The organism is Limnohabitans sp. Rim8, from assembly GCF_943326455.1.
Classification (GTDB): domain Bacteria; phylum Pseudomonadota; class Gammaproteobacteria; order Burkholderiales; family Burkholderiaceae_C; genus Limnohabitans_A.
Genome location: NZ_CALPTI020000009.1, coordinates 1 through 105,305, shown reverse-complemented (window position 1 = coordinate 105,305; position 105,305 = coordinate 1). Strand labels below are relative to the sequence as shown.

General features: G+C 59.5%; 107 protein-coding genes and 1 pseudogene. 56 read left to right on the top strand and 52 right to left on the bottom strand.

Annotation, left to right across the window (positions count from 1 at the left end; genetic code table 11):
• From Q1M54_RS08590 to Q1M54_RS08575, 4 genes are all read right to left on the bottom strand, one after another.
• On the bottom strand, nucleotides 1-1,039 hold a 1,039-nt coding region (locus tag Q1M54_RS08590; RefSeq protein ID WP_300556250.1), incomplete at its 3' end, for an urease subunit alpha.
• A 1-nt stretch (nucleotide 1,040) separates the two neighbouring features.
• Entirely contained in the window at nucleotides 1,041-1,370 is a 330-nt protein-coding gene (locus Q1M54_RS08585) for an urease subunit beta (protein ID WP_300556247.1), read from the bottom strand.
• A gap of 9 nt (nucleotides 1,371-1,379) precedes the next feature.
• Nucleotides 1,380-1,559, bottom strand: coding sequence for a hypothetical protein (locus tag Q1M54_RS08580; protein ID WP_300556245.1), 180 nt, complete (start codon nucleotides 1,557-1,559; stop codon nucleotides 1,380-1,382).
• A gap of 17 nt (nucleotides 1,560-1,576) precedes the next feature.
• On the bottom strand, nucleotides 1,577-1,879 hold the full coding sequence (locus Q1M54_RS08575; protein WP_019425908.1) for an urease subunit gamma: 303 nt from the start codon (nucleotides 1,877-1,879) through the stop codon (nucleotides 1,577-1,579).
• 207 nt (nucleotides 1,880-2,086) lie between these two features.
• On the opposite strand from Q1M54_RS08575, the gene urtA reads away from it, so the two are divergent.
• The 5 genes from urtA to urtE all read left to right on the top strand — a co-directional run bounded on the left by urtA (nucleotide 2,087) and on the right by urtE (nucleotide 7,847).
• Nucleotides 2,087-3,364, top strand: a complete 1,278-nt coding sequence (urtA, locus tag Q1M54_RS08570) for an urea ABC transporter substrate-binding protein (RefSeq protein ID WP_026039341.1) — start codon at nucleotides 2,087-2,089, stop codon at nucleotides 3,362-3,364.
• Between the two features lie 142 nt (nucleotides 3,365-3,506).
• Entirely contained in the window at nucleotides 3,507-5,090 is a 1,584-nt protein-coding gene (urtB, locus tag Q1M54_RS08565) for an urea ABC transporter permease subunit UrtB (RefSeq protein ID WP_300556243.1), read from the top strand.
• 14 nt (nucleotides 5,091-5,104) lie between these two features.
• Nucleotides 5,105-6,268 carry an urea ABC transporter permease subunit UrtC gene (gene urtC / locus Q1M54_RS08560; RefSeq protein ID WP_300556254.1) on the top strand — a complete coding sequence of 388 codons (1,164 nt, stop codon included), beginning with the start codon at nucleotides 5,105-5,107 and terminating at the stop codon, nucleotides 6,266-6,268.
• A complete protein-coding gene (gene urtD / locus Q1M54_RS08555) occupies nucleotides 6,265-7,140 on the top strand; it encodes an urea ABC transporter ATP-binding protein UrtD (protein ID WP_300556241.1) in 876 nt (291 codons plus the stop codon). The genes urtC and urtD overlap by 4 nt, the downstream gene beginning before the upstream one ends.
• Nucleotides 7,141-7,142: 2 nt before the next feature.
• Entirely contained in the window at nucleotides 7,143-7,847 is a 705-nt protein-coding gene (urtE, locus tag Q1M54_RS08550) for an urea ABC transporter ATP-binding subunit UrtE (RefSeq protein ID WP_300556239.1), read from the top strand.
• 162 nt (nucleotides 7,848-8,009) lie between these two features.
• Here urtE and Q1M54_RS08545 read toward each other — a convergent pair.
• The 11 genes and pseudogenes from Q1M54_RS08545 to Q1M54_RS08495 form a co-directional block, all read right to left on the bottom strand.
• Nucleotides 8,010-8,210: pseudogene (locus Q1M54_RS08545) on the bottom strand (FGGY family carbohydrate kinase); the annotation flags it as partial.
• Between the two features lie 10 nt (nucleotides 8,211-8,220).
• Nucleotides 8,221-8,754, bottom strand: coding sequence for a TetR/AcrR family transcriptional regulator (locus tag Q1M54_RS08540; protein ID WP_300556237.1), 534 nt, complete (start codon nucleotides 8,752-8,754; stop codon nucleotides 8,221-8,223).
• A 151-nt stretch (nucleotides 8,755-8,905) separates the two neighbouring features.
• Nucleotides 8,906-10,438 (bottom strand): AMP-binding protein, encoded by a 1,533-nt coding sequence (locus Q1M54_RS08535; RefSeq protein WP_300556235.1) that lies wholly within the window; start codon nucleotides 10,436-10,438, stop codon nucleotides 8,906-8,908.
• A 14-nt stretch (nucleotides 10,439-10,452) separates the two neighbouring features.
• The gene (locus tag Q1M54_RS08530) at nucleotides 10,453-11,466 is read right to left on the bottom strand and encodes an NAD(P)-dependent alcohol dehydrogenase (protein ID WP_300556233.1); all 1,014 of its coding nucleotides are present in this window, start codon (nucleotides 11,464-11,466) and stop codon (nucleotides 10,453-10,455) included.
• Nucleotides 11,467-12,627 (bottom strand): acyl-CoA dehydrogenase family protein, encoded by a 1,161-nt coding sequence (locus Q1M54_RS08525; RefSeq protein WP_300556231.1) that lies wholly within the window; start codon nucleotides 12,625-12,627, stop codon nucleotides 11,467-11,469.
• A 4-nt stretch (nucleotides 12,628-12,631) separates the two neighbouring features.
• Nucleotides 12,632-13,642, bottom strand: a complete 1,011-nt coding sequence (locus Q1M54_RS08520; protein WP_300556229.1) for a branched-chain amino acid ABC transporter permease — start codon at nucleotides 13,640-13,642, stop codon at nucleotides 12,632-12,634.
• The gene (locus Q1M54_RS08515) at nucleotides 13,639-14,496 is read right to left on the bottom strand and encodes a branched-chain amino acid ABC transporter permease (protein ID WP_300556227.1); all 858 of its coding nucleotides are present in this window, start codon (nucleotides 14,494-14,496) and stop codon (nucleotides 13,639-13,641) included. Before Q1M54_RS08515 ends, Q1M54_RS08520 begins: the two co-directional genes overlap by 4 nt.
• A 99-nt stretch (nucleotides 14,497-14,595) precedes the next feature.
• Nucleotides 14,596-15,816: an ABC transporter substrate-binding protein gene (locus Q1M54_RS08510; RefSeq protein ID WP_300556225.1), complete on the bottom strand. Its 1,221-nt coding sequence runs from the start codon at nucleotides 15,814-15,816 to the stop codon at nucleotides 14,596-14,598.
• A gap of 58 nt (nucleotides 15,817-15,874) precedes the next feature.
• Nucleotides 15,875-16,576, bottom strand: coding sequence for an ABC transporter ATP-binding protein (locus tag Q1M54_RS08505; protein WP_300556223.1), 702 nt, complete (start codon nucleotides 16,574-16,576; stop codon nucleotides 15,875-15,877).
• Nucleotides 16,576-17,349, bottom strand: a complete 774-nt coding sequence (locus tag Q1M54_RS08500; RefSeq protein WP_300556222.1) for an ABC transporter ATP-binding protein — start codon at nucleotides 17,347-17,349, stop codon at nucleotides 16,576-16,578. The genes Q1M54_RS08505 and Q1M54_RS08500 overlap by 1 nt, the downstream gene beginning before the upstream one ends.
• Nucleotides 17,350-17,624: 275 nt before the next feature.
• Nucleotides 17,625-18,851 (bottom strand): MgtC/SapB family protein, encoded by a 1,227-nt coding sequence (locus Q1M54_RS08495; RefSeq protein WP_300556220.1) that lies wholly within the window; start codon nucleotides 18,849-18,851, stop codon nucleotides 17,625-17,627.
• Nucleotides 18,852-19,058: 207 nt separating this feature from the next.
• Here Q1M54_RS08495 and Q1M54_RS08490 point away from each other — a divergent pair, with 207 nt between their 5' ends.
• Genes Q1M54_RS08490 through Q1M54_RS08475 form a run of 4 tightly spaced genes read left to right on the top strand, consistent with a single transcriptional unit; the run spans nucleotide 19,059 to nucleotide 23,160 of the window.
• Nucleotides 19,059-19,376 (top strand): PepSY domain-containing protein, encoded by a 318-nt coding sequence (locus Q1M54_RS08490; RefSeq protein ID WP_300556218.1) that lies wholly within the window; start codon nucleotides 19,059-19,061, stop codon nucleotides 19,374-19,376.
• Between the two features lie 35 nt (nucleotides 19,377-19,411).
• Nucleotides 19,412-19,888 carry a DUF2271 domain-containing protein gene (locus tag Q1M54_RS08485; RefSeq protein WP_300556216.1) on the top strand — a complete coding sequence of 159 codons (477 nt, stop codon included), beginning with the start codon at nucleotides 19,412-19,414 and terminating at the stop codon, nucleotides 19,886-19,888.
• A gap of 10 nt (nucleotides 19,889-19,898) precedes the next feature.
• Nucleotides 19,899-22,118 (top strand): PepSY domain-containing protein, encoded by a 2,220-nt coding sequence (locus tag Q1M54_RS08480; protein WP_300556214.1) that lies wholly within the window; start codon nucleotides 19,899-19,901, stop codon nucleotides 22,116-22,118.
• Nucleotides 22,099-23,160: an FAD:protein FMN transferase gene (locus Q1M54_RS08475; protein ID WP_300556212.1), complete on the top strand. Its 1,062-nt coding sequence runs from the start codon at nucleotides 22,099-22,101 to the stop codon at nucleotides 23,158-23,160. Before Q1M54_RS08480 ends, Q1M54_RS08475 begins: the two co-directional genes overlap by 20 nt.
• On the opposite strand, the gene Q1M54_RS08470 is transcribed toward Q1M54_RS08475, so the two are convergent.
• The 8 genes from Q1M54_RS08470 to Q1M54_RS08435 form a co-directional block, all read right to left on the bottom strand.
• Nucleotides 23,157-24,041, bottom strand: coding sequence for an urease accessory protein UreD (locus tag Q1M54_RS08470; protein WP_300556210.1), 885 nt, complete (start codon nucleotides 24,039-24,041; stop codon nucleotides 23,157-23,159). The genes Q1M54_RS08475 and Q1M54_RS08470 overlap by 4 nt on opposite strands.
• A gap of 1 nt (nucleotide 24,042) precedes the next feature.
• Entirely contained in the window at nucleotides 24,043-24,810 is a 768-nt protein-coding gene (locus Q1M54_RS08465; protein ID WP_300556208.1) for an ABC transporter permease, read from the bottom strand.
• Nucleotides 24,811-24,823: 13 nt separating this feature from the next.
• Entirely contained in the window at nucleotides 24,824-25,642 is an 819-nt protein-coding gene (locus Q1M54_RS08460) for an ABC transporter ATP-binding protein (protein WP_300556206.1), read from the bottom strand.
• A gap of 159 nt (nucleotides 25,643-25,801) precedes the next feature.
• Nucleotides 25,802-26,836, bottom strand: a complete 1,035-nt coding sequence (locus tag Q1M54_RS08455; RefSeq protein ID WP_300556204.1) for an ABC transporter substrate-binding protein — start codon at nucleotides 26,834-26,836, stop codon at nucleotides 25,802-25,804.
• A gap of 232 nt (nucleotides 26,837-27,068) precedes the next feature.
• A complete protein-coding gene (locus Q1M54_RS08450; protein ID WP_300556202.1) occupies nucleotides 27,069-28,022 on the bottom strand; it encodes a DMT family transporter in 954 nt (317 codons plus the stop codon).
• A 98-nt stretch (nucleotides 28,023-28,120) separates the two neighbouring features.
• Nucleotides 28,121-29,452 (bottom strand): DASH family cryptochrome, encoded by a 1,332-nt coding sequence (locus tag Q1M54_RS08445; RefSeq protein ID WP_300556200.1) that lies wholly within the window; start codon nucleotides 29,450-29,452, stop codon nucleotides 28,121-28,123.
• Nucleotides 29,453-29,455: 3 nt separating this feature from the next.
• A complete protein-coding gene (locus Q1M54_RS08440) occupies nucleotides 29,456-31,054 on the bottom strand; it encodes an FAD-binding domain-containing protein (RefSeq protein ID WP_300556198.1) in 1,599 nt (532 codons plus the stop codon).
• Nucleotides 31,051-31,617, bottom strand: a complete 567-nt coding sequence (locus tag Q1M54_RS08435) for a hypothetical protein (RefSeq protein WP_300556196.1) — start codon at nucleotides 31,615-31,617, stop codon at nucleotides 31,051-31,053. Before Q1M54_RS08435 ends, Q1M54_RS08440 begins: the two co-directional genes overlap by 4 nt.
• A 158-nt stretch (nucleotides 31,618-31,775) precedes the next feature.
• Here Q1M54_RS08435 and Q1M54_RS08430 point away from each other — a divergent pair, with 158 nt between their 5' ends.
• Nucleotides 31,776-32,270, top strand: a complete 495-nt coding sequence (locus Q1M54_RS08430) for an Rrf2 family transcriptional regulator (protein WP_300556194.1) — start codon at nucleotides 31,776-31,778, stop codon at nucleotides 32,268-32,270.
• A 12-nt stretch (nucleotides 32,271-32,282) separates the two neighbouring features.
• On the opposite strand, the gene Q1M54_RS08425 is transcribed toward Q1M54_RS08430, so the two are convergent.
• Nucleotides 32,283-32,657, bottom strand: coding sequence for a DUF2237 domain-containing protein (locus Q1M54_RS08425; RefSeq protein WP_300556192.1), 375 nt, complete (start codon nucleotides 32,655-32,657; stop codon nucleotides 32,283-32,285).
• 181 nt (nucleotides 32,658-32,838) lie between these two features.
• Between Q1M54_RS08425 and Q1M54_RS08420 the strand changes: the two genes are divergently transcribed.
• Both Q1M54_RS08420 and Q1M54_RS08415 read left to right on the top strand, forming a co-directional pair.
• Nucleotides 32,839-33,825 (top strand): NADPH:quinone reductase, encoded by a 987-nt coding sequence (locus Q1M54_RS08420; RefSeq protein WP_300556190.1) that lies wholly within the window; start codon nucleotides 32,839-32,841, stop codon nucleotides 33,823-33,825.
• Between the two features lie 111 nt (nucleotides 33,826-33,936).
• A complete protein-coding gene (locus Q1M54_RS08415) occupies nucleotides 33,937-35,688 on the top strand; it encodes an ABC transporter transmembrane domain-containing protein (protein WP_300556188.1) in 1,752 nt (583 codons plus the stop codon).
• Between the two features lie 64 nt (nucleotides 35,689-35,752).
• Here Q1M54_RS08415 and Q1M54_RS08410 read toward each other — a convergent pair whose 3' ends face one another.
• Nucleotides 35,753-35,950: a hypothetical protein gene (locus Q1M54_RS08410; RefSeq protein ID WP_300556186.1), complete on the bottom strand. Its 198-nt coding sequence runs from the start codon at nucleotides 35,948-35,950 to the stop codon at nucleotides 35,753-35,755.
• 114 nt (nucleotides 35,951-36,064) lie between these two features.
• Here Q1M54_RS08410 and Q1M54_RS08405 point away from each other — a divergent pair, with 114 nt between their 5' ends.
• The 18 genes from Q1M54_RS08405 (at nucleotide 36,065) to Q1M54_RS08320 (ending at nucleotide 52,242) form a co-directional block, all read left to right on the top strand.
• Nucleotides 36,065-36,979, top strand: coding sequence for a polyprenyl synthetase family protein (locus Q1M54_RS08405; RefSeq protein ID WP_300556184.1), 915 nt, complete (start codon nucleotides 36,065-36,067; stop codon nucleotides 36,977-36,979).
• Between the two features lie 32 nt (nucleotides 36,980-37,011).
• Nucleotides 37,012-38,226, top strand: coding sequence for a methyltransferase (locus tag Q1M54_RS08400; protein ID WP_300556182.1), 1,215 nt, complete (start codon nucleotides 37,012-37,014; stop codon nucleotides 38,224-38,226).
• 37 nt (nucleotides 38,227-38,263) lie between these two features.
• Nucleotides 38,264-39,217 (top strand): chlorophyll synthesis pathway protein BchC, encoded by a 954-nt coding sequence (gene bchC / locus Q1M54_RS08395; protein WP_300556180.1) that lies wholly within the window; start codon nucleotides 38,264-38,266, stop codon nucleotides 39,215-39,217.
• A complete protein-coding gene (locus tag Q1M54_RS08390; protein ID WP_300556178.1) occupies nucleotides 39,214-40,218 on the top strand; it encodes a chlorophyllide a reductase iron protein subunit X in 1,005 nt (334 codons plus the stop codon). The genes bchC and Q1M54_RS08390 overlap by 4 nt, the downstream gene beginning before the upstream one ends.
• Before the next feature lie 17 nt (nucleotides 40,219-40,235).
• On the top strand, nucleotides 40,236-41,816 hold the full coding sequence (gene bchY, locus Q1M54_RS08385; protein ID WP_300556176.1) for a chlorophyllide a reductase subunit Y: 1,581 nt from the start codon (nucleotides 40,236-40,238) through the stop codon (nucleotides 41,814-41,816).
• Nucleotides 41,813-43,339 (top strand): chlorophyllide a reductase subunit Z, encoded by a 1,527-nt coding sequence (bchZ, locus tag Q1M54_RS08380; RefSeq protein ID WP_300556174.1) that lies wholly within the window; start codon nucleotides 41,813-41,815, stop codon nucleotides 43,337-43,339. Before bchY ends, bchZ begins: the two co-directional genes overlap by 4 nt.
• A gap of 140 nt (nucleotides 43,340-43,479) precedes the next feature.
• Complete coding sequence (gene pufB / locus Q1M54_RS08375; protein ID WP_019425952.1) at nucleotides 43,480-43,623, top strand: light-harvesting antenna LH1, beta subunit; 144 nt, start codon at nucleotides 43,480-43,482, stop codon at nucleotides 43,621-43,623.
• 44 nt (nucleotides 43,624-43,667) lie between these two features.
• A complete protein-coding gene (locus tag Q1M54_RS08370) occupies nucleotides 43,668-43,892 on the top strand; it encodes a hypothetical protein (protein WP_300556171.1) in 225 nt (74 codons plus the stop codon).
• 10 nt (nucleotides 43,893-43,902) lie between these two features.
• Entirely contained in the window at nucleotides 43,903-44,112 is a 210-nt protein-coding gene (pufA, locus tag Q1M54_RS08365) for a light-harvesting antenna LH1, alpha subunit (protein ID WP_019425954.1), read from the top strand.
• Nucleotides 44,113-44,196: 84 nt separating this feature from the next.
• On the top strand, nucleotides 44,197-45,033 hold the full coding sequence (gene pufL, locus Q1M54_RS08360) for a photosynthetic reaction center subunit L (protein ID WP_019425955.1): 837 nt from the start codon (nucleotides 44,197-44,199) through the stop codon (nucleotides 45,031-45,033).
• 51 nt (nucleotides 45,034-45,084) lie between these two features.
• The gene (pufM, locus tag Q1M54_RS08355; protein ID WP_300556166.1) at nucleotides 45,085-46,062 is read left to right on the top strand and encodes a photosynthetic reaction center subunit M; all 978 of its coding nucleotides are present in this window, start codon (nucleotides 45,085-45,087) and stop codon (nucleotides 46,060-46,062) included.
• The gene (gene pufC, locus Q1M54_RS08350) at nucleotides 46,059-47,120 is read left to right on the top strand and encodes a photosynthetic reaction center cytochrome PufC (protein WP_300556164.1); all 1,062 of its coding nucleotides are present in this window, start codon (nucleotides 46,059-46,061) and stop codon (nucleotides 47,118-47,120) included. The genes pufM and pufC overlap by 4 nt, the downstream gene beginning before the upstream one ends.
• Before the next feature lie 29 nt (nucleotides 47,121-47,149).
• Nucleotides 47,150-47,962 (top strand): hypothetical protein, encoded by an 813-nt coding sequence (locus Q1M54_RS08345; protein ID WP_300556162.1) that lies wholly within the window; start codon nucleotides 47,150-47,152, stop codon nucleotides 47,960-47,962.
• Complete coding sequence (gene crtD / locus Q1M54_RS08340; protein WP_300556160.1) at nucleotides 47,955-49,487, top strand: 1-hydroxycarotenoid 3,4-desaturase CrtD; 1,533 nt, start codon at nucleotides 47,955-47,957, stop codon at nucleotides 49,485-49,487. The genes Q1M54_RS08345 and crtD overlap by 8 nt, the downstream gene beginning before the upstream one ends.
• Nucleotides 49,484-50,347 carry a carotenoid 1,2-hydratase gene (locus tag Q1M54_RS08335; RefSeq protein ID WP_300556158.1) on the top strand — a complete coding sequence of 288 codons (864 nt, stop codon included), beginning with the start codon at nucleotides 49,484-49,486 and terminating at the stop codon, nucleotides 50,345-50,347. The genes crtD and Q1M54_RS08335 overlap by 4 nt, the downstream gene beginning before the upstream one ends.
• A gap of 104 nt (nucleotides 50,348-50,451) precedes the next feature.
• Nucleotides 50,452-50,604 (top strand): light-harvesting antenna LH1, beta subunit, encoded by a 153-nt coding sequence (gene pufB, locus Q1M54_RS08330; RefSeq protein ID WP_026039355.1) that lies wholly within the window; start codon nucleotides 50,452-50,454, stop codon nucleotides 50,602-50,604.
• Nucleotides 50,605-50,616: 12 nt separating this feature from the next.
• The gene (locus tag Q1M54_RS08325) at nucleotides 50,617-50,808 is read left to right on the top strand and encodes a light-harvesting protein (RefSeq protein ID WP_300556156.1); all 192 of its coding nucleotides are present in this window, start codon (nucleotides 50,617-50,619) and stop codon (nucleotides 50,806-50,808) included.
• Nucleotides 50,809-50,859: 51 nt separating this feature from the next.
• Nucleotides 50,860-52,242, top strand: coding sequence for a PucC family protein (locus Q1M54_RS08320; RefSeq protein ID WP_300556154.1), 1,383 nt, complete (start codon nucleotides 50,860-50,862; stop codon nucleotides 52,240-52,242).
• Nucleotides 52,243-52,451: 209 nt separating this feature from the next.
• Here Q1M54_RS08320 and Q1M54_RS08315 read toward each other — a convergent pair whose 3' ends face one another.
• The 3 genes from Q1M54_RS08315 to Q1M54_RS08305 all read right to left on the bottom strand — a co-directional run bounded on the left by Q1M54_RS08315 (nucleotide 52,452) and on the right by Q1M54_RS08305 (nucleotide 53,986).
• Complete coding sequence (locus tag Q1M54_RS08315) at nucleotides 52,452-52,745, bottom strand: RNA-binding protein (protein WP_300556152.1); 294 nt, start codon at nucleotides 52,743-52,745, stop codon at nucleotides 52,452-52,454.
• A gap of 118 nt (nucleotides 52,746-52,863) precedes the next feature.
• Nucleotides 52,864-53,121, bottom strand: a complete 258-nt coding sequence (locus Q1M54_RS08310; protein ID WP_300556150.1) for a hypothetical protein — start codon at nucleotides 53,119-53,121, stop codon at nucleotides 52,864-52,866.
• Between the two features lie 217 nt (nucleotides 53,122-53,338).
• Nucleotides 53,339-53,986: a LysE/ArgO family amino acid transporter gene (locus tag Q1M54_RS08305; protein ID WP_300556148.1), complete on the bottom strand. Its 648-nt coding sequence runs from the start codon at nucleotides 53,984-53,986 to the stop codon at nucleotides 53,339-53,341.
• Between the two features lie 75 nt (nucleotides 53,987-54,061).
• Here Q1M54_RS08305 and Q1M54_RS08300 point away from each other — a divergent pair, with 75 nt between their 5' ends.
• Nucleotides 54,062-54,952, top strand: coding sequence for a LysR family transcriptional regulator ArgP (locus tag Q1M54_RS08300; RefSeq protein WP_300556146.1), 891 nt, complete (start codon nucleotides 54,062-54,064; stop codon nucleotides 54,950-54,952).
• 96 nt (nucleotides 54,953-55,048) lie between these two features.
• Here Q1M54_RS08300 and Q1M54_RS08295 read toward each other — a convergent pair whose 3' ends face one another.
• Entirely contained in the window at nucleotides 55,049-55,807 is a 759-nt protein-coding gene (locus tag Q1M54_RS08295) for an aspartate/glutamate racemase family protein (RefSeq protein ID WP_300556144.1), read from the bottom strand.
• 15 nt (nucleotides 55,808-55,822) lie between these two features.
• A complete protein-coding gene (locus Q1M54_RS08290) occupies nucleotides 55,823-55,945 on the bottom strand; it encodes a hypothetical protein (protein WP_300556142.1) in 123 nt (40 codons plus the stop codon).
• Nucleotides 55,946-56,349: 404 nt separating this feature from the next.
• On the opposite strand from Q1M54_RS08290, the gene Q1M54_RS08285 reads away from it, so the two are divergent.
• The 6 genes from Q1M54_RS08285 to Q1M54_RS08260 all read left to right on the top strand — a co-directional run bounded on the left by Q1M54_RS08285 (nucleotide 56,350) and on the right by Q1M54_RS08260 (nucleotide 63,203).
• Nucleotides 56,350-57,933, top strand: a complete 1,584-nt coding sequence (locus Q1M54_RS08285) for an ABC transporter substrate-binding protein (protein WP_300556252.1) — start codon at nucleotides 56,350-56,352, stop codon at nucleotides 57,931-57,933.
• 96 nt (nucleotides 57,934-58,029) lie between these two features.
• Complete coding sequence (locus tag Q1M54_RS08280; protein WP_019425970.1) at nucleotides 58,030-58,983, top strand: ABC transporter permease; 954 nt, start codon at nucleotides 58,030-58,032, stop codon at nucleotides 58,981-58,983.
• Nucleotides 58,984-59,004: 21 nt separating this feature from the next.
• Nucleotides 59,005-59,898 carry an ABC transporter permease gene (locus tag Q1M54_RS08275; RefSeq protein WP_300556139.1) on the top strand — a complete coding sequence of 298 codons (894 nt, stop codon included), beginning with the start codon at nucleotides 59,005-59,007 and terminating at the stop codon, nucleotides 59,896-59,898.
• 7 nt (nucleotides 59,899-59,905) lie between these two features.
• Nucleotides 59,906-60,967 carry an ABC transporter ATP-binding protein gene (locus Q1M54_RS08270; RefSeq protein WP_300556136.1) on the top strand — a complete coding sequence of 354 codons (1,062 nt, stop codon included), beginning with the start codon at nucleotides 59,906-59,908 and terminating at the stop codon, nucleotides 60,965-60,967.
• Entirely contained in the window at nucleotides 60,964-61,962 is a 999-nt protein-coding gene (locus Q1M54_RS08265; RefSeq protein ID WP_300556134.1) for an ABC transporter ATP-binding protein, read from the top strand. Before Q1M54_RS08270 ends, Q1M54_RS08265 begins: the two co-directional genes overlap by 4 nt.
• A gap of 38 nt (nucleotides 61,963-62,000) precedes the next feature.
• Complete coding sequence (locus Q1M54_RS08260; RefSeq protein ID WP_300556132.1) at nucleotides 62,001-63,203, top strand: amidase; 1,203 nt, start codon at nucleotides 62,001-62,003, stop codon at nucleotides 63,201-63,203.
• A 30-nt stretch (nucleotides 63,204-63,233) separates the two neighbouring features.
• Here Q1M54_RS08260 and Q1M54_RS08255 read toward each other — a convergent pair whose 3' ends face one another.
• Complete coding sequence (locus Q1M54_RS08255; protein ID WP_300556130.1) at nucleotides 63,234-63,743, bottom strand: ureidoglycolate lyase; 510 nt, start codon at nucleotides 63,741-63,743, stop codon at nucleotides 63,234-63,236.
• A 28-nt stretch (nucleotides 63,744-63,771) separates the two neighbouring features.
• Between Q1M54_RS08255 and Q1M54_RS08250 the strand changes: the two genes are divergently transcribed.
• Nucleotides 63,772-64,578: a GntR family transcriptional regulator gene (locus tag Q1M54_RS08250; RefSeq protein WP_300556128.1), complete on the top strand. Its 807-nt coding sequence runs from the start codon at nucleotides 63,772-63,774 to the stop codon at nucleotides 64,576-64,578.
• A 20-nt stretch (nucleotides 64,579-64,598) separates the two neighbouring features.
• On the top strand, nucleotides 64,599-65,864 hold the full coding sequence (locus tag Q1M54_RS08245) for a Zn-dependent hydrolase (RefSeq protein WP_300556126.1): 1,266 nt from the start codon (nucleotides 64,599-64,601) through the stop codon (nucleotides 65,862-65,864).
• Nucleotides 65,865-65,866: 2 nt separating this feature from the next.
• Here the strand turns inward: Q1M54_RS08245 and Q1M54_RS08240 are convergent, their stop codons facing one another.
• From Q1M54_RS08240 to bchF, 15 genes are read right to left on the bottom strand one after another with little or no spacing between them, the layout of a single operon-like run.
• Nucleotides 65,867-66,310, bottom strand: coding sequence for a BLUF domain-containing protein (locus tag Q1M54_RS08240; RefSeq protein ID WP_300556124.1), 444 nt, complete (start codon nucleotides 66,308-66,310; stop codon nucleotides 65,867-65,869).
• Nucleotides 66,311-66,350: 40 nt separating this feature from the next.
• A complete protein-coding gene (locus tag Q1M54_RS08235) occupies nucleotides 66,351-67,484 on the bottom strand; it encodes a phytoene/squalene synthase family protein (protein ID WP_300556122.1) in 1,134 nt (377 codons plus the stop codon).
• Complete coding sequence (locus Q1M54_RS08230) at nucleotides 67,471-69,054, bottom strand: phytoene desaturase (RefSeq protein ID WP_300556120.1); 1,584 nt, start codon at nucleotides 69,052-69,054, stop codon at nucleotides 67,471-67,473. The genes Q1M54_RS08235 and Q1M54_RS08230 overlap by 14 nt, the downstream gene beginning before the upstream one ends.
• Before the next feature lie 8 nt (nucleotides 69,055-69,062).
• Entirely contained in the window at nucleotides 69,063-69,848 is a 786-nt protein-coding gene (gene puhE / locus Q1M54_RS08225) for a putative photosynthetic complex assembly protein PuhE (protein WP_300556118.1), read from the bottom strand.
• Nucleotides 69,842-70,924 (bottom strand): magnesium-protoporphyrin IX monomethyl ester (oxidative) cyclase, encoded by a 1,083-nt coding sequence (gene acsF / locus Q1M54_RS08220; protein ID WP_300556116.1) that lies wholly within the window; start codon nucleotides 70,922-70,924, stop codon nucleotides 69,842-69,844. The genes puhE and acsF overlap by 7 nt, the downstream gene beginning before the upstream one ends.
• 29 nt (nucleotides 70,925-70,953) lie before the next feature.
• The gene (gene puhC / locus Q1M54_RS08215; protein ID WP_300556114.1) at nucleotides 70,954-71,415 is read right to left on the bottom strand and encodes a photosynthetic complex assembly protein PuhC; all 462 of its coding nucleotides are present in this window, start codon (nucleotides 71,413-71,415) and stop codon (nucleotides 70,954-70,956) included.
• Nucleotides 71,412-72,068 carry a photosynthetic complex putative assembly protein PuhB gene (puhB, locus tag Q1M54_RS08210; protein ID WP_300556112.1) on the bottom strand — a complete coding sequence of 219 codons (657 nt, stop codon included), beginning with the start codon at nucleotides 72,066-72,068 and terminating at the stop codon, nucleotides 71,412-71,414. The genes puhC and puhB overlap by 4 nt, the downstream gene beginning before the upstream one ends.
• Entirely contained in the window at nucleotides 72,065-72,826 is a 762-nt protein-coding gene (gene puhA / locus Q1M54_RS08205) for a photosynthetic reaction center subunit H (RefSeq protein WP_300556110.1), read from the bottom strand. Before puhA ends, puhB begins: the two co-directional genes overlap by 4 nt.
• Nucleotides 72,827-72,854: 28 nt before the next feature.
• Nucleotides 72,855-74,312, bottom strand: a complete 1,458-nt coding sequence (locus Q1M54_RS08200; RefSeq protein WP_300556108.1) for a BCD family MFS transporter — start codon at nucleotides 74,310-74,312, stop codon at nucleotides 72,855-72,857.
• On the bottom strand, nucleotides 74,309-75,016 hold the full coding sequence (gene bchM / locus Q1M54_RS08195) for a magnesium protoporphyrin IX methyltransferase (RefSeq protein ID WP_300556106.1): 708 nt from the start codon (nucleotides 75,014-75,016) through the stop codon (nucleotides 74,309-74,311). Before bchM ends, Q1M54_RS08200 begins: the two co-directional genes overlap by 4 nt.
• A gap of 21 nt (nucleotides 75,017-75,037) precedes the next feature.
• Nucleotides 75,038-75,949 (bottom strand): ferredoxin:protochlorophyllide reductase (ATP-dependent) iron-sulfur ATP-binding protein, encoded by a 912-nt coding sequence (gene bchL / locus Q1M54_RS08190; protein ID WP_019425988.1) that lies wholly within the window; start codon nucleotides 75,947-75,949, stop codon nucleotides 75,038-75,040.
• Nucleotides 75,946-79,788 (bottom strand): magnesium chelatase subunit H, encoded by a 3,843-nt coding sequence (locus tag Q1M54_RS08185; RefSeq protein WP_300556104.1) that lies wholly within the window; start codon nucleotides 79,786-79,788, stop codon nucleotides 75,946-75,948. Before Q1M54_RS08185 ends, bchL begins: the two co-directional genes overlap by 4 nt.
• Complete coding sequence (bchB, locus tag Q1M54_RS08180) at nucleotides 79,763-81,412, bottom strand: ferredoxin:protochlorophyllide reductase (ATP-dependent) subunit B (RefSeq protein WP_300556102.1); 1,650 nt, start codon at nucleotides 81,410-81,412, stop codon at nucleotides 79,763-79,765. Before bchB ends, Q1M54_RS08185 begins: the two co-directional genes overlap by 26 nt.
• Nucleotides 81,413-81,428: 16 nt before the next feature.
• On the bottom strand, nucleotides 81,429-82,724 hold the full coding sequence (locus Q1M54_RS08175; RefSeq protein ID WP_300556100.1) for a ferredoxin:protochlorophyllide reductase (ATP-dependent) subunit N: 1,296 nt from the start codon (nucleotides 82,722-82,724) through the stop codon (nucleotides 81,429-81,431).
• Complete coding sequence (bchF, locus tag Q1M54_RS08170; RefSeq protein WP_300556098.1) at nucleotides 82,721-83,230, bottom strand: 2-vinyl bacteriochlorophyllide hydratase; 510 nt, start codon at nucleotides 83,228-83,230, stop codon at nucleotides 82,721-82,723. The genes Q1M54_RS08175 and bchF overlap by 4 nt, the downstream gene beginning before the upstream one ends.
• A 244-nt stretch (nucleotides 83,231-83,474) precedes the next feature.
• Between bchF and Q1M54_RS08165 the strand changes: the two genes are divergently transcribed.
• The 7 genes from Q1M54_RS08165 to Q1M54_RS08135 all read left to right on the top strand — a co-directional run bounded on the left by Q1M54_RS08165 (nucleotide 83,475) and on the right by Q1M54_RS08135 (nucleotide 90,925).
• Nucleotides 83,475-84,278 carry a B12-binding domain-containing protein gene (locus tag Q1M54_RS08165; RefSeq protein WP_300556096.1) on the top strand — a complete coding sequence of 268 codons (804 nt, stop codon included), beginning with the start codon at nucleotides 83,475-83,477 and terminating at the stop codon, nucleotides 84,276-84,278.
• 131 nt (nucleotides 84,279-84,409) lie between these two features.
• A complete protein-coding gene (ppsR, locus tag Q1M54_RS08160; RefSeq protein WP_300556094.1) occupies nucleotides 84,410-85,798 on the top strand; it encodes a transcriptional regulator PpsR in 1,389 nt (462 codons plus the stop codon).
• A 73-nt stretch (nucleotides 85,799-85,871) separates the two neighbouring features.
• Entirely contained in the window at nucleotides 85,872-86,855 is a 984-nt protein-coding gene (chlG, locus tag Q1M54_RS08155; RefSeq protein WP_300556092.1) for a chlorophyll synthase ChlG, read from the top strand.
• 8 nt (nucleotides 86,856-86,863) lie between these two features.
• On the top strand, nucleotides 86,864-88,225 hold the full coding sequence (locus tag Q1M54_RS08150; RefSeq protein WP_300556090.1) for a BCD family MFS transporter: 1,362 nt from the start codon (nucleotides 86,864-86,866) through the stop codon (nucleotides 88,223-88,225).
• Nucleotides 88,222-89,430: a geranylgeranyl diphosphate reductase gene (locus tag Q1M54_RS08145; RefSeq protein ID WP_300556088.1), complete on the top strand. Its 1,209-nt coding sequence runs from the start codon at nucleotides 88,222-88,224 to the stop codon at nucleotides 89,428-89,430. The genes Q1M54_RS08150 and Q1M54_RS08145 overlap by 4 nt, the downstream gene beginning before the upstream one ends.
• Before the next feature lie 7 nt (nucleotides 89,431-89,437).
• Nucleotides 89,438-89,977, top strand: a complete 540-nt coding sequence (locus tag Q1M54_RS08140; protein ID WP_300556086.1) for a TspO/MBR family protein — start codon at nucleotides 89,438-89,440, stop codon at nucleotides 89,975-89,977.
• A gap of 33 nt (nucleotides 89,978-90,010) precedes the next feature.
• A complete protein-coding gene (locus Q1M54_RS08135; protein WP_300556084.1) occupies nucleotides 90,011-90,925 on the top strand; it encodes an alpha/beta fold hydrolase in 915 nt (304 codons plus the stop codon).
• A 6-nt stretch (nucleotides 90,926-90,931) separates the two neighbouring features.
• On the opposite strand, the gene Q1M54_RS08130 is transcribed toward Q1M54_RS08135, so the two are convergent.
• The 5 genes from Q1M54_RS08130 to Q1M54_RS08110 form a co-directional block, all read right to left on the bottom strand.
• Nucleotides 90,932-92,410, bottom strand: coding sequence for a potassium/proton antiporter (locus tag Q1M54_RS08130; RefSeq protein WP_300556082.1), 1,479 nt, complete (start codon nucleotides 92,408-92,410; stop codon nucleotides 90,932-90,934).
• A gap of 45 nt (nucleotides 92,411-92,455) precedes the next feature.
• Nucleotides 92,456-93,352: an alpha/beta fold hydrolase BchO gene (gene bchO, locus Q1M54_RS08125; protein ID WP_300556080.1), complete on the bottom strand. Its 897-nt coding sequence runs from the start codon at nucleotides 93,350-93,352 to the stop codon at nucleotides 92,456-92,458.
• A 6-nt stretch (nucleotides 93,353-93,358) separates the two neighbouring features.
• The gene (locus tag Q1M54_RS08120) at nucleotides 93,359-95,242 is read right to left on the bottom strand and encodes a magnesium chelatase subunit D (protein ID WP_300556078.1); all 1,884 of its coding nucleotides are present in this window, start codon (nucleotides 95,240-95,242) and stop codon (nucleotides 93,359-93,361) included.
• Between the two features lie 13 nt (nucleotides 95,243-95,255).
• Entirely contained in the window at nucleotides 95,256-96,281 is a 1,026-nt protein-coding gene (gene bchI, locus Q1M54_RS08115; protein ID WP_300556076.1) for a magnesium chelatase ATPase subunit I, read from the bottom strand.
• Nucleotides 96,282-96,408: 127 nt separating this feature from the next.
• Nucleotides 96,409-97,002, bottom strand: coding sequence for an NnrU family protein (locus Q1M54_RS08110; RefSeq protein ID WP_300556074.1), 594 nt, complete (start codon nucleotides 97,000-97,002; stop codon nucleotides 96,409-96,411).
• A 194-nt stretch (nucleotides 97,003-97,196) separates the two neighbouring features.
• On the opposite strand from Q1M54_RS08110, the gene Q1M54_RS08105 reads away from it, so the two are divergent.
• The 10 genes from Q1M54_RS08105 to ccmI all read left to right on the top strand — a co-directional run bounded on the left by Q1M54_RS08105 (nucleotide 97,197) and on the right by ccmI (nucleotide 104,999).
• Entirely contained in the window at nucleotides 97,197-97,523 is a 327-nt protein-coding gene (locus Q1M54_RS08105; protein WP_300556072.1) for a high-potential iron-sulfur protein, read from the top strand.
• Between the two features lie 194 nt (nucleotides 97,524-97,717).
• Complete coding sequence (ccmA, locus tag Q1M54_RS08100; protein WP_300556070.1) at nucleotides 97,718-98,383, top strand: cytochrome c biogenesis heme-transporting ATPase CcmA; 666 nt, start codon at nucleotides 97,718-97,720, stop codon at nucleotides 98,381-98,383.
• The gene (ccmB, locus tag Q1M54_RS08095) at nucleotides 98,380-99,072 is read left to right on the top strand and encodes a heme exporter protein CcmB (protein WP_300556068.1); all 693 of its coding nucleotides are present in this window, start codon (nucleotides 98,380-98,382) and stop codon (nucleotides 99,070-99,072) included. Before ccmA ends, ccmB begins: the two co-directional genes overlap by 4 nt.
• Nucleotides 99,041-99,844: a heme ABC transporter permease CcmC gene (ccmC, locus tag Q1M54_RS08090; RefSeq protein ID WP_300556066.1), complete on the top strand. Its 804-nt coding sequence runs from the start codon at nucleotides 99,041-99,043 to the stop codon at nucleotides 99,842-99,844. The genes ccmB and ccmC overlap by 32 nt, the downstream gene beginning before the upstream one ends.
• Nucleotides 99,841-100,086, top strand: a complete 246-nt coding sequence (gene ccmD / locus Q1M54_RS08085; RefSeq protein ID WP_300556064.1) for a heme exporter protein CcmD — start codon at nucleotides 99,841-99,843, stop codon at nucleotides 100,084-100,086. The genes ccmC and ccmD overlap by 4 nt, the downstream gene beginning before the upstream one ends.
• A complete protein-coding gene (gene ccmE / locus Q1M54_RS08080) occupies nucleotides 100,083-100,529 on the top strand; it encodes a cytochrome c maturation protein CcmE (protein ID WP_300556062.1) in 447 nt (148 codons plus the stop codon). Before ccmD ends, ccmE begins: the two co-directional genes overlap by 4 nt.
• A 27-nt stretch (nucleotides 100,530-100,556) precedes the next feature.
• Nucleotides 100,557-102,569 (top strand): heme lyase CcmF/NrfE family subunit, encoded by a 2,013-nt coding sequence (locus Q1M54_RS08075; RefSeq protein ID WP_300556060.1) that lies wholly within the window; start codon nucleotides 100,557-100,559, stop codon nucleotides 102,567-102,569.
• On the top strand, nucleotides 102,566-103,180 hold the full coding sequence (locus tag Q1M54_RS08070) for a redoxin family protein (RefSeq protein WP_300556058.1): 615 nt from the start codon (nucleotides 102,566-102,568) through the stop codon (nucleotides 103,178-103,180). The genes Q1M54_RS08075 and Q1M54_RS08070 overlap by 4 nt, the downstream gene beginning before the upstream one ends.
• Nucleotides 103,181-103,185: 5 nt before the next feature.
• The gene (locus Q1M54_RS08065; RefSeq protein WP_300556056.1) at nucleotides 103,186-103,764 is read left to right on the top strand and encodes a cytochrome c-type biogenesis protein; all 579 of its coding nucleotides are present in this window, start codon (nucleotides 103,186-103,188) and stop codon (nucleotides 103,762-103,764) included.
• Complete coding sequence (gene ccmI / locus Q1M54_RS08060) at nucleotides 103,764-104,999, top strand: c-type cytochrome biogenesis protein CcmI (protein ID WP_300556054.1); 1,236 nt, start codon at nucleotides 103,764-103,766, stop codon at nucleotides 104,997-104,999. The genes Q1M54_RS08065 and ccmI overlap by 1 nt, the downstream gene beginning before the upstream one ends.
• Before the next feature lie 45 nt (nucleotides 105,000-105,044).
• Here ccmI and Q1M54_RS08055 read toward each other — a convergent pair.
• Nucleotides 105,045-105,305, bottom strand: a 261-nt coding sequence (locus Q1M54_RS08055; RefSeq protein WP_300556052.1) for a uroporphyrinogen decarboxylase family protein, incomplete at its 5' end; no start/stop codon positions are given.

The following is a 105,305-nucleotide window of genomic DNA, read 5'->3' as shown; positions in this document are numbered from 1 at the left end:
TGGTTTCTTTGCGGATGCGGCTTTCGGCAAAGGCCAGGTCTTCGGCGATGCTGGCATCCAGGTGGTGGCAGACCATCAGCATGTCCACAGGCTCATCCAGCGGGGTGTGGGTGAAGGGCATGGTCGGGTTGGTCGAGCTGGGCAAAAAGTTCGCCTGGCCCACCACCTTCAAGATGTCGGGTGCGTGACCGCCGCCTGCGCCCTCGGTGTGAAAGGCGCACAGGCCCCGGCCACGGGCCGCTTCGATGGTGTTTTCGACATAACCCGATTCATTGAGCGTGTCCGAATGCAGGGCCACCTGAATGTCCGTCTCGTCGGCCACGTCCAGGCAATTGCTGATGGCCGATGGGGTGCTGCCCCAGTCTTCGTGCAGCTTCATGCCAATCACACCTGCGTTGATTTGCTCGTGCAAGGCGGCAGGCAGACTGGCGTTTCCTTTGCCAAAGAAACCCAGGTTCATTGGAAAGGCGTCGGCCGCTTGCAGCATGCGCTCGATGTTGAAGGGGCCAGGTGTGCAGGTGGTCGCAAAGGTGCCGGTGGCCGGGCCCGTGCCGCCGCCCATCATGGTGGTCACGCCGCTGGTCAAGGCCTCGTGGATTTGCTGGGGGCAGATGAAGTGGATGTGGCAGTCGATGCCGCCTGCGGTGACGATCAGGCCTTCGCAGCTGATGATCTCGGTGCCGGGGCCAATGATGATGTCCACGCCCGGTTGTGTGTCGGGGTTGCCTGCTTTGCCGATGGCCGCGATGCGGTTGCCTTTGAGGCCAATGTCGGCTTTGACGATACCCCAATGCTCAATGATGAGGGCGTTGGTGAGCACGCAGTCCATGGCGCCTTCAGCGTTGGTGCGCTGTGACTGCGCCATGCCATCGCGGATGGTTTTGCCGCCACCGAACTTGACCTCTTCACCGTAGCCACCGGCTTGCAAGGTGAAGTCTTTCTCCACTTCAATCACCAGAGCCGTGTCGGCCAGGCGCACGCGATCGCCCACAGTAGGACCAAAGGTTTCGGCATAAGCGCGTTTGTCAATGTGGGCCATGTCAGTTGCCTTGTGTTTTGTGCGCGTCGAGTGCGCCTTGGGTCAGACCCCGAAAGCCGAACACCTTGCGATCGCCCGCATAGTCCACCAGCTCCACCGTGCGTTGCTGGCCCGGCTCAAAGCGCACGGCCATGCCCGATGCGATGTTCAGGCGCATGCCTTGTGCGGCGCTGCGGTCAAAGCGCAAGCCCGCATTGGTCTCGGCAAAGTGGTAATGCGAGCCCACCTGAATCGGACGGTCGCTTGCGTTTTGCACCACCAGGGTGCAGGTGCGGCGGCCCACATTCAGGGCGTGTTGGCCGGGGTCAATCAGAAATTCACCAGGGATCATGGGGCGACCTCACTTGCGGCGGCCGATGACCCAGGCGCCCAATGCCAAGGCAATGACGACCGCAAACCCCAGGACGTCGGTGGCGTGCCAATGGCTGCCCCACAGGCCATGCCCTTCGTGTGCCCAGACGGGGGCATGCAGGCCGGCGAGCGCCAAGGCGGTAGTGACAGAGGATGCAAAGGTTTTCATGTTCGGGCTCTCTCGTTTCAAACAATGGGTTGGTGCACGGTGACCAATTTGGTGCCATCGGGAAAGGTGGCTTCGATCTGGATGTCGGGAATCATCTCGGCGATGCCGTCCATCACATCGGCACGGGTCAACACCGTGCGGCCCTCGCTCATCAGCTGGGCCACGGTTTTGCCATCGCGTGCGCCTTCCATGACGGCAGCGCTGATCAGGGCGATGGCTTCGGGGTAGTTCAGCTTCAGTCCTCTTGCCTTGCGCCGCTCGGCCAGGAGGGCGGCAGTGAAGATCAACAGCTTGTCTTTTTCGCGAGGAGTCAGTTCCATATTGGTGCGTGGTGAGCGTCTTGGTGCATTGAATGACTTGAATCAAGCAAATTACGTGCCCTTTATAGGGGCTTTGAAAAATCCCCTTAGAAACATGCGGTTTTCAGGGTTCTCCCTAGGGTTGGCACGGTGATTGCAATTGAAGGTGAGCGCTGTTTTTCGGTGCGTGTTTGAACAACCTTCTTTCCTGATTGGAGTGATCTCATGATGAATCGACGTGGCAACCTCAAAGCCCTTGCAACTGCCGCCGCCATCGCAGCGGGCAGCTTGACCTTTGCACAACATGTCCAGGCCCAAGCCGGCAACACCATCAAAGTCGGCGTGCTGCACAGCTTGTCGGGCACCATGGCGATTTCCGAGACCGTGCTCAAAGACACCGTGCTCATGGCCATCGACGAGATCAACGCCAAGGGCGGCGTGCTGGGCAAAAAACTCGAGCCCGTGATCGTGGACCCCGCTTCCAACTGGCCTTTGTTCGCCGAGAAAACCAAGCAACTGCTCGGTCAAGACAAGGTCTCGGTCATCTTCGGTTGCTGGACTTCGGTGTCGCGCAAATCGGTGTTGCCGGTGGTCGAAGAAATGAACGGCTTGCTGTTCTATCCCGTGCAATACGAAGGTGAAGAGCTGTCCAAAAACGTGTTCTACACCGGCGCTGCGCCCAACCAGCAGGCGATTCCTGCGGTGGACTATTTGATGAGCAAAGACGGCGGCGGCGCCAAGCGCTGGGTCTTGCTGGGCACCGACTATGTGTACCCCCGCACCACCAACAAAATTTTGCGCGCCTACCTCAAAAGCAAGGGCGTCAAAGACAGCGACATCGACGAGAAATACACCCCGTTTGGCCACAGCGATTACCAAACCATCGTGGCCGACATCAAAAAGTTTTCAGCCGGTGGCAAGACCGCAGTGGTGTCCACCATCAATGGCGACTCCAACGTCCCTTTCTACAAAGAACTGGGCAACGCGGGCCTGAAGGCCAAAGACGTGCCTGTGGTCGCTTTCTCGGTGGGTGAGGAAGAGCTGCGCGGCGTGGACACCAAGCCTTTGGTGGGTCACCTGGCCGCTTGGAACTACTTCATGAGCATCAAGAACCCGGCCAACGACGAGTTCACCAAGAAGTGGGCGGCTTATGCCAAGGCCAAAAACATCGCTGGTCACAAAGACAAGCCGCTCACCAACGACCCGATGGAAGCCACTTACATCGGCATCAACATGTGGAAGCAAGCGGTTGAAAAAGCCAAGTCGACCGACACCGACAAAGTGATTGCGGCCATGGCCGGTCAAACCTTCAAAGCGCCCAGCGGCATCGTGAGCAAGATGGACGAGAAAAACCACCACCTGCACAAGTCGGTGTTCATCGGCGAGATCAAAGCCGACGGCCAGTTCAATGTGGTCTGGAAGACACCCGGCCCCGTCAAAGCCAAGCCATGGAGCCCTTACATCCCGGGCAACGACAAGAAGCCCGACGAGCCTGCCAAGAAGTGATGGCTTGAAAGCGTGAATGTTTGTCGGAGCTCAAGCTCCGACAAACATGATTTTCAAGGAGGTCGGTGGCTTTTCTCCGACTGACGCGTTTGTGGGCGTTGAATCTGTGAGCCAAGCTGGGTCAGACTCAGAGAAGAGCAAGATGAAAAGATGGATGTTGAAAGCGGCGTGGATCGCCAGCGCCTTGTGGGGTCTGACGGCCGCACAAGCCCTGACGATGGACGAAGCCAAACGTATGGCCGTGGGCGACAGCGATGCCCGTGTGGAGGCCATCTCTCAAGCGGTGGCCCAAGGCAGCGACAAAACCGCCGCCTATTTGCAAGCGCTGGCCGATGACGTGGTCAAGATGGCGGGCGATCAAGTGATCGTGGTGCGCGACGGGCAAGGCCTGGACCCCGTCACCGGGCAAGCGGTTGCTGTGCCCCCCGATGCCGAAGATGTGATGCTGAACAACCGCCTGCGTGGTGAGATCGACACGGCCCTGGCGGCCCTGAAGTTGTTCAGCCCCGATGTGAAGCTGCGCAGGCAAGCGGCCTTGGCCCTGCTCAAAGAACCCGATGCCAGCCGCGCCGCACTGCTCGACAAAGCTTTGAAGGCTGAAAAAGACCTCACGGTGCAAAGCCTGGTGCGCCAAGCCCGCGCAGCGGCCCTGTTGAACAGCGAGGTTGCGAATGACCGATTGGGGGCAGCCCGCGAGTTGGCGGGCAGCAAACAACCCGAGACCCTGCTGCTGCTGAACCAGCAACTGACCCAAGAGCAAGACCCTGCGGTCAAAAAACAAATTCAGTCGGCTTTGACCCAAGTGCAAGACAGCCTGCGCTGGGGCGAGCGCTTGGGGGCCATGTTCACCGGGCTCAGCTTGGGCTCGATCTTGTTGTTGGTGGCGCTGGGCCTGGCCATCACCTATGGCCTGATGGGCGTCATCAACATGGCGCATGGCGAGTTGATGATGATCGGCGCCTATGCCACCTATGTGGTGCAGGCGCTGTTTCGCGAGCATTGGCCGGACGTGTTTGACGCCTACCTGTTTGTGGCGATGCCGGTGGCCTTCCTCTCAGCCGCCTTGGTGGGCGCGGTGATGGAGCGCACGGTGCTGCGGCATTTGTATGGTCGCCCGCTAGAGACCTTGCTGGCCACTTGGGGCATCAGCCTGGTGCTGATGCAAGGCGTGCGCAGCCTGTTTGGCGCGCAAAACGTGGGCGTTGAAAACCCCTCGTGGATGAGCGGCTCGCTGCAGCTGCTGCCCAATTTGCAGCTGCCCTGGAACCGGGTGCTGATCATCGTGTTTGCGCTGGCGGTGTTGGTCGGGGTGGCGCTTTTGATCGGCAAAACCCGGCTGGGCTTGTTTGTGCGCGGCGTCACGCAAAACCGGCCCATGGCCTCGTGCATGGGCGTGAACACAGCGCGCATCGACACCTATGCCTTTGCATTGGGTTCGGGCATTGCGGGCCTGGCGGGTTGTGCGCTCAGTCAGGTGGGCAATGTGGGGCCCGATCTGGGCCAAAGCTACATCGTGGACGCGTTCATGGTGGTGGTGCTCGGCGGTGTGGGTCAGCTGGCAGGCACGGTGTATGCAGCGCTGGGCCTGGGCCTGGTCAACAAGTTGCTGGAAGGCTGGACGGGCGCGGTGCTCGCCAAGATTGCCGTGCTGGTGTTCATCATCATCTTCATCCAGAAGCGGCCGCAGGGCATCTTCGCGATGAAGGGTCGTAGCGCTGAAGCGTGAAGAGGACCATGAACATGAAAAAATTTGAACTCCCCATCCCCGCGCCTTTGATGGGGCGCCAAGCCTGGTCGGCGTTTTTATTGGCGCTGATTGTGGTCGGCGTGCTGGCCCCGGTCTTCAACTTGTGGGTGCCCGAGAGCAGCGCCTTTCATTTGAGCGACTACGCCATCGCCTTGATCGGCAAGATCATGTGCTACGCCATCTGCGCGCTGGCCATGGACTTGATCTGGGGCTACACCGGCATCCTGTCCTTGGGCCATGGTTTGTTCTTCGCCTTGGGAGGCTACGTCATGGGCATGTACCTCATGCGCCAGATCGGCCAAGACGGCAATTACAAAAGCGATTTGCCCGACTTCATGGTGTTTCTCGATTGGAAAGAACTGCCTTGGCACTGGATGCTGTCGGACAGCTTTGTGGCCACGCTGGCGCTGGTGGTGTTGGTGCCGGGTGTGATCGCTTTTGTGTTTGGCTACTTTGCCTTTCGCTCGCGCATCAAGGGCGTGTATTTTTCCATCATCACCCAGGCCCTGACCTATGCGGCCATGCTCTTGTTTTTCCGCAACGAAACCGGGCTGGGCGGCAACAACGGCTTTACCGACTTCAAACGCATTCTCGATTTGCCCATTGCCACACCCGGCACGCGCATGACGCTGTTTGTCATCACTGGCCTGACCTTATTGGGTTTTTATCTGTTCTCACGCTGGCTGGTGGGCAGCAAGTACGGACGCGTGTTGATGGCGATTCGTGATGCCGAAACCCGGGTCATGTTCTCAGGCTATTCGCCGCTGCCCTACAAGCTCAGCATCTGGGTCATCTCGGCCGTCATGTGCGGCATTGCCGGGGCTTTGTACGTACCGCAAGTGGGCATCATCAACCCCGGCGAGATGAGCGCGGCCAACTCGATCGAGATCGCGGTGTGGGCGGCGGTGGGCGGGCGCGGCACTTTGATCGGCCCCATCGTCGGGGCGTTTTTGGTCAATGGGGCCAAGAGCTGGCTCACGGTGAGTGCGCCTGAGTTTTGGCTGTACTTTTTGGGTGCGCTGTTCATTGGCGTGACCTTGTACATGCCCCAAGGCGTGGTGGGCCTGGTGCGTAAAGTTTGGCGCAAACGCGAGACCGCGCAAATGCCCACAGAACCCGTGTCGGACGCCCAGGGTCATAAAGGCGGTGCCGCATGACGCCCGATCTGCTGCAAAAAGGCGCTGAGCGCTTGGCCCGCGTGGCCCAACAACGCGTTGAAGCCACTGAGTCTGGCGGCCGCAGCGCTGGCTATGGCCGCGTGGTGCACGACGCCAATCAAGTCGATGTGACCCATGGCCGCATCTTGTATCTGGAAGACGTGAGCGTGAGCTTTGACGGCTTCAAGGCCATCAACAAGCTGTCGTTGGACATCGCGCCCGGCGAACTGCGTTGCATCATCGGCCCCAATGGCGCAGGCAAGACCACGATGATGGACATCATCACTGGCAAAACCCGCCCGGACGAAGGCCGGGTTTTCTTTGGCAGCACCATCGACTTGCTGCGCCACAACGAACCCGTCATCGCGCAGCTGGGCATCGGCCGCAAGTTCCAAAAGCCCACGGTGTTCGAGCATCTGAGCGTGTTTGAAAACCTGGAACTCGCGCTGAAAACCCCCAAGGGCGTGAAAGCTTCGATGTTCTTCAAGCTCGATTCGCGCCAAAGCGACCGCCTGGCCGAAGTGCTGCACACCATCCACTTGGCGGACAGCGTGCGGGTGCAGGCGGGCACGCTCAGCCACGGTCAAAAGCAGTGGCTGGAGATCGGCATGTTGCTCATGCAAGACCCCAAGTTGTTGCTGCTGGACGAGCCCGTGGCTGGCATGACCGATCACGAGACCGAGCGCACCGCCGAGCTGTTCCTTTCGCTCAAAGGCAAGCACTCGCTCATGGTGGTGGAGCACGACATGGGCTTCATCCGCACTATCTCGGACATCGTCACCGTGCTGTGTGACGGCGCGGTGCTGGCCCAAGGCACGCTCGACCAGGTGCAGGCCGACGAGCGGGTGATCGAAGTTTATTTGGGACGCTGAACATGCTGGAAGTTAAGAACATTCATCAGTACTACGGCGGCTCCCACATCCTGCGCGATGTGAGCTTGACAGCCGAACAGGGCCAAGTCACGGTGCTGCTGGGACGTAACGGCGTGGGCAAAACCACGCTGCTCAAATCGCTCATGGGCTTGGTGGCGATCAAGAGCGGCAGCGTGGTGCTGGACGGCAAAGACCTGAGCAATGCCCAACCTTATGAACGCGCCGCAGCGGGTGTGGGCTATGTGCCCCAAGGCCGTGAAATCTTTGCGCGCCTGACGGTCGAAGACAACCTGCGCATGGGCTTGGCCACCCAGCCTGGCAGCACACCCATCTCGCCTGAGTTGTTTGAATTGTTCCCGGTGCTCAAGCAAATGCTGCACCGCCGAGGTGGCGACTTATCGGGCGGCCAGCAACAACAACTGGCCATTGCCCGCGCCTTGGCCGCCAAACCGCGTTTATTGATCCTGGACGAGCCCACCGAAGGCATCCAGCCCAGCATCATCAAAGACATCGGCCGCGTGATCCGCCAGCTGGCCGACGTGGGCCTGCAAGGCCAGCGCATGGCGGTGCTGTTGTGTGAGCAGTACTACGACTTTGCCGAAGAACTGGCCGATCAGTACTTAGTGATGGAGCGTGGCGAAGTCATCGCGCACGGGCCCGGCAGCGAGATGAAGGAGAAGAATATTCAGCAGCTGGTGGCGATTTGAGGAGCCGGATGTTGTAGCGCTGATGGTGTACGTCGGCTAAGCAGGGCGGATTCAACCGGTTGATGCAACGCATTCGCTGAACATCTCAGCGGGCGTATGGAAGCCGAGCGTTTTGCGCGGCCTCTCATTTGATCGTCTTCAAATTGATTTGAAAAACTGATGTGCCACACTCAGTTGACTCTGCCAAATTTCCAGAGCGTCGTGTTCTACCCACCCAGGTTGAGGGTCATGTTGAGTCAATGGCTTCTGTGCCTGAGCCATCACCTCGCCGCCAGGGTTAAAGACCAGCGCCCTGCTGGAACCAGTACCTTGATCGAGCGCAAGAATGAATTGATCAGAGTTGGCCTTGCGGTCTGAGGACATATGCTAGGAATCACCTAATCAACACAGATCTAAAGAAGATGGATGTGAATTGGTCTATTGGCTCCAAACTGCGCATAAGTTTTGACCTCAAGATCGCCCCTTCCCAACCGACCCAGAAAAAACGCGAAAGTGCTTGAGGATCTTGCCCAGGCGCCAGTTCTCCGATATCGATGGCCTCACTCAAGCAGTCTGAAACACGTTTCTCCCAAGACACCAAAACCCCCTCCAGCCGTTCACGAAACTGGGCATCTAGTGCAGCGAGTTCTTGACCAAGATTGCCGATAAGGCAGCCCCTCTTGAAGTCGAACTTCACCATGCCATTTTTTGCATTCACGGTGAAGTTCACTAACCTCTGCAACGGAGGTTGCGAAGTGTCGTCAAAAATCCGATCCATTTTTTTTGCGTAATAAGCTTCGTAGTTATCAATGACTGCGTGTCCAAAATGATCTTTACTTTTAAAGTAATGGTAGAAAGAGCCCTTGGGTACGCCAACGCGCTTGAGCACTTCATCAATACCCGTTATTTGGAACCCGCGTTCGGTCAAGAGTTCAGTTCCGCACCAAACCAAAGCGTTGCGAGTATCTGTGCGTGTGACGGCACGACTGCCGCTTCTGCTCGTGCTCGACGTAACATGACTGGTTTGGTTTTCTGACACGTAGGATTCTCCGGTTGGCATTTGATTTTTTCACAAAGGCTTATTGAGGCCAGTAGCGTTTTTTAACCAATTTTTTATAAAGCTTACCTGTAGGCAAACGAGGTAGCTCCAAGTCGAAATCTATGGATCTCGGACATTTAAAGTCTGCTAATTTTTCGCGACAGAATGCCTGTAGCTCATCTGCTAGAGCGGGGCCAATATCGGATGCGTCAACGGGTTGTATAACAGCTTTAACTTCCTCGCCCCAATCACTATTTGGGACGCCAACAACAGCTGCGTCCATCACTTTAGGGTGTTGCAGCAACACATTTTCAATTTCTTGAGGATAAATATTGACTCCTCCACTGATGATCATGAAGGCTTTTCGGTCTACCAAATAAAGGTAACCCTGATCATCCAAATAGCCAATGTCACCGAGAGTAGTCCAGCCCAAGGCATTGCGTGTTTGTGCGGTGCCAATTAGATCGTTGTGATAAAGAAATTGGGGGCCATCTGAAAAATAAACAGCGCCTGTCTGTCCTACTTCTAAAGGTAGTCCCTCTTCATCACAGATATGCAGCTTACCTTGTGAGGCACGACCCACCGAGCCTTTGTGCTCCAACCACTCAGCAGGTGTGATACTACAAAAACCATTGTTTTCAGTGCCCGCATAATACTCGTGCACGATTGGCCCCCACCATTCAATCATCTTTTCTTTCACATCAACGGGGCAGGGCGCGGCAGCATGAACAGCCATTTTCATGGATGAAAGATCGAATTTTTCGCGGGTCTTTCGATCAAGCTTGAGCAATCGCACAAACATGGTGGGTACCCATTGACTGTGGGTGATGCGGCACCGCTCGATGGTCTGCAAAGCCAGTAGAGCATCAAAGCGCTCCATAACCGTTACGGTTCCACCCATTTTTATCACCGTCATGCTGTGACGCAGTGGCGCTGCATGGTACAAAGGTGCGGTAGAAAGATAATGGCTGTTGACGTCATATCCAAACAATGGCGATAACAACTTTACCAACATAGTGGCTTGCCCCGCATCGGTTTTGGACAATGGCCACAGCACACCTTTGGGGCGCCCCGTCGTCCCCGACGAGTAAAGCATGTCACTGCCTTGCAAAGGTTGCGCAGTGGCAGAGGTGGGTTTTTTCGCGCATTGAGCAATCCAATCCCCGTGCCCACTTTGTGCACCCCTTGCACCCACGCTCATGCACTGCAGCGCCTTAGGTAGCTTGGTGAACAAGTCTGGCTCAATATTCTCCAACGCGGATGAATAAACAAATAAACGTGCACCACAGTCCCGAACGATGTAATCAATTTCGTCCATCGTCAGGCGCGTACTGATGAGCGTGTAATAAACACCACTTCGATCGAAGCCAAAGCAAAGCTCCAGCAATTCACGGCAGTTATTCATCAGCACGGCCACATGGTCACCAGGAAGGAGGCCTAAATCTGAAACCAGGTGGGCAACCTGGTTGGCACGGTCTTCAAGTTGTGCGTAAGTGACTTGCTCACCGCTTTCGCACATCTGAAATGCGACTTTTCCAGAATCAACGCTGACTGGCAGGATAGGAATTAGCATCAGACCCCCATTTTTTAATGGGCAATACAGACTTTGCCGAACTGAGCCCCACTCTTCAAATACGCCATGGCTTCTTTGAGCTCCTCGAATGCAAATACCTTATCGGTGACAGGCTGGATCTGGTGCTGAGCCATAGCGCGTAACATAGCCTCCATTCCATCCCGGTGTCCCACGGTCACGCCTTGAAGCCGCACTTGCCGCGTGATGATGTGGCCCAACGAAGTGTTGACACTGCTTCCCGACAAGATACCAATCATGGCCAAAGTACCACCTGGGCGAATGCAGCGCAGAGATTGAGGGAGTGTTTTTTCACCCCCTAATTCCAGGATCAAATCGTATCCACGCCCCTGTGTGATCTCTCTTGTGGCTTTGGCCCATTCGGGCTGTTCCCGGTAATTGATCACTGCATCTGCTCCCAAGGAAATGGCTCGATTCATTCGCTCTTCGCTCGAGCTGATCACGGTGACATGGGCGCCTAAAATTTTCGCGAACTGCAATGCAAACAAAGCCACACCACCACAACCTTGCACCAAAACCCGATCACCTGCCTTGACATGACCGTAGGTCACCACAGCACTCCAAGCCGTCAATGCGGCGCATGGAAGGCTTGCTGCCTGAATGTCGCTCAGGTAGTCAGGGACCACCACCACGCCATGTTCAGACAGACACATCATCTCAGTCATGGTTCCATCAATTGGCCCGCCAAGAGATTGTGTGAGTCTCTGCAAATCTGGCTCTCCCCCAATCCAGCCCTGAAAGTAAGTCGGACACACGCGATCACCGAGACGAACTCGCGTCACACCTGCACCAACAGCAACGACTTCTCCAACCCCATCAGAGATGGGAATCAAGGGCAATTGCCCGGTATAACTTCCGTAACCACGTTCAGGCACAACAAGGTCGCGGTAGTTGAGTGAAGAGGCTCGCATCCGCACCAACACCTGACCTGCGCTTGCTATCGGCTCCGGACGCTGGGAAAGTTTCAAGTGTTCAATGCCCCACTCCCCTTCAATTTGAAAGACGCGCATTCAGCTTGCTCCTGGTTTGAAACGAAAGTCCTGTGCGACACGTTCAAGCAGCATCGCTGTTGAACCGTCGGCCAAAGAAGCAGCGTGAGCTGCCGTGAGGTGCCTTAGAAAAGCATACTGGTCCAAAAATCCTTCTGCACCCATCGCATGAAGCAGCGAACCCAATTGTGTTTGAGCCATGCTGGTTGAATAAAGTTTGGCCTGCGCCGCAGCGGTTTGGGCTTCGCTGCCCTGATCAATCAGATCGCAGGCCGCGCTCACCAGCAACTCACCAGCTTGTAATGCGGTGGCTGCTTGGGCCACTTGCCATCGCCAACCTTGAAATTGATCCAAAGACTGGCCAAAAGCGGTACGTTTCTGACCATAAACGCGCACATCTGTCAAAGCTTGAGACACCATCGCACAACACATGGCGGCCACATAAGTGCGCGCTCGATTGATCGCACCCATGATGTCGACAAATGCTTTGCCGGGCTCATACAACAGGTGCGAAGCGTCGCAATAGACATTCGTCAGGCGTATTCCACCGATGCCCATACTGGTCAGAGCACTGTTGGTCGACACAGCAACACGCTCGAAGCCGAGGGATTCGGCACGGACAAAAAATGCCGCAATGCCTTTGACACCCGCACCTGCTTGGGTTTGGGCGTAAACCACAACACCGTCAGCGTGCGCGGCGTTGATGATCCAAGTTTTTGAGCCGTTAAGAATCCAGCCATCGCCATGTCGAATGGCCGTGGTTTGAATTTGGCCCAAATCCGATCCAGCATTGGGCTCGGTCAGTGCCGTGCAGGCTACGATGCGCCCACGCATCAAATCACCTGCATAAAGAGGCGACAACACATAGGGTGAAGACTTCACCAACTGCACCGCCACGTTGTGTGAATTCACCAATGCCATGGCCGCACTGAAATCAATTCGCGCCAGCTTTTGCAGCACCTTGACCTTGTCACCAAAAGACAAATCTGATCCACCAAACGCACGAGGAACTTGGAGACTCAACAAGCCAGCGTCTCCAGCGGGCTCAAATAAAGCCTGTCGCTCGAAAAGACCGCGACCCCATTGTGCTGCTTTCAGAACTAGATGGCGCTGTACAAAATGATCTGTTTCTTTGAATACCCTGTCCACAGGTATGGGCCGTCCCTCAGCGTCTGAGATCATTTTTTCATGCCTTGCTTGCTGCCTTGTTATCTTCTGCGACTGTTTTGCGCGTTCGCAAGCGCTGCCAAATGGTGACAACCAATGGCACAAGTCCTTTAGGCAAGAAGATAGTCGCTATGACCAATATCGATCCGTAAATGATGAGCCGAAAACTATCAGCGAAACGGAGCAGCTCAGGTAAAAATACGACTGATACTGCGCCAACAATGGGGCCTGTAAGCGTACCGCTACCACCTAAAATCACTGCCAAAATGATGTTCAATGATTGATCGACGCCAAATGGTTCAGGATTTAAAAAACCTATGTAATGCGCATAAAGAGTTCCAGCCAAGCCTGCAAAAATTGAACTCATAACAAAAGCAAATAGTTTGTACCGTGAAGTAACCACCCCCATAGCTTCTGCAAGATCTTCGTTTTGACGTATGGCCAACATCACCCGCCCAGCACGGGAGTGCAACACCAGGGCACAACAAGCGGTCGCCAAAATCGCTGCTGACAAGGCCAAAGCATAGTAGTTGAGATTACTGCGCCCTTCAAAACTGAAAACATATCCAAAAAGAGTCAATTCGCTGGGGCGTGGCACATCAGGTATGCCTGCCTCACCACCAGTGAGCGCCTTAAATGTCATCAACACAATAAAGATGACCATGTTGTACGCTAACGTGACAATTGAAAAGTAATGGCCTTTTACACGTAGGCTTGGATATCCAGCAATGATTGCCATAGCACCAGTCAGCAAAGGCGCAATCACTAGTGTTGCCCAAACCGAAACGCCAAAGTTCATTGTCAAAAGAGTAGATATGTAGGCACCAATGCCCATAAATCCTGCTTGTGCGATCGATACATAACCAACAAATCCTTGCGTTAAATTTTGGCCTTGTGCAAGCACAATCCAAATCAATGCCAAGGTCATCAAATGAATGTAATAGGGTGTTTTGAAGGCATGAGGCAACGCCAACGCGACTGCTACAGCCGCAAGGCTGAACATCAAGGGTTTAGTAAAAAAACGTCTCATTTTTTCCCCATCAAGCCTTGCGGCATGACCAACAAGACCAAGATCATGATTAAGAAGGAGATCACGTCTTTGTAAGCTGACGATATGAAGCCCGCTGCCAAAGACTCGCTGACACCCAGAACCAAGCCGCCCAAAATGGCGCCTGGCAATGATCCAAGACCACCCAATATCAACACGGCAAAACCCTTGACAGCAAAACTTTCACCTACGCCTGGTGCCAGCGCTAACAAAGCCCCAATTAAGGCACCAGCAGCGACCCCTAGAGCGGAAGAAATACCAAACACAACCGATGAGACAAAGTTAACATTTACGCCCATCAGAACAGCCGCATGACGGTTTTGAGCCACAGCGCGAACAGACTTTCCAGTTTTCGTTTTTAAAAGAAGTAAGGTCACCACTGCGACCAATGTGACAGCTGTCACCATCACCACCATTCGCAACTGCGCGACGAAGATCCCTCCAAAATCAAACACCTGCTGATATGGGGTTTGAATGATGACTTGATCGGCTCCAAAAATGAGCAAGTTGCCGCCTTCCAACATCATTGTTAGGCCCAAAGCAATGATGAAGGCATTGATGTGAGGTGCATCACGAACAGGTCGATATCCGAATCGCTCTATCAACATGCCCATGACCGCTCCAACTGGCATGGCCAATGCCATGCTGGCAAAGAAGGACAGCCCCATGGTTGTCGAGAATACAAAAGTTAAGTATCCCCCAAACATAGCTAATGAGCCATGCGCAAAATGCGCTATGCCTAAAATCCCAAATACCACGGTCAGTCCAAGAGCTACCAATGTGTAGACGGAACCAATGGCGAGTCCATTGAGAATTTGTTGCAGTAATTCGATCATCGCATTTCACCGTTCGGATATGCCATCTGTGTTTGACAGAGAACCACGCGACTCAAAGTGAGATTGAGTCGCGTGCTGTTAGCCAATTGAGCTCAGGACTTATTTGCGAATACTGCGCAAAAATTGTGAATAAGCTTTGTTATCAGATGGCAATTCGGACACGAAAACCCACTTGCCCTTTTGCCACTGAAAAGCGCCGTTGGTTGTGTATGCCTGACCGTTCTGGTCAAACATGGCATTTCCATCGTTGGCTATGTACTTCATCACGGCTTCCTTTGGAATTGGCAAGGTGCGAACTGCATCTGCGACTTTCTTGGCGTCCTTTGACCCACCAGCGCGCTCGATTGCATTTTTCAGTACGTAAACCTGGTCGTAGGCGTAGGGCGAACTAGGCGTGGGTGATTGGCCGAATTTTTTTCTGTAATTTGCATCGTATGCCTTAGCTTGTGGTCCCAATGCTTCAATGGTCAGCTCTGTTGGGCGAAGATCCCAAACGCCTTCCATTTGCGCACTTGTAACTACACGCAGAAACTGTTCTTCGCTGCCGCTGGTAAAACCATATCGCGGCACATTGAGGCCCAACTCAACTGCTTGACGATATACAAATGCAGCGGGTTCAACGTAACCTACGACCAAGATTGCATCGGGTTTAAGGCCGCGGATTTTTGTTAATTGCGGCGTCATATCACGGTCGCGAAGCCCGAATGCTTCTCTTGCAATGATCTTGCCCCCAACTTTATTCAACTCTTTTTCAAAGGCATCCACGTATTGGGTATAGAAACCAACTTCCAAAGCACCGATGACAGCGACGTTTCGAGCACCCCTTTGTGCCACGAATGTACCTGCTGCAGCGCCAGTAAAGTCTGCAGGTGGACGTGTGCGAAATACGTTAGGAATACCTTGCGCAGTGATAGTGCGTTCCGCAGCATTTCCGACCAACATGACGGCGTCTTCTTTTGCAATAAAGGAGGCAACCGCGCTTGTCGATCCTGAGCAACAAAAACCTAGCAAGTACTTAACCTTGTCACGGTCGATCAGCTTCCTCACACTATTGGTGGCCTCTGTTGGGTTGGCTTTATCATCCGATGTGATAACTCTAAGTGTGTAGGTGGTTCCACCGGCCTTGATACCGCCTGCAGCATTGATCTCATCGGCAGCCATTTGAACTGCATTGGCTTGGGGCAAGCCGTAAACGGCGCCACCACCGGTTAATGCATCGTTAACGCCAAGTACCAAAACTTCGTTTGATGCATGGACTGCAGGAGTCAATGCAGCACTGATGACCAGTGCAGCCAGAGTCATAGATTTTTTCAGTTTCATTTCTTGTCTCCAGTTAAAAGATTTTTGCGAACCCCACGATTGGGATACCGCCTCTGCTTCAATAGCCCAAATAGGCTTTACTCACTTGCGGGTCATTTTTTAATTCTTGCCCTGTCCCATGAAGCACCACTTCGCCCGCTTCCAAAACATACGCACGATCAGCCAAGCGCAATGCCATGGCTGCATTTTGTTCAACAAGTACGATGGTTGTTCCCATGGCCTTGATGCGCACCAAAATCTGCTCAACTTCTTCAACAATTTTTGGTGCCAAACCTAAGGAAGGTTCATCAAAAAGACAAAGTTTGGGTCTCGCCATCAGCGCCCGAGCTATGGCAAGCATCTCTTGTTCACCACCTGAAAGTGTGCCGGCCCTCTGCTTGGCGCGCTGACGCAATACGGGGAAGAGATCCAGCATTTTTTCGATATCACTTTTCTGTTCGTTGTCTTTGCGCGTGTGTGCACCCATTTCCAAATTTTCGACAACCGACATTTCTGCAAATACTTGTCTGCCTTCTGGGCACATGGTGATTCCCTTGCGGACAATGGCATGCCCACTCAAACCATCCAATCGTTCACCAATAAATTCAATGCTGCCAGAGCGCACTTCGTTAAGCCCACAGATGCAGCGCAAGGTGGTGCTCTTACCCGCTCCATTTGCTCCAATAAGGGCTACACATTCACGCTCATAAACATCAAGACTGATCCCATGCAAAACATTTACTTTTCCATAACCTGCTGTTAGGTTCTTAATATGTAGCATCAATGCACCCCGCCAAGATACGCTTCAATGACCGCTGAGTCGCGCTGGATTTCCTCAGGCCTACCTTCAGCGATCTTTTCACCAAAATTCAGAACCACAATGCGATCGCACACTTCCATGATCAGACCCATGTGATGCTCGATAACCAATACAGCCAATCCCCTTTTTCGAATCCGCAATATGACTTCGGCCAATTCTTTCCGCTCCTGTGCAACCATTCCAGCCGCCGGTTCATCGAGCAAGATCAATTTTGGATCTGCAGCCATCGCTGTAGCGATCATGAGAAGTCTCTGATGCGCCGACGAGATGGTCGAAGTTGGATGGCCCATTACTTCGCCCAGTCCAACAAATTCAACCAACTCTTGAGCTTTGGAGCGTTGTTCAACGTCTTGAACTCTGGCGTTTTTCGTTCGGAGCACTGATCGCCACGGCGATACGCTATAGCTGGTGTGACATGCCGTCAAAACTTGGTCGAGCACACTGACCTCTGCAAGCAAACTCGTGGTTTGAAATGTTCGCGCCAGACCCAAGGGTACTCGTCGACTAATTGGAAGTTTGTTAACAGTTTGTCCACGCCACACAATGTCGCCAGAGCTGGGTGGTACTGAACCAGATATCAAATTCACCGTCGTTGATTTACCGGACCCATTCGGGCCAATCAAACCTACGATCTCGTCCGATTTCACATCAAAGCTCAAATTCTTAACGGCTTGTACGCCGCCAAAATTTTTACAGACTTGATTCAAAGTTAGCAGTCGCTCTTGCTCAGGCATTTGAACGGTGTCTTTCCTGGTTGCAGTTGAGGTGTCTCTGTGATTTTTTTGTGCAAATGGGCTAAGCCTCATTTCACACTCGTGAAAGTCAGTTTATTATTAGACCGGTCGTCTACAATTGGGGTATTCCCTGTCAGTCCTACAACTGCCAAAAGTTGGGCTTGATCATGCCGGTCGACCGCTATGGGTCGGCTGCTGCCGATCAATGAACCAATACGGTAGTCCGCTCCCAGCCTTTCGCAGACACTCATCCCTCACAAACCTGCTGCATCAACTCAGGTAAACCACATCACGCCCACCGCGCCACCCGCCACCATGGCCACCAATCCCAGTCCGACTGCCAGACCATAGCGAATCCCGCCGCTGGCTATCGCCAAGGCGGTTTTTGCCACAGCGCTGGAGGCCAGCACGGCCACCAGTGACCATTGCGCAAACTTAGGCGTCATGCCGCCTGTCTGTATCAGTTGCGCAATGCTGGCTGCGGCGGCATGCACTTCCACCCAGGCCACACACAGCGCAGCCACCAGCACACCCACATCGCCAAAAACGTTTTGCAGCCAGGCGGCGAGCAAGGACATCAAGGCAATGATGCTGGCCATGCCCAAGGCATGGGTCAGTTTGAAAGCGTGTCCTGTTGGGGTCTCGGCACCATCGCCTTCGATGCGACGCAATGCGAGCAACGCCACCAGCATCAAGCCCAGGCCCGCCAAGACCAGTGGCCAGCGCATGGCCACCAGCAGGGGCGGTGAGGCAGCCCCCAGCACTCCGGCAAACAGCGTCAACGACGCCAGATTGGCCAGCAGGGCACAAGCCGCTGCGGGCAGTGCATCACTGTGTCCTGCCCGCACGCGCTGACCCGTGCTGACGACCACAGCAGTGGAAGACACAAAACCCGAAAAGAAGGCCGCCAGTGGCATGCCCCAACGACCCCCCAGCGCCCGCTGCGCGACATGGCCCAGCATGCCGACCGCCATGACCAACACCACGATGCGCCACAGCGTGGTGGCTTGCAACACGCCCCAAGGGTCCATTGCTTGGTCTGACAGCAGCGGCATCACCACCAGTGCTGCGGCAGCCAAGATCAGGGCGTCCTGCAATTCTTGATCGGTGATCAGAACACGGCTGATGCGCTGCGAAGCTTGCTTGGCATGCAGCAGCGCCGCAGCCAGAACGCCCAGAGCGGCAGACAAGCCCGGGTTTTGTTGCGCCAGCGCCGACAGCATCAGGGTCACCAGCAATGCCACCTCACCCGTCTGGCCAGGATCGCTTCGGGCGGTGGCCTGATAACCCCCGATCACCAGTGCACCGATCACCAAGACCGTGGCCACAAATGGCCCAGTGCCCAAACTCCAACTCACATAGCCGAGCATCGCCACCAGCGCGTGCGTCCGCGTGCCCGCCTTGGTCCTGGTGGGCTCGTGCCGGCGCTCACGCACCACACCGATCAGCAAGCCTACCCCCAAGGCGGTGAGCAAACCGATCCAATGCGCAGAGGTGTTCATGACAAAACAAACATCATCCGCATCTGAGCATGAGGGGTGGCGACAAGCATTGACTTTGATCAACTTGGATTCGAACAAGAACCTTGATGATTGAGTTTTTGCGGCGCCTCGACTGTGAGCGCGCCAACAGGGCTGAATACATATGGCTTTTTCGCCATGCCCTCCATCCAAAGCCTGATGCTCAAACTGGCTTGACAGGAGCCCTTCATGAAATGCAATCACGCTTGGAGCCAGGGGCTGCTGGTGTTGTCGCTCGGCCTTGCAGCCTTGCCCGCCTTGGCCGAGGACGATTGCAATGCCCCCCTCAACCGCTGGCAATCGCGCGATGCCGTGCGGCAGATGGCCGCAGCCCAGGGCTGGCAGATCGAGCGGCTGAAGATCGACGACGGCTGTTATGAAATTCGGTTCACCGATGCCCAGGGCCGCAGATTCAAAGCCAAGATCGACCCAGAAACGCTCAAGGTCTTGAAGCTCAAGCAGGACGAGCACCATCGCGAGCGAAAAAGCGAACGCGAAGCGTCATGAGTTTTTCATTCAACAGGCTTCACGGAAATACCACCATGTCCAAACCTCTTTTATCCCTTGTGGCCACGGCCTGCGCGCTGACCTTTCCCGCCTTGGCACACAGCCGCCCCGTGACGCTGACCGCGCAGCTCAAAAATTACGGCGGTGACGGTGCCTACTTGGCGGCCTACCTCACCGATGCCAAGGGTGCCTATGTGCGCACCCTCTGGGTGGCCGGTGGCAAGGCCAAGTACCACAAGCATTTGTCGGATTGGTACCGACTTTCGGCCGGTGATGCTCAGCGTTTGAATGGCGTCACCGGTGCCAGCGTCGGCGCAGGCCGCACCCTCAAGGTCACGGCCGATCTGGCGGATGCATTGATCGACGCAGGCTATGAAATCCGCATCGATGCCGCCGCCGAAGACATGCGCGACAGCCCGTCAGAGGTCCGCATACCGCTGACCCAAGCGAATGCGGGCAAGCCGCAGACCGGCAAGCCCTACATCCAGTCGGCGAGCTTCCAACTTCAATGAAGCGCCGCGCATGAGCTGGAAAGCGATTCATCGCTGGCTGGGCTTGACCGTGGGCACGCTGGCTGTGGTGCTGGGCATCAGCGGTGCCATTTTGGCGATCGACCCGGTGCAGCAGGCTTGGCAGGCCCGCGCAGCGCCTGGCGACTTGACTGTGGCCACCTTGGTCGAGCGCGTGACACGCACGGTGCCGGACGCCGAAGAAATCCGGCATCTGCCTTCGGGTGCCATCGTGGTGTTCAGCTTTGCTGGCGAGCAGCCGCAGGCGTCTTATATCGACCCAACCGATGGCCGGGTGCTGGGCCCTTGGCAAGCCTCGGTGCTGCCGCGCTGGGTGAAGAACCTGCACCGCTCTTGGCTGCTGGGTGATGCCGGGCGCTGGCTGGCAGCGGGCGTTGCGCTGGCCATGACGGTGCTGTGTGCATCGGCGCTGGTGCTGTTGCTGCGGCGCATGGGCGGCTGGCAGCGACTGACCAAGAAAGTGCGCGGCACGCTGGCGCAACGCACCCATGTGGTCACGGGTCGAGTGGTGCTGCTGGTCCTGTTGCTCACTTCGGTCACCTCGCTGACCATGAGCGCATCGACCTTGGGGCTGGTGGTGCTGGATGTGGGGACTGAGCCGGAGGTCCTCTCGGTGGTGTCCGGCCAGCCTGCCTTGCCCGGTGCGCAGTTGGCCCCGCTGCAAAGCCTGCTGGTCAAAGATTTGCGCAAGTTGAATGTGCCGGGTGCCACCGACCCCGAAGACACCTGGAAGCTCACCACCGCCCAGGGGCAAGGCTGGATTGACCGCTACTCGGGCCAGATGCTGGCTTGGCAGGACGCCAGCTTGGCGCAGCGCGTGGTCGACCTGGCCGTGGTGCTGCACACGGGTGAATCGGCTTGGCTGTGGGCTGTGGTGCTCGGTCTTGTTGGTGCCAGCGTGCTGTTGTTTTGGTTGTCGGGTTTTTTCATTTGGAGGCAAGCGCGCAACCAGACCCCCAAGATCACCGGCAACGTCCCCATGGCGCAGGCCGATGTGCTCATCTTCGTGGCCAGCGAGGGGGGTAGCACCTGGGGTTTTGCCCAAACACTGCAAGACGCACTGAGCCTGTGCGGCCACCGCGTGCACACCAGCGCTTTGGAAAATTTTCAAACCACCGCCGCCACAGGGCAGGTGTTGGTGCTGGCGGCCACCTATGGTGAAGGCCAGGCCCCGGCCCATGCCAGTGGTGCGCTTGCGCTGATTTCCAAACTCAAGGCCACCAATGTCCCGGTGTCGGTTCCGATCACGGTGTTGGGCTTTGGCGATCGGCAGTATCCGGCGTTTTGCGCCTTTTCCGAGGCTCTGGAGCGGCAGCTGCGTTCGCAAGGCTGGCCCGCGCTGCTGCCGCTCGAGTGCATCCACCAACAATCTGCGCAGCAGTTCGCACGCTGGGGCATCGCCTTGGCGCAGGCGCTGAACGAACCGCTGGTGTTGGCGCATGTGCCGCGAGTGCCACCGACCACGGTGCTGACCTTGATCGGGCGTCAAAACTTTGCCGTAGCAGGCGGTCAGCCGACTGCGATCTTGCGATTTGCATGGCCTGCTCGGGGTTTGCGCACTTGTCTGGGCACGCATGGTTTGGTGCGGTTTTCGGCGGGTGATCTGGTGGGCATCGTGCCACCCGGCTCCAGCGTGCCGCGTTTTTACTCGCTGGCTTCGGGCTGGCAGGACGGCTTTCTGGAAATTTGTGTGCGCCAGATGCCGGGTGGCCAGTGTTCCAAGCACCTGCTGGCCCTGAAGGCAGGGGACAACATCCACGCCTTCATCCGTCTCAACCCGGGGTTTGCGCTGCCCCAGACGCGCAAGCCGGTGTTGCTGATCGGCGCGGGCACAGGGGTGGCACCGCTGGCGGGCTTTATCCGCCGAAATGACCGCATGCGGCCCATGCACCTGTACTTTGGTGGGCGCGATCCGGCACAAGATTTTTACTTCGGCCCCGAGATCGAGCGCTGGTTGGGTGAAGGCCGCTTGACCAGCTTGCAGACAGTGTTCTCGCGCGTGCCCCAAGGGGGCGGATACGTGCAAGACGCCCTGCGCCGCGATGCCGAGCGCGTGCGCCACTGGGTCAGCCAAGGCGCCATCGTGCGGGTCTGCGGCAGCCGCGCCATGGCGCAGGGCGTGGCCGATGCGCTCGACACGGTGTTGGCACCCTTGCAGCTGAGCGTCGCCAAGTTGAAGTCCAAAGAACGTTATGCCGAAGATGTTTTCTGAATCTGCTGCCAAGTGCCAACGCATCACCTTGCATGGTCCGACCATGGGCACGCGCTGGTCGGCCACCTTGGATGCCGACGACAGTCTCGACATGAATGCCTTGCAGCAAGACCTGGCCACTGCGGTCGATCAGGTGGACCAGCAGATGTCGCCCTGGAAACCGGACAGTGAGCTCATGCGTGTGAACCGTGCGCCGGTGGACATTTGGGTGGCGTTGCCCGCAGAGATGCTGGAGGTCTTGGGCTGTGCCTTGGATGTGCAGCGGCTGAGCACAGGGGCCTTTGACCCCTGCGTAGGTGGGCTGGTCAATGCCTGGGGTTTTGGTGCGGTGTGCGATGCGCCCGACGCACACGCCATTCGCATGGCTCGCCAATCCCAACCGCTTGCTGCGCACGCTTGTTTGGAGCTGGACAAAGTAGAAGGCCAAGTTCGAAAACGTGTGCCCTTGCAACTCGACCTGTGTGGCATTGCCAAGGGCTACGCGGTGGACCGCATGGCCCAAGTGTTGCAAAAACATGGCGTTCGGCATGCACTGGCAGCGCTGGATGGCGAGTTGCGAGCCGTGGGGGGGCAGTCCGGCGGTCTGCCTTGGTCCGTGGCCCTTGAAAGCCCCGAGTTTGAACGCCGAGCAGTGCGCGGCGTGATCGAACTGGAGGATCTGGCGGTGGCCACGTCTGGCGACTACCGACGCTGTCTGGAAGTTGGCGGCGCGCGCCTTGCGCACACCATGGACCCGCGTCGCTGGGCGCCGGTGAACAACGGTGTGGCATCGGTCACTGTGCTGGCTTCAAGCTGCATGCAAGCAGATGCTTGGGCCACGGCCTTGTTGGTGGCAGGCCCCGATGAAGGCTTGGCTATGGCACAGCGCATGGGCATGGGCATGGGCATGGGCATGGGCATGGGCATGGGCATGGGCATGGGCATGGGCATGGGCATGGGCATGGGCATGGGCATGGATGTGTTGTTCTTGTTGCGCCGTGGTGAACGCCTGATCGAGCTGGGCTTAGGACGGTTTGGCCGAGCCGCAGATCTCAGGACTTAGACATGCCAAAGTCGAGGGTATGTGCCCTGCATTGCCCACATCTCTTGCCGCCAAGCCGCCCACACCTGCCGCAGCAGCAGCATCGCAGGCTCGGTCACCGGTGCCAGCACCCGCAGCACGATGACTTGTTTGTGCGGTGAGGTGGCCCCGGCTGTCAGGCGCAGTTCAGAAGCTTCCATCAAATCACGGGCGCAGGCCAAAGCCCTTTCGATGCGCTCATCGGCCATGGCGCAGCCCGATGCGAACACCAACGTGGCCATGCAGCGCTGGCCTGCCAGTCCCAGCGGGCTGTCCATCAGGCGGGTGTCCTCAGCGTTCAGGGTGCCGCGTTCCAGCCACACGCCAGGGATTTCCAAGTGTTGGCGAAATGTGCCTTGCACATAGGGCATGTCGGCCGCAGGCAGCCCGAACGCAGTGAGGTCCCAGGCCATCATTTCTGCGCCGGGGGCCAGGTCAAACACGGCGCGGTTCAGGCCATCACAGCCGTTGTAGGCTATGGCTTCCAAAGGCAGCCATTCCAGGCGGGCACCAGATTCAACCCGCGCGTGCACCTGTTGTGTGGCGAGGCCTGCTTCAGACCGGTAAAAGCGCGTGGCCCCGGGCGTGGTCACCAAGCCATGCGCCCCTGATGCGACTGTGACTTGCATGTCGAGGGTGTCGCCACCCACCAAGCCGCTGGGCGGGTGCACCAGCACGTTGTGGCAGACCGCATCGCCTTCGGGGTAGAGGCTTTGCAAAATGCGCAGCGGTCCTTGGTGCAGGTAGCGGGCGACGCTGCGCTCGGACTCCAGCGTGTAGTCGAGCTGCAGGCTGGCGTGCCAAGTCGAGTGTCCGGACACGTCTGCTGCACGCACCGCACTGACCTGGCTCACCTCATGCACCTCACTCGCCTTGCGAGCCGCGGTGTGCCCAGCCGGTGGTGCGCTTTTCGATGGCGCTGAACAGTTCGTACATGGCCATGGCCATGGCACCCACGACCACCAAGCCAGAAAACGCCAAGCCCATTTGCATGGCCGAGCCGGCGGAGATCAGCAGGTAGCCAATGCCTTCGTTCGACGCCGTCATCTCGGACACCGTGGTGCCTACAAAGGCCAAGGTGATGGCGACTTTGAGCGAGCCATAAAAGTAAGGCATGGAGCGGGGCAGGCCGACTTTGACCAGCACGTCCCAGCGCTTGGCGCCCAGCACCCGCAGCACGTCTTCCAGCTCAGGTTCCAACGTGGCCAAGCCGGTGGCGATGTTCACCATGATGGGGAAGAAACTGATGAGGAAAGCTGTGAGGATGGCGGGGCCGATGCCGATGCCAAACCAGACCACCAAGATGGGCACAAAGGCCGCTTTGGGCAGCGCGTTGAAGGCCGTCATGAGCGGGTACACGGCGGCATAGGCCAGGCGTGAGCTGCCGATGATGAAGCCCAGCAACACACCCACCACGATGGCGATGCCAAAGCCGACCATGGTCACCCAAAAGGTGCGCCAAGCGTGGCCCGCGATCACGTCGCGGTATTCGATGGTTTGCTGTGCGATGCGCGAGGGGCTGGGGAACACGAATTCCGACACGTTGAAGGCGCGGCACAGGCCTTCCCAAATCAGGATGCTCAGCACCAGCAAGATCCAGGGTGACCAGCTTTCGAGGGATTTTTTATTCATGAGGGACTCCCGATCATTGGTTGATGGCTGCACCGGTCTTGCGCATGGCACCGATGTGGCCGCGCAGCTCGTGCACGATGTTGGTGAATTCTGGGGTGTAGGTGATCTCGAGGTCGCGCGGGCGCGGCAAGTCGATTTCTTTTTTCACCACAAAGCGGCCGGGGCTCTTGCTCATCACGTACACCGTGTCGGCCAAAAACACCGATTCGCGCAAGTCGTGCGTGACCAGAATGACGTTGAACTTTTGCTCGGTCCACAGGTCGCGCAAGATGCACCAAAGCTCTTCACGGGTGAAGGCATCGAGCGCGCCGAAGGGCTCGTCGAGCAGTAGCATTTTGGGTTCATGAATCAAGGCGCGGCAGATGCTGGCGCGTTGCTGCATACCGCCGGACAGTTGCCACGGAAACTTGTCTTCGTAGCCACCCAAGCCCACGGTGTTCAGCAGTTTGCGGGCGCGTTCTGCGTACTCGGCTTTCTTTTCCTTGAAATTGGAGCGGTAGGGCTCCACGATTTCGAGGGGCAGCAACACGTTGTCGAGCGTGGTGCGCCAAGGCAAAAGTGAGGAGGCCTGAAACGCCATGCCGCTGATCTTGAGCGGACCGGTCACAGGCTGGCCATCGACCAGGATGCGGCCTTTGCTGGGCATCTTCAGACCCGTGGTCAGCTTCATGAAGGTGGACTTGCCGCAACCAGAGGGCCCGACGATGGCGATGAACTCGCCTTGCTTGACCTGCAGATTGATGTCTTCGACAGCGAAATGGTTTTGTGCCAGCAACTCGTCGTTGTAGGCCAGCCAGACATTCTGGAAATCAACGAATGATTCTTGGGTCATGGTGTGGGCTCTGAAATGGTGTTCGAAAGTGTATACAAAACATCCCCTTGAAAAGCCCACTGACTCGGGTGAGTTGGAGTGGGCTCAAGCCAGGGTGTGTGCACACCCAGAGATGACCAAAGTTTCGGCAGGCCATGGGCTTGCCGAAACGATGGGGGCTTATTTTTTGGCTTTGGGCAAGATGTCCAGTTCTTTGGCGGTGGGCAAGAACGAACCGTTCCAGATGTCTTCTGACTTGACGCGGGTCTTGGTGTTGAAGGCGTCAGACACTTGCGAGGCCATCAAGGACAAGCGAGGGCCATTGACTTGGCCAAAGCCCTCAGCGCGGGCCGATGGGCTGTTGATCACAGTGTCGATGGCCAATTGCAAACGGCGTGTCTCGAGTGCGGTATTGATGATGCCGTCGCGGGCCTTGACGGTTTCAATGGCTGCGGCTGGGTTGTCCATGACTTCCTTGGCGCCTTTGGTGAACGCGGTCAAGAAGGCTTTCACAGCGGCTGGGTTTTCTTTCAGGATCTTGGGTGAGGCGATGATGGCGTTGCCATACAGCTTGACGCCAAAGTCAGGGTACTGCATGACGACCACGTCTTCGGCTTTCACGCCACGCGCTTCGATGTTGAGCAGCGATGTGAAAGTGAAGCCAGTGATGGCGTCCACGTCACCGCGAACCAACATGGTTTCGCGCAGAGGTGGGTCCATGGCGGTCCAAGTCACGTTGCCGATGTTGTTGGATTTTTGGAAGATAGGGAATGCGCGGCGACCGGCGTCAAACACAGGCGCGCCCAGCTTCTTGCCAGCCAGGTCAGCCGGGGTTTTGATGCCGGACTTCTTCAATGCCATGACCGAAGCGGGTGTGTTGTTGTAGACCATCATGATGGCCACAGGCTTGCTGGGCGCATCGGGGTTGTTGGCGTGAAATTCCATCAAAGCGGCCAGGTCAGCGAAGCCCAGGTCATAAGTGCCCGAGGCCACGCGGGTGACAGCACCGCCGGAGCCGTTACCGGAGTCCACCGTCACGTCCAACTTGGCATCCTTGAAATGGCCCTTGGCTGCAGGCAGCAAGAAGAAAGCCGAAGGGCCTTCAAAACGCCAATCCAGTTGGAATTTGATGGGGGTGGTTTGCGCGTGCGCAGTACCAAAGGCGGCGACTGCTGCCAAAGCGGCCGTGGCCTTGATGAGGAAACGCTTGTTCATGGGGGACTCCAAGTTCAAATAAACGGTGATTTGTAATTAGCAATATCGGTGCCATTATCAAGCACTCTCCTGACAAGGATTGTCAGGTTGATCCCCTAGAAATGCCCGTTTGTGGTGCCGCTCATCCGGTCCTGCCGCACCAAAAAGGTTCTCCAGAGAGTGCGCTCCTTTTTTGTGTTCTCAACTGTATACACATTGAATCTGGGTGGGATCGGTGAAAACCCTGAAGCTTTCAGCGCTGGGCCTCCACCGCTTTGACCCGGACGCCGCCGATGACGCCAAGAACCAAGAAGGCAATGCCTGCCAAGGTCAGCGGCTCGGGCCATTGGCCGCGCAGCCAAAAGGCATAGGCCAGCGCGGCCAGGGTTTCAAAGACGATCAACTGGCCTGCCAGGGCGGTGGGCAACCGCTGGCTGGCGGCATTCCAGCACAGGGTGCCGAGCCAAGAGGCCAACAATGCAATGGTCATCATGAGGACCAAGAATTCGAGTGGGCGAGGCCCCAAGGGCATGGACATCGGGTTCTGAGTAGCGCTGGCCCAAAGCCAGAACCCGGCATAGCCCAGCAAGGCCAGGGGCAGTGTGGCGATGCCTTGCGCCGTGGCCCACACACGCGGGTTGCGGTCGGGGTGGCCGCGCAGCCAGTCGGCGTTTTTGAGGGGGTACCAAGTCCAGCAAACCATCGCGCCCACGGCCAACGCGGCTCCCGTGATGTAGCGGCTGGTGTCGGCTTGCGGGTTTTGCAGCAGGCCGGTCCATTCCACGTGGTTGACGCAGGCGATGCCGAGCAAAATCAGTACCAGAGGTGGGGCCAGTTTGAGCCACGGAAAACGCCCGTCGCGTTGGTGGTTGAGCACATTCGCCGCCACCGCAATGACCACCGGTAGCGTGCCGATGACCATGGTGGGCAGCGCACCGCCTGCACGCTGGATGGCGCTCGAGAGGAACAGGTAATAGAGCAAATTGCCGATGGCGGCGAGTTTCAGCGCCACCAGCCAGTCGGCGCGGGTCAGACGCCGGATTTCGGCGCGGTCCACAAAGGCCAAGGGCAGGGCGATCAGCCCGAAGGCCAGATAGCGGCCAAAGGTGTGCAGTGCGGCGGGGTAGTCGGGTAGCAGCAGTGGCCCTACAAATACCAGACCCCACATCAGGCCTGCGGCCAGAGCGAACAACACACCGATCAGCATGCTACGGCGCTGAGCGTGTGGTCGATAAAGGTTCGGGGGAGCATGAAAAACAACATGGTGCGCATTATCCTTGCACCTCCGACAGATACTGGCCAGTGTCAGGGCGAAAGCCAGGCCTTTTGAAACCGAGCTTGTGGGTCGTGGTCTTGCGCTTGCTTGACGGGGTTGAAGCGCCGGCCCACACGTGGGTCGGTGCCGCGCCCGCTCACATACAGCCAGTTGCCCTGGTTGCTGCAGACATCGAAGTCCACCAGCTGTGATTCGAACCAGGCCGCGCCTGCACGCCAGTCGCAAGACAGGTCATGCACCAGGAAGCTCGCCACGATCTGGCGCATGCGGTTGGAGGTAAAGCCCGTGGCCGCCAGCTCGCGCATGCCGGCGTCGACGATGGGCTCACCGGTTTGACCATCGCACCAGTGCTGAAAGTCTTTTGGAAAGTGTTTGGGTTTGGGCAAGTTGGACAAGCCCCTTGCCACATACAGTTGGCGGCCGTGCTGCAGGTGCAGCATGCGAAAGTTGTCGCGCCACAGCAGCTCAAACCAGAGCCAGTAGGTGCCGTCGTTGCTGCCGTGCTGTTGTTCATAGGCATGAAGGTCTGCCCAAATGCGACGGGCCGACACTGCCCCCGTGGCCAGCCAGGGCGACCAGTGGCTGCTGGTGTGCTGGCCTTGCAGGGCGTTGCGGGTTTGTTTGTAGCGGTCGGGCCAAGGGGGCGTGAGGTAGTTTTGCAGGTGGGCCAAAGCGCTGTTCTCGCCGCCCCGGCAATGCGCTTGGACATAAGGAAAATTCGAGCGTGGGTGTGTATCGCCTTCGGTGTGGGCTTGCAGCAGTGTGAAAGCGTTGTCTGTCCAGCCGGGCAAGCTGGTCCAAGTGATGGCGGGCTCATTCGGAGGCGCAGGCAACTGGGTGGGCGCGGGCAGCGGTGCCAAAGGTTGAAGCCGCGCCGATTCGATGCGCTGGCGAAACTCGGTGAAGACTTGCGGCATGTTTTCGGCCGCAAAGGGCAGGGCGTCGGGTTCGATCAGACTGGACTGCCACAAGGTCTTGACGTTGAGTCCAGCATGGATCAGCGCTTGCAGCTGCGCTTCTTCTTCGGGCGCAGCGATGTCTTCGCAAAACACGGTGTCGGCTTGCACCAGACGTGCACAGGCGGGCAACACCTCGGCCACGGGGCCGTGCAGCAACACCAGGCGCTGGCCCAGTGCCTGCAACGTGACTTGCAGCTCTTGCAGCGTGTCGGCCATAAAACGCCTGCGGTGCGCGCCCATGCGGCGAAAGCCCCAGGCGGTGGGCTCGTCGTGCACGGGTTCGTGCACATAGACCAGCAGCAGGGGTTGTTGATGCGACTGGGCATGCTCAATCGCTTGTTTCAAGGCGCGTTGGTCGTGCAGGCGCAAGTCGTTTCGAAACCAGAAAAGGGTGGTGCGCATGGATTAAAAGTCAAAGCCCAGCTGGTTGCTGGGTGGTGTATCGGCTGAAGTCGTCTTTGCCGCTTTTCGGCGGGAGGTTTTGGGGGTGTCGCTGTCGCGTGTGAACACGTCGCGTTGGTGGCCAGTGCCATGTTTGCGCGAAGCGTGTTTTTCGACGATGGCTTTTTTGCCTGCCTTCACACCGGGTTCGGCCCGGCGCGCATGCAGCGCGGCTTTGGACTGGCGCGTGGCTTCGGCCAAATCCACCACGGGCATTGGAATGTCGGCATCCGGCCCGCTGCCCACTGTCAGGCCGCAGTGGCGCTGCACCTCGGGCGGCATGAGCCAAGGCTCGAACAACCAGGTGTCGGGCACACGGCGCATGTGGGGCAACCAGCGGCGCACAAAAATGCCTTTGGGGTCGTGGTCTTGCGCTTGTTTGATGGGGTTGTACACCCGCGTGGTGTTGATGCCGGTGGTGCCCGACTGCATTTGCAACTGGCTCCAGTGGATGCCGGGTTCGTAATCTAAAAATTGCGTGGCCAGCCAATGGCCCACCGGCCGCCAGTCGAGCCACAGCGGGTAGGCCGCCACCGACACCAGCATGGCCCGCATGCGGAAGTTCAGCCAGCCGGTTTGGTAGAGCATGACCACGCAAGCGTCCACCATGGGCCAACCGGTGCGGGCCGAGGTCAGGGCGGCAAAGTGGGCGTCGTTCCAGCCGTCTTCACGCAGGCCGTCGTAACCCCGGTGCATGTTGCGCCATTCAATCTCGGGCTCACTTTCGAGTTTTTGAATGAAGTGGCAATGCCAGTACAAGCGGCTGATGAAACCGATCAGGCCGGCCCGGTGTCTGCCCGCTTGTGGGGGCAGAGTCTCAAGTGTGGCGCGGGTGCTTTGCACCACCTCGCGCAGGCTGATGCAGCCATAGGCCAGGTAGGCTGACAAGCGCGAACAAGCCGTCGGCGAAGACAAGGGGGATGAGATGCCGCCGCGGTAGCTCAGCGCACGAACGTCCAAAAAACTCTGCAAGGTCTCTAGGCCCCATCTGCGGCCACCGCGCTGGCGATCTGGCGGGTTGTGCTGCAAGCCGGGCGGCGGTGTCATGGCTTCGATGCCGTGAGTGGTGGTGGGATGAAAAAAGTGCAGGTCGTGCAGCACGGCTTGCGGAGCGGCCATGTGCGTTTCCCAGCGGGCTTGCCAGCTGTTGCGACTTTTCAGACGCCGCACCACGCCAAACTGCGCAAACTCCCTCCAGCCCACCCCCTCGCTGCGGCACCACGCGGCCACTTGCAGGTCGCGCTCGTAGGTGAACGCATTGCCGGTTTCTTCGTGCGCCACCAGTTCAACAAACGGCGCTTGTGCGTGCAGCGTGGCCAGCACCTGCACCGCCGGTCCCACGCGCACCTGCAAGCTGCCGCCCAGTGCTTGCAAGTCGTGGTGCAGTTCGGTCAATGACTCGCGCACAAATTCAAAGTGCTGCAAAGCCGCATCGGGCTGGGCCCACAGATCTGGCTCGGCGATGTAAAGGCACAGCACCGGCCCTTGGCTTGCAGCGTGCACCAGTGGCGCATGGTCTTGCAGGCGCAGGTCGCGTTTGAACCAAACAACGCGGTAGCTCATGGCTGGCTTTTGCCTTTGGGTGGCACGGGCCCAAGCCCGCCGGGCCCCGGACCGTACCGCTGAGGGTCAATGTCGATGCACTGCAGCAAGGCCTGCGGTAAATCGGGCGCTTGCTGGCGCAGGTAGCGGCGCACAAATTGGGCGCTGTTCCAGGGCGCTGTCGATCCGCTCCACACGGCTTGGTCCTGCACGCGCCATTGGCCATTGTTCAGCTGCAAAACCACCAACGCGGGCTTGAGGGTTTCAAAAGTCACCTCGGCCACGCTCCAGTTGCCCTGTAGGCGCATTTGCAAACCCCTTGCGCTTTGCGAGTCGGGCAGGCTGTGCTGCTGAATGACGGTCAATACGGCTTGGGCGGTGGGGCTGTCCAGTGGCAGCGGGGCAAAGGCGCGGCAATCGCGGCGCCATAAGAGTGCTTGTTCGGCTGCCCATCCCTGCACATCAAAGCGCTGTCCGCTGAGGTTTAACAAGCGGCGACCGTCTAGGTGTTCCCAGTCCACATGGCTGTCGATCACCACCGCAGTGGTGAGAAAAACCAAAACGGCGGCCACATGGCGTTTCATGTCGGCAAGCCTTTGCCAAAGGGTGTGAGCCTTCCAATTGGCTTGAATTTATGTAGTAATAAATGCAACATTTTCCGTAAATGAAAAGTTATTTGGAAATTATTAGTTGTTTTGTGACTGTATGGTCATAGAATATCTCATCGTTAACGGAGAAGACCATGATCCAGAAGAAAACCGTCAAAGCCCTTGACATCGCTGTGTTCATCACGTCCCGTTCAGTGGTCAAGCCCGTGACCACGGAGGAGATCGCCAATGGGTTGTCTTTGTCTTCTTCTTACACCGAATCTATCCTCAAAGAGCTGCGCGAAGCCGGCCTGATCCGCGCTCACCGTGGTCCGGGCGGTGGCTACCAAATTCGTGGCAACCCTGAAGACATCAGCCTGTGGGATGTGGTGAAGCACTTTGAAGAGGTGCACAGTTTTGAAAAACTGTACCCAGATGCCAACCACCCCATGAAAGCGCTCGAGACAGGCATCCAGGACAACATGCAGGCCTTACTGCAGGCACAAACATTGTCCGATGTGGCGGTTCCGTTCATGCCCCGTGATGCGCGTGTGACTTCCATGATGGGCCAGTTCCGTTTGAAGCCGCTGCCGCCACCGGTCATGCCCCGAGCACCGAACTCCGTATTTCAGCTCAGCATGATGATGTGAGCCAAGCCGATTTCAGTTCGGTACCCAAGCAAACTCGCGCAGTTGCTCCAAGGTCACATATTCAAGCGCTTTGTGGTGCGTGCTTTCTAAAATCACGTGGGGTGCAACGCCCGCTTGAAAAGCTTCAAGCCAGCGCATAGCGCACAGACACCACCTGTCTCCAGCCTTCAAGCCAGCAAAGCGGTGTTCAGGTCGAGGCGTCATCAAATCATTGCCGCGCGAGCGCGAGTAATTTAAAAAATCTTGGGTCACTTTGGCGCAGACCACGTGCGTACCCACATCTTCATCGCTGGTGTTGCAGCAACCGTCCCTGTAATACCCCGTGAGTGGGTCATAAGAGCAGGGGATCAATTCGCCACCGAGAACGTTCAAGCCGGAGCGAGTCATGTGAATCCAAGACAAGTGGTTAAAGGGATGGGTATTGTGTGATCCTTCGCAGGGGCTGTCTTCTATGCGCCAAATACGACTTCTGTGCCAAGGGTTTCTGGCATCATGATTGACGATTTGGATCGGCAGTGCACGGCGTGTGCACCTCCGAATGGCTCTATTTTTCAAAAGAAAGTGCCGCATGAAAGCAGCTTGGTACAGCGCCAACGGTGAAGCGCAAAACGTGATGCAGGTGGGCGAGTTGCCCACGCCCAGCCCGCAAGCCGGAGAGGTTTTGGTGCGTTTGGCCACTTCGGGTGTGAACCCCTCGGACGTCAAGTCACGCCGAGCCCGGCCCTTGTCAGACCCCTTGATCGTGCCGCACAGCGACGGCGCGGGTGTGATTGAAGCTGTGGGTTCAGGTGTACCGACTGCCCGCGTGGGTGAGCGGGTCTGGGTGTGGAACGGCCAGTGGCAACGTCCCTTGGGAACTTGCGCTCAATACATGGCTTTGCCTTCTGAGCAAGCGGTGCTCTTGCCCGAGGGCACAGACTTTGCGGCCGGAGCCTGCATGGGCATTCCAGGCTTGACGGCGGTGCAGTCAGTGATCTTGGCCGAGCGCATGGCGGGCGATTTGCAGGGGCAAACCGTCTTGGTCACCGGGGCGTCATCGGCGGTGGGCCACTACATCACGCAAATGGTGACCCTGGCCGGTGGGCGCGTGATTGGCACTGTGGGGTCTGAAGCCAAGGCCGCACATGCCTACGCTGCTGGCATGAAAGAAGCTATTTTTTACAAGACCGAATCGGTGCCCGAGCGAGTCAAGGCCCTCACACAAGGGCGTGGTGCCGATGTGATCATCGACATGGATTTTTCGACCACTGCACGCTGGGCTGCTGACGGCGCTTTGACGGCGCACGGCCAGGTGATTGGCTATGGCTCCAATGCTTTAGAAGTGCTGTTGCCTTTTCGCCCATGGCTGTTCCAGTCCATGGGGGTCAAGTTTTTCTTGGTGTACGACTTGACCCCAGCCGATCGCCTAGGGGCTCTGGCGCGTTTGTCTCAGATGTTGGTCAAGGATCAACTGCGGCACAGCATCGGCCAACGCTTTACGATGGACCAAGTGGCCGAGGCGCACCGCACGGTCGAGGCAGGGCAGGTGGTGGGCAACGTGGTGATCGATGTGTGAGCCGGGCCACTGGCCACACCTGCGTGTGCTGGCCAGAGGCGTTGAGGTTTGCCGTTATGCTTGAAGGGCTTTAAAGGCACCTTGTTGTTGCGTTGGTTTTTTTGATCGTTCATGGCTACTTCTCCCAAATCGCTTTCGGGCCTGTTCCCTTTTCTCAAGCCTTACCGCGTGGCCTTGGGCGTGGCAGCCTTGTTTCTCTTGTTGGCTGCAGGCACCACGCTGGCCTTCCCCTGGGTCTTGCGCCAGTTGATTGACCAAGGCTTGGCCAGTGGCGCACCGGCCGAACAGCTGTCGGGCAATTTTTTACAGTTGTTTGGCGTGGCAGCGGCTTTGGCTGTGTTTTCCGCGGGGCGTTATTACACCGTGAGCTGGCTGGGTGAGCGCATCACCGCTGATCTACGTAACGCGGTGTATGGCCATGTCCTGAAACAAAGCCCCGCTTTCTTTGAAACCACACAATCTGGTGAGGTGCTTTCGCGCCTCACCAACGACACCACCTTGGTGCAAACCGTGGTGGGCTCTTCGTTCTCGATGGGCCTTCGCAACTTGGTCATGGGTGCTGGTGCGCTGATCATGCTGGTGTGGACCAACCCGTTGCTGATGCTGCAGGTGGTGGCTGTGCTGGTGGCGGTGATTTTTCCCAGCGTTTATTTGGGCCGGCGCGTGCGGCGCCTGTCGCGCACCAACCAAGACCGGGTGGCCGATTCGAGTGCCATCGCGTCCGAAGTGCTCAACGCCATCAGCGTGGTGCAAAGCTACACCGCCGAAGGCCGCGAAACCCGCCGTTTCATTGACTCTACTTTGCGCGCTCTGAGCTCCGCTTTGGGCCGCATCCGCGCACGCGCGGTGCTGGTGGGTTTCATCATCATGGCCTCCAGTGCCGTGTTGCTTTGGGGCTTGTACATGGGCACACTGGCCGTGCGCGCGGGCACCAGTACCGCTGGCCAGCTGGGAGAGACGGTGTTTTATGTCATCTTGTTGGCCAGTGCCTTTGCGGTTTTGGGCGAGGTGTACGGGGACATGCTGCGTGCAGCCGGTGCCACTGAGCGCCTGATGGAGTTGCTGCACACCGAGTCGAATCTGAAAATCGCGGCCCAGCCGCAACAAGCGCCCTGGCCGCAAGGCGGCTCTGCCTTGCAGCTGGAGTCGGTCCGCTTTCATTACCCCTCGCGGCCCGACACTTGGGCGCTGGACCAGTTGACCGGCCAAATCCACCCTGGACAGACCGTGGCCGTGGTGGGCCCAAGCGGCGCGGGCAAAACCACTTTGTTCGATTTGCTGATGCGCTTTCATGATCCGCAATCGGGCCTCATCGTGCTCGATGATGTGCCAATCGATCAAATGGATTTGCATGCGCTGCGCGAGCGCATGGCCATCGTGCCGCAGGAACCCGTGATCTTTTCGGGCACCGTGATCGAGAACATCCGCTACGGCAGACCCGACGCCAGTCTCGAAGACGTCCACGCTGCCGCCGAAGCCGCTTATGCGCAAGAGTTCATCCGCGAGCTGCCCGAGGGCTTTGACACCTATCTGGGTGACCGGGGTGTGCGCCTGTCGGGCGGTCAGCGCCAGCGCATCGCGATTGCGCGGGCGATCCTGAAAAATCCACCGCTTTTGTTGCTGGACGAAGCCACCAGCGCTTTGGATGCGCAAAGCGAAAAAATGGTGCAAGCCGCCCTCGACAAAGCCATGGTGGGCCGCACCACCTTGGTCATTGCCCACCGCCTGGCCACGGTGCAACGTGCTGATGTGATCTGGGTGCTGGAGCGCGGCCGCTTGATGGAGCAGGGCACACACGCCCAGCTGCAAGCCAAAGGCGGCCTCTACGCCAGCCTGGCAGCCCTGCAGTTCAGCCCTTTGTAAGCGCCCATCTCGCGGGCGATGGGCGTGGCACACGCCCCGAAATCTTCAGGTACTTGCGCTTGACTCACGACTTTTTGTCTGTGGGGTCGGTTGCTTGCTGGACAGCCGCTTCCTGATCCAGTGCATCACGCCCTTCTTGGGCCGCTTTTTCCCGCGCCCGTTGTTGACGTGTTTGTTCTTGCGCCTTGCGAACATCGTGCATTTGCCAAAAAGCGAACACGAACACCAAGCCAAAAATCCCCAATTCCAACCAGATTCCCATGGCGTTGCCTCCAATTGTGGGTGTGTCAATAAAGGTTGACAGCTTCAATTATCAGGTTATATTGACACTCATGCCCGTCAGGTTAAGTTGACAGGGTTTTCTGTCGGAGGTCCCATGAGTCTGTTGACACGCGCTGAACAAGCCCTGAACACGCATTTTGAGCTGGCCGCCGGTGTGGGCGCTCCGCCTCGGCTGGTGGCGGCCATGCGGCATGCGGTCTTTTCGGGTGGGGCCCGCATCCGCCCGCAGCTGTGCATGGCTGTGGCCACCGCTTGCGGCGACAACGCGCCCCAACTCACCAATGCCGCCGCGGTGGCCTTGGAGTTGATGCACTGCGCTTCTTTGGTGCACGACGACATGCCGGCTTTCGACAACGCCGACACGCGCCGCGGCCGCCCCACGGTGCACAAGGCCTTCAGCGAGCCGCTGGCCTTGTTGGCTGGTGATGGCCTGATCGTCATGGCCTACCGTGTTTTGTTGCAAGCCGGTGTACCCCACTCTGATCGATTGATTCGATTGATGGACAACATGACCACCGGTGTGGGTTTGCCGCACGGTATCGTCGCCGGGCAAGCTTGGGAGTGTGAAACCAGCGCCGATCTGGGCCAATACCAACGCGCCAAGACGGGGGCTTTGTTTGTGTCGGCCACCTGTGCAGGGGCCCTGAGTTGCGGTGCAGAGCCCGAGCCATGGGCGCATTTGGGCAATTACTTGGGTGAGGCCTACCAAGTGGCCGATGACATCCGTGATGTGATCGCCGATGCCGCGACCTTGGGCAAGCCTTCAGGCCAAGATGCGCTGCATGCCCGCCCCAGTTCAGCGCAGGCGCTGGGGTTGGAAGGGGCCATTGCCCACTTTGACCTCCTGATTGACCAAGCCGCTTCTTCGATTCCACCTTGCTCATGCCGTGACATGTTGCGCCAGTTGGTGCAGGTCGAAGCCGAGCGTTTGGTGCCCAAAGCCCTGTGCGACGGTTATTTCAAGTCCCATCCTGAGGTGGCCACGCGCCGCGACAGTGCCCCGCATTGAGCGCTCAGACCGAAAAAAGCCAAGGAACCCCCATGTCCCAACCGCTGGATCTGGCCGCCCTGCAGGCCCCTTCTTCTGCCACCTCTTTCAAAGATGCGTGGCAAGCTCGTTTGGAGCGCTGGTATGCGCACCCCGGTTTGTACCGCTGGTCGCTGGGCAACCCCTTCACGCGTTGGTTGACGCAACGGCGCACCCGCAAGTTGTTCGATTTGATGGCGGGCTTTGTGCATAGCCAAGTGTTGCTCGGTTGTGTGCGCTTGGACCTGTTTCGCACTTTGCACCAAGCCCCGGCCCAATTGACCGATTTGGCGCAGCGCACGGGCTTGGCGCCAGCGGTGTTGCAGCGACTGTTGCTGTCGGCCGTGGCACTGGGTTTGTTGGAGCACCGCAGCCAAGGTCGTTTTGGGTTGGGGCCGCTGGGCGTGCCTTTGGCGCAGCACGACGGCATTGCCCAAATGATCGAGCACAACCATTTGCTCTACCAAGACATGCAAGACCCTTTGCAGTTTTTGAGCAACGCCTGGAGCGGTGGCATGGCCGAGTACTGGCCTTACGCCCACGAAAAACCTGCTGTCGCCATGCCTGCGTCGGAAGTGGACAAGTTCACCCGCTACTCGCATCTCATGGCTGCTTCGCAAGGCTTTGTGGTGCAAGAGATCTTGTCGTCGTACTTCTTTGACGAGCACCGCTGCGTCCTCGATGTGGGGGCGGGCAAGGGTCGCTTTGTCAGCGAGTTGGCGGCCCACGCACCTCACCTGACTTTCAAGATGTTTGACTTGCCCCCTGTGTTGGCTCTGGCACGTGAAGGCCTGCAAGCCAAAGGTCTGAGCGAGCGCGTGGTCTTGCACCCCGGCAGTTTTCTGGACGACCCCTTGCCCGAAGGGGCCGATCTGATCACTCTGGTGCGTGTGGCGCACGACCATCCCGATGCAGTGGTCAAGCAAATTTTGCAAAAAGCCTTTGCGGCTTTGCCTTTGGGTGGGGTCTTGCTGTTGGCCGAACCCATGGCGCAGCCCGAAGAAGAAGCCGGGCAGCCCGAGGCATCGGTCGATGCCTATTTCCACTTTTACCTGTTGGCCATGGGGGCAGGGCGCCTGCGCACCCCCCAGGAGCTGCAAGCCATGATGGAAGAGGCTGGTTTCACCCATGTTGAGCAGGTGCCCAACGCCATGCCCATCCATGCGCGCATCCTTGTGGGGCGTAAATCTCAGTGTTTACCCTTAATTCATCAAAATAGTGTCAGTTAACATTGACATGTGTTGATGTAAAGCAAAAAATACAACCATGAAATCCCAAGCCGTCGTTTTCAACAGCCCAAGGCATTTGTCTCTGCAAGCGCTCGAATTGCCCGAATTACAAACTGGCCAGCTCGAAGTGGCGGTTGAGTTCAGCGGCATCAGCACCGGCACCGAGCGCATGCTCTGGGACGGCAGCATGCCTCCCTTTCCGGGCATGGGTTACCCCTTGGTGCCCGGCTACGAGACCGTGGGTCGGGTGGTGCGCAGCGCCAGTGACACGGGCATCCAAGCGGGTCAGCGCGTGTTTGTGCCAGGCGCCAATTGCTTCTCTGGGGTCAAGAGCCTGTTCGGTGGTGCCGCTTCGCATTTGATGGTCACCGAGCAAAAAGTAGTGCCGGTGGCAGAGCATCTGGGTGCCCAAGCCGTGCTGCTGGCCTTGGCAGCCACTGCTTACCATGCGGTCTCAGGTGGCGGCAAGCAAGAGCCTTTTGCCGCCCCTGAACTGATCATTGGCCACGGTGTCATGGGCCGTTTGTTAGCGCGCCTCACGGTGGCGGCTGGTTTGCCGGCCCCCACGGTGTGGGAAACCCAGACCGACCGATTTACCGGAGCCGAGGGTTACACCGTCATGCAGCCGCAAGACGACCCACGCCGTGACTACAACACCATTTATGACGTGAGCGGCGACGGTAGCCTGCTCGACAGCCTGATCCAGCGTCTGCGCCCCGGTGGCGAGTTGGTGTTGGCAGGTTTTTACAAACAAGATTTGAAATTTGCTTACGCCCCGGCCTTCATGCGCGAAGCGCGCATGCGCATCGCCGCCGAGTGGAAGCGCCCCGACCTGTTGGCCGTCAACGAACTGGTGCACACCGGTCGTTTGTCGCTCGACGGTTTGATCACCCACACCCAGCCATCGACACAAGCTGGTTCCGCCTACGAGACCGCCTTCGGAGATGCGAGCTGTCTCAAGATGATCCTTGATTGGAGTGCCACAGCATGACTACCGACACCACTGTTCAGCCCATTAAATTTGTTGAAGTGTTGCGCCGCGAGGCCGACGTCGAACCCGACGCCGTCAGCACTTCCGAAGTGACCAAAGAAACCCAAATCATTGCCATTTATGGCAAAGGCGGCATTGGCAAAAGCTTCACGCTGGCCAACCTGTCGTACATGATGGCCCAGCAAGGTAAAAAAGTGCTGCTGATCGGTTGTGACCCCAAGAGCGACACCACCAGCTTGCTGTTTGGTGGCAAGGCTTGCCCCACCATCATCGAGACCTCCTCGCGTCTCAAGCTCTCTGGACAGGCTGTGAGCATTGGCGACGTCTGCTTCAAGCGCGATGGCGTGTTTGCCATGGAACTCGGTGGTCCGGAAGTTGGCCGCGGATGCGGCGGACGCGGCATCATCCACGGCTTCGAAACGCTCGAAAAACTCGGTTTCCACGACTGGGGTTTTGACTACGTGTTGCTCGATTTTCTGGGCGATGTGGTCTGCGGCGGCTTTGGCCTGCCCATTGCCCGCGACATGTGCCAAAAGGTCATCGTGGTGGCCAGCAACGACTTGCAGTCGCTGTATGTGGCCAACAACGTGTGCTCGGCGGTGGAATATTTCCGCAAGTTGGGCGGCAACGTGGGCGTGGCCGGCATGGTCATCAACAAAGACGATGGCACCGGCGAAGCCCAGGCCTTTGCCAACCATGCCGGTATCCCTGTGCTGGCGGCCATTCCGGCCAACGAAGACATCCGCCGCAAGAGCGCCAGCTACGAAATCATCGGCCGCCCGGATGGCGAATGGGGTCCGCTGTTTGCCGAGTTGGCCAAGAACGTGGCCGAAGCCCCGCCCATGCGTCCAAAACCTCAAACACAAGACCAGTTGCTGGGTCTGTTCAGTGCCGATGTGGTGGGCCGCAATGTGGTGCTCGAGCCTGCCACCGTGTTCGACATGGTGGGCAAGCACGAAGACATCAAGCCTTCGCTCGAAGTCGTCTATGACGCGGCTTGAGACTTGATGCACCCCACATGCTGAAAACCCAGGACACGGCCATGACACGCACCATCCCGATTCACCCCAGCCCATCAGCGGCTGTGAACCCTGCGAGCCTGCAAGGTGATGGCATGGGTTGCCACGCCGGGACCGATGCCATGGTGGCTGCGGCCAAAGAGGCGGGCAAGTCAGAGGTGCTGGACCAATATGCCCGCGATTACCCGCGTCAGCCCGATGCCGGTCCGCACGACCAGCCGCAAAGCATGTGCCCGGCTTTTGGTTCGCTGCGTGTCGGTTTGCGCATGAAGCGCACCGCCACGATTCTTTCGGGTTCAGCCTGCTGCGTGTACGGACTCACGTTCACATCGCATTTTTACGGTGCGCGCCGCAGCGTCGGGTATGTGCCCTTCAACTCCGAATCGCTGGTCACAGGCAAGCTGTTTGAAGACATCCGCGAAGCGGTGCACGCCGAGGCCGATCCGAAGCAGGTCGACACGGTCATCATCATCAACCTCTGTGTGCCCACGGCCAGTGGCGTGCCGTTGCAGTTGTTGCCCAAAGAGATCAATGGTGTGCGCATCATCGGCATTGACGTGCCTGGTTTTGGTGTGCCCACCCATGCCGAAGCCAAAGATGTCTTGGCAGGTGCGATGTTGAAATACGCCCGTGAGGAAATCATGAGCGGCCCAGTGGCCGCGCCGCGTGCTGGGCGTGGTGACTTGCCCACGGTGGCCTTGCTGGGCGAGATGTTTCCGGCCGATCCGGTCATCATCGGCCAGATGTTGGCCCCCATGGGTTTGGCCGCGGGTCCGGTGGTGCCCACCCGCGAGTGGCGCGAGCTGTACGCCGCACTCGACTGCTCGGTGGCCGCTGCCATCCACCCTTTTTACACCGCCAGCGTGCGCGAATTCAAAGCCGCAGGTCGCCCTGTGGTGGGTTCGGCCCCAGTGGGCTTGGAGGGTACGCAAGAATGGTTGCAAAACATCGGGAGAGCCGCTGGCATCGCGCAGTCGCAGATCGATGTGGCCCGCAACCAAGTGCTGACACAAATGCGCGGCCTCTTGATGCAAAAACCGATCAATGGCCGCATCACCCTGAGCGGCTATGAAGGCTCAGAGTTGTTGGTCGGCCGTTTGCTCATCGAATGCGGCGCTGACCTCAGATACGTGGGCTCGGCTTGCCCTGCTACCGAGTGGAATGCGCAAGACATCGCCTGGCTGCAAGCCAAAGGTGTGCAGGTGCAAATGCGCGCCTCGCTGGAGCAAGACCTGAACGCCATGTACGAATACCGGCCGGATCTGGCCATTGGCACCACCCCGGTGGTGCAGATCGCCAAGCAAAACAGTGTGCCTTCGCTGTACTTCACCAACTTGATCTCTGCGCGTCCATTGATGGGTGTCGCCGGTGCTGGTTCGCTGGTTCAAGTGGTGCAGGCGGCCATGGGCAACCAAGCCCGCTTTGACGCCATGAAGGATTTCTTTGGCGATGTGGGCGCAGGACATGCTGCAGGCGTGTGGGAGTCGGTGCCCAAAGACCGTCCTGAGTTCAAGGCCGAGACCCGTCGCCAAATAGAAAAGCTCTTGAAAAAGCGCAAAGCCGAGGAGATGGGCTCATGAACCAAGTGTCTCCACCGCCCAGCACTGTGGCCAAGCCCAAGTCGCCACTCATCCTTGACCACGACCGCGCAGGCGGTTACTGGGGTGCGGTGTATGTCTTCACCGCCATCAAGGGTTTGCAAGTGGTGATTGACGGCCCGGTAGGTTGCGAAAACTTGCCTGTGACTTCGGTGCTGCATTACACCGATGCCTTGCCCCCGCATGAATTGCCGATTGTGGTGACCGGCCTGGCCGAAGAGCAACTCGGTCGTGAAGGCACCGAAGGCGCCATGAAGCGCGCCCACGCCACCCTTGATCCCGAACTGCCCGCTGTGGTGGTGACCGGTTCGATCGCCGAGATGATCGGTGGCGGCGTGACGCCCGAAGGCACCAACATCGCACGCTTTTTGCCGCGCACCATCGACGAAGACCAGTGGCAATGCGCTAATCGCGCCATGTACTGGCTGTGGAGCGAGTACGGCCTGCGCAAAGTGCCGGCTCGCAAGCCCTTTGAAGAACGCCCTGAAGGCGAAAAGCCCAGAGTCAACATCATTGGCCCTTGCTACGGCACTTTCAACAGTGCCAGTGACTTGGCTGAAATCCGCCGCTTGGTGCAAGGCATCGGCGCTGAGGTCAACATGGTCTTCCCGCTGGGCAGCCACCTGGCCGATGTATCGCGCTTGGTCGAGGCTGACGTGAACATTTGCATGTACCGCGAATTCGGCCGCATGCTCTGCGAGGCGCTGGAGCGACCCTATTTGCAAGCACCCATCGGTTTGCACAGCACCACGCATTTTTTGCGCAAGCTGGGCGAGTTGCTGCACCTGGACCCCGAGCCCTTCATTGAGCGCGAAAAGCACACCACCTTGAAGCCCATGTGGGACCTGTGGCGCTCTGTCACGCAAGACTTCTTTGCCACCGCCAGCTTCGCTGTGGTGGCGGGCGAGACCTATTCGCGAGGCCTGAAAAACTTCCTCGAAACCGAAATGGGCTTGCCCTGCCGCTTCAGTATTTCTCGCACCGCTGGTAACAAAACCGACAACGCTGCTGTGCGCGAACTGGTCAAAACCCAAACGCCCTTGATCATGTTTGGCAGCTACAACGAACGCATGTACTTGAGTGAAATCTCGGGCGGCAGTCCGATGCGAGCTGCTTTCATTCCCGCATCGTTTCCCGGCGCCATCATCCGCCGCCACACCGGCACGCCCTTCATGGGTTACAGCGGTGCGAGCTACCTGATCCAAGAGGTGTGCAACGCCTTGTTCGATGCCTTGTTCCACATCCTGCCTTTGGGCACCGACATGGACAAAGTCGAGGCGACGCAAGCGCGAGGCGTGGTGGCCCCCAACGCCAGTTGGCAAGACCAGGCCCAGCAGCGTTTGCGTGATGTGGTGCAAAGCCAGCCGGTGCTGGTGCAGATTTCTGCGGCCAAGCGTTTGCGCGATCAAGCCGAGCAACTCTCGCAGGCACAAGGCCAAAACGAGGTGACCGAAGCCCATGTGAACGCGGCCAGCCGCGAGCTGGGTTTGGGGGTGGCGGCATGAGCTACACCCGGAACAACACAACAGCAGGGGCCGACATGTTCGGTGCCTTGACCAGGATGTCGTGGCCTTTGGCTGCGGATGCCCATCTGCGCGGGCTGTGCGCACCCCGGGTCGCAAGGCCTTGTTAACAGGAGCAAAAAATGTCAACAAAGACATCTATATCCGGACTGACCGATGAGGAAGCCCAGGAGTTCCACCACTACTGGATGCAGGGCACAGTGGGCTTTACAGCAGTTGCTGTGCTGGCACACATCCTGGTCTGGGCGTGGCGTCCCTGGTTCTGATTCAGAGCCTGATTTTTCAACCATAGATTGACGGAGTCACTGTCATGCAAAACACGAGCCACCTCAATGAGACCCATTCGCGTGCGGATGAGTCTCCTGCGTACTGGTCCATTTTCCTCATCGGATTCGGATGTCTGTTCGTGGTCGTCGTACTGGCCAAACTGGTCGGCGTTCACTGGCGAGATCTGTTGCCTGGTGCAGAAGATGCCAAGAGCATGAGTCAAGGCGTGCGAGCTGCTGTGTACACCTTCATGTCCCACATCATTTAGGAGATTCACCATGTGGAGAATTTGGCGACTTTACGACCCTTTGCGTGCCATGGTGCTGCAGGGTATTTTCTTGTTTGGCCTGGCCGCGATGATTCACCTCATCTTGCTCAGTACCAACAAATTCAACTGGCTCGACGGCGCGAAAAAACCCGTAGCAGCATCGGCGCAAAACTCGCCGCTGCCCGCTGCTGTGGCTTCGCTCCCAGCGCCCAAGTCCTGATCCAGGACTTGCCGTCCAGGTGCTGTCATTGAACTCCGCTCAATGCAGCACCTGTTCATCCACTGAAGGCAGGAGGACCCAACCATGGCCATGCTGAATTTTGAGAAAAAGTACCGTGTTCGCGGTGGTACCCTGCTGGGTGGTGATTTGTTCGACTTTTGGGTCGGCCCGTTTTACGTCGGTTTTTTCGGCGTCACAACCTTGTTCTTTTCGTTCCTGGGCACGGCGCTCATTTTGTGGGGAGCCTCACAAGGCCCGACCTGGAACCTTTGGCAAATCAGCATCGCACCGCCTGATTTGTCGTATGGCCTGCGCTTTGCACCCCTGATGGAAGGCGGCCTGTGGCAGCTCATCACGGTCTGTGCACTGGGCGCTTTTGGCTCTTGGATGATGCGAGAGGTCGAAATCTGCCGCAAGCTGGGCATGGGCTTTCATGTGCCTGTGGCTTTTGGTGTGGCGATCTCCGCGTATTTCACCTTGGTGGTGATTCGTCCCGTGCTGATGGGTGCGTGGGGCCACGGTTTTCCATATGGCATTTACAGCCACCTCGACTGGGTCTCCAACGTGGGCTACCAGTACCTGCACTTTCATTACAACCCAGCGCACATGATTGCGGTGAGTTTCTTCTTTGCCAGCGTGTTTGCTTTGTCCTTGCACGGCGGTCTGATCCTGTCATCCACCAACCCGGCGCCGGGCACCGTGGTCAAAACACCTGAGCACGAGGACACGTTCTTCCGCGACATCATCGGCTACTCGATTGGCACCTTGGGCATCCACCGTTTGGGTTTGTTCTTGGCCTTGGCTGCCGTGCTGTTCAGCGCCCTTTGCATCGTGCTCAGTGGTCCGTTCTGGAGCCGTGGTTGGCCCGAGTGGTGGAGCTGGTGGCTGAACATGCCGATCTGGTCCCAGTGGCCCGTCTGAGACGGTCTGAACGCACACAGCCCGAATCCAAAGAATTGAGGAGTTAAGCAAATGGCCGACTATCAAAACCTGTTCACCACGGTACAAGCCGTGGGTCCGGTGCACCAAGGGGTGCCACTCGGACACGGCAACAGCCCACGGACGGGGCAACCCCTGATCAACTACTGGGTGGGCAAGCTGGGCAATGCGCAGCTGGGTCCTATTTATCTGGGTGGTTTGGGTTTGATCTCGCTGATCTTGGGGTTGATCGCCTTTACCCTGATTGGCATGAACATGCTGGCTTCGGTCAACTACGATCCGATCCAGTTTGTGCGTCAGCTGTTCTGGTTGTCACTCGAGCCGCCTGCTCCCAGTTACGGCTTGAGCATGCCGCCCCTTAACCAAGGTGGCTGGTTCCTGATAGTGGGCCTGTTTCTCACAGCATCGGTGTTGTTCTGGTGGGCCCGCACTTACCGCCGTGCGGTGGAGTTGGGCATGGGCACGCACATCGCTTGGGCCTTCGCTGCAGCCATTTGGTTGTTCCTGGTGCTGGGCCTGTTCCGCCCCATCTTGATGGGTTCATGGGGCGAGGCTGTGCCCTACGGTATCTTCTCCCACCTCGATTGGACAGCGGCTTTCTCACTGCGCTACGGCAACTTGTTCTACAACCCGTTCCATGCCTTGTCCATCGTGTTCTTGTATGGCTCGGCCCTGTTGTTCGCCATGCACGGTGCCACCATTTTGGCGGTGACCCGCTTTGGCGGCGAGCGCGAAATCGAGCAGATCACCGACCGCGGCACGGCTTCTGAGCGCGCCGCTCTGTTCTGGCGCTGGACCATGGGCTTCAACGCCACGATGGAATCGATCCACCGTTGGGCTTGGTGGTTTGCAGTCCTGTGTCCCATCACAGGCGGTATCGGCATCTTGCTGACCGGCACGGTGGTGGACAACTGGTACCTGTGGGCCATCAAGCACGGTGTGGCACCACCTTACCCCGAAATTTTCCCAGGGATGGTTGACCCTGCGCTGAGCACTGGAGCCAAGCCATGAACATGACTATTTCCTTCTCTTCTGGCTGGACCGGCCGCATGGTCAAAGCTTTGGGACTGACACTGGCGGGTTTGGTGCTGGCCGGCTGTGAGCGCCCGATTCCCGAAAGCGTACAAAGCGGCTACCGGGGCACCGGTATGGCGCAGGTCTACAACCCTCGCCTGCTCGAAGTCAAAACCGAGCTCAACCAACCGCCAGCGGTCATCCCGTCACCTGGATCCGAAGGCCCCAAGGCTTCGCAGGCTTACAAAAACGTCAAGGTGCTGGGCAACTTGAGCGTGGGCGAGTTCAACCGGCTGATGGTCTCGATGACCAACTGGGTGGCTCCTAAAGAGGGTTGTGCCTATTGCCACGCCTTGCCTAACTTTGAAGATGACAGCAAGTACACCAAGGTGGTGGCACGTCGGATGGTCGAGATGACGCAACACATCAACTCGGATTGGCAGCCGCACGTTGCACAAACAGGGGTGACTTGCTACACCTGCCACCGCGGCGAGCCGGTCCCAAGTGCCATCTGGTTCAAAGCCAACCACCAGCCTTACGGATCCAACTTCATGGGTGACAAGGCGGGCCAAAACGAGCCCTCTCCGGTGGTCAATTTGTCCTCTTTGCCCAACGACCCGTTCACACCATTTTTGCTGGGCAATGAAAACATCCGCCTCAATGGTCCCACTGCGCTGCCATCGGGCAACCGCCAGTCGATCAAGCAGGGCGAGTGGACCTATGGCTTGATGACCCACATGTCGACCGCCTTGGGTGTCAATTGCACGTATTGCCACAACACGCAATCGTTCCAAAACTGGGAAATCAGCCCCCCACAAAGGACGACGGCTTGGCATGGGATCCGCATGGCGCGCGATTTGAACCTGACTTACATGGAGCCTTTGACCGAGGTGTTCCCGGCGCACCGAAAGGGACCGTTGGGTGATGTGGCCAAGCTCAACTGCGCCACTTGCCACCAAGGCGCTTACAAACCGCTCAATGGTGCACCCATGGCCAAAGACTTCCCTGAGCTACTCAAGCCCGCTTTGGCCGCTGCCAAAGTGGCGGCCAAGTAGTCTCACCAGCGCCAAACCGGACACTTGTCATGGAAGCCAGCCCTACACTTCATGACCCGCTGTCCGGCGTGGTGGTGGTGCTGCTGGCCGACTTTTTGCGACAACACCAAGGTTGGGGTTGGTTGCGCCTGGTGGCTGGAGCGACGCCTTATAAAGATGTACCCGGCTTGACCATGGTCAAGGTCATGGGCAGCGGGCATGGCGGGGGCTTTAGCCTCAGGCCCAGCGCCACGCACCAAGGTCTGATCTGCAATTTCAGCCATCTCGATTTGGCGCTTCAATTTTTGGACAGTCCGGCCGTGCAGGCCTACCGCAGCCGCGCCCGCGAGTGTTGGACGGGCGTACTGTCGGTGCAGTCGGCCAGAGGCCATTGGGACAAGCAAGCCTGGCAAACCAGCAGCCCAGAATCTTTGGGCCAACATGCCGACAGACAAGAGGATGGGCGTGCACCTTTGGCGGTGCTGACACGGGCCAGCATTGTGCCCACCAAGGCCATGGCCTTTTGGCGTTATGCACCTGCGGCACAGGCCGATCTGTCAAAAGCCCCTGGCTGTCTTTTGGCCATGGGATTGGGCGAAGCGCCCTTGGTGCGTCAATGCACCTTCAGTTTGTGGCAAGACACCGCCAGCATGCTTCAGTACGCCCGGCAAGGTGCGCACCAAGTGGCCAGTGCCGCTGCTTACAAACACCAGTTTTTCTCGGAATCGCTTTTTGTTCGCATGCAGGTTTTGCAAATGGCCGGCGTTTGGTTGGGCCGCAGTTATGAACCTCAGGTGATCAAAGTACCTTTCGACGCACCATCTGCTGCGCTGGTGCCTGAGCTGGAGCCCAGCCATGTCTGAGCACCGTGTGGTCATCGTCGGTGCCGGAATGGGCGGTTTGTGCAGTGCCATTTCGTTGGCGTATCAAGGTTTGCATGTGACCGTGGTTGAAGCTTCTGATGCCCCCGGTGGCAAAGTGCACAGCCGGGAGGTCAATGGCGCACACATCGACAGCGGCCCCACAGTGTTCACCATGCGCTGGGTCTTGGATGACTTGTTGCGCAGCGTAGGCACCAGTGTCGAGTCTGAAATGCGCATTGCGCCTTTGAAGGTCTTGGCACGGCATTTTTGGCCCGATGGCAGCCAGCTCGATTTGTCGGCCAACGCTCACGAAAGCGAAGCGGCCATTGCCGCTTGGTCCAGTGGCGATGAAGCCCGCCGTTTTCGTGAATTTTGCAAAACCACGCGCCAGCTTTACGCCACACTGGAAGGCCCCATGATCCGCGCCCAGCGCCCCAGCATGGGCGGCTTCATGGGCGACTTGGGCTTGCGTGGTTTGGGTGTTCTGGCCCAACTCGGTCCCATGCGCAGCCTATGGCAGCAGTTGGGTCAACAATTTTCAGATCCGCGTTTGCGTCAATTGTTCGCCCGGTATGCCACCTACTGCGGCTCATCACCATGGCAGTCTCCCGCCACTTTGATGTTGATCGCGCAAGTTGAGATGGACGGGGTTTGGTCGGTGGATGGGGGAATGGTCGGTATGGCCCAAGCGCTGGCCCGTGTAGCCAAACGCCATGGTGCGATGTTCCGTTACCAAAGCACTTGCCAGCGCATCGAGCAGCGCCAAGGCAAGGTGAGTGGTGTGCACTTGCAATCGGGTGAATTTTTACCTGCAGACCGAGTGATTTTCAATGGCGATGCAGGCGCTTTGCGCCAAGGTTTATTGGGCGATGGTGTGCGCCGTGCAGTGCCCTCTGAAGCCCCGCCGCGCTCTTTGTCGGCGGTGACTTGGTCCATGCACACCCCCACCGAGGGCGTCACCCTTGACCGTCACAACGTCTTTTTTCAGAGCACTTACGCCAGCGAGTTTGAAGACATCTTTGAGCGCCAGCTTTTGCCGCAAAGCCCCACGGTGTATGTGTGCGCTCAAGACCGACCCGCTCAGTTGGCGCCCGGCTTGGCCGAGCGTATTTTTTGTTTGGTCAACGCCCCCGCCTGTGGTGATGGCAACGGCATCACTGAGGAGGCTATAGAGCAATGCCAAACCCACACTTTTCAGCATCTTCAGAAGCTGGGTCTGTCACTGCAGCCCACGCCGGCCAACAGCATCCGCACGACACCGCAAGATTTTCATCAGCGCTTTCCGGCGAGCGGGGGGGCGCTGTACGGGCAGGCGACGCACGGCTGGACCAGTATCTTCAGCAGACCTGGCTCCACCACGCCCCTACAGGGCCTGTATTTAGCGGGGGGCAGCGTGCATCCGGGGCCGGGCGTGCCGATGGCAGCCTTGTCCGGGCAACGGGCGGCCGAGGCCGTGATGGCGAGCCTCGTTTCGACCAGAACGTTCCAGACGGGGGCTACCTTTGGTGGTATGTCGACGCCATGAGTGACGACGGCCAACACGGCATCACCCTCATTGCTTTTGTGGGCAGTGTTTTCTCGCCTTACTACGCTTGGTCGCGTGGCCGAGGCCAAGCCAATCCAGACAACCATTGCGCGCTGAATGTGGCCATCTACAGCAAAGGTCAAGGCCGCTGGGCCATGACCGAGCGCGGTCAGCGCCACTGTTCGCGCACTGAGCGCCAGTTCAAGATTGGACCTAGCCAAATGAGCTGGGATGGCGATTGCTTGAACATTGACATCGACGAAGTGTGTGTGCCTATTCCGCGCCGCATTCGGGGCCGCATCAAGCTCTGGCCACAGCAGTTGTTTGGATATTCCACACCGCTTGATGTGAATGGTCGTCACCGTTGGGGTCCACTTGCGCCATCTTCGCGCATCGAGGTCAACCTCAATGCCCCTGACTTGAAGTGGCAAGGTCACGCTTACCTGGATTCCAACGAGGGCGATGAGCCTGTGGACCAAGGTTTTCATACCTGGGACTGGTCAAGGGCCCGCTCGCGCGACGGCAGCACGGTGGTGTTTTATGACATGCAAGCGCCAGACACCGAAGACCGCGTGTTGTCGCTGCGCTTCAGCCCCAAAGGCCAGGTGGAGCCGATGACCACGCCTGCGGTGCAGCGCTTGCCCAAAACCGGTTGGCGCATTGACCGTCGCATGCGCAGTTCGAAGCCTGTGCAGGTGCAAGAACAACTTGAAGACACGCCTTTTTATCAGCGTGCTTTGCTGCAATTTGATTACGCCGGTGAGCCTTTGCTCGCCTTTCACGAAACCCTGTCGGTGCCACGTTTGGTGTCACCGGTGGTTCAAGCCATGCTGCCCTTTCGCATGCCAAGGCGGGCTTGAGATGAACAACCTTGAACCTGATTTCAAGGCAACCCCATTCCTGGCCGTGGTGGCCAAGAATAGCCCTCGTGCGGGCCGTGCACGTCTTCTGCAAGGAGAAAACTATGTCTAATTCAGACAAAGTCTGGCCAACGGGACTGACCCAGGCCGAATCGGAAGAGATTCACCGCAATCTCATCCAGGGTACGCAGATTTTCGGCATGATTGCCGCATTTGCTCACCTGTTGGCCTATATTTATTCACCCTGGCTCAAGTAAAGGGGACACCTCATGATCTATTCGAAAATGTGGTTGGTGGTGAAACCTTCGGTTGGTATTCCAGTGTTCATTGCTGCGGTGGCGATTGCTTCCTTCAGCGTGCACTTGGCACTGACCTTGAACACCACCTGGGTGAAGGGCTTCCTCAATGGTGGCGCCAAAGTCGTTGCAACCGCTCCGGCGGATGCGGCGGTCAAGAAGTAACGGGCTTGTCCCGCCGAAAGGCCAGGCGCGCAAGCGCCTGGTCCTTCCTCTATGAACAAAACAAACACATCGTGGACGCAATCGCTGGCCAATTTGGGGCCACGTTTTTTGCCTTTTGCCGACGCTGCAAGTGAAGATTTGCCACTGTCGCGTTTGCTGCGTCTGTCTTTGTTTCAAATTTCTGTGGGCATGGCGATGGTCATGCTCGTGGGCACCCTCAATCGCGTGATGATTGTGGAACTCAAAGTCTCCGCCACGCTGGTGTCTTTCATGGTGGCGCTGCCCCTGCTCATTGCGCCGCTGCGCGCACTGATTGGTTTTCGCTCTGACAACCACCGCTCGCAGCTGGGTTGGCGTCGGGTGCCCTACATCTGGATGGGCAGCTTGCTGCAGTTTGGTGGGTTTTCTATCATGCCTTTTGCGTTGCTGGTCTTGGCCGGTGCTGGACAGTCCAGTCAGGCCCCGGCCTGGGTGGGGCAAGTGGGGGCTGCAGGCGCCTTCCTGTTGGTGGGCTTGGGCATGCACACTGTACAAACCGCAGGCCTGGCTTTGGCCACCGACTTGGCCCCCCCAGAGCGTCAACCCCAAGTGGTGGGCCTGATGTATGTGATGCAGTTGGTCGGTATGATCGGCAGCGCTTTGGCCTTGGGCTATTTGCTGCACGACTACAGCCCCGGCCAACTCATTCGGGTGGTGCAAGCCGTGGCAGTGACCACACTGGTTCTGAATGTGATCGCGCTTTGGAAGCAAGAACCGCGCAGCCGATTGCGCAAACCCGGAACACCCATCGAACACAGCTTTGCGCAAGCCTGGCAACTGTTTTGCCAAGGCCCCGACACCGTTCGGCGCTTGCTGGCGGTGGGCCTGGGCACCATGGCCTTCACCATGGAGGACGTGCTTCTTGAACCCTATGGTGGCGAGATTTTGCACATGAGCGTGTCCAGCACCACTTTGCTCTCGGCCACACTGGCCTTGGGGGGCTTGCTTGGTTTTGCTTGGGCCTCTCGGGTGCTGGGGCGGGGGGCTGACGCGTACCAAATGTCCGGATGGGGCGCCTGGATCGGCTTGCCGGCCTTTGCGGCGGTGATTGCTTCGGCGCCACTGGCTTCGCCAACGGTGTTTGTGTTGGGCATCTTTTTGATTGGCCTGGGCGGCGGTTTGTTTGCCCACGGCACCTTGACGGCCAGCATGCAGTTGGCCCCACCCAGTCAGGTCGGCTTGGCCATGGGCGCTTGGGGTGCGGTGCAAGGCACCGCAGCGGGTCTGGGCATGGCCTTGGGTGGAATTTTGCGGGACTCCGTCGCCCTGGTCAGCAGCCCGGTCATGGGTTACTCGGCGGTTTACCTGATCGAAATCTTGTTGCTTGCGCTGACCTTGTGGGCCATGGGACCTTTGATGCGCGCTGCGGTGCGGCCCAATGCCAACTCTGCATAATCACCAACTTCACAACCCCTCACCTCGACCCACAACCCTAGGACTTACCATGGAAATCAAACACATTCTCATCATCATGTTCGCGGTTTTCTGCCTGTTCATGCTGGCCAACTGGTTCAACCGCCCACGCAAGTGAACCTCTGGCAGCACGGTTTGCGCCCATGAAAAAAGCCACCGCGAGGTGGCTTTTTTGTCCGCAACTGATTTGATCAGTTGCGAGTGTCGCGGTAACCGCTGCCGTAACCTGTGGTGGGTTCTTTGGGCTTGGAGATGTTCACCACGATGGAGCGACCGCTGACCGACATGCCATTCAGGCCAGTGATGGCGGCTTGGGCTTCTTCGGCGCTGGACATTTCCACAAAGGCAAAACCTTTGGAGCGGCCGGTGTCGCGGTCCATCATGACTTTGGCCGACAGAACGCCGCCAAATTCAGAAAAGTTTTGACGCAAGCTGGCGTCGTCGATGGTATAGGGCAAGTTGCCCACGTAAATTTTGCTGCTCATGGTTGAGCCTTTCAGAGAGGTGGCGTGGCAGCTTCATAACGAAGCCGACATGCAGGAAAAAGCGGTTTCTTGGCGATGCCGAGATGCCGCAGGGAAAAGCGCCAGGGGCCTTGAGGCCTCAGCGCATTTGTTCCGGGTTGGGGCTGTTTTGCAGCCAGTCGCGCGTGGTGTCTAGGACGCCGCGCGCAGCATGTTGGGTGAAAGCACAAGCCGAGCGGTGCAGGGCTGGCGTCAGGTCCAGGCCTTGCAGAGCAGGACGGGCTTGGCGCAAAGCTGTGGCAGCTGTTGTTCGGCCAAGGCCGGTGCAAAAAGGGTGTGTCGAGGGCGAAGCGACTGGGGAGCCCGTGCGGGTGTTTATCGGAGAGATCAAAATCAATCGGGTCGCCAACCATCCAGGGGTTTGCGCAGAGCTGTGTGAAAAATGCCGAGGCCTGCAGCTCAACAGGAGACGGTGTTCGAAGTCAATCGATGCCAATGCAAACGCCTTGTGAGCCTTCTGCGTGTTGTTCATACGGGTGGTGCAGAACAATTTGTGATTATATTCTCAATAGAAATAAAAGTCAAATTTTTTATTTCAATCAGTTTTAAAGACATCAGAGCCCATTCACAACGTGGCGCACCAACAGAAGCGACAGGACCCACATGGTCAGGCCGATCAGCGCGTCCAGCACCTGCCAGGCGCGGGGGCGGGCAAACCAGGGGGCCAGCCAATGGGCCCCAAAGCCCAAGGCGCTGAACCACAACAGACTGGCCACACTGGCCCCGGCCGCAAACCATCCTTGCAAAGGTGCAGGCTGCTGCGCGCCGATGCTGCCCACCAGCAGTACCGTGTCCAAATACACATGCGGGTTGAGCAAGGTGAAAGCTGCCGCTTGTGCCATCGCTGCTATTGGGCCCAGGCTTTGGCCTGACTCCGTCACATCCAGCGTGCTGGCCTGGCGCGCCCGATGCAGCGCTCGCCAACCATACACGGCCAAAAACGCCGCCCCGCCCAAAGCCAGCGCTTTGGCCAGCGCAGGCCGCTCACCCACGACTTGCGCCATGCCCAGCACGCCCGCCGTGATCAGCAGCGCATCGGCCAACGCGCAAAAAGCCACCACGCTGGCCACATGCTCGCGGCGCAGACCTTGGCGCAACACAAAAGCGTTTTGCGCCCCAATGGCTACGATCAGGCCCAAGCTCAAAAACAGGCCTTGGACAAAGACAGTACCCACGCCGGAAATGGTGTCGTTCAAGCTCATGGAGCGCGAGCTTGTCAGCCTTTGTGGATTAAGACAAACTGTCTTTCATTAATCAACTTTAGAAAAACTAATTTCATGCTCGACTATTTCTCATTGGCCGCACTGGCCGCTGTGGTTCGTGAGGGCAGCTTTGAACGTGCTGCACGCGCGCTGCATGTGACGCCCTCTGCCGTGTCTCAACGCATTCGGCTGCTCGAAGAGCGCGTGGGCTGCGTCTTGGTGGTACGGGGCCAGCCCTGCCAGCCCACCGACACCGGGCGTCGCCTGTGCCAGCACATGGACCGGGTGCGCTTGCTGGAACAGGAGCTACAAGGCAGCTTGCCCGCCTTGGCTCCGGAGGGGGTGACGCGCGTGGCGCTGCCCATTGCGGTCAATGCCGACAGCCTGGCCACTTGGCTGGCGCCGGCTTTGTCGGCATTTGCCGCCGAAGCCCCGGTGCTGATGAATGTGGCGGTGGACAACGAAGACAACACCACGGGTTGGCTGCGCAGCGGGGCCGTGCTGGCGGCTGTGACCGCCACGGCCAGGCCCGCCACCGGTTGCAACAGTCGCTCACTGGGCGCCATGCGCTACCTGGCTGCGGCCAGCCCGGCTTATGTGGCGCGTTATTTTCCCGAAGGTGTGACGGCCGGACGTTTGTCAGTGGCACCCAGCTTGGTGTTCAACCCGCAAGACGATCTGCAAGCGCGTTGGGTTAGGCGCTTGTGCCACCGGCATGTGGAGCTGCCCCGGCACAGCTTGCCCTCCACGCAAGCCTTCATCACTGCAGGTCTGGCCGGCATGGGCTGGGGCCTGCACCCCGAAACCTTGATCGCGCCGCACCTGAAGCACGGCACTTTGGTTGAGCTGGTGCCAGAAACTCCGCTGGATGTGCCACTGTATTGGCAAGAAACCCGCGCTGCCTCTGCCCTGCTGGATGGCCTGAGTCGTGCGGTGGTGCAGGCGGCGCGGGGGAGTTTGATTTAACGCTGCGAGCGTGAAGCGAATCGACAGATGCGCACGATATCGTCCATGTCAATGTCGCGGGGCCGGTTCATCGGATGACAGCGCCTGTGCTGTTGTTCATCCAGTATCTCTTGTAGGAATGGCTTTGAAGGCTTCGGGCATGCCCTGCCATTGCGCAAAAAATCCGTCTTGGGTGTGGGGCGCTGGCGGTGAGGCTTGTTTGAGCATGATTTCCAAGCCCGCCAGGGCACTGTCAATCAAGGGCAGTGGGACGTGCGGCTGCAAAAGTCGGGCGTATCCTGCCAAGCCTGCGCCGCCCAGGATGATGGCGGCCACACCTGACTGCGCTGCTTGCTGGCAAGCCTGAGTCAAACAGCGAATCGCCATGTCAGGATCTGCCTGGAGTGCCGCCCCGTTGGGCGCTACGGTCTCGATGTGCCGCAGTTGTGCCCCATAGCCTAGGCTACCCGCCAAACGGTGCAGCATGGGTTTCCAGCGCTCTCCGCCGGTCACGATGGCAAACGGACCGTACGATGCGGCCTGAATGAAGGAGGCCTCGGCCAGGCCAGTCACCGGGCAGCCACTGACTTCGCGCAGCGCGAACAAACCCGGGTCGCCAAAGCAGCCAATCAGCACGCCATTGAGCGAACCGGAGACGGCGCTTTGCTGGCTTACCCAAGCATCCAGGCAAGCATGTGCAGCCACTGCATGGCTGGCCTCGCAGGCGATGTACTTCGCACCAAAGCGGGCGGTTCGCACATCCAATTGAACGCCTTGCGGCAATAAGGGGAGCAAAACATCTTGCAGGCGCTGAGTGGTCAAGGCATTGGTGTTGGGGTTGATCAGCAAATAGCGGCGTTGTGCGGTGATGTCCATGATGCATATTCCTTTTCAGTGCCCGTGCGCAGGGTTGGCGGCCTTTTGGAGTGGCGTCAGCAAAGTCTCTGGGTCAAACCATTCGCCATGCCTGAAGTCCGTATGCAAGGGGTATGAGGCCGATGATTGATGGGTCATGGTGCTGGCGTTTGGACGATGAAAGCTAGATTCATTGCATACAAAGGGAACACCAAATTGGGGTGAGACTCCATAGGTGCAAACCAGAATGGTGCCAGAAAACACCATTTTTGTGCTTTATTTTCATAGCTGTATGGACCTTTCAATGCTTTGGCTTCTTTCGACAGACGGATGATTTGAACGTCATAACGGGCACGGTGATTGCATACAAAAAGTGCTTGCCAGACTTTGAAAGCGTATGTTAATTTAGCGAACCGATCTGTTGGTTCCTTAGGTCTGGTGCACATTTTTTCAACGCACTTTTTTCTGGAGTCTTGATGATGAAGCGGTCTATCCTTTCCACTCGTTTGCCCACATCTTGGGCGTTCACCATGGCTGTCGGGATGGGGCTCAGCGCCATCTCCATGGCGGTTCAGGCGCAAGAAAAAGTCTTGCGCATTGCCATGACGGCGGCGGACATTCCCCGAACGCTGGGGCAGCCTGACCAAGGCTTTGAGGGCAACCGGTTCACCGGCATCCCGATGTACGACGCCTTGACCCACTGGGACTTGTCCAAAGCCGATGCACCCAGTGTGGTCGGGCCTGGCTTGGCCACTTCCTGGACCGTGGGGGCGACCGATAAAACCAAATGGACCTTCAAGCTGCGTCCTGGTGTGAGGTTCCATGACGGTTCGGCTGTCAACGCCGATGCCATTGTTTGGAACGTGCGCAAGGTGTTGGACAAAGACGCGGTTCACTTTGACGCCAGCCAGGTGGGCGTGACCGCTTCGCGCATGCCCACGCTGCGCAGTGCCCGAAAAATCGACGACCTGACGGTGGAATTGACCACCAGCGAGCCCGATGCTTTCTTGCCTATCAACTTGACCAATTTGTTCATTGCGTCACCCAGCCATTGGCAAAAGAAATTTGATGCCGCTGCAGGTGCCACGCCTGCTGACAAATCCAGGGCAGCCTGGACTGCATTTGCCGCAGATGCCTCCGGTTCCGGCCCCTTCAAGATGGCCCGATTCGTGCCGCGTGAGCGCTTAGAGATGGTGGCCAACAAAACCTACTGGGATCCCAAGCGCATGCCCAAGGTCGATCGCGTGGTGCTCGTCCCCATTCCTGAGGCCAATGCCCGTACCGCTGCTCTGCTCGGCGGCCAAGTGGACTGGATTGAGGCGCCCGCCCCCGATGCCATGCCGCAAATTCGCCAGCGCGGCTTCAAAATTGAAAGCAATGCCCAGCCTCATGTCTGGCCTTGGCAGTTGTCATTTGCCGAAGGCTCACCTTGGTTGGACAGACGGGTTCGCCATGCGGCCAACTTGTGTGTCGACCGGGAAGGTCTGAAAACCCTCTTGGGCGGCATGATGGCTGCGCCCAAAGGCACCGTGCCACCGGGCCACCCATGGTGGGGCAATCCCAAATTTGACATCAAGTACGACGTGAATGCGGCCAAGGCCTTGATGACCCAAGCGGGCCACAGCGCCGCCAAACCCCTCAAAGTCAAGGTGCAAATTTCGGCATCGGGTTCTGGCCAGATGCAGCCTTTGCCCATGAACGAGTTTGTTCAGCAGTCGCTCAAACAGTGTTTCTTTGATGTGCAGTTTGATGTGATCGAATGGAACACCTTGTTCACCAACTGGCGTCGTGGTGCCAAAGACCCGACTGCCAACGGTGCTGACGCCATCAACGTGAGTTACTCCGCCATGGACCCCTTCTTTGGCATGGTGCGCTTCACCAGCACAGGCACTTTCCCACCGGTGTCCAACAACTGGGGTTACTTTGGCAATCCCGAGTTTGAAAAGCTGATTGCAGATGCCCGCACCCAGTTTGACGACAAGAGGCGCGACGATGCGCTGGCCAGGTTGCATGCGCGCATTGTGGAAGAGGCGCCCTTTGTCTGGATTGCCCATGACGTGGGTCCCCGCGCCATGAGCGCCAAAGTCAAAGGCTTTGTGCAACCCCGAAGCTGGTTTGTCGATTTGGCGCCAGTGTCGATGGACTGATCGTCCAGGTGTGGGCCTTCATGCCCACACCCCAGGGTGCGCAGCCAAGCCATGCTTGGCTGCGCATCGTTTTGAATGCAGTTTTGGAGTGATGGCATGCTCGGCTTTTTGTTGCGGCGTCTGATTTATTCCTTGCCCATCATGCTCGGGGTGGCGCTGGTTTGTTTTGGCTTGGTGCACCTGGCACCGGGTGATCCTCTGGTTTCGATTTTGCCGCCGGACGCATCGGCCGACTTGCAAGCGCAGCTGATCGAGTTGTATGGCTTCAACCGCTCGTACCCTGAGCAATTTGTGACTTGGGTCTGGCGTGCATTGCAGGGTGATCTGGGCACATCCATTGCCAGCAACCGCCCGGTGGCGACCGAGGTCATGACTGCCGTGGGCAACACCTTGCGACTGGCCATGCTGGCCACCCTGATCGGGTTTGTGCTGGGCTGTTTCTTTGGTTTTGTGGCGGGGTATTTCCAGAACTCATGGTTGGACAAGTTCGCTTCTTTGCTGTCTGTGTTGGGCGTCAGCGTCCCGCACTACTGGCTGGGCATGGTCCTGGTGATTGTGTTTTCTTCGATCCTGATGTGGCTGCCGCCCGGTGGCGCTGGGCCGGGGGGGTCCAGCCAATGGGTTTGGGACTGGGAGCATGTCAAGCACATGCTTTTGCCTGCGATCACCATGAGCGTGATCCCGATGGGCATCATTGCGCGCACGGTGCGGGCCTTGGTGGCCGATATCTTGGCGCAAGAGTTCATTGTCGGTTTGCGCGCCAAGGGCTTGACCAATTTGGGTATTTTTTGGCATGTGGTCAAAAACGCCGCCCCCACGGCGCTGGCGGTGATGGGCTTGCAGTTGGGTTATCTGCTCGGGGGCTCGATCCTGATTGAGACGGTTTTTTCTTGGCCTGGCACGGGCTTCTTGTTGAACTCGGCCATCTTCCAGCGCGACTTGCCTTTACTGCAAGGCACGATCTTGGTGCTGGCCATGTTTTTTGTGGTGCTCAACCTCATCGTGGATGTGATCCAGACCTTGCTGGACCCTCGCATTGCACGCGCTTGATCACGACCCCAAGGAATTGACATGACTTTATTGAATGCGGCTGCCAGCCCCGTGCTACCGCTGGTGTACGAGCGCTCTGCCGGTTATTGGGAAACCGTGTGGCGTCGTTTTTTACGTGACAAGGTGGCTGTGGGTGCCGCTTTGGTGGTGCTGTTGTTGATGGTGCTGGCTGTTTTAGGGCCTTGGCTGGCGCCCATGGATCCCTACCAGTCCGCCATGCTCAAACGCCTCAAGCCGATTGGCTTTGAAGGCCACCCCTTGGGCACCGACGAGTTGGGCCGCGACATGCTCAGCCGCTTGATGGTGGGGGCCAGGTTGTCTTTGTTCATGGGCATCACCCCCGTCATTTGTGCCTTTGTCATCGGCTCGCTGATCGGTATCACCGCCGGTTACATGGGTGGCTGGGTCAACAGCGTGATGATGCGCACCATCGATGTTTTTTACGCTTTCCCATCGGTCTTGTTGGCCATCGCTTTGTCAGGCGCTTTAGGGGCGGGTATCACCAACTCCCTCATCTCCTTGACGATTGTGTTCATCCCGCCTTTGGCCCGTGTGGCTGAAAGCGTGACGACCCAGATTCGTGGGCGTGATTTTGTCGAGGCAGCCAGGGCTTCTGGCGCATCCGCTTTCACCATCGTGCGCGTGCATGTGCTGGGCAATGTGCTGGGGCCGATTTTTGTGTACGCCACGAGTTTGATTGCGGTGTCCATGATCTTGGCCTCGGGTCTGAGCTTTTTGGGTCTGGGGGTCAAACCACCTGAGCCGGAGTGGGGTCTGATGCTCAACACCTTGCGCACCGCCATTTACACGCAACCCTGGATTGCAGCTTTGCCTGGGGCGATGATTTTCATGACATCGATTGCTTTCAACCTTCTGGCCGACGGCTTGCGCTCGGCCATGGAAATCAAACAGTGAGGTCCGAATGACAATGGCCAATGATGAGGCGAACGGATCGAGTCAGCCGATGCTCTCGGTGCGTGGTTTGGTCAAGCACTTTCCACTCAAGAAAGACTTGTTGGGCCGCAGCGCCGGCGTGGTGCGCGCCGTCGATGGGGTGAGCTTTGATGTGTTCAAGGGGGAGACCTTGGGCGTGGTGGGCGAGTCCGGTTGCGGCAAGTCGACCACGGCGCGTTTGCTCATGCAGTTGATCACGCCCGACCAAGGCGAGCTGGTGTTCGATGGCCAGACCGTAGGCAGCCAGTCCCTGCCCTTGAAGGACTATCGCCGTCAGGCCCAGATGGTGTTTCAAGACAGCTACGCATCCTTGAATCCACGCCTGACCATGGAAGACTCGATCGCATTTGCCCCCATGGTGCACGGATTACCCGAGCGCGAGGCGATAGAGCGGGCGCGTGACTTGCTCGAACGGGTGGGGCTGGCGCCGCAACGCTTTGCCGAGCGCTACCCCCATGAGTTGTCAGGCGGGCAAAGGCAGCGTGTCAACATTGCCCGCGCCTTGGCTTTGCAGTCGCGTTTGATCATCCTGGACGAGGCGGTTTCTGCCCTGGACAAGTCGGTGGAAGCGCAGGTTCTGAACCTCTTGCTCGACTTGAAAGAGGCGTTCGGCCTGACCTACATTTTCATCAGCCACGACCTGAATGTGGTGCGCTACATGAGCGACCGGGTCATGGTGATGTACCTGGGGCAAGTGGTGGAAGTGGGCGACAGTGAAACCCTGTTCAAGCATGCTGCGCACCCCTACACGCAAGCCTTGCTCTCGTCGATACCGACTCTGGACCCTGACAGGCGCACCGAAACCCCGCCTTTGGCAGGTGACCCGCCCAACCCGATCAACCCGCCCAGTGGCTGTCGTTTTCACACCCGCTGTGTGCATGCCCAAGCCATTTGCAGCGAAAAGATGCCGGTTTTGGCCCAAGCCCAACATGGCCAACAGGTAGCCTGCTGGATGCATGTGGCCGGCGCTGCGCACACCGGGGCACCCGCATTGCAAAGCGCGGTCACACCTTTGGAGGTCGCGGTATGAAACCCGATACGCCAACCCCCCCATATGTGGATATCCGCCAGCTGCATGTCACCTTCACCGGCGGCAAAAAACCCGTTCAGGCGGTCTCGGGCGTGGACTTGCGCGTGCAACGCGGCGAAGTGGTCGCCCTGATTGGCGAGTCAGGTTCTGGCAAGAGCGTCACCTTGCGCACCGTGCTGCGTTTGCATGCCGAAAAGAAAACCCAAATTTCAGGGCAAATCCGGGTGGGCGATCAGGATGTGCTCGCACTGTCGCAGGACCAGCTCAGCCGCTTCCGTGGGCGTGTGGCGTCCATGATTTTTCAAGAGCCCTTGTTGGCGCTGGACCCGGTTTACAGCGTGGGCCAGCAAATCATCGAAACCATTCGCCGTCACGAAAATGTGAGCGAGGAAACGGCCAGGCAGCGGGCCTTGGCCTTGTTCGAGCGGGTGCGCATTCCCAGCCCTGAGCGTCGTTTGCAGGCGTATCCGCATGAGATGTCAGGCGGCATGCGCCAGCGCGCCATGATTGCCCTGGCCCTGGCTTGCCAGCCCCAGTTGCTACTGGCCGATGAACCCACCACCGCATTGGACGCGACCGTCCAAATCCAGATCTTGCTGCTCTTGCGTGAGTTGCAAAAAGAAATGGGCTTGTCGGTGATTTTTGTCACCCACGACATTGGCGCCGCCGTAGAGGTGGCCGATCGGATTGCCGTGATGTATGCCGGTCGCATTGTGGAGGAGGGGCCTGCCCGAACCCTGATGCGCGAGCCTCGGCACCCCTACACCCGTGCTTTGCTGCAAAGCCGTGCCGACGGCGCTTTGGCCAAAGGCCAGCGCCTGGAAACGATTGCCGGCTCACCGCCTGATTTGACGAACCTGCCAGAGGGCTGCGCCTTTGCCAGCCGTTGCAAGATGGCTGTGCCTGAATGCTCGGCCACACGCCCGGACGTGACCTGGCTGGCCGATGGCCACAGTGTTCGTTGCTTGCTGGCCCAGCCTCAGCCCGTGGCCTGATCCATGGGGCCTGATTATTTTTTCAAAGTGAGTTGAACATGAGCCGACACACCGACGTTCTGTGGGACCCAGCCCACGCCTTCATGCCATACCCCTCCAGCCTTGTGGGCCACGCTGCCACGGGTCCTTTGTCGGGTCTGAGCTTTGCGGCCAAAGACATCTACCACGTCAAGGGCTACCCCACCAGTGGCGGTCAACCCATGCTCATGGCCTTGTGGGGCGTTCAAGACCGAACGGCTCCGGTGGTGCAAAGCCTGCTCGACGCCGGTGCCCGTTTTGTCGGCAAAACCGTCACCGACGAATTGGCGTTTTCCATGAACGGTCAAAACGCCCATTACGGCGCGCCGATCAACGGCGCGGTGGCCGAGCGCATCAGCGGCGGGTCCTCTTCGGGCTCGGCGTCTGCCGTGTCCAACCGCTTGTGTGATTTTGCTTTGGGTTCGGACACCGGCGGCTCGGTGCGCGCCCCCGCCAACCATTGTGGTTTGGTGGGCATGCGGCCCAGCCATGGCCGCATCAGTTTGCAAGACACCATGGCCTTGTCGCCCAGCCTGGACACTTGTGGCTGGTTTGCCCGCGATGTGCCCACCTTTGCCCGAGTGGCGGATGTCTTGTTGGGTCAGGATGCGCAGCCCTTGCCCGATCAGATCCGCGTGTTGGCCCCGACTGATATGTGGGCACTGGCCACGCCAGGGGCCCTCAAAGCCCTCAAACCAGTGCGGCAAAAAGTGGAGCAATGCTTGGGCAAGGCCAAACCGGTTCGCATCATGCAGGGTGACATGGACACCATGTACTGGCATTTCCGCGCCATTCAGGGACGTGAGGCCTGGGATGTGCATGGCGGCTTTCTTCAGCGTTTCCAGCCGGTGTTGGGCGCTGCGGTGGCCCAGCGCTTTGACTGGTCTTCCAAAGTCACGGACGAGCAAGTGGCCAAGGCGCGGGCTTTCCGCGAAGACTGGCGCACGCACATGCAGCAGATTTTGGGGACGGATGGCGTGCTCTTGATGCCCACCATGCCCGATGTGGCCCCTTGGATCCGTCAGACCGATGCCGAGCTGGAGGACTACCGCAACCGGGCCACCAGCTTGTTGTGTGTGTCGGGCATGGCGGGCTTGCCGCAAGTGAGCTTGCCATTGGCCAGCCATCAGGGCGCACCCTTGGGTATTTCTTTGGTGGGACCGGAAGGCTCAGACCGCAGTCTGGTCAAACTGGCCGAACACATCCACCACGCCTGGTCCTGAAACCCGCAGGGTCATCCCGTGGAAACGGCATCAAAGGGGACTCAGGCGCAGACTCAAAGGCAGTGAATGAATCTCGCAATCTTCGGTCGGGCCTTGGCGCTCCAGCACCAAAAAGGCACCCTTGTCCAAGGCCATCAGAGGGTGATGCCAAGTGCCTTTGTGCAGCGTGAAGCCTTGCTGACCCGTGACCTCAAAGCACTTGAGCGTGCGCAGGTCGGGCTGGTCTTGGCCCAAGGCCACCAGCAAACGACAGCGCGCACCTGTCAATGGCACAAAGGTCTGGCTGCCGCGTTGGTGCCGCTCCAGCATGTGGCAAGGGCCCTCGGGGTTTTGCGCCAGCGCGTGGAAAACCGCCAACACCGCCTGTCCATCATCGCCCATCAAGTCCAGCCCGCCGGGCAAATTGAGTCGGCCGCTGGTGCCTTGGTTGATGGTTTGATGGGTCGGTGCAAACAAATTCAACACCTCGCCATAGGGCGAAAAAGATTGTGCAGTCAGGGGCTGACAACTCAGGATGCCAAGGGATTGTTCAGTGTTCATGAAATGACTCGTTTACCAAGTAGTCATCATGACAGATGATCGTCGAATGGGCGTTCCGCTGCCTCGCAAAACCAAGCCTGACAAGCCCATTCAGACCTTGACAGGGTTGGCCGTCATCCCTGAGGACTCAAGTGTTCCCGAAGCGCGTGCAGGGGTGCCCAGCACAGGTGCTGATCGGGTGTATGAGGCGATTTATCAGGCCGTTCTGGAGCGCCGACTGTCCCCTGGCGAGCGCTTGCGCGAGCAAGAGTTGGCTGAGCAGTTCAACGTGTCACGTACCTTGGTGCGTCAGGCCTTGCAGCGTCTGGCGCAAGAGCAGGTGATTGAATTGCTGCACAACCGAGGGGCCCGTGTCCCTATTCCCAGCCTGGAGGATGCGGGCAGTGTTTTTGATGCCCGTAGGGTGGTGGAGTGCGAAGTGGCCAGGCAACTGGCCGGGCGACTCAGCGCCGAGCAATTGCAGACCTTGCAAGATTTGGCCACCCATGAAACCGAGGCCGATCGGCAAGGCGAACATGCACTGGCGATTCGTCTTTCAGGTGAATTTCACCAAGCCATGGCGCAGATGCATGGCAACCCGGTCTTGTCACGTTGGCTCAATGGCTTGCTGCCGACCACCTCATTGCTCATGTCGCGTTTCAAACGCCAAGGGGGGCAAGTGTGTGTGGCCCACCGCCATGTCGACTTGATTGCGGCCCTGCAAAAGAATCCTGCAGCGGCTGGCGCTGAAATGCGCAAACACCTCAACGAGCTGGAGCAGTCCTTGACGGATCCAGCAGCCCCTCGCCGACAATTACGCGATGTCTTTCAAGCCTACCGGGACAACCCCGAATGAACCCCGCTGGAGATCACCCCATGAAGCTCAGACCCGACACCTTGCCCTCCCTGCGCATCGACGCGAACCGTTTGTGGCAATCGCTGATGACGTTGGCCCAAATCGGTGGCACCGAAAAAGGCGGTGTCTGTCGCTTGGCCCTGACCGATCTTGACCGCCAAGGCCGTGACCTGGTCACGGCCTGGGCACGCGAAGCAGGCATGACCGTCACGGTCGATCAAATCGGCAACGTCTTCATGCGCAGAGCCGGGCGGCAGCCTGACTTGCCCCCCATCATGACCGGCAGCCACATCGACACCCAGCCCACAGGGGGCAAGTTCGACGGGAACTACGGCGTGCTGGCCGGACTGGAGGTGGTGCGCTGCCTGAACGACCACGGCATCGAAACCGAGGCCCCCATCGAGGTGGCCTTTTGGACCAATGAAGAAGGCTCGCGCTTTGTGCCGGTGATGATGGGCTCGGGTGTTTTTGCGGGCGCGTTTTCGCTGGAGCACGCCTACAAAGCCCAAGACCAAGAGGGTAAAACCGTGCGGGAGGAGTTGCAGCGTATTGGTTATATCGGCGCCGAGGTGCCGGGCCAGCACCCCATTGGGGCGTACTTTGAGACCCACATCGAGCAAGGCCCGGTGCTGGAAGACGCTGGCGTGACCATTGGTGTGGTCAGCGGTTCCTTGGGCATCCGTTGGTTTGACTGCACCGTCACAGGCATGGAGGCCCACGCCGGCCCCACCCCCATGTCTCTGCGTCGGGATGCCCTGCAAGTGGCCACACACTTGATGCAAGCCGTGGTGAGCACGGCCCACCAGCATGCTCCGCACGCCCGGGGTACGGTGGGCATGGTGCATGTGCACCCGAACAGCCGCAATGTCATTCCCGGACGGGTCAAGTTCAGCATTGACTTGCGCAACAACACTGACGCGGGGGTTGACGCGATGGCCGATGAGATCAGATCGGTCGCCCAAAGCTTGCAAGCCAGCACGGGCTTGTCGGTTGAATTGACCTTGGTGTCCAGTTTTTCTGCAACAGCCTTTCATGAGGAATGCATTTCGGCCATTTCGGATGCCACCGTCAATCTGGGTTACAGCCACATGCCTGTGGTTTCAGGGGCTGGTCATGATGCGATTTATGCGGCGCGATTGGCGCCCAGCGGCATGATTTTTATCCCTTGCAAGGATGGCATCAGTCACAACGAAATTGAAGATGCCAAGCCTGAGCACATCGAAGCAGGTTGCAACGTGTTGCTGCATGCGATGTTGGCCAAGGCCAAAGTGGTTTGGCCAAGCTGAACTTAGCCCTCAGGCAATTTGATCGGCTGACCCGCTTCCAGCAAATCCATCATCTGCTTCATGACCTGTGGACCTGAGGCCGAGTAGGGGTCAAAGTCTGGGTGCTGCAACCTGACCATGGGGTCGTCCACAGACAAGTGGATCAGCGCCATGGACCATTGGCCAAAGCGCCTTTCGTTGATTTCTTCGTAATGCAGAATCTCCACGTCTTTGTGGCGTGCATCGGCAGCAATTCTGTGGAACAGCGCATTGACCCGACTGCGTTGGCCCTCAATGACCTGGAAGAAAAACCCCTGACCCTGACACAACACACCGGTGATGCCTTGGGCCTGGTTGTGCGCTTGGGCTTGCGACAGGATGCTGGTGGTCATGGTGGTGGTCTGCGGGCCTGCAGCGCGACTCACGTAGAGCAAGCGAACGTTGATGCCGTGGCTGGGGACCCTCATCAGGCGCTCCGTGTCGAGGGGCAAGTCATGGCGTTTGCATTCATGTGTTGCGGCCAAGGCGCTCTGCTTCGCGGCGCTCCAGCAGGTCGAGCATCCAGGCCACGCGCTGGGGCATGGCGCGGTTTGGAAAATAAGCCTTGTTGCCTTTCTGTTGAACGGCATCGCGGCAGCCTTGCACCAAGCCCACGATCGCCTCCAGTGGCTCTGGGGTGTGCGCGCTCACGCGGATCCAGTGCACCTGGGTCCAGGCGCTGGCCAACAGCATGAGCTTGCGTGTGGTGCTGACCACCGTGCGCTTGTTGACTGAATCCAAGCCATCGCGGCGCAGTTGGTGACCGATTTCGGCGTAGATCATGCTGGCAGCGCAAATGGCAGCGCGGCAATCTGGCGGCAAGGCCGCGATGCCGGAGTGGGCTTGCTTGTACAGGCGGTCGGCCTCTTCCAAAAGGCGTGCCACCACGCCAGCGATGGCCGGTGAAAAAACGGGCTCTGCCATCCATGCTTCAGGATTGACGCCTGCTTCGACCAGCCATCGACGCGGCAGGTACAGGCGGCCAATGCTGGCGTCATGTCCGACGTCGCGAGCGATGTTGGTGAGTTGCATGGCCACACCCAACTCGCAGGCGCGGGCCAGGGTGTCCATGCTCTGCGGGCCCATGATCCAGCTCATCATCGCACCCACGCTGCCGGCTACCCTTGCGCCATAGGCGTGCAGGTCTTCGATGCTGTCATAGGTCCGACCCGCAGCATCCCAGGCAAAACCTTCGATCAGGGCATCGAGCAAATGGCGTGGCAATTTGTATTGCTGCACCAGCAAGCTCAGTGCATGGTCTTCGACATGGTCGTGAGGCGTGCTGTTGTAGATGGCGTCCAAGCGCTCTTTCAACACGACCAAGGGCGTATCGCCCGGTGCGGCTTCGTCGACCAAATCATCGGCCACACGGCAAAACGCATAGAGCGCGATCGCAGCGGTGCGCACGCGCGGCGGCAGCAAACGGCTGGCCGCAAAAAATGTTTTGGAACCACCTTGCATCATGGCCACGCAGGCTTGAAGGTCGTGCGAATCGAAATCGAGCTCATGCAGCACCACGGGCGCCATGGGCTGATTGGCTGCATGGGTGGCCACGGCGCTCAAGTGAGTTGCGGTGCTGGCTACGGGTTCAGGCCTTGACATGGGGCACCACCGTTTCCAGAGCTTTGGCCGACATGAGAACGCCCGGTACACCTGCGCCTGGGTGCGTGCTGGCACCCACCACAAACAAGCCCGGCACGTCTTCACTGCGGTTGTGCGGGCGGAACCAGGCGCTTTGTAGCAGCAAAGGCTCCAGGCCAAAGCCCGCGCCTTTGTAGGACCACAAGTTGTCGTGGAAATCTTGCGGTGTGCTGACCTTGCTGGTCACGATGCAGTCGCGCAGACCTGGCAGCACGCTGGCCTCCAAACTCTCTGCAATCGCGGCGCGATAAGTCTCGGCAAAGGCGGGCCAGTCGGTTCCGCTGTCCAGGTGTGGCACGGGCGAGAGCACATAAAACGTGTCGCAACCTTCTGGCGCCAGTGACGGGTCGGTGGCCGTGGGGCGGTGCAAGTACAGGCTGAAGTCATCGGCCAGTTTGTGCTTTTGAAAGATGTCTTGCAGCAGGCCTTGGTAGCGTGGACCCAGCACCATCATGTGGTGCGGCACGTCTTTGTATTGCTTGGAGGTGCCGAAATACCAGACAAACAAGCCCATGGAGTATTTGCCGTTGGCAATCTTGCGGTCGGTCCACACGCGGCGGTGCTCAGGGGCCACCAGATTTTTGTAGGTCCAGGCGGTATCGCCGTTGCTCACCACGATGTCGGCGGGCACGAATTCGCCGCTTTGCAGTTCGACACCGCAAGCACGGCCATTTTCAATGCGGATTTGCGTCACAGGTGCGTTGCAGCGTAGCGGTACACCGCGCTCTTGCAGCAGGCTCACCAGGCCTTTGACGATGGCGCCCGTGCCGCCCATGGCCGAGTGCACACCCCAGGTGCGTTCCAGCGAGTTGATGAGCGCGTAGGCACAGGTCACGGCAAAGGGGTTGCCGCCAATCAGCAGCGGGTGAAAGCTCATCACGATGCGCAGCTTGTCGTTGCGGATGTGTTTGGCCACCAAGCTGTAGAGGCTGCGCCAAGCGCCCATGCGCAAGAAGTCGGGAATGGCCGCCATCAGGTCGCTGACTTTGTCAAAAGCCATATCGCCCATGCCTTCAAAACCGAGTGTTTTGCAGCGCTCGGCTTCTTCTAAAAATCTTTCGTAGCCGGGCAGGTCTGATGGTTCAAACCGGGCCACTTCGGCGCGCATGTGCTCGGCGTCGCCGTTGTAGTCAAACCAGGTGCCATCTGCAAAACGCACACGGTAAAAGGGGTCCATGGCCACCAGCTTCACGTCGTCTGCAAAATTCTTGCCACAAAGCGCCCAAAGTTCTTCGAGCAAAAAAGGCGCCGTGATGATGGTGGGGCCAGCATCGAAGGTGAAGCCATCCTGGTGGTGCACATAGGCGCGGCCACCGGGGGCATCGAGTTTTTCAAAAACCTTGACCTCGTAACCTTTGACGCTCAGGCGGATCGCCGCCGCCAGCCCGCCAAAGCCGCTGCCAATGATGACCGCCAGCGGGCGCTGACGCAGTGTCGCTGGGGTGCTCAGATCTGGACCTTTGGGCGCAGTTGGAATGCCGAAACCTTCGCTGCGGTAAGCATGGGTGAGCGTGGGCGTCTGGGTGTTCATGGGGGCCTTCAAGGGGGTGTGGTCAAAGCCGGTTTGCTGGTTTGGCCCATGGCCCAACCCCACAGCCGCTCCAGTGGCCAAGGGAAAATCATGATGACGTGTTCAACGATGGCCAACCCGAGCAGCGTGGCCAGCATGACCCAACCGGTGGTGATGGCCACAGCACCTTGTTGTGCCAGCCAGACCAGCCAAAACCAGGTGCCCATGGCCACGCTCATGGACAGAACAAACCAAAGCGACATGCCGTTGGTGGTGCGGAAATAACTGGCCAAATAGGCCAAGTGCTCAGGCAGGTATTGCGCGCCGTTTTGCGGCACGCCAAAGAACAGGTTCAGTTTGGCCGACAGGCGCATGCACCACAGCAGGGCAAAGGTGCAAATGGCCACATGGCTGGGCTGACTCTCTTGCATCCACCACAGCACGGCGAAATTGGCCAGCAAGGCCAGCTCGTGGTAGAGCATGACCTGCACCGATTGCACAAAGCGCAGCCAACCTGTGGCACCCGCGTCCAATGGCGTTTTGCGAGGGCCGGTGATCCAACCCGTCAAAAAGGCCAGCTCGTGCCAGCCCCACATGACAATCACGCTGCCAAAGGCGAGGTAGGCGTTGAACACGCTGACCTCTTGCATGCTGTGGGCCACGCCCCAAAAACTCAGAGCCAAAAGCACCGTCCAGCCGCCGAGGCTGAAACGGAAGCTGCGCGCAGGCAGCCGGTCGAGCCACAAAATCACGCCCGTGCCGAGCCACCAGCACAGTGCCGTGAAAACGCAGGCCCAAACGACTTCAGTCACCATGCCGGTTCCATGCGGACCTGGGGCGACAGGTCTTGTTCAATCACCGGCATGAAGTACAGACGGGCAAAGGTGGCGGCTGCCTTGACGGCGCAAACACCTTGCTGCAGCTTGCCCACCAGACCGCCACGGGCCTTGGCTTTTTCCATGGCTTGCGAAATGGCAAACAAGCGCTCGAGCCCCCGGCGGAAGTCGGGGTGGTCGGTGTCCAGCGCCAGTGGGAACACCTGCTTGGTGATTTCGGTGGTGATGCGAAACACCTGGTAATCGTATTCGCTTGAGTCGAGCCCCATGGCCTCGTGCAGCATGGGGCGGGTGTGGTCGCGCACGTACATGGTGGCGTAAACAGCCAACAAGAAAAAGCGGATCCACAGTTTGTTGCCGCCGCTGAGCAGCTTGGGGTTGGCGCGCATGATCAGGGCGAACGATTCGCCATGGCGGAATTCGTCGTTGCACCACAGCTCGAACCAGCGGAAGATCGGGTGAAAGCGTTTTTCGGGGTGCTTTTCGAGTTGGCGGAAGATGGTGATGTAGCGCGCGTAGCCAATCTTTTCGGACAAGTAGGTCGCGTAGTAAATGTATTTGGGCTTGAAGAAGGTGTATTTCTTGGTGCGCTTCAAGTTGCCCAGGTCGATGCCCAAATTGAAGTCGCGCAGCGACAGGTTGATGAAGCCCGCGTGGCGCGATTCGTCACGCGCCAGATAGGTCATCAGCTGCTTGATGTCGGGGTTGCTGACGTTTTTGCGGATCTCGTTGTAAAGCACGCAGCCGGAAAATTCCGATGTGAGTGAGCTGACCAAAAAGTCCATGAACTCCTGGCGCATTTCGGGCGAGAGGCTGGCCATGCCCGAGGCCACTTCGCCGGCAAAGGCTTCGTCGCGCTGGAAGTGGTCGTGGTTGTTGTCGCCTTCGTATTCGGCCATCATCCGGTCCCATTCGGCGCGCACCGGCTCGATGTTGATGCGGTCCATGGCCGCAAAGTCGGTGGTGTAAAAGCGCGGGCTGATCATGTCGTCGTGCACGGCCTTTTTGTTGGCATCTTCAGCGGTTTCGATGGTGTGGACGGCATTGGCGGTCATGGGTTTCTCCGGTACGGAATGATTCAATGTCAGGGGGTTTTGTAGCCAGCCAGTCGCAGGCTGGCAAATACGGCGGCGTTGCTGGGACCAAACGATTCGAGGTCAATGCGTTGTCCTGTACTGGGGTCTTGCAGAGTCATGCGGCCATCGGTGCGGCCGATCAATAAAAATGGGGCTTCTTTTCCCAGGTTTTCACGCTGACGCTCCCGTGCCAAGGCCCGAAGGGTGCTTCGCAAAAAGCCTTGCTCACCTGAGAACTGGGCCACCTGTTGGCCCGTGCTGACGTCGAGCACGGCGATGTCGCCGTTGGGCAGATCACGAAATTGCAGGTCGCGTTGCCATTGCACGGCGGCATCGGGCATGCGCGGGTCCAGGCCCGACCAGCGGGCCAGGCCCACAGCCACGAGCATGGACAGCAGCATCACGCCGATCCAGGCCATGGGTCGGTTCAGGCTGTGAACCTGCCAGCCATGCTTGGGCAAGGTGTTCATGCCAACATGCCCTGGTTAGGTGCGCGCGCGGGTTCGCCGACAGGGGCATCACCCAAGTGCAAGCTTTGGCCTGCACGTTCCGCGCGCCACAGGGCCAACAGCTGCTCGCCGACTTGCGCGCTATGGGGGACGCAGCGCAGGGTGGGCTGGGGTTGCGTCACATACCAAGCCCGCTGGTGCGGCCAAAGGTGGGCCCAGCCGATGCGGTCTTCGGGGTGCAAGGCCAAGGCGATGTCGCCTGTACCCGCACCTTGGGTTTTGAGTGACGCACCTGCGATGCGTTTGAAGGGCAGGTTGAAAGTCAGCGTGAGCACGATGCCAATCCGCATGACCACGCGCTTGTTGGTCAGGGTGTAAAGCGTGCTGCGTGCAGAAAACCAAGCTGTGCCCAAAAGCAAGCCGAGTGCCACGGCGTACAGGCCAGCGGCCACCACCATGGGTTTCCAGTCGACTTGGCCTTCTGGAGCAGTCAGGTTGATGGCCTGTATGGCCAACATCAGCGCAAAGTACAACGCGACTTTGCGAACATGAAAGGCGTGAATGGCCAAGCGCTTCCAATCGGGTGCGCCCTGCCAGACCACGCGCTCGCCCGGCGGCAAAGCACTGGGCAGGCCGGGGGCGGCTTCCCACTCGTGTTCGTGGGTGGCTTTCATATGATGGGTTCCTGACGATCAGGGGTGGCGTACAAGGTGCCTGCGCCGTAATAGGCGGTGATTTTTTCTTCTTCGAGCAAGGTGATCTGCTCGTTCGATTTGGTTTGCGGCACGTTGGCAAACTGGTGCGCCAAAATCGCTTGCACATGCGAACCATCTTTTTTGATGCGCGCAAAGTTCATGGGCAGCAAGACGCGCTTGTCGGAGTTGACCAGTTGCACTTCAGCGTAGCGAAACACCATTTCCATGCGGTCTACCCACAGATCGACCACAGTGCCCGCAACGATTTTGTCGGCGCCCCAGACGGGCAGACCGCGAGGGTCCACGTCTCGCTTGGCCACGGAGTGGTCGGTGGCAATGCGCATGGGCACGATTTTGGGGTGGCCGTGTTCCATGTCGGGCACGTCGGCACGCATGGCCCAAGCACCAGGCCCCACGCCCGCCAGCAAGGGGTCACCCACGGGCTCCAGCGGTGCACCGTTCCAGCCATGCATGGGCTTGGCACTGTACTCGCCATCTGGGCGATTCAGGTCGGGCGACAGGTAGGTGTGGCCGTCCTCGGTTTTGTAGGTCACTGGTTCTGGCACGGGTGGCCAGCCTTGGATCTTGGGGCCGTTTTCACGGCCTGAATCCATGGGGTAGCCCTCGCGGTGGCTTTCGCGCACGAGGTAGTAAATCAGACCGGCAAAAAATGCCCAGAACATGTACAACACGATTTGGGCCACATCGATGTACTGTGTGATTGCGCCTGTTTCCATGGCTGTTCTCCTTCAAAAAATCGGTGCATCAGCCCGGCAGCTGCGCCAGGCCAAAGGGTTGGGGGGGACTGGCTTTTTGCGCCTCTGCGCGCGCGGCCAAACGACTGGCGCGCAGCATCGGGCCCAAGGCCACCAGCACGACAAACAACAAATACATTTCCAGGTGGTAGACGAAGCTGTAGGCGGTGATGGGGGTGACCAGCACCTCGCCCAAAGCGCCCGACATGGCCAGCACCGACACGCCGTCCCGCAAAGCCCCGCCCAGCGCCATGGCCGCGCCCGCGCTGGTGGCTTGCACAGCGCCCCAAGTGCCAATGACCAAGCCACCGAGTTTGCCCATGGGGCTGCCGTCTTGGGCTATCCCCATCGCGGTGACCAGCATGCCGACAGAAAACAAGCCGCCACTGAAGCCGATCAGGCCTACGCCGATGCGGAACAACCAGGCCGCTTCGAGCGGGCCTGAAAAAATCACCATCGCAAATGCGGGTAGGCCCAGCAGCACACCCAAGCTGGCCAGACGGCAAGCGTGCATGCCCCCCGACAGCCACCGGGCTGACAAGAGGAAAGCCAGCAAAGCGCCACCGGCACTCAAAGCCGTGAGGGCACTGGTCGCGCCCACGTCCAGTTTCAGGATCTCGGCCGCATAAGGCTCGAGCACGATGTCTTGCATGTTGAAGGCAAAGGTGCCCAAGGCCAGCGTCCACAAAAAGCGGCGCATCTGCGGCTGGGCCATGAGGTCACGCCAGCTGCTGGCAAAGCCACCGGCTTCACGGCGACCGCGTTTGGCACCTCGAGCCTCTTGTTTCCACAGCGAGGCCAGGTTCATCACCGCCACCATCACAGCGCAGCCTTGCACCAGTTGAATGAGTTTTTGCGGGCTGAAGTCAGCGAGCAGCCAGCCAAACACCGCGCTGCTGGCGATCATGCCCACCAGCAGCATGCTGTAAAGCAAGGCCACCACTCGAGGACGTTTGTCGTCGGTGGCCAGGTCGTGCGCCAAGGCCATGCCCGCGGTTTGCGTGACCTGGATGCCGGTGCCCACCAACACAAAAGCCAGGCACGCGCCCAGCTGACCCACCCAAAGATTGGCGGCTTCGGGTTCGGACAGCAGCAGCAAGGCAAAAGGCATGATGGACAGACCGCCAAACAACAGCAAGGTACCGGTCCACAAATAAGGAATGCGGCGCAGGCCCAGCGCCGAGGGGTGTGTGTCGCTGCGGTAGCCGATCAGGGTGCGCAAGGGCGCAAAGACCATGGGAATGGCGACAGCCAGTGCCACCCACCAAGCGGGCACTTGCAGCTCCACGATCATGACCCGGTTGAGCGTGCCCACCAGCAGCGCCGTGACCATGCCAATCACCACCTGGAACAACGACAGGCGCAAGAGGCGCGCCATGGGCAGCTCAGGCGAGGCCGCATCGGCAAACGGCATGAAGCGCGTGCCGTAGGCCGTAAACCAGCGGGGCATGGGGACGCGCAGTTTCATGAGCGTGTCCACTCCCAGGCTTGAGAGGTGTAAAAGCCACTGGCCACGCGCTGCATGCGCGCGCCTTGCCAGCCTTGCAAATCCAGGTGGTTTTGCATGCGTTGCAGCAAGTCGGCATGCGCAACGGGTGACAAAGATGGCGAACGGTCACTGCGCGGAAACAAGCGTCCCGCGCTGTGCATCAGGGCCAAGAGCGGTGTGCGCGGCGCAAAGGTGAAGGCCATGGAGCTGCGGGTGCGCTGGGCCAAACCGGCCAAAGCTTCGGCGATTTGGTCGCTGTCGTAGTGGATGAGCGAGTCCATGCAGACCACATGGTCAAAGTGGCCTAAGTCGGGGCTGAGCATGTCGCCTGACATGAATTCGACTGAGCCGGGCAGGGTGGGGTGCTCGGCAGCCATGCGTTCGGCAGCCAACTTGACCAAGGTGGGCGATAGGTCGATGGCCACAACGTGGGCACCGCGCAGGGCCGCTTGCAAGGCCAGCGCGCCGGTGCCACAACCGGCATCCAGCACGCGCAGGCCACGCAGGTCTTGCGGCAACCACGACAGCAGGGTCTCGCGCATGGTGTCGCGCCCGGCGCGCACGGTGGCGCGGATGCGGCCCACCGGCTCGTTCGAGGTCAATCGCGCCCAAGCATCGGCCGCGGTGCGGTCAAAGTAGTGCTCGATCTGGCTGCGGCGTTGTTCGTAGGCGGTGGTGTTCATCGGGTGCTTTCCGTGTGGGATTCAGTCGAAACCCAGCAGATCAAAAATGTCGCGGTCTTTCATGGGGATGGAGGGCAGTGCATCGGCCCCCAGCCACAGCGCGGCAGCCAGACGCAAGTACTCGTCCTGTACGGCTTTGACAGCGGGTGTGGGTTCCAGCTCGAACAGGGTGCACTTTTGCAGACGGCTCTTGCGGATCTCGTCCAGCATGGGAAAGTGCGCCATGGTTTTGAGGCCGGTGACCGCGTTGTATTTGTCAATCTGGTCGGTCGCGTCGCTGCGGTTCGCGATCACGCCGCCCAGGCGTACGTTGTAGTTCTTGGCCTTGGCACCAATCGCTTGGACGATGCGGTTCATCGCAAAGATGGAGTCGAAGTCGTTGGCAGTGACGATGAGCGCACGGTCGGCGTGTTGCAGCGGGGCGGCAAAACCGCCACACACCACGTCGCCCAGCACGTCAAAAATCACCACGTCGGTGTCTTCGAGCAAATGGTGTTCTTTCAGTAATTTGACGGTCTGGCCGACCACGTAGCCGCCGCAGCCAGTGCCTGCGGGCGGGCCACCGGCTTCCACGCACATCACGCCGTTGTAGCCTTTGAAGACGAAGTCATCGAGGCGAAGTTCCTCCGCATGGAAGTCCACCGTTTCGAGCGCGTCGATCACGGTGGGCATGAGTTTTTTGGTCAAGGTGAAGGTCGAGTCGTGTTTGGGGTCGCAGCCGATTTGCAGTACGCGCTTGCCCAGTTTGCTGAAGGCGACCGACAGGTTGGAAGACGTGGTGCTCTTGCCAATGCCGCCTTTGCCGTAGACCGCAAACACTTTGGCGGTGCCGATCTTGACGGTGGGGTCCATCTGGAACTGCACGCTGCCTTCGCCATCTGCGCCGCGTACCCTCTGGATGCTGTTCACGGGGATGCTGGTGGTTTCGATCATGCTGGGAGTCCTTCCTGTATGCCTTCAAGGCGGTCTTCAAGTTCTTCGCCGGCACGCAGCAAAGCTGACATGGTCTCGGCGTCGGGTTGCCAGTACTGGCGGCGGGTGGCCTCCAGCAGGCGGTTGGCCACTTTGGCCGATGCGGTGGGATTGAGTTGGGCCATGCGTTCGCGCATAGCAGGGTCCAACACAAAGGTCTGGGCCAGCTGCTGGTAGACCCAGGGCTGCACTTGGCCTGTGGTGGCCGACCAGCCCATGGTGTTGGTCAGGTGCGCCTCAATCTGGCGCACGCCTTCGTAGCCGTGTTGCAGCATGCTTTCGTGCCATTTGGGATTGAGCATGCGGCTGCGGGTTTCCAGCGCCACTTGTTCGGTCAGGCTGCGCACCACACCATCGCCTTGTGTTTGGTCGCCGATGAACACTGGCGGGGCTTCGGCGGCGTTGCCGTCGCGCTGGTGTTTGGCCTGCAGCACGGCGCGGCTGATGCCGCCCAAGGTGTCGAAGTAAGTGTCGATGCTGGTCACGCCCAGCTCCACCGAATCCAGGTTTTGGTAGGTGAGTGACACACTGGCCAGCGCGCTTTGGAGCACGGCAGTGTTGCGCACCGGGCGACCTTCACGGCCGTAGGCAAAGCCCTTGCGCTGGGTGAAGGCGTCTCCGAGTTCGTTTTCGTTTTCCCAGCAACTGCTGTCAATCAGTTGGTTCACGTTGGCGCCATAAGCGCCTTCGGTGTTGCCAAAAACGCGCAGTGCAGCGGTTTCCAGGGTGCTGCCTTCGTGCTCGGCCAGGTAGGCCAGCGCATGTTGGCGCACAAAGTTTTGTTCCACCGGTTCGTCAGCACTGGCGGCCAAAAACGCGGCTTCGGCCAGCAAGCGAATTTGCATGGGCAACAGGTCGCGGAAGATGCCGGACAAGGTGATGACCACGTCGATGCGTGGGCGGCCCAATTCTGCCAAGGGGATCAGTTGAGCGCCAGCCAAGCGGCCGTAGCTGTCAAATCGGGGTGCTGCGCCCATCAAGGCCAAGGCCTGTGCCATCGGGCTACCTTCGGTCTTGAGGTTGTCGGTGCCCCACAGCACCATGGCCACGGTCTCGGGCATGGTCTGGTGGTCTTGCTGGTAGCGAGCCAAAAGTTTCTCCGCTTGACGCTGGCCATCGCGTACCGCAAAGGCGGACGGCATACGGAAGGGGTCTAGGCCATGCAGGTTGCGCCCGGTGGGCAGCACATTGGCGTTGCGGATCAGGTCGCCACCGGGGGCGGGCTGCAAATAGCGGCCGTCCAGGGCGCGCATCAGGCCTTGCATTTCGTGGTCTTCGCCCAGCAGGCGGTTGCTGCGCACCAGCTGGCGCAAGGTCTCGGCCTGGGCTTTGTCGCCAGCCATCAGGTCGGCGCTGAATTGTGCGTTCAGTTCCGCTTCACTGGCTCCGTCGACCAAGGCGTCCATCAAAGTGGTGTTTTGGGCTGCCTTCAATCCCATGGCATCGGCCATGACCCGGAGCGTACCCAGGCGCTGCTCTCGGGTCGGCGCTTGACCCATGACATGCAGACCTTCGGGGATGAGCGCGTATTCGAGTTCAAGCAACTGGTTTTGCAGCGGCTCGATCCAGCTCGCATGGTCAGTGCCTGCAGCCGTGTTCAATAGCGGCGGCACGGCCAGGTCAATGCCTCGCGCCTGTTCGTGAATCAGCTCGGTCATGCTCTCGCGGTCTTGGGTTTGGTCGGGCCCCATTTGCTGCCAGCGCTCGATGGATTGCTGCAAGCTGACCAGTTCTTTGTACAGGCCCGAATGCGTGAGCGAGGGCGTGAGGTAACTCACCAGCGTGGCCGCGCCACGGCGCTTGGCGAGGGCCCCTTCGGACGGGTTGTTGGCGGCGTAGAGGTAAACATTGGGCAGCGCGCCGATCAGGCGGTCGGGCCAACACTGGGCCGACAGGCCGGTTTGTTTGCCAGGCATGAACTCGAGCGCGCCGTGCGTGCCAAAGTGCAGCACCGCGTCGGCAGCGTAGTCCTCACGCAGGTAGCGGTAGAACGCGCTGAAGGCATGGGTGGGGGCGCAGCCGGTCTCAAACAGCAGGCGCATCGGGTCACCCTCGTAGCCAAAGCCCGGTTGCACCGTGACCACCACCTGGCCAAAGTCTGCACCCAGCACAAAGATCGACTGGCCATTGGTCAGGTGCTTGCCGGGGGCGGGGCCCCACTGCACTTCGATCTCGTTCAACCAGCGCTCGTTTTTCACATGGTGGCCGGTGTCGATGGCGTGCAGCACATTGGCTTGCGTGCCGTATTGGCTGGCGTTGCCGTGCAGCAGGCGGTTGCGCAGGTCGTCCACGCTGTCCGGCAATGTGACTTGGTAGCCTTCAAGCGACAAGCGCTGCAAGGTATTGAACAGCGACTGGAACACCGACAGGTAAGCAGCAGTGCCCACGCTGCCCGCGTTGGGTGGAAAGTTGAACAGCACGATGGCCAGCTTGCGGTCGGCGCGCGGTTTGTCGCGCAGGCGCACCAGGCGTTCCACGCGGGCGGTGAGCATTTCGGTGCGCTCGCTGCAGGTGAACATGTCCTGGCTGCGCGGGCCGCTGGGAAAGGTGCAGCGCTTGTCGCAGCCGTGGCAGGTTTGACCGGCGGGGCCGGGGCGGCCGCCATACACCATGGGCAAGATCGAGCCATCGAGTTCGGGAATGGCCACCATGATGGTGTTTTCCACGGGCAGCAGGCCACGGGTCGAGTCGCCCCATTGCTCGATGGATTGGAATTCGAGCGGGTGTGCGGCGATGTAGGGCACATCGAGTTCGCTGAGCGCCACTTCGGCGGCGCTGGCGTCGTTGTAGGCCGGGCCACCGACCAGCGAAAAGCCAGTGAGCGACACCAAGGATTGGATAGGCGTTCCCGTGCCTGGCTTGAAGAAGCGGTCCATGGCCGGGCGGGCATCGAGGCCGCTGGCAAAGGCTGGAATCACGCGCAGGCCGCGCGCTTGCAGCGAGGCGATGACCGCGTCGTAATGCGCGGTGTTGCCGGCCAGCAAATACGAGCGCAGCAGCAACAGACCCACGGCGGGTTGGTCTTTGCGGCCGTGGCCGGGCAGATCGCTCAGCTGTTCGCTGATGCGGCTTTTCATCTGCGGGTGGTACAGGCCCACCTCGGGGTATTCAATCGGGTCTTCTGGCTGTGCCAGGGCGCGCAGCGGCTCGCGGGGGCCTTGGGCGTAGCGGTGCACCAGGGTTTTGACCAAGTGCTCGATGTTGTGCTCCGAACCGGCCAGCCAGTAGCGCATGGTCAAGAAGAAAAGGCGCAGGTCTTGCGCGGTGCCGGGGATGAAGCGCAGCAGCTTGGGCAGGCGGCGCAGCATGGCCATTTGCTTGGCCCCGGCGCTCGATGGCGCGCCGGTGTCAGAGCCAGTGTCTTTGTTCTTGGCACTGGGGCGCAGCTTTTTGAGCAAGGCCATCAGGCCACTCGATTCGCGACCCATGACCAGCTTGCCCATTCGGGTGAGTTGGGTCACTTGCGGGGCGGACATGATGCAGACCATGGCGTCGCAATGTTCGCGGCGCGCTTGCAGGGCGTCGAGCACCGGCAGGAAATGGTCTTCCATGAAGAGCATGGTGACGATGACCAGATCGGCTTGTGCCACGGCAGTCAGGCACGCGGCCAAGGCAGTGTCGCTGTCTCGCCAAGCCGAGGCGCTGTGCGTTTGCAGGTGCAGGCCCGGCACATCGCGCGCCAGACGCTCGGCCGCGCTCTCGGCCGCGCTGGCCAGGTGGCTGTCCATGGTCAACAGCACCACGCTCATGCGCGGTGTTGTTGAGGAAGCCTGTTTACCGGCTGTAATGGGCTTTGGCATCGTAGAGCGTCTCCACGGTGATGGTCGCCACGCCCTGGTCTTGGGCAAATCGCTCGGTGTTGCGGCGCGCTTTGCCCCGCACAAAGAACGGGATCTTGCCCAGCTCTTTTTCGGCCTCGGGGCTCCAGGTGGCCTGGTTCGAAGCGGCTTGGGCGGGGACAGCGACCTTGTGAACGCTGTCGGTGGTCAGTGTTTCGGTGGGAGCGGGTGCAGCCACAGGCATGGGCGTCGTTGCGACAACGGGTGCACTAAGCGGCGCAGCGACGATCGGAGCCACGTTCTCTGCCGCAGGCCGCGTGCTGCCCAAATGCGAGGGCGCAGCCCCGGCGTGGAACTCGAAGTCTTCGCGGAACATGCCGATCAGGTGTTCTTCCAGGCCCATCATCAGAGGGTGTACCCAAGTGTCGAACAGCACATTCGCGCCTTCAAAACCCATTTGCGGGGCGTAGCGTGCGGGGAAGTCTTGCACATGCACCGGGGCTGAAATCACTGCGCAGGGAATGCCCTGGCGCTTGGCAATATGACGCTCCATTTGTGTGCCCAAGATCAGCTCGGGTTGCAAGGCTTGGATCTGGTCTTCGACTTCCAGGTAGTCGTCGGTGATCAGCGCTTCGACGCCGTAGCGCTTACCGCAATCGCGCACTTCGCGAGCAAATTCTCGGCTGTAACTGCCCAGGCCCACCACCTCAAAGCCCATCTCCTGGCTGGCGATGCGGGCTGCGGCCACCACGTGCGTGGCGTCACCAAAAATGTAGACGCGTTTGCCGGTCAGGTAGGTTGAATCGACCGACTTGGCGTACCAAGGCGCATGCGCATGCTCGGGGTCTTGGCCAGGCACCGGCTGGCCTGTCAGGGCGCAGACTTCGGCCATGAAGTCACGGGTGGCGTGGCTGCCCAAAGGGACAGTCTTGGTGTAAGGCTGGTCAAACTGGCGCTGCAGCCACTGGGCGGCGGCCAGGCCAATTTCGGGGTAGAGCACCACGTTGAAGTCGGCTTCGGCCAGTTTTTGCACATCGGCCACGCTGGCACTCAGGGGCGCGACCACGGCCACGTCGACACCGAGTTGGTTCAGCAGTTGGGTGATTTCCTTGACGTCGTCGCGGTGGCGAAAGCCCAGGGCGCTGGGGCCCAAGATGTTGCAAGTGGGGCGTGCCTTGGCTGCCTTGGCGGTGTCATCAGCTGGCTTGTGCACCAGGTGGCGGCACAGTTGGTAAAAGGTTTCGCTTGCGCCCCAGTTTTCCTTGCGCTGGTATGAAGGCAACTCCAGCGCCACCACTGGAATGGTCAGTTGCAGGGCCTGGGCCAGGCCACCCGGGTCGTCCTGGATGAGCTCAGCCGTGCATGACGAGCCCACCAACATGGCTGCAGGCTTGAAGCGTGCCATCGCTTGGCGTGCTGCATCCTTGAAAAGCTCGGCGGTGTCGCCGCCCAGATCGCGCGCCTGGAAGGTGGTGTAGGTGACGGGCGGGCGGCGCGGCAGGCGCTCGATCATGGTGAACAACAAGTCGGCGTAAGTGTCGCCTTGGGGGGCGTGCAGCACGTAGTGCACGTCCGTCATGGCGGTGGCCACGCGCATCGCGCCCACGTGGGGTGGTCCTTCGTAAGTCCAGAGCGTCAGTTGCATGGGGAGTTCCTGCGCTTTAAGCCGCCAGCTTCAGGCGGCGTTTGAGGGGGCGGCTGAACAAACCGGCAAGGTCCGACGCTTGTTCGTAGCCCTGAATGGGGGTGAAGACCAACTCAATGGCCCACTTGGTGGTGATACCTTGCGCTTCGAGCGGGTTGGCCAAGCCGAGGCCGCAGACCACGAGGTCGGGGGCATCGGCGATGCAGCGGTCGAGCTGCAGGTCCACGTCTTGGCCTTCGCTGATGCGCGTGCCTGTGGGCAAGAGCGCGAGTTCTTCGGCCATGTGCTGGCGGTGCAAATAGGGCGTGCCCACTTCGACCAAATCCATGCCCAGTTCGCGGTGGACAAAGCGCGCCAGCGGAATTTCGAGCTGCGAGTCGGGGAAGAAAAAGATGCGCTGGCCTTGCAGCATCTGGCGCTGTACGGCCAGGGCTTTTTCGGCGCGCTGGCGCGGCGCAGCGGTGGCTAGTTCAAACACCTCGGGGGCTACGCCAAACTCGGTGGCGGCCGCTTGCAGCCAAGCGGTGGTGCCTTCCACGCCCAGCGGGAACGGTGCGGGCAAATGTTGCGCGCCACGCGACTGCAGGGCGCGGGCGGTGTCGGCCAAAAAGGGCTGGGCCAACAAATAGCGGGTGTTCGGGCCGACCACCGGCATGGCTTGGCTGTTGCGCGGCGGGAAGAAGTTGACTTGCAGACCCATGCGATCAAAGAGGCTGCGCATCTGGTCTTCGACCACGTCGGCCAAGGTGCCCACCACCATCAGAGCAGGGGCGGTATCTGGGGCGCTGGTGGGCAGGCCGGGGACCATGGCCGCCAGGCAAGCGTCTTCGCCTTGGGTGAAGGTGGTTTCGATGCCGCTGCCCGAGTAGTTGAGCACGCGCACCTTGGGGTGGTGGATCTGGTTTTGGCGCTCGGCGGCGCGCGACAAATCGAGCTTGATGACTTCGGACGGGCAAGAGCCCACCAAAAACAACAAGCGGATGTCGGGGCGGCGCGCCAGCAATTGACCGACCACGCGGTCGAGTTCTTCGTGCACATCGGCCAGGCCTGCCAAGTCGCGCTCATCGATGATGGCGGTGCCAAAGCGGGGTTCGGCAAAGATCATCACACCGGCCGCTGACTGGATCAGGTGGGCGCAGGTGCGTGAGCCGACCACCAAAAAGAAAGCGTCCTGGATCTTGCGGTGCAGCCAGATGATGCCGGTCAGACCACAAAACACCTCGCGCTGGCCACGTTCGACCAAAGGCACGACGTCGGTGCAACCGGCGGTTTGCGCCGAGGTTTCGGCGCGGATCGGGATGACAGTGCTCATGTGCTGGCCTGTGCGCCCGTGTCGGGCAAAGAGGTGGATGAGGGTTGTTTTTGCAGCCGCGCCATACGCAGCTTGCGGATGTATTGCGCGGCGTTGATGGCGTAACTGCCATACGCGGCCAAGGCCAGCAGCAGCTGGTCGGTGGGGTTCCACACGCCTTGCCACCAAACCCACAGGTAGGTGGTGTGCAGGGCCAGCACCCCCATGCTGACCACATCTTCCCAATAGAAGGCAGGGGCAAACAGGTATTGACCGAAGACCACTTTTTCCCAGATGGCGCCGGTGACCATGATGGCGTAGAGCACCAAAGTCTTGATCACCACCGAGGCCAGTGCCCAGTCGGTGTGCTCGCCGGTGTGCAGGCTGTTGATCACCAAATACAGGCTGATGCCAAAGATCAGGAACTGCACCGGGGCCAGCACGCCTTGCACCAGCGTCCAGGCGGTCGCGTCACGCCGGGCGCGTTGCGCTGGCGTGTACAAAACCTGGGGGCTGGAAGTGGACATGGAGGACCTGGTTGGGTGTTGGGGCTTGGAGTGAATGTAAGTCTGGACATACAGTGTGTCAACATAAATTGACAATATTTTAAGTAATCAGGGTTTACACTAGATACAATGCACTGAAATCAAACCACACTCAGGCCTGTGTTTGGTGAGGTCATTTGCATGGCCTGACCAGCCTTCTTGCGACGAGCACTCCGACGCCCCGGAGCCTGCCGCTGGTGTATCCTTTTGATGATCGGTGCTTGTCATGGCGAAATTCAATCTTGAAAACTCTCCATCTCCGCCCTTGGTGCAGGGGGTGATGCCCTTGCCAGAGGCCCTGAGGCAAGGCACGCCCGTGGGTCCGCGTTTGGTGGGTGGCACCTCATTTGCAGGCAAATCGGCCATCGACCTGGCCCAAATCCAGATCTTGGCCCAAGCCTGTTTGCAGGGCCTGGATGCGGCAAGGCAGGTGGTGTTTGGTTGGCAGCGCCAAGGCCAGTCGCTGGAAGACATCTACATACAAGGCATCACACCGTGTGCCCGCCTCTTGGGGGACTGGTGGTGTTCGGACCGGTTGGACTTCGCCTTGTCGACCATCGCTTCTGCCCATCTACAGCAGTTGCTGCACGACTTCAGTGCGGAGTTTTTCCAAGAGTCGCCTAAAAAGCCCAATGGCTTGAGCCTGCTTTTGTTGACCGAGCCAGGGGCTCAGCACAGCATGGGTTTGTTCATGCTCAGTGAGTTCTTCAAGCGCTCGGGTTGGGTGGTGACGGTGGCCGTGCCCCAAGACGTGGCGGATTTCAAAAAATTGTTTGTGTCCGATTGGTTCGATGCGGTGGGCATTTCCATCAGCACCGACCGGCATTTGGGTACCCTGCAGACCTTGCTCCCACAGCTGCGTGAGGCATCAGACAACCTGAACTTGCAAGTCTTTGTCGGCGGGCCCATGGCTTTCACCGCGCCCGACTTGCTCAAAGGGCTGCCCGCCCAACTGATCGCCGAAGATGCACCCGAGACCGTGGCCTGCGTCACGCGCGGCATGCTTTTGTCATCCGCAAGGGCCACATAAAATGTCAATTCACGAACTTTTAATTGATTTGAATCACATTTCCTCAAGCTTCAATGGGCTGCATCAGCCTATACTTGAATGACAAATATAAGTGTCAACTTCCTGATGCTCAAACCCGTTTGGTTTACAACATGAAGCTTCCCTCTTTGGACCCGTCCACCTTTTCCCAGTTGCTGGGCGTGGTGTCTGACGTCACCTTGGTCATGGACCCGCAAGGGGTGATCGAGGACGTGTCTACCGGGCGTGACACATTGGCAGCTTTGGGCTGTCAAACCTGGATGGGACGCCGCTGGATTGACACGGTCACCAGCGAGAGTCGCGCCAAAGTCCAAGAAATGCTGCTGTCGCAAGGCGCCCCTGAGGTGATGCGTTGGCGGCATGTGAACCACATGTCCCCTGCGGGCAACGAAGTTGCTTTGCAGTATGTGGTGTTGCCCTTGAGCGGTGGCAAGTTGCTGGCCATGGGCCGTGATTTGGAAAGTCTGGCGGAGCTGCAGCGTCGACTGGTTGAAACCCAGCAGTCCATGGAACGAGATTATCTTCGTCTGCGGCACATTGAGGCGCGCTACCGCGTGTTGTTCGACACCTCCTCTGAGGCTGTTTTGATGGTGGACGCCACCACCCAACGAGTTTTGGAAGCCAATGTGGGCGCCCAGGCCTTGCTCAAAGATGCAGGCAAACGCTTGGTCGGACGTGACGTGCGGGAATGTTTTGAAGGCGATAGCCAGGGCGAAGTTCAGTCTTTGCTGCGGATGGCGCTGGCCACCGGCCGCATTGAGATGTGCGCGGCTCGCGTGACAGGTTTGCCGTCGACTTGGACGGTGTCTGCCACCGTGTTCCGTCAAGAGGGCGGGGCCCAGTTTCTGGTTCGCTTGGTCACGCGTGAATCAGCCGTTTTGTCTCACCAAGAACCTGGGTCATCGGCTGCCTTGAGCGAAGCCATGGAGCGTTTCCCCGATGGCTGGTTGCTCACCGACACCACAGGCGTGATCAAAAGTGTGAACGAAGAAGGCATGGCTTTGCTGGGGCTGACGGCTTCGTCTCAAGTGGTGGGCCAGAGTCTTGAGCGCTGGTTGTTGCGTGGAGCGGTCGATTGGGGTGTGCTCAACACCAGTTTGCGCCAACAATTGCCTGTCCGTAACTTCGCCACCGAAGTGCGCACCCTGTCGGGCATGACTTTGCCCGTCGAGGTGTCGGCGGTTTGTTTGGCCCGGCCTGAACCTATGTTTGCCTTTTTCGTGCGCGACATGGACCGTCGCTTGCAAGGCGGTGCTTCGGTCACGCAAAGCCAAATCAACCCCTTTGCCGACTTGACCCAGCTGGTGGGGCGTCGCCCGATCAAGGACATTGTGGGTGAAACCGTGGACACCATTGAGCGCATGTGCATCGAAGCGGCTTTGGAGTTGACCCACAACAACCGCGCGTCGGCCGCGGAAATGCTGGGTTTGTCTCGCCAAAGTCTCTATGTCAAGTTGCGCCGCTTCGGCATGGTGGCCGAAGCCGAAAGCGACAACCCCTGAAGACTGTCAATTAAAATTGACGATAAGTGTCAATCCTAGTTGACATTTAAAAAACTCTCTTCACAATCGGGGCATGGACACCCCGCCACTGGCCCAAACGCCACCTCCTCAGGCTTCTCGCGCGAGTGCCGTGCTGACAGCGCGGGCGGTGCCGCTCAGCCGACCGGCTTGGCGCACGGTGGCCGAATTTCTCAAACCCATCACCTGGTTCCCACCCATGTGGGCTTTTGCCTGTGGTGTGGTGGCCTCGGGCCAAGACATCGGCGCAAATTGGGCTTTGCTGCTTTTGGGTCTGGTGCTCACCGGTCCGCTCGTTTGCGCCAGCAGCCAGGCGGTGAACGACTGGTTTGACCGACATGTGGACGCCATCAATGAGCCCAACCGACCTATTCCCTCGGGCCGCATGCCCGGCCGCTGGGGTTTGGGCTTGGCCATCGCCTGGACTGTGCTGTCACTGCTGTGGGCCACGCTCATGGGTCCCTGGGGCTTTGCCGCTTGTGCTTTGGCCATCGTCTTGTCTTGGGCCTACAGCGCGCCGCCCGTGCGCCTGAAAAAAAACGGCTGGTGGGGCAACTCCGCTTGTGCTCTGAGCTACGAAGGTCTGGCCTGGCTGACGGGCACTGCGGTCATGTTGGGTGGTGCCTGGCCCGGCCCACATTCGGTGGCGCTGGCGCTGCTCTACAGCGTCGGTGCCCACGGCATCATGACGCTCAACGATTTCAAGGCGATTGAAGGCGACCGTCAGATGGGTGTGGCTTCGCTGCCCGTGCAGCTGGGTGCGCACGGCGCGGCCCGCATGGCCTGCGTCTTCATGCTGGTTCCGCAAGTGGTGGTGGCTTTGTTGTTGGCCCACTGGCAGTTGCCATGGCACGCAGCGGGCGTCTTGGCCTTGGCGATTTCGCAAGTCCCATTGATGCTGAAATTTCTTCGCCAGCCGGTGGAGCGTGCGCTGCATGTGTCGGCCTTTGGCGTGCCCCTGTTTGTCAGCGGCATGATGGTCAGTGCATGGGGTTTGCGCCAACTTAGCCTTGTGCCAACAGCGGCGGGTATTGCATGAGCAGAGCCGTGAACGCATCCCTGTTTGGTTGGTTTCAAATCATCCGCTTGGGCCTGATTCAGGCTTGTTTGGGCGCAGTGGTGGTGGTGACCACGTCCACGCTCAACCGCATCATGGTGGTCGAGTTGGCGCTGCCCGCTTTGTTGCCAGGCTTTTTGGTGGCTTGGCATTACGCTGTGCAAATGGTGCGCCCGCGCATGGGCTTTGGCGCTGACAAAGGCCAGCGCAGCACGCCCTGGATGATGGGCGGCATGCTGGTGCTGGGCCTGGGCGGCGTGATGGCTGCGTGGGCCACCGTGTGGATGGCCGAAGAACCCTTTTACGGTGCCCTGATGGCTTGGTTCTCGTTCAGCCTGATTGGCTTGGGCGTGAGCGCTTGCGGCACATCCCTTCTGACTTTGATGGCAAAGCGCGTGCCCGAAGAGCGGCGTGCACCTGCTGCCACCACGGTCTGGTTGATGATGATTGTGGGTTTTGCAGTCACCGCCGGCGTGGTGGGGAAGCTGATCGACCCCTACAGCCCGCAGATTTTGCTGCAGGTGTCGGCGGGTTTGAGTGGGGTGACGGCTTTGATCACAGCTTTGTGTTTGTGGGGCTTGGAAAAGCCGATGGACGCAGCTGTTGAGCAGCTGACATCTGACAGCTTGGCCAAAGCACGCTTGCAAAAACAAAATTTCAAAGAAGCCTTCAAAGAAGTTTGGTCTGAGCCTGCGGCGCGCACTTTCACGGTGTTCGTGTTCATGTCCATGCTGGCCTACAGCGCCCAAGACTTGATTCTGGAGCCCTTTGCAGGTGCCGTCCACGGCTTCACACCGGGGCAGACCACGCAGCTCTCTGGCTGGCACCACATGGGTGTGCTTGTGGGCATGTTGGCGGTGGCTGGGGCCGGTTCGCGCTGGGTGGCTGGGCGCTTGGGCTCGGTACAGAGCTGGATGGTGGGTGGCTGTTTGTTTTCGGCTTTGGCCACGTTCGGTTTGGTCAGTTCAGCCTTGTCTGCTGAATGGCCTCTGAAGGCCAATGTGGTGTTTTTGGGGGTGGCCAACGGTGCGTTTTCTATCGCAGCCATTGCCACCATGATGCGCTTGGCGGGTGAGGGCGGCGCAGGCCGCGAAGGCACGCGCATGGGTTTGTGGGGCGCGGCGCAAGCGGCGGCCTTTGGCTTGGGTGGTTTGCTGGGCACTGCCGCCAGCGACCTGGCCCATGCCTTGTTGGGTGAACAACGCACGGCCTATGCGGCTGTGTTTGGCATGCAAGCGCTGATGTTTGCGGTGTCGGCGGCGGTGGCTGTGCGCCTTCGCGCTGGTCCAACGCAACGTCAGTCCTTGCGTTTTGATGGTCCCGTATTACTCAAAGGTGGGTCAAGCTCATGAACCAAACCGATTACGACTTTGTGGTGGTGGGTGGAGGGCCTTCGGGCGCCACCGCGGCGCACGATCTGGTGCGCGAAGGCTGGCGCGTGTTGCTCTTGGACCGACAGGGCCGCACCAAGCCTTGTGGCGGTGCGATTCCACCACGACTCATCAAAGACTTCGACATTCCTGACCATCTGCTGGTGGCCAAGGTGCGTTGTGCCCGCATGATTTCTCCAACCGACAACAAGGTCGACATCCCGATCGACAACGGCTATGTGGGCATGGTGGACCGCGACGAGTTCGATGAGTATTTGCGCGAGCGCGCAGCCAAATCGGGTGCGGTGCGTTGCCAAGCTATTTTTGACAAGTTGCAGCACGACGACAGTGGTCAGCTGTGGGTGCACTTCACTCCTGTGACGTCCAAAGAGCATTCGGCGACCGAACATGCCCAGCCCATCAAGGTGTCTACCCGCATGGTCGTGGGGGCCGATGGTGCCCGCTCTGAGGTGGCACGCCAAGCCATTCCTAACGCGCACAAAACCAAGTATGTGTTCGCATACCACGAGATCATTGAGTCGCCTGTGGGCCAGCCCGGTTATGACGCAGCACGTTGCGACGTGTATTACCAAGGCGAAGTGTCACCCGACTTTTATGGCTGGGTGTTTCCGCACGGCAAGACCATGAGCGTGGGCATGGGCAGTGCCGACAAGGGCTACTCCTTGCGCAGTGCCACGGCGCGCTTGCGCGAGATTGCTGGCCTGACACATGCCCCTACTTTGCGCCGGGAAGGCGCACCCATCCCGCTCAAACCGCTGCCCCAATGGGACAACGGCCGAGACGTGGTGGTGATTGGTGATGCTGCAGGCGTGGTGGCCCCGTCCTCTGGAGAAGGCATTTACTACGCGATGGATTGCGCGCGGCGTGTGTCGCAAGCCGCACACCAGGCCCTCAAAACCGGCAACAGCGCTTGCCTGAAGCAAGGCCGCAAGAGCTTCATGAAGCAGCATGGCCGCGTGTTCTGGATCTTGGGCGTGATGCAGTACTTCTGGTACCAAAACGACAAACGCCGCGAAAAGTTTGTCAAGATTTGCGAAGATCGCGATGTGCAACGCCTGACCTTTGAGTCGTACATGAACAAGGAATTGGCTCGCAAGGACCCGATGGCACACGTGCGCATCTTCTTGAAAGACATGGCCCATTTGTTGGGTTTGGCACGCACATGAGGCTTTGGTGAGCCAGCACCCCGAACACGGTTTGCTGATGCACACCCTGAGGCGCAAGCCCCAAGCGCCTGTGCGTGCTCTGCTCTTGGCCTTTGTGCTCAGCTACGCCACAGCGGGCATCGGCGCGGCCCTGAGCGAGTTGGGGCCGTGGTACTTTGCGCTCAAACACCCGCCCTGGAAGCCGCCTGACGCCGCTTTTGGTGCTATCTGGAGCACGATTTTTACCTTGTGTGCCATCAGCGCTTGGCTGGCTTGGCAAGCGGCCGACACGCTGGCCTTGCGCCGCCGTGTGTTGTATTTGTTTGGGGTGAACGCGGTCCTCAACGTCTTGTGGAGTGCGCTCTACTTCAAGTTGCAGCGGCCTGATTGGGCGCTCTTTGAGGTGGTGTTTTTGTGGCTCTCGATACTGGCCTTGGTCATGGGCTTGTGGCGGATGTCGCGTTGGGCCAGTTTGTTGCTCGTCACATATTGGATTTGGGTCAGTATTGCGGCGGTGCTCAATGTGCAGACCGTGATGCTCAATGGCCCTTTTGGCCCCAAGCCCTGACATGAACTCTTTGACGCGCGTGGCCCGCGCCCCATGAAAAGGCTTGCCAGCGTGTTGGCCCTGACTGCCTTGACCGTGTTGTCCTTTTGGCTCTGGACACCGGACTTGCCGCGCTCGACCTTGGAGGCGCGCTATCTGGCCGCACCCGCTGACCTGCGCAGCGTGGGTCCGTGGAGACTTCATGTCCGCCAAAGCGGCCCGACCGACGCCCCCGCGGTGGTGTTGTTGCATGGTTTTGGTTCGAGCCTTCACACTTGGGATGCATGGGCCCAGGGTTTGTCTGCCACCCACCGAGTGGTGCGCATCGATTTGCCCGGCAGCGGTTTGAGCCCACCCGATCCCGCTCACGATTACCGAGACGCGCGCAGCCTTGAGATGCTGATCGCCTTGATGGACAGTTTGGGCTTGCAACGCGCCAGCTGGGTGGGCCATTCGATGGGTGGACGCATCGCTTGGACTTTGGCTGCCCGGTATCCGGAACGTGTGGACAAGCTGGTGTTGGTGGCGCCCGATGGCTTTGCCAGTTTTGGTTTTGAGTACGGCAAGCCGATGGATGTGCCTGCCACATTGGGCCTCATGCGCCATGTCTTGCCCAAGCCTTTGCTGCGCATGAATTTGCAACCGGCCTATGCCCGTGCAGAGAGTTTGAGTGATGTTGTCACCACCCGGTACCATGATTTGATTTTGGCCCCCGGAGCTCGGCAAGCCATGCTGGACCGATTGAAGCAAACGGTGCTGGAAGAGCCCGTGCCGCTGTTGCGTCAAATCAAGGCCCCGACCTTGCTGGTCTGGGGCGAGGCCGATGCCATGATTCCCTTGCGCAATGCCCAGGATTATTTGCAAGCGATTCAGGGCAGCCGTTTGGTGTCTTGGCCCCAAGTGGGGCATTTGCCACAAGAAGAAGCGGCTGAGGCGTCGCAACAAGCGGTAGCCGAATTTTTGCGTTGAGCTTGCTCAGGTGATCCGTATGCCGACTTGCAAGATGTCGTTGCCTTCGGTGACGCGCACACTGACCTCGGCTTTGCCCAGGTGCGCCGTGTCGCCTTCGACCGGTGGGCGGTGCAAACTGTCAGCCAACCATTGGCCAATGGTTTTGTCTGAATCGCAAGGCAGTTCCAGCCCATAAAACATGCACAGGTCGCCCATGGAGGTGCTGGCGGCCAGCACAAAATCACCGAAGACCAAACGGGCGTGTTCGGTGTCGTCCAAGTCGGGCAAGACCACGTTCAGCCGTCGTGCACTCCAGGCAATGGTGGAGCCCTGCAGCACCAATGAGGTGAGTACCACGATGAAGGCCACATTGAAGTAGATGCTGGCCCCTTCGACACCGGCCATGACCGGGAACACCGCCAACACAATCGGCACCGCACCGCGCAGGCCCACCCAAGACACAAAGGCGATTTCGCGTCCGGAAAAGTGAAGCGGTTTCAGGCACAACCAAACCGACACGGGCCGGGCCACAAACATCAGCACCAGCGACACCCCAATGGCCGGCCACAGCGACTTCATCATCTCGGTGGGCGTCACCAGCAAGCCCAGCAACAAGAACATGCCCGCTTGCGACAACCAAGCGTAGCCGTCCATGGCCGACAAGGACGCACGGACCTGCCTGCGGGCACGGTTGCCAATGACTACCCCCATCAGATAAACCGCCAAAAAGCCAGACCCGCCCAACCAAGTGGTCAGAGCGAACACGGTGAGCCCGCCCGAGACCACCAACAGCGCGCGAACCCCACCCCCTCCGTCCTCGCCTCGTCCCAAGCGTTTGACCAATTCCGCCATGGCCCAGCCAAAGCCCAAGCCCAAGATACCGCCCCAGCCCAAGTGTTCCAGCAAAGACAGCAAGATTTCGGGGGCACTCAGGGGCAAACCGTCTGGGTTGGCCATGGACAGCGCGATGGCGATGAAAGTCAGTGTCAGGTAGACCGCCATCGGGTCGTTCAAGCCGGACTCGATCTCCAAGGTGGCGGAGACGCGTTCATTGAGGTGCACCCCGGAAGACTTGAGCAAGGAAAAAACGGCTGCTGCATCGGTGGAGCCGACGATGGCCCCGACCAAAAGGGCCAGAGGCCAAGACAAATCCAGCAGCCAATAAGCCGCAGCACCCGTGATGCCTGTGCACAGCACCACACCCAGTGTGGCCAACAACAGCGATGGCTTCAGACCGGTTCGGAAGGTGCGCATCTGGGTGCGCAATCCGCCGTCGAGCAGGATCACGGCCAGGGCCACGTTGCCCACCCAAAAGCTCAAGCGGAAATCCTCAAAGACCAGTCCACCTGGCCCGTTGACACCCGCCAAGATGCCTACCACCAAAAAAATCAAAAGGAATGAAAAACCGATGCGCGCAGAAAACACCCCCGCCAAGACACTGATGAACACCAGTGCAGCGCCGGCCAGCAAGGGCAATGAGAGGAAATCAAGCGACAAAACCATATCTTGAAAGTACCACAAGACGGGCTTCAGCCCTCAGGCATGGTTTTATCCAATGTGGCAGCAACGCAAGATGAACTGGGCCGTGCCCAAAGGGTCTTGTTCGTGTGCCAAGTGACCCGCGCCGGCTTGCAGATGCAGGCGCGCTTGTGGCAAGCGCGCGCAGGCTGCTTCAGCCAATGCTGGGGGCACGGTTTGGTCTTGCGCGCCAATGTGCATGAACACTGGGTTGCGAATCTCGTGCAAGCGTGTGGCCAGTGGCTTGAGCCGCCAAGCCGCCATCATCGACAGTACGCCGTGAACATGGCCTGCATCGCGCAGAACACGGGTGTACAAATCGAGGCCCGTAGCGTCCAAGGCCGAGCCGGTGCGCGCGATCCACTCGGCAACTGCGCCAGGCTTGGCCGCCATTTTGGCGGTGGCCCAAGCCGAGAGCGGGTTGAGGGCCGCCAACTTGGCCGCCGGACCGAACAGCCACGAGGCCACGCCAGGCAGTGGCAGCCAGGCGGGGTTCAGCCCGATCAAGGTGCTGCGCGATAGGCTGTCCACGTTCAAAGCCATTTGCGCGGCAATCGCAGCGCCAGCTGAATGGCCCACGATGGCTTGGGGCGTGAGCTTCAGTTGCAACATCAGCGCCCGCAGGCCCTCGGCCATGCCGGGCAGCGAGAGGGCGCCTTCAGGTCCTCGGTTGGTGAAAGCGTGTCCGGGCAGATCCGGAACGACCACGGTGAAGTGTTCGGCCAGTGTGGGCATCAGGTCGCGCCAGCTGAAATGACCCGAGCCCGTGCCATGCAAGAGCAGCATGCAGGGGCCGTGACCCATGGTTTGGACATGCCACTGGATCCCTCCTGCTTGCACTTGTCGGCTGTGCTGCGAATGCGGCCATATGTTGGGCTGGGCTTGGTGGGTGGCCCAAGTCATGCTGGGGTAGAAGCTGTCAAACATGGCCGTTCAGACCAGTGGGCTGCGCACCCGCTCGATGGCGTGCGCCATGCGTTGCGACTGCACCTGCGGCATGGGCAGGTAGCTCGCGCCCATGGTGGCCGCCAGTTGCTGCGCTTGCGAGTCGGGCTGCATGGAGGTGTCGATCCACAAGGCGCGGTGGCCGCTGGCGCGCCACTGTTGGCCCCAGCTTTGCGCATCGGTTTGGGCTTGGGCGCGGCCGCCCAGGCCTTGCAAGGTCACATTGGCACGGCCGTCACTCAGCACCACCAGGATGGGCGTGACGCCTTGGCGCTGCAGTTGCGCCGCTTGTTCGTGTGCCATTTTGAGGGCCAATGCCAAGGGCGTGCCGCCGCCACCGGGCAGGCCGGTCATGGCGCGTTTGGCGCGCACCAGCGAGCGCGTCATGGGCAACAGCAGCTGTGCTTGCGCACCCCGAAAGGCCACGATGCACACGCTGTCGCGTCGGGCATAGGATTGCTGCAGCAGCAACTCGACCGCGCCTTTGGCTTCGGCCAAGCGCTGCAAAGCAGCCGAGCCCGAAGCGTCGAGCGCCAGGATCAGGCAGCTGGAGGCGCGCTGCTGGTAACGCTGGATGTGGAAGTCTTCCGCGCGGATGGCCACGCGGCCGGTGCTGTGCGCTTGTCGCAAACGCTGTTTGGGCGCAGCGGCGCGCAAGGTGGCCAGCACATGCAAGCGCGCCTGGCCACCGGGGCGGCCCGGGCGCGGGGGCAGGGGGCGGCCACGCTGCGAGCCTGCGCGGGTTTGGCCGCTGCGGCCCGAGGTGTTGTGGCTGGCCGCGCCTTGGCGCGTCATCAGCGCATCGAGCATGTGCGGTGGCAAGCTGGCCAGGGCGGCGGCGACCATCATTTCTTGCAGGTCTTCGGCACTCGGTTCGGCGTTCTGTTCGGGGGGTGGGTCGGCGTCTTGGGGGTTGTCTTTTTCAGCCTGATTTTCAGGCGCTTGATCGGCATTTTCTGGTGGCTCTGGTTTATCTGGCGGCGGTGTGGTGTCTTCCTGTGGTGCAGGCTCTGCTGCAGCTTCTTCCTCTGAAGGCTCGGCCGGCCACTGCGTGGCGCGGGGGGCCAGCACGCAGCGCGCTGCAAAGCCCAGATCGTCGGCGTCCAGCGTACTTCGCCCGTTGAGGGCCGCATGGTTGCAAGCCACCCGCAGCGCCAAGCTGGGCACGCGCAAGGACCCAATGCCCAGGCCCAAAGCGGCGGCGCAAAGCGCTTGCATTTGCTCGTCGGTGGCTTGCACTTGGGGCAGGTGCTCGCGGGCGCGGGTCAAAGCGCCGGGGCTGAGACGAATCTGCAGGCCGTCAGTCCCGCTGTCGTCTTGCAAAGCCGCATGGATGTCGGTGGGCGAGAGTTCGTGCAGGTCCAACCACACGCCCAAGCGCTCGGCCAGAGCCACGCCCACGCCGAGCTCGTCGGGCAAGGATTCGTCCAGCGCCACCACGCCAAAGCGGGTGGGTGTGGGGGCTGCGCTGTGCCGAGTGGGCGGCACTTGGCCTTGTTCCAGGGCTTGCACCAAAGGCGCGAGCAGGGCGGGCGACAGGCGCTCGGCCATGGGCAGGCACACCAGACCTTGGTCGGCCTGTTGCAACAAGCCCGCTTGCAGGTGCAGCTGCCCGGTTTGCAGGGTGTGGGCCAGGTCGATGCCGCCCAGCAGCCGCTCGCTGTCCACCGAGCCGGGCACTTTGATCAGTCCCAGGCCCAGACCGGCTAAGGCTTGCAGCCAGCGCTCACGCACCGGGCCGTGCGGTGCGCGCAGGCACACGCCGCCAAAACCGTGGGGGTCGAGTTGCAGCAGTTGCAGCGTGGTGAGCGCGTCGTTCCAGCGCGCCATTGGGTCCGAAGGTGTGGACGGTGATGGGGCTTCGCGGGCCATGCGCGCACCCGGGTCAGGCGGCCAGCACTTCTTGCAAGCTGCGCTGTACGCGCGCGCCCGAGTCGGTGTCGTCCAGCGGGTTGCGGCGCAGTCGGTGGCGCAGGGCCAGCGGGGCCATGCTTTGCAGGTGCTCGGCCTTCACCGCTTTGTGGCCTTGCAGTGCGGCATACGCGCGGGTGGCGCGCAGCAGCGTGAGTTCGGCGCGCAGGCCGTCGGTGCCCAGTTGCTGACACAGGCGGGTGCACAGCATCAGCATGTCATCACTCACCTCCACTTGGTCGAGCAGGTCGCGCGCCTTGAGGATGCGTTTTTGCAGCTTCTGGTTGTCCTTGTGCCACAGTGCCTTGAAGGCCTCTGGGTCTTTGTCAAAGGCGTCGCGTCGCTTGATGATGCTCACGCGCAGTGTCAGGTCTTGTGGCGTGCGCACTTGTACCGACAGGCCAAAGCGGTCGAGCAGTTGCGGCCGCAGTTCGCCCTCTTCGGGGTTGCCGCTGCCCACCAGCACAAAGCGGGCGGGGTGGCGCACGCTCAGGCCTTCGCGCTCGACCAGGTTTTCCCCTGAGGCGGCCACGTCGATCAAGAGGTCCACCAGGTGGTCGTCGAGCAGGTTGACCTCGTCGATGTACAAAAAGCCCCGGTGTGCCTGAGCCAGCAGACCGGGTGCAAAGGATTTGACGCCTTGCGACAGGGCTTTTTCCAGATCGAGCGCGCCGACCACGCGGTCTTCGGTCGCGCCCAAAGGCAGGTCGACCACGGCGACGCTCTGGCGTTCGGTCACGACTTTGGCTTTGGGGTCGCGGGTTTGGCAGACCGGGCAGGCACCCGCTGGTTTGGCCGGATCGCAGCGGTAAGGACAGCCTTTGACGACCGAAATGGGGGGCAGCAGGTCGGCCAGAGCGCGCACGGCGGTCGATTTGCCGGTGCCCCGGTCGCCCAGGACCAGAACGCCCCCAATGGAAGGATCAACCGCCACCACTTGGATGGCGAGGGTCATTTCATCTTGACCAACGATGGCCGCAAAAGGGAAGGTCAAAGCCATGGGCGTTCCGCAAAACTGTTCTTGGCTCATCATCCAAAAGACGCGGCAAAGTGTCAAGTTAAATTTACACTTGATGCCAAATTTTTGTGTGGAGGCTTCGCGGGGCAGGACCCTTTCGCAAGACCCGTTAGCCACCAGCCCGGGTGAAGGGCATCACTCCGAACAGCCAAACGTGCAGGCCACCCATCAGGAAAGCCGCCCATACGCCGGTGCCGACCACCAAAGCGAGCACTGTACCCAGCAGCTTGCCTTCGGGCGCAGAGTGCAGGTTTTGGCGGTCCCGCTTGCGGGCTGCGCGGAACACCAACACCGACCAAACGAGAAAGCCGCCGAACAGCAGCACATCGGCCAAGTTGCCGTTGGACAACAGATGGCCGAGCGACCAGACCTTGACCGACAAGGTCATGGGATGGCGCAATTTGGCCTTGATCTGGTTGCCGGGTACATAAGTGGCCACCAGCAACACCATGGCCAGCCACATCAGCAAAATCGTGGCGTGCTGCGTGCCGCGAGGCGGTGTCCAAAGCACCACCGGGTCCAGCCGTGCTTGGCCGTAGCCTTGTACCAACAGATAAAGTCCCAACAAAGAGATGGCGGCGTAAACCGCCTTGAAACCCAGCTCACCCCAGCGGGCCATACCATCTTGGCGAAGTTGTGGCGCCAAGCTTTGAAGTGAATGGATGCCCAAAAAAAGGACCAAACCGAGCAGCAATTGCAACATGTCAAAACCCTTTGGCAGGAACCGTGTTGATAACGCCGCATTCTGACACGCCCTCCTGCATCTGGATTGACATTACAAATCCCGGGCTTTCCTGTGTGATTTGCTCGGGTATCTGGCCTGAAATGACAAAGTGACTGATCTGGCGCACAATGAACTATCCAGTATTTTCTGGCAGCCTTATCCAGGAGCAGTCCATGTCCCGTTTTACCGAAATCTCTTCCACCCGCCGCGTGTTCATGATGCAAGTGGCCACGGCCGCCACAGCCACTTTGGCTGTGGGCCAAGCATCCGCTCAAGCCATGCTTGACGAGAAAGATCCCCAAGCCGTTGGTTTGGCTTACAAAGCCGACGCGACCAAGGTCGACAAAGCCAAAAACCCCAAGTACGCTGCCGGTAACAACTGCGCCAACTGCGCCTTGTTCCAAGCCAAGGCCGGTGCCGCTGCAGGCGGTTGCCCGCTGTTTGGCGCCAAGCAAGTGTCTGCCAAAGGCTGGTGCTCCGCTTGGGCCAAGAAGGCTTGATGCCTCAGGTTCTCCGGCTGGATTTCTCCGGTCGGATTCCTCAAAACCGCCCTTGGGCGGTTTTTTTACGCCCTATGACGGCTTGATGCTCAGTGTTTGCCCTGATTTGCCCATGTCATTCAAGGGTTTGGACACACAAAGTGTCAATCTGTCGTTACACTTGTGGGTGTTTAAACCGACCAGAAAGCCCTTCCATGGCGTCTTGGGTGCTCTCAGCGATGGACCTGGCCTGTCAAAAGGCCCAGCGGACTTTGTTCGAGGGCGTGAGCTTGGTTGTGTCTCAAGGCAGTTGGTTGCACATCGAAGGCGGCAATGGGTGTGGCAAAACCAGTCTGCTGCGCATCTTGTGCGGCTTGTCACCTGCGGCGCGAGGCCATGTGCGCTGGGCCTCACCCGACCTGGCCCCCCCCGAGGGACTGCCACCTGCAACGTATGCCAGCCCGGACCGTTCGGTGCTGCATTACATCGGCCACGCTTTGGGACTCAAGCCTGATTTGAGTGCGACCGAAAACCTGTGCCTTGACGCCCAGGCCAGTGGCTTGGCGCTCAGCCCCGAAGAGGCGGTGCAAGCCCTTGCCGCACAGGGCCTTAAAAGCCGAGCGCATTTGCCCGTTCGCGTGCTGTCGCAAGGCCAACGGCAAGGCGTTGCTTTGGCGCGTCTGCGCACCAGCCCCGCGCGCTTGTGGGTGCTGGACGAACCTTTGGTGGGCTTGGACACCCAAGCCACAGCCATCGCTCGATCTTTGCTGCAATCGCACGTGGACGCTGGCGGCGCCATAGTCATGACCAGCCACCACGATGTGGGCTTGCAGGGCCCGGGTGAGCGGTTTCAACTGGGCGCTATGGCGCGGGCGGCATGAACGTACACATTCAACCCAGCCCCTGGCAAGCCATGGCCGGTGTGCTGCGCCGTGACCTGCGCCTGGCCTTGCGGCGCAAGTCCGAGTGGCTCGGCGCAGTTTTTTTCTTTGTGCTGGTGGCCGCGTTGTTTCCATTGGCCATCGGCCCCGAGCCGGACACGCTGCGCTTGATCGGGCCTGGTGTTCTGTGGGTGGCGGCCTTGCTGGCCAGCATGCTCAGCCTGGGCCGTTTGTTTGAGGCCGATCACCAAGACGGCAGCCTGGAGCAGTTGGCGTTGTCGGCCGCGCCTTTGTCTTGGTTGGTCAGTGCAAAGTTGCTGGCGCATTGGCTGATCTCCGGCTTGCCCTTGGTGTTGTTGTCGCCGATCTTGGCCCTGCAATTTGGCTTAGGGTCAGAGGCTTTGGGCATGCTGGTTTTGACGCTTTTGATCGGCACGCCCGTGTTGTCATTGCTCGGCGCGATTGGTGCTGCCCTGACTTTGGGGGTGCGCGGTGGCGGGGTGTTGCAGTCGCTTTTGCTCTTGCCCTTGTATGTGCCAGTGCTGGTGTTCGGCACAGGCGCTGTCGATGCCCAAATGCGTGGTCTCGGGGCGCAGGCCCATGTGTCTGTTTTGCTGGCGCTGTTGCTGGCTGCGGCGGCGCTCAGCCCTTGGGCCTGTGCAGCGGCTGTGCGCCTGGCGCTGGAATGAAAGGGACCGAACCTTGAGACTCTTCCATTACGCAGCGCCGCAACACTTTTACCCCCTGGCCGGGCGTTTGTGGCCTTGGCTGGCGGTGCTGGCCAGTGCCTTGGCGCTGGCGGGCTTGTGGGTGGGTTTTATGGTGGCGCCGTCTGACGCGCAGCAGGGGCAGGCCTACCGCATCATTTACATCCATGTGCCGGTGTCGTGGATGGCCATGATCATTTATCTGGCCATGGCCTTTTGGAGCGTGCTGGGGCTGGTGTTCAACACGCGCTTGTCCGGCTTGATGACGCGGGCGCTTGCGCCCACCGGGGCAATGCTTGCGTTTTTGTCACTGTGGACCGGTGCCTTGTGGGGCAAGCCCATGTGGGGCACTTATTGGGTCTGGGACGCGCGGCTGACCTCGATGCTGATCTTGCTGTTTTTGTATTTGGGCTACATCGCGCTGACCTCGGCCATCGAAGACCCGCGCCGCTCCGACCGTGCAGGGGCCTTGGTGGCGGTGGTGGGCGCGGTCAATGTGCCCATCATTTATTTTTCGGTGCAGTGGTGGAACACCTTGCACCAAGGCGCATCGGTCTCGTTCACACAGTCGCCACGCATGGCCAGCATCATGTTGACTGGTATGCTGCTCATGAGTTTCGCGGTTTGGATTTACGCAGTGGCCATCGCCTTGTGGCGTGTGCGCAGTTTGATTTTGGAACGCGAGAGCCACGCAGCTTGGGTTCAGCAACTGCCCGAAGTGCAGGCGCACCGGGCTTTGCGAGGTGCCGCATGATCTGGACCAGCGCTTCAGAGTTTTGGGCCATGGGCGGCTATGGCGTGTACGTCTGGGGCAGCATGGGCGTGAGTGCTGCTTTGATGCTGCTGGAGGTGTGGCTGGCGCGTGTGGGCCGCCGTCAAGCGCTGGACGCGGTGTGCGAGGCCATGGACGCCGCACAAGATGAAACCCATGAACCCGGCGGGATGGCCCCGACGGTGTTGTCAACCTCACCCATCAACCCAGGAGCCGCTTCATGAAAAGCCGCCACAAGCGATTGTTTGGCATCGGATTGGGCTTGCTGCTCGTGTGCGGTGCGCTGTTTTTTGTGCTCAACGCCTTCCAAAGCAATCTGGTTTTTTTCTTCACGCCCACGCAAGTGGCGGCAGGCGAAGCGCCCAAAGACGGTCACTTTCGGGTAGGGGGTTTGGTCAAAGAGGGCAGCATCCAGCGCGACGGCATGGCGGTGGCCTTTGTGGTGACCGATACGCACCAAGAAGTGCCGGTGTCTTATGTAGGCTTCTTGCCCGATCTGTTCAAAGAGGGCAAGGGCGTGGTGGCGCAGGGCCGCTTGAACGCCAGCCGCCAGTTTGTCGCCAGCGAAGTGCTGGCCAAGCACGACGAAAACTACATGCCGCCCGAAGCCCAGCATGCATTGGACGAGGCGGCCAAGGCCCGCATCGGTGCGGCGGTGTCGCAATGAAGCGCGCTGTTTTTTCAGGAGCCCGGCATGTGGGCTGAAGCGGGCCACATGGCCTTGATCATGGCGGCTTGGGTCGCCTTGGCGCAAGCGGTGCTGCCGCTGTGGGGCAGTTTGTCGCCACGTCGCGCAGGTTGGCAAGCGCTGGCCAGGCCTTTGGCGCAGTTGCAACTGGCCTTGATTGTGTTGTCGTTTGGCGCTTTGTGGCATGCGTTTTATGTGCACGATTTCAGCGTCGTGTATGTGGCCAACAACTCCAACACCTTGCTGCCGACGCCTTACCGCCTCTCGGCGATTTGGGCGGGTCACGAGGGCTCTTTGGTGCTGTGGGTCTTGATGCTGGCGCTGTGGTCGGTGGCGGTAGCCACTTTTTCTAAGCGATTGCCGCAAGCCATGGTGGCGCAAGTGCTGGGCGTCATGGGCGCAGTGTCGGTGGGCTTTTTGGTCTTCATCTTGGCCTTGTCCAATCCGTTTGCCCGGCAGTTCCCGGCCCCTGCCGAGGGGCGCGACTTGACACCTTTGCTGCAAGACCCGGGTTTGGTCATTCACCCGCCGATGCTCTACATGGGCTATGTGGGTTTGTCGGTGGCCTTTGCTTTTGCCATGGCGGCGCTGCTGTCGGGGCGGCTTGATGCGGCGTGGGCGCGTTGGGCAAGGCCTTGGACGGTGGCGGCCTGGGGCTTTTTGACGCTGGGCATTGCGCTGGGGTCTTGGTGGGCTTATTACGAATTGGGCTGGGGTGGCTGGTGGTTTTGGGACCCGGTGGAAAACGCCTCGCTCATGCCTTGGCTGGTGGCCACGGCGCTCATCCATTCGCTCATGGTCACCGACAAGCGTGGGCAGTTCAAGGCCTGGACAGTGCTGCTGGCCATTGGGGCCTTTTCACTCAGTTTGCTCGGTACCTTCTTGGTGCGCTCTGGGGTTTTGACTTCGGTGCACGCCTTTGCCACCGACCCAGGGCGGGGTGTGTTCATCTTGCTGTTTTTGGTGGTGGTGGTGGGCGTGTCGCTGGCTTTGTTTGCCTGGCGCGCGCCGCAGTGGGCCAATGCCTCGCAGCCCGTGGTGGGTTCGCGTGAATCGTTTTTGTTGCTCAACAGCGTGCTCTTGGTGGTGGCCATGGCGGCGGTGTTGCTGGGCACTTTGTACCCCTTGATCATTGACGCGCTCAACCTGGGCAAGTTGTCGGTCGGCCCACCGTATTTCGACCGGGTGTTTGTGCCGCTGATGGTGCCGCTGTTGTTGGCGATGGTGCCTGGCACGGTGGTGCCTTGGCATGTGGCCCGCTGGGCTGCGGTGCGCTCGGTCTTGGTTCCTGGGGCATTGGCGCTTTTGTTGGCCAGTGCTTGGGCCACTTGGGGCGCCGCGCCGCAGGACGCCGAGGCCGTGACCACCGCCGGTGGTTGGCTCACGGTGATGGGCGGCACGTTGGGCGGCTGGATTGTGTTGTCAGGTGTTTGGCAAATCGTGCAGCGCCTGCGTTTGGCGGGCTCACCGGGCTTGGCTTGGTGGGGCATGCAGGTCGCGCACTTGGGTGTGGCAGTGCTGGTGCTGGGCATCACCGGCGTCAAGTCGTTTGAGGTGGAGCGTGACGTGCGTTTAGGCCAGGGTGATTCGGTCACAGTGGCTGGCGTGCGTTACCAACTGATCAGCGTAGGCAACCATTTGGGCCCCAACTATTTGGCCTTGCGCGCAGAAGTGCACTTGTTTGAAGGCGAGCCAGGCCGTGAGCGGCAGGTGGGCACTTTGCTGCCAGAAAAACGGCGCTACGTCTCCAGTGCCATGCCCATGACCGAAGCCGGGATCGACCGCAACCTGTGGCGTGACCGCTATGTCTCTTTGGGCGAGCCCTTGGCAGGCGAGCCACCTCAGTGGAGCTTTAGGGTCTACCACAAGCCTTTTGTGTCGTGGATTTGGCTGGGCGCGGTGTTCATGGTCTTGGGTGGTGGCTTGGCCGCTTTTGACAAGCGCTACCGCCAAGCGCCTGTGAAGTCCAGTGCGAGCGCTGCAAAAGTGGCCCCTGGCAAGTTGGGGGCACTGGCATGAGCATGCCAACAAGCGTTGGCCAAACCCGGCGCATGCCGCGTTGGGTGTTTGTGCCGCTGGCGCTGTTCTTGGGCATGGCGGTGTTTTTGGCGGTGGGGCTGACGCGTAACCCACAAGAAATTCCTTCGCCGCTCATCGGTCAACCGGCGCCTGCTTTCCGGTTGTCAGTCGTGGGTGGTCCGGGGGTGTTTGGCGCCGAGCAATTCAAGGGGCAGCTGACGCTCGTCAACCTGTGGGCCACTTGGTGCGCAGGTTGCAAAGAAGAACATCCCATTTTGATGGCTTTGGCCCGTCAACCCGGTTTGCAAATGGTAGGCATCAATTACAAAGAGCTGCAGGCTTCAGAGCTTTCGGGTCAAGACCCGTTGAGTCCTGATGCGGTGCAAAAAGCCACGGCGCGCAGCCAAGCCTGGTTGCAAAAACAAGGCCAAGCTTTTGGCGTGAACCTGCTCGATCTGGATGGTCGGGTGGGCATGGACTTTGGTGTGTATGGCTTGCCTGAGACGTATTTGGTGGACCGCCAAGGTGTGGTGCGTTTCAAGCATGCTGGGGCTTTAACGCCGGAAATTTTGCAGCAAAAATTGCTGCCCCTGATGCGGAGCCTGCAGTGAAGCGCATGGCGTTTGACTTGCCGGGTATGGCGACGCAATGCATGTTGGCCAGCTGGTTGTTGTGGGCTGCTTGTGCCGGGGCGCAAGTGCCCGCGCTGTCTGGTGGTGTGACCACGGGTGCAGCCGTGGTCTCGGGTGCTCCAGCGGCTTCACTGGGTGTCCAAGCAGTTTTGCCGGACGTGAGCTCACCTGTATCGGCCCAAAGCGATGCGCCCATGAGCGCGTCGATTCAAGCGCGTTGGGACCACATCGCGGCCGAGCTGCGCTGCTTGGTATGCCAAAACGAGTCTTTGGCTTCATCGAATGCCGAGTTGGCAGTCGACTTGCGCCGCGAGGTGCGCAGCCTGATCGAGCAAGGTCAAAGCGACACCGACATCCGCAGTTTTTTGGTCAAACGCTATGGTGACTTTGTGCTTTACAAGCCAGAAGTCAAACCCGTCACATGGTTGCTCTGGTTTGGCCCCTTTGTTTTGCTCTTGGGTGCACTGGCTTTGGCCCTGCGCCTGATGCGCCGCACACCCGCTGTGCCCACACCCTTGACCGACAGCGAGCGCGAGCGCGTTCGCCAACTGCTGGAGTCTTGATGTCCTTTTTGCCGCCTTGGCTGGGTTTGATCTTGCTGCTGCTGTGCTTGGGTGGCTTGGCGGCTTGGGTTTTGCAGCGTGGTTTGAAGCGAAAAGTGTTTGCCGATGACAGCGATGTGCAGTCCCAGATCAACCGACAGATTCACCAACAACACTTGGCCGATGTGGACCGTGCTTTGCGCGAAGGCCGCTTGAACACTGAGCAACATCGGTCAGCACGGGATGAGTTGCTGCGCCATGTGCTCGACGATGCGGCGCAAGCCGTTGGCAGCCGCTCAGGTGGCGGCTTGGCCGTGTCATGGCTATGGATCGTGGTGGCTTTGGTGTTGCTCAGTGGGCTGAGTTATTTGCAATTGGGCGCACCCCAAAGCTGGTGGGCTGCGCCTTTGAGCCAGCGCGTCAAGATCAGTGCCACAACACCTGAAAAATTGGTCGAGCAAACCCGTTATTGGTTGCAGACCACGCAAGAAAGCCCCGAAGATGCAGTGGCATGGCTGACTTTGGCGCGCTTGCATGCCGCACAAAACGAATACGCCTTGTCCGATCAAGCTTTGGCGCGTGTGCTGAGCTTGGCGCCTGAGCCCGATTTGTGGATTGAGCGTGCACAAATGAAAGCCTTGAGTCTGGGCGGCATCTATGCGGGAGAGCCTTGGCAGTGGATTGAAAATGTCTTGCGAGAGAAACCGCTGCATCTGAACGCCTTGGTCTTGGCCGGTAGCGCGGCTTTGTCAGAAAAAAAATACGAAGCGGCGCAAGCCTATTGGCAGCGTGCCTTGGCTTTGGTGCCCGATGACAGCGAGGCGGCGCAGGGTATCCAGCAAGCCTTGACCCAGATTGCATCCCAAGCTCAGACGCAAAGACCTGAGGTGAAAGCTCCAGCCAATTCTGTCGATGAGCGGCCGCTCATTCAAGGCGAAGTTCGTGTCTCCTCTGATGTGCAAACCCAAATTGGCGCAGGTGCGACTTTGTTTGTCTATGCCTTGGCCGAAGACGGCTCGCGTCGACCCGTGGCCATCTGGCGCGGTACGCCTGCTGCATGGCCTGTGCGCTTTGGCTTGAGCGACAGCATGGGCATGGGCGCACCGCCCTTGTTGTCATCGTTGACCCAAGTTCGCTTGGTGGCCCGCATCTCCAAAACGGGATCGGCGCAAAAGCAAGAGGGTGATTTCCAGGTCGAACTGCCCGGTGTGAAGACGGGCGTGCAAGGCGTGGTGCTTCAGATTTCCGGTCGTTGACAACGGGCTGCAGGCCACTTGCACAGGGCGCCTGCAGCTGCCTCGTCAGCCTTGACGCAAATGGCGCGAATGGCTGTGCACCGCTTCGACCAGTGCGGTCACATGCTCGGGTGGGGTGTATTGGCTGATGCCGTGTCCCAAGTTAAAGATGTGCGTAGGGCCCGTGGTGGCCCGGTCGGTGTGGGGGCGGCCAAAGCTGTCGAGCACGCGGCGCACCTCAGTGGCGATTTGCTGGGGCGGCGCAAACAAGATGTTCGGGTCGATGTTGCCTTGCAGCGCCTTGCCGGGGCCGCCCACCTCGCCGCC

Bases quoted from the DNA above. Each gene is read 5' to 3' on its own strand.
- Q1M54_RS08585 (WP_300556247.1), bottom strand. From the start codon at position 1,370: ATGATCCCTGGTGAATTTCTGATTGACCCCGGCCAACACGCCCTGAAT.
- Q1M54_RS08580 (WP_300556245.1), bottom strand. From the start codon at position 1,559: ATGAAAACCTTTGCATCCTCTGTCACTACCGCCTTGGCGCTCGCCGGC.
- Q1M54_RS08575 (WP_019425908.1), bottom strand. From the start codon at position 1,879: ATGGAACTGACTCCTCGCGAAAAAGACAAGCTGTTGATCTTCACTGCC.
- urtA (WP_026039341.1), top strand. From the start codon at position 2,087: ATGAATCGACGTGGCAACCTCAAAGCCCTTGCAACTGCCGCCGCCATC.
- urtB (WP_300556243.1), top strand. From the start codon at position 3,507: ATGAAAAGATGGATGTTGAAAGCGGCGTGGATCGCCAGCGCCTTGTGG.
- urtC (WP_300556254.1), top strand. From the start codon at position 5,105: ATGAAAAAATTTGAACTCCCCATCCCCGCGCCTTTGATGGGGCGCCAA.
- urtD (WP_300556241.1), top strand. From the start codon at position 6,265: ATGACGCCCGATCTGCTGCAAAAAGGCGCTGAGCGCTTGGCCCGCGTG.
- urtE (WP_300556239.1), top strand. From the start codon at position 7,143: ATGCTGGAAGTTAAGAACATTCATCAGTACTACGGCGGCTCCCACATC.
- Q1M54_RS08535 (WP_300556235.1), bottom strand. From the start codon at position 10,438: ATGCTAATTCCTATCCTGCCAGTCAGCGTTGATTCTGGAAAAGTCGCA.
- Q1M54_RS08530 (WP_300556233.1), bottom strand. From the start codon at position 11,466: ATGCGCGTCTTTCAAATTGAAGGGGAGTGGGGCATTGAACACTTGAAA.
- Q1M54_RS08525 (WP_300556231.1), bottom strand. From the start codon at position 12,627: ATGATCTCAGACGCTGAGGGACGGCCCATACCTGTGGACAGGGTATTC.
- Q1M54_RS08520 (WP_300556229.1), bottom strand. From the start codon at position 13,642: ATGAGACGTTTTTTTACTAAACCCTTGATGTTCAGCCTTGCGGCTGTA.
- Q1M54_RS08515 (WP_300556227.1), bottom strand. From the start codon at position 14,496: ATGATCGAATTACTGCAACAAATTCTCAATGGACTCGCCATTGGTTCC.
- Q1M54_RS08510 (WP_300556225.1), bottom strand. From the start codon at position 15,816: ATGAAACTGAAAAAATCTATGACTCTGGCTGCACTGGTCATCAGTGCT.
- Q1M54_RS08505 (WP_300556223.1), bottom strand. From the start codon at position 16,576: ATGCTACATATTAAGAACCTAACAGCAGGTTATGGAAAAGTAAATGTT.
- Q1M54_RS08500 (WP_300556222.1), bottom strand. From the start codon at position 17,349: ATGCCTGAGCAAGAGCGACTGCTAACTTTGAATCAAGTCTGTAAAAAT.
- Q1M54_RS08495 (WP_300556220.1), bottom strand. From the start codon at position 18,851: ATGAACACCTCTGCGCATTGGATCGGTTTGCTCACCGCCTTGGGGGTA.
- Q1M54_RS08490 (WP_300556218.1), top strand. From the start codon at position 19,059: ATGAAATGCAATCACGCTTGGAGCCAGGGGCTGCTGGTGTTGTCGCTC.
- Q1M54_RS08485 (WP_300556216.1), top strand. From the start codon at position 19,412: ATGTCCAAACCTCTTTTATCCCTTGTGGCCACGGCCTGCGCGCTGACC.
- Q1M54_RS08480 (WP_300556214.1), top strand. From the start codon at position 19,899: ATGAGCTGGAAAGCGATTCATCGCTGGCTGGGCTTGACCGTGGGCACG.
- Q1M54_RS08475 (WP_300556212.1), top strand. From the start codon at position 22,099: ATGCCGAAGATGTTTTCTGAATCTGCTGCCAAGTGCCAACGCATCACC.
- Q1M54_RS08465 (WP_300556208.1), bottom strand. From the start codon at position 24,810: ATGAATAAAAAATCCCTCGAAAGCTGGTCACCCTGGATCTTGCTGGTG.
- Q1M54_RS08460 (WP_300556206.1), bottom strand. From the start codon at position 25,642: ATGACCCAAGAATCATTCGTTGATTTCCAGAATGTCTGGCTGGCCTAC.
- Q1M54_RS08455 (WP_300556204.1), bottom strand. From the start codon at position 26,836: ATGAACAAGCGTTTCCTCATCAAGGCCACGGCCGCTTTGGCAGCAGTC.
- Q1M54_RS08450 (WP_300556202.1), bottom strand. From the start codon at position 28,022: ATGCTGATCGGTGTGTTGTTCGCTCTGGCCGCAGGCCTGATGTGGGGT.
- Q1M54_RS08445 (WP_300556200.1), bottom strand. From the start codon at position 29,452: ATGCGCACCACCCTTTTCTGGTTTCGAAACGACTTGCGCCTGCACGAC.
- Q1M54_RS08440 (WP_300556198.1), bottom strand. From the start codon at position 31,054: ATGAGCTACCGCGTTGTTTGGTTCAAACGCGACCTGCGCCTGCAAGAC.
- Q1M54_RS08435 (WP_300556196.1), bottom strand. From the start codon at position 31,617: ATGAAACGCCATGTGGCCGCCGTTTTGGTTTTTCTCACCACTGCGGTG.
- Q1M54_RS08430 (WP_300556194.1), top strand. From the start codon at position 31,776: ATGATCCAGAAGAAAACCGTCAAAGCCCTTGACATCGCTGTGTTCATC.
- Q1M54_RS08425 (WP_300556192.1), bottom strand. From the start codon at position 32,657: ATGACTCGCTCCGGCTTGAACGTTCTCGGTGGCGAATTGATCCCCTGC.
- Q1M54_RS08420 (WP_300556190.1), top strand. From the start codon at position 32,839: ATGAAAGCAGCTTGGTACAGCGCCAACGGTGAAGCGCAAAACGTGATG.
- Q1M54_RS08415 (WP_300556188.1), top strand. From the start codon at position 33,937: ATGGCTACTTCTCCCAAATCGCTTTCGGGCCTGTTCCCTTTTCTCAAG.
- Q1M54_RS08410 (WP_300556186.1), bottom strand. From the start codon at position 35,950: ATGGGAATCTGGTTGGAATTGGGGATTTTTGGCTTGGTGTTCGTGTTC.
- Q1M54_RS08405 (WP_300556184.1), top strand. From the start codon at position 36,065: ATGAGTCTGTTGACACGCGCTGAACAAGCCCTGAACACGCATTTTGAG.
- Q1M54_RS08400 (WP_300556182.1), top strand. From the start codon at position 37,012: ATGTCCCAACCGCTGGATCTGGCCGCCCTGCAGGCCCCTTCTTCTGCC.
- bchC (WP_300556180.1), top strand. From the start codon at position 38,264: ATGAAATCCCAAGCCGTCGTTTTCAACAGCCCAAGGCATTTGTCTCTG.
- Q1M54_RS08390 (WP_300556178.1), top strand. From the start codon at position 39,214: ATGACTACCGACACCACTGTTCAGCCCATTAAATTTGTTGAAGTGTTG.
- bchY (WP_300556176.1), top strand. From the start codon at position 40,236: ATGCTGAAAACCCAGGACACGGCCATGACACGCACCATCCCGATTCAC.
- bchZ (WP_300556174.1), top strand. From the start codon at position 41,813: ATGAACCAAGTGTCTCCACCGCCCAGCACTGTGGCCAAGCCCAAGTCG.
- pufB (WP_019425952.1), top strand. From the start codon at position 43,480: ATGTCAACAAAGACATCTATATCCGGACTGACCGATGAGGAAGCCCAG.
- Q1M54_RS08370 (WP_300556171.1), top strand. From the start codon at position 43,668: ATGCAAAACACGAGCCACCTCAATGAGACCCATTCGCGTGCGGATGAG.
- pufA (WP_019425954.1), top strand. From the start codon at position 43,903: ATGTGGAGAATTTGGCGACTTTACGACCCTTTGCGTGCCATGGTGCTG.
- pufL (WP_019425955.1), top strand. From the start codon at position 44,197: ATGGCCATGCTGAATTTTGAGAAAAAGTACCGTGTTCGCGGTGGTACC.
- pufM (WP_300556166.1), top strand. From the start codon at position 45,085: ATGGCCGACTATCAAAACCTGTTCACCACGGTACAAGCCGTGGGTCCG.
- pufC (WP_300556164.1), top strand. From the start codon at position 46,059: ATGAACATGACTATTTCCTTCTCTTCTGGCTGGACCGGCCGCATGGTC.
- Q1M54_RS08345 (WP_300556162.1), top strand. From the start codon at position 47,150: ATGGAAGCCAGCCCTACACTTCATGACCCGCTGTCCGGCGTGGTGGTG.
- crtD (WP_300556160.1), top strand. From the start codon at position 47,955: ATGTCTGAGCACCGTGTGGTCATCGTCGGTGCCGGAATGGGCGGTTTG.
- Q1M54_RS08335 (WP_300556158.1), top strand. From the start codon at position 49,484: ATGAGTGACGACGGCCAACACGGCATCACCCTCATTGCTTTTGTGGGC.
- pufB (WP_026039355.1), top strand. From the start codon at position 50,452: ATGTCTAATTCAGACAAAGTCTGGCCAACGGGACTGACCCAGGCCGAA.
- Q1M54_RS08325 (WP_300556156.1), top strand. From the start codon at position 50,617: ATGATCTATTCGAAAATGTGGTTGGTGGTGAAACCTTCGGTTGGTATT.
- Q1M54_RS08320 (WP_300556154.1), top strand. From the start codon at position 50,860: ATGAACAAAACAAACACATCGTGGACGCAATCGCTGGCCAATTTGGGG.
- Q1M54_RS08315 (WP_300556152.1), bottom strand. From the start codon at position 52,745: ATGAGCAGCAAAATTTACGTGGGCAACTTGCCCTATACCATCGACGAC.
- Q1M54_RS08305 (WP_300556148.1), bottom strand. From the start codon at position 53,986: ATGAGCTTGAACGACACCATTTCCGGCGTGGGTACTGTCTTTGTCCAA.
- Q1M54_RS08300 (WP_300556146.1), top strand. From the start codon at position 54,062: ATGCTCGACTATTTCTCATTGGCCGCACTGGCCGCTGTGGTTCGTGAG.
- Q1M54_RS08295 (WP_300556144.1), bottom strand. From the start codon at position 55,807: ATGGACATCACCGCACAACGCCGCTATTTGCTGATCAACCCCAACACC.
- Q1M54_RS08290 (WP_300556142.1), bottom strand. From the start codon at position 55,945: ATGACCCATCAATCATCGGCCTCATACCCCTTGCATACGGACTTCAGG.
- Q1M54_RS08285 (WP_300556252.1), top strand. From the start codon at position 56,350: ATGGCGGTTCAGGCGCAAGAAAAAGTCTTGCGCATTGCCATGACGGCG.
- Q1M54_RS08280 (WP_019425970.1), top strand. From the start codon at position 58,030: ATGCTCGGCTTTTTGTTGCGGCGTCTGATTTATTCCTTGCCCATCATG.
- Q1M54_RS08275 (WP_300556139.1), top strand. From the start codon at position 59,005: ATGACTTTATTGAATGCGGCTGCCAGCCCCGTGCTACCGCTGGTGTAC.
- Q1M54_RS08270 (WP_300556136.1), top strand. From the start codon at position 59,906: ATGACAATGGCCAATGATGAGGCGAACGGATCGAGTCAGCCGATGCTC.
- Q1M54_RS08265 (WP_300556134.1), top strand. From the start codon at position 60,964: ATGAAACCCGATACGCCAACCCCCCCATATGTGGATATCCGCCAGCTG.
- Q1M54_RS08260 (WP_300556132.1), top strand. From the start codon at position 62,001: ATGAGCCGACACACCGACGTTCTGTGGGACCCAGCCCACGCCTTCATG.
- Q1M54_RS08255 (WP_300556130.1), bottom strand. From the start codon at position 63,743: ATGAACACTGAACAATCCCTTGGCATCCTGAGTTGTCAGCCCCTGACT.
- Q1M54_RS08250 (WP_300556128.1), top strand. From the start codon at position 63,772: ATGACAGATGATCGTCGAATGGGCGTTCCGCTGCCTCGCAAAACCAAG.
- Q1M54_RS08245 (WP_300556126.1), top strand. From the start codon at position 64,599: ATGAAGCTCAGACCCGACACCTTGCCCTCCCTGCGCATCGACGCGAAC.
- Q1M54_RS08240 (WP_300556124.1), bottom strand. From the start codon at position 66,310: ATGAGGGTCCCCAGCCACGGCATCAACGTTCGCTTGCTCTACGTGAGT.
- Q1M54_RS08235 (WP_300556122.1), bottom strand. From the start codon at position 67,484: ATGTCAAGGCCTGAACCCGTAGCCAGCACCGCAACTCACTTGAGCGCC.
- Q1M54_RS08230 (WP_300556120.1), bottom strand. From the start codon at position 69,054: ATGAACACCCAGACGCCCACGCTCACCCATGCTTACCGCAGCGAAGGT.
- puhE (WP_300556118.1), bottom strand. From the start codon at position 69,848: ATGGTGACTGAAGTCGTTTGGGCCTGCGTTTTCACGGCACTGTGCTGG.
- acsF (WP_300556116.1), bottom strand. From the start codon at position 70,924: ATGACCGCCAATGCCGTCCACACCATCGAAACCGCTGAAGATGCCAAC.
- puhC (WP_300556114.1), bottom strand. From the start codon at position 71,415: ATGAACACCTTGCCCAAGCATGGCTGGCAGGTTCACAGCCTGAACCGA.
- puhB (WP_300556112.1), bottom strand. From the start codon at position 72,068: ATGAAAGCCACCCACGAACACGAGTGGGAAGCCGCCCCCGGCCTGCCC.
- puhA (WP_300556110.1), bottom strand. From the start codon at position 72,826: ATGGAAACAGGCGCAATCACACAGTACATCGATGTGGCCCAAATCGTG.
- Q1M54_RS08200 (WP_300556108.1), bottom strand. From the start codon at position 74,312: ATGAAACTGCGCGTCCCCATGCCCCGCTGGTTTACGGCCTACGGCACG.
- bchM (WP_300556106.1), bottom strand. From the start codon at position 75,016: ATGAACACCACCGCCTACGAACAACGCCGCAGCCAGATCGAGCACTAC.
- bchL (WP_019425988.1), bottom strand. From the start codon at position 75,949: ATGATCGAAACCACCAGCATCCCCGTGAACAGCATCCAGAGGGTACGC.
- Q1M54_RS08185 (WP_300556104.1), bottom strand. From the start codon at position 79,788: ATGCCAAAGCCCATTACAGCCGGTAAACAGGCTTCCTCAACAACACCG.
- bchB (WP_300556102.1), bottom strand. From the start codon at position 81,412: ATGCAACTGACGCTCTGGACTTACGAAGGACCACCCCACGTGGGCGCG.
- Q1M54_RS08175 (WP_300556100.1), bottom strand. From the start codon at position 82,724: ATGAGCACTGTCATCCCGATCCGCGCCGAAACCTCGGCGCAAACCGCC.
- bchF (WP_300556098.1), bottom strand. From the start codon at position 83,230: ATGTCCACTTCCAGCCCCCAGGTTTTGTACACGCCAGCGCAACGCGCC.
- Q1M54_RS08165 (WP_300556096.1), top strand. From the start codon at position 83,475: ATGGCGAAATTCAATCTTGAAAACTCTCCATCTCCGCCCTTGGTGCAG.
- ppsR (WP_300556094.1), top strand. From the start codon at position 84,410: ATGAAGCTTCCCTCTTTGGACCCGTCCACCTTTTCCCAGTTGCTGGGC.
- chlG (WP_300556092.1), top strand. From the start codon at position 85,872: ATGGACACCCCGCCACTGGCCCAAACGCCACCTCCTCAGGCTTCTCGC.
- Q1M54_RS08145 (WP_300556088.1), top strand. From the start codon at position 88,222: ATGAACCAAACCGATTACGACTTTGTGGTGGTGGGTGGAGGGCCTTCG.
- Q1M54_RS08135 (WP_300556084.1), top strand. From the start codon at position 90,011: ATGAAAAGGCTTGCCAGCGTGTTGGCCCTGACTGCCTTGACCGTGTTG.
- Q1M54_RS08130 (WP_300556082.1), bottom strand. From the start codon at position 92,410: ATGGTTTTGTCGCTTGATTTCCTCTCATTGCCCTTGCTGGCCGGCGCT.
- bchO (WP_300556080.1), bottom strand. From the start codon at position 93,352: ATGTTTGACAGCTTCTACCCCAGCATGACTTGGGCCACCCACCAAGCC.
- Q1M54_RS08120 (WP_300556078.1), bottom strand. From the start codon at position 95,242: ATGGCCCGCGAAGCCCCATCACCGTCCACACCTTCGGACCCAATGGCG.
- bchI (WP_300556076.1), bottom strand. From the start codon at position 96,281: ATGGCTTTGACCTTCCCTTTTGCGGCCATCGTTGGTCAAGATGAAATG.
- Q1M54_RS08110 (WP_300556074.1), bottom strand. From the start codon at position 97,002: ATGTTGCAATTGCTGCTCGGTTTGGTCCTTTTTTTGGGCATCCATTCA.
- Q1M54_RS08105 (WP_300556072.1), top strand. From the start codon at position 97,197: ATGTCCCGTTTTACCGAAATCTCTTCCACCCGCCGCGTGTTCATGATG.
- ccmA (WP_300556070.1), top strand. From the start codon at position 97,718: ATGGCGTCTTGGGTGCTCTCAGCGATGGACCTGGCCTGTCAAAAGGCC.
- ccmB (WP_300556068.1), top strand. From the start codon at position 98,380: ATGAACGTACACATTCAACCCAGCCCCTGGCAAGCCATGGCCGGTGTG.
- ccmD (WP_300556064.1), top strand. From the start codon at position 99,841: ATGATCTGGACCAGCGCTTCAGAGTTTTGGGCCATGGGCGGCTATGGC.
- ccmE (WP_300556062.1), top strand. From the start codon at position 100,083: ATGAAAAGCCGCCACAAGCGATTGTTTGGCATCGGATTGGGCTTGCTG.
- Q1M54_RS08075 (WP_300556060.1), top strand. From the start codon at position 100,557: ATGTGGGCTGAAGCGGGCCACATGGCCTTGATCATGGCGGCTTGGGTC.
- Q1M54_RS08070 (WP_300556058.1), top strand. From the start codon at position 102,566: ATGAGCATGCCAACAAGCGTTGGCCAAACCCGGCGCATGCCGCGTTGG.
- Q1M54_RS08065 (WP_300556056.1), top strand. From the start codon at position 103,186: ATGGCGTTTGACTTGCCGGGTATGGCGACGCAATGCATGTTGGCCAGC.
- ccmI (WP_300556054.1), top strand. From the start codon at position 103,764: ATGTCCTTTTTGCCGCCTTGGCTGGGTTTGATCTTGCTGCTGCTGTGC.